Raw genomic sequence first — 109,844 nt, forward strand, 5'->3', positions numbered from 1 at the left:
TTGGGGTCCAGGATCTTGTGCGGTGCAACGACGCGCACGATCTTGTCTGCCAACAGATTACGGGCACCGTGGATGGCGGTGACCTGGAAGTCCTTGCTGTACTTGTTGTCGACTTCGCGGTCGCGGGCGATCATCTCGCGCTCGATGTCCTCGTAGTCGAGGAGCGGTTCGTCGGTGAGGGCGTTCATGCCGTCGACCAGATCACGAAGGTTGTTGCGCACAACGAAGTCGGCGCCCTTCTGCTTGAACGCCTCGACCGGTCCCGGCGCGCCCTTCTTGATTCGTTCGAGGAGGAGCTTGAAGTCGCGGTTGGTGAAGTCCGGGTTCTGTTCCGATCCCGAGAGTGCGAACTCCTTCTCGATGATCTTCTGGTCGAGGATGAACCACGTGTACTCGTGGCCGCTGTCCAGGATGTACTTGAAAGTTCCCATCGTGTCGAAGCCCGGGAAGTTGGGGACCGGCAGACGCTTGCCGGTGGCGTCGAACCACATCGAGGACGGTCCGGGAATGATTCGGATTCCGTGGTTCGGCCAGATGGGATTCCAGTTCTGGATGCCTTCGGTGTAGTGCCACATGCGGTCGCGGTTCACGATGTTTCCGCCCGCGGATTCGGTGATTTCGAGCATGCGCCCGTCGACGTGCGCCGGTACTCCCGTCAGCATGTGCTTGGGTGCCTTGCCAAGTCGCTCGGGCCAGTTTTTCTTCACCAGTTCGTAGTTGCCGCCGATTCCACCGGATGTGACCACGACGGCCTGTGCGGCGAACTCGAATTCGCCGATGGGGGTGCGCGAGCTCTTCACGCCGCGCAGATCACTGGAAGGTTCGAGGACGGTTCCGCGTACACCAGTGACCGCACCATCGGTGACGACGAGTTGATCGACTTGGTGGCGGTGCTTGAACGTGACCAGTCCACGCTTCTGAGCGGCGATCACTTTGGTCAGAAAGACATCGACGACGCCAGGTCCGGTGCCCCAGGTGAGGTGGAAGCGCGGCACCGAATTTCCGTGTCCGAGAGCCATTCCGCGGCCGCGTTCGGCCCAGCCGACATTCGGCATCAGGCGAAGCCCCAGATCGTGCAGGTACTGACGCTTGTCGCCGGCCGCGAACTCGACGTACGCCTTGGCCCACTGACGCGGCCAGTGATCTTCGCGGTCGCGGTCGAATCCCGCTGTGCCCATCCAGTCCTGCATCGCCAACTCGAGGGAGTCCTTGATGCCGAGTCGGCGTTGTTCGGGGCTGTTCACGAGGAAGAGTCCGCCGAGAGACCAAAATGCCTGCGCGCCGAGGTTGGCAGCGTTCTCCTGTTCCACGACAAGGACTTTGCGGCCCGCGCGCGTCAGTTCGTAGGTGGCGACCAGTCCCGCCAGCCCTGCCCCGACAACGATGACGTCAGCTTGTTCGCTCACGACAACTCCTCTTCCGATTGGTTGTTCTGGATTATTTCGCTGTAGGACAGCAGAATTCGAGTGAAGATATCGCGGCGCAGTGCAAAGGCGGCGTTGGTGTCGGTATCGACGAGGCACTGCACGCTGGTGCCGTCGTGCACTGCAACCAATGCCCGTCCCAACGCCGTCGGGTCGCCGACGATTGTTCGCCCGACGTCGCTGAGTGCGGACTCCACGATGGGCAACAGGGTGCGAAGGATCGCGTCTTCACGGTCGGCAAGGGCTTTGCGAAGTGCCGGGTTGCGGAGCGCGTGGGCTGTGAATTCCGCGTTGATCCGGTACCACTGCGGGTCGACCGGAACCACCGCCACGATCCGGGCGACAGCGGCATGGATGTCGACGGTGTTACCGGCGGTGATCGACTCCGTCGCCAACCGCAGATCGGCGAGCATTGCTGCGGATCGCTGCTCCCACATCGCGAAGAACAATTCGTCGAGTGAATCGAAGTTGGAGTAGAACGCGCCTCGGGAGTATCCGGCGCGTTCGCAGATCTGCTCGACCGTGGCGTGCCCGAACCCGGCTTCGGAGAAGACATCTGCAGCCGCGTCGAGCAGGCGCTGCCGGGTCTGACCACGGCGTTTGGTGACACGCTTGGCCGGCGAGTTGTCCGTTCCAGTCGTCATCGGCGCCTCCGTCAGGGTGGGACCCCAAACGATACACCGATGTATCCGATGCGTAGGCGTATCTCGATCTGTTCTTCTTCGCAGGTATTTCTATGCGTATCTAGTAAATGTCCAAGAGAAGTGAATATTCAGGTGTGATCGCTACAGATGCAGATCACGCTTCCTGATCGCCGCAGTGGCGGCGACGCTGATCGCCGAGGTGGCCACCAGATATCCACAAGCCAGCCACGGTGAACCGCCGCTGGCGCCGATCAGTGCCGTCAGAATCAGAGGTGTGACGCCGGAGGCGTAGATACCCGAGAACTGGTAGACGACCGACAACCCGGTGTACCGGATTTCTGTAGGGTAAAGGCTCGCATACAGGGTTCCCTGGGCACCGTAGAACAAGGCATGAATCACTCCGAAGACCACGACCATCGCGACTCCGAAGAGCAGGAGATTCTCGGTACCGAACAGTGCGAAGGCGGGGAAGATCGCGAGGCCGTACGCGGCGATGCCCACGATGTAGACCCGTTGCGGGCCGAACCGATCGGTGAGTAAACCGGAAAACGGCAGCAAGATCGCCATCACTACTGCGGCCACGGTGACCACAAGAAGTACGGGAACCTTTTCGAAATGCAGCGTCTTGGTTGCATACGTGATTGCAAAGACGCCCCAGGTGTTGAACGCGGCGCCCTCGCCCCAGCGAGACAACATGCCCAGTACGGTGTTTCGCGCGGCTTTTCCTTGAAAGACTTCCCTGAGCGGGGCGGACGAGCGCTGTTCGAGGTCGCGAACGGCCTGAAAGGCGGGCGTCTCGTCCACCTTCAAGCGGACCACCAACCCCACGATCACGAGCACCAGGCTCAGGACGAAGGCGATGCGCCAGCCGAAACGGAGAAACTGGTCGTCGTCGAAGACTGTTTGAAGCAGCGCGAACATTCCTGTGCCCAATGCCAACCCGAGAGCCAATCCGATCTGCGGGATGCTGCCGAACAGTCCACGCTTCTTCTCCGGACTGTGTTCGACCGCCAAGAGAACAGCTCCGGCCCACTCACCACCGAGAGCAAATCCCTGCAGGATACGAAGCAGCAGAAGCAGAATCGGCGCAACGACTCCGATCTGAGCGGCGGTCGGAAGAACGCCCATCATCGCCGTCGCGATACCCATGATGAACATCGTGAGAGCAAGCGTCTTCTTGCGCCCGATGCGATCGCCGATGTGACCGAACGCCACTCCACCGATGGGGCGAACGAGAAAGCCGACTGCGAAGGTCGCAAAAGAAAGCATGGTCCCGACAAAGGAACTCTGGTTGGGGAAGAACAGTTGGTTGAAGACGAGGCTCGCGGCCGTCGCATAGAGGAAGAAGTCGTACCACTCGACCGTCGTGCCGAGCAGGCTCGCGGCGACGACGGTTCTCAGTCTGGATCGCCGCTCGTCGTCGGTCTCGTTCGAGAACGGTGAATTGTGCTCGACTTCGGCAAACGTGGTCATCGGAGCCCCCGGGTCGCGGTGCAAATTCACGAAGCTATCGCCGGAGCCGAAAGTGGGCACCCCTAGCGATCAGGGTGATTTCAACCCTGTTCTTCGAGGTGGACTGTGGTTGTAATGACAGAAGAGTTCTGCCTGTTCGTCGACGAAAGGAATCACCGTGTCACTGCGCTTCCACTGGTTCTTGCCTACTTACGGTGATTCCCGGAATCTGATGGCGGGTGGACACGGCAGCTCGATGTCCGGTGATCGTCCGGCGACGCTGAAATACCTCAATCAGATCGGCGCGGCCGCCGAGACGAACGGCTTCGAGGCCGTTCTCACACCCACCGGCGCGTGGTGCGAAGACGCATGGCTGACGACAGCGATGATGGTCGAGACCACCGAGACGCTCAAGTTTCTGGTTGCTCTGCGACCGGGATTGCTCAGCCCGACGCTGGCCGCTCAGATGGCCGCTACCTTCCAATGGCAGTCGGGTGGTCGTCTGCTGCTCAACGTCGTGACCGGCGGGGAGGACCACGAGCAGCGCACGTTCGGTGACTTCCTCGACAAGAACCAACGGTACGCACGATGCGGCGAGTTCCTCGACGTGATCCGCCAGTTGTGGTCCGGTAACGGTCCGGTTGATTTCTCCGGCGAGTACGTCAACGTGGAAAAGGCTACGCTGCAGCGCATTCCGGATCCGGTACCGCCCATCTTCTTCGGTGGATCGTCGCCGGCGGCCGGAACCGTCGCATCGCGTTACGCGGATACGTATCTCACCTGGGGTGAGACGCCGTCCGCTGTTGCCGCCAAGATCGCCTGGATTCGCGACCTCGCGGAAGTTCAAGGTCGTCACCTCGACTACGGAATCCGTCTGCATGTCATCAGCCGGGACACCTCGGAACAGGCATGGGCAGAAGCGGATCGGCTGCTCAGTGCGCTCGATCCGGCGACCGTCGAGCAGGCTCAGGCGAGTCTTGCGCGATCCGGCTCCGAAGGTCAGCGTCGGATGCTCGAATTGCACGGCGGCGGTTCGGCTTACAAGGAGGGCGTCGGAGCGAGGTCGCTGGAGATTGCGCCGAACCTGTGGACCGGCGTCGGATTGGTGCGAGGGGGTGCAGGCACCGCATTGGTCGGTTCGCACCAAGAAGTGGCTGATCGGATTGCCGAGTACGCGGCGATCGGCCTGGATCACTTCGTATTGTCGGGCTATCCCCATCTCGAAGAGGCGTATCAGTTCGGTGAGGGTGTGCGTCCGATCCTCGAAAAGCGTGGATTGGTAGCACCGCACGGTTCGGTCGGCGGACCGGTGCGAACGCCCTTCGTCTCCAGTGGGAACTGAGTCGAACAGCGAGCTCTTCGAGAAGGGGACGTTTGTCCCGATCTTTCGGGCACGGCCTCCCTCCGGGACTATTCACGCAATTCGGTCAGTAGATCCGATCTAGGCTGCGCACTGTTGCCGAACTCAAGGCGCAGTACGAAAGGATCCTCGATGAAGCTGGGCACGAGTGGAGTACGTCGCGTCGTGGGAACCGTGGCAGTCGCCGCTGCAACCGCGGCAGGCGTCGCGATGGTCAATCCTGCAACTGCGTCGGCCGAGGTGGTCCCACCGGTCGTCTCGTACAAGGTGACCGGAAACGATCTGGCACTGACGATCACGAACAACAACACGGGCATTGCCCCGTTGTGCCAGGCGTTTGTCGTCAACGCCGCGGATTCTGCTGCCGTGCTTGATGATCCGCTCAAGCTGCTCGATCCGAACCTTGTGGTGTACCCCAAGATCACCGACCCGTCCTCACTGTTCGCCGTCGGTAAGGGGCAGACGGTCACCAACACCGTGACCGATGTTCCGGACGGAACCTACGCCGTGCTCGGTGCCTGCTCCGATCTTCTCGATCTGGAGACGTTGGGTAAGCCTGTTCCTGGCGTGCCGAGCCTCGTTGTCATCGGTGGACCGTTCAGCGGCATCAATACCGGAAGCCTGAGCGACCTGTTCGGCAGCGGCAGCCTCGAAGGACTTTTCGGGTAGCTTACCGTCTGTCTCCCCAATTTTCCGACTGAGCGGTCTATTCTTCAGGCATCTGGTGATCTGACCGACTTGTCTGGAGGTTCGGAAATGCGAAGTCGTGGATTCAAACGCGTTCTCGGAAGCATTGTCGCGGCGTCGGCCGCCGTCGTGGGACTGGTTGTCATGACTCCGGCGTCGGCGTCGGCATCACCGGCGATTCTCCCGCCTCCGGTGTCGGTGAGCGCAGCGGACAATGCGATCACCTTCACCATCACCAATCCGAACCCGCGGTTCAGCTTCATCAACTGCACAGTGGCGATCCTCAACGCCAGGGATGTCCCCGACGTGATCCGCGATCCGGCAAAGCTGCTCCAGCCCGGCGTGTTGGTGTATCCGACCGTCAGCAACATCCTCGATCTGTTTGCCGTTTCGCCTGGGCAGACGATCACGCGGACCGTCGGCAATCTGCCGGCCGGGGTGTACGCCGTTGCGGGAGCGTGCGTTCGACTGCTCGATCCGACCAACCCCACTATCGCGATTCCGCAGGCCGTTGTGGTCGGCGGCTGGTTCGAGGGCGCCGGAACTGGAAGTCTCTCAGGTTCTTTGGAGGACCTGGGATACAACACGGTCCAGGACTTGATCGACGCATGGAATCGGATCAGCTCGGGAAGCAGCGGCGGTAGCTTTCAGTTCGAGTACCAAGGTGGCTCGGATTTCGAGGTAGTGGGTCCGACGTCGTAGTAGGTGCAGCTCACTTGCGTGCACGATGACGCCGCACCGCGTCGCGATTCGCACACGTGGGGGAGCAGTACCGCTGATTGCCGTTGCGTGAGGTGTCCGCATAGATGTTGGTGCACTCGTCCAGGGTGCACCGACCTAATCTGTGCATTCCGCGGCCGACGAGGTGCAGCGCCGTGCCTACCGAGAAGAGGGCCTTGAGGACCTCGGCGAGCGACTGTTGCGGATCGCGGTAGTGCAGATGCCACCCGTCGTTGGCGTGGTTGGTCATGCGCGGATACGCCGACGCTTGCTCGAGCATGACGTTCACCAACTCGGCGCGGGCTGCCTCCTCCGTGACGTCGACGATTTTCGACCACTCGATCAGAAGGTCGAGGGTCTCGTCGAGGTCCTTCTCGGCGATGGGGAAATCGAGAATGATGCCTGCATCGACGCAGCGTTCGACGAGTTCGGCCAAGGTCTCGGGATTTCGATTGGCCAGGTCGGCGGCCAGCGTCACCGCATATTCGCCGTAAGGGTTGAGATGCACAATGCCATTACATCATGCTCGTCGTATGAAGAAAACAGATTTCGCGCCGATAAGTTGCATCCACCGCTGGGAGATCGAATCTCGGCATCGGACCAGCGAGGGGACGGTCACCTACCTGCGCTGCCATTGCGGGTCGTGGCAGACCTTGCTCGCCGAATGGGTGTCGGGCGGTACGGGCTCGGCCGTCGCTGCGCCGATCAAGGTCAGGTCCAGGTAATGGTCAGCTAATCGCTCCGTTTTGCCTCGGGTGACATGGAACGTGTTCTAGATTCAGGGTTGTATGCCTCGGTATCGCGGCGCAGACTCTGAAAGGGAAGACGATGCAGTTCAACCTCGCTGATGTATTCGAAACCGTCGCCAGCTCGGTGCCTGATCGCGTCGCCTTGACTTACGAGGGAGAGAACTTCTCCTACGCTGAGCTGGACGCGGAAGCCAATCGAACGGCCAACCTGCTCGCGCAAGCCGGCATCTCGCGCGGCGATCATGTAGCCCTGTTCCTGAAGAACAGCGTCGAACATGTCACGTCGATCCTCGGGTTGATCAAGATCCGTGCGGTCCCGATCAACGTGAACTACCGGTACACGCCCGCCGAGCTCGAGTACATCTTCACCAACTCCGACTCGGTCGCAGTGGTCGTGGAACTCCCCGAGCATCAGCGTGTCCTTGCTTCCCTTTTCGGTGCATGCCCGAAGGTGAAGACGGTGATCGTGATCGGCGAGGTCGAGGCCGAACTGGTCGCTGCCGCGAAAGTCCATGAAGTGTCGGTGATTTCCTTCGACGACGCTCGCGAGATGTCACCGGTAGGGGAGTTCGATTCTCGTTCGGGCGACGACGTGTACCTCCTCTACACCGGCGGGACGACCGGATACCCGAAGGGTGTCATGTGGCGTCACGACGACTTCTTCCGTAAGCCGCTCTCCGGCGGAAATCCGTACGGCGAGGAAGCTCGACAGGACCTCGCCGAGATAGCCAGCGCTGCAAAGGAATTTCCGGAACTCTCGTTCCTCATTGCCGCCCCCCTCATGCACGGCGCAGCGTTGTATTCGCTGTTCACGTTCCTCACCCTCGGCGCGCGCGTGGTACTACGACGAGAATTCGTTGCGGAGAAGGTCGTCGAAGCGATCGAGAAGGATTCGGTACAGGTGATCTTGATCGTCGGTGACGGCATGGGACTGCCGTTGGTCGACGAGATGGAACGACGCAAAGACGAGGTCGATTTCAGCACCCTGTTCTCGATCACCTCGGGTGGTGCGATCTGGTCCACCAGCGTTCGGGATCGCATGCTGGCGGTGAAGCCGGACCTGCTGTTGCGCGACAACTTCGGAGCCTCGGAGTCCGGTAACGACGGCGCCTTCTCCATCGACGAGGCGGGGAATCTGCGAATGCCGCCCTCGCCGAACATGATCCTGGTCGACGAGCGGCTCGAAGAGATCCCCGCCGGCTCCGACGACGTGGGCTACATCGCGCGTATCGGAAACGTCCCGCTCGGGTACTACAAGGACGAAGAGAAGACCGCCCGCACGTTCCCGACCCGCGCTGACGGCACCCGTCTTTCGGTGCTCGGCGACATGGGCAAGGTTGAAGCGGACGGCACGATTGTCTTCCTGGGCCGCGGCTCACAGTGCATTAACACCGGCGGCGAGAAGGTTTTCGCCGAAGAGGTCGAGGCTGCCCTTCACGCGCATCCGGCGATCTCCGACGCGCTTGTCGTCCCCGCACCCGACGCGCGCATGGGGCAGCAGGTTGCCGCGGTGATCGCGACCTATCCCGAGTCCGACGAGCTGACTCTCGAAGCGGTTCAGGAACATTGCCGTAAGACGTTGGCCGGTTACAAGGTGCCGCGCACGATCGTGCTGGTCGATGAAGTCAAGAGGACCCCGGCCGGTAAGGCGGACTACCGCTGGGCGACGACACTGGCGTCGTCCTAGCAGTGTGGAGTGGGTGGCGACAACCTTTCACACGGATTTCACCACGACATAAGAGACATACCGGAAAGATGGCGCAGAGTAAGTCGTTCGCGCCTTGCGTCGTCACTCCACGAAAGGGTCTCAGCTCATGCTCATCATCGGAATACTCCTGTTCGGGATCGTCATCGGAGCGGGAGCCCAGCTGATTCTGGGGAAAACGACCGCACGAGTGGACTGGACCTTCGCGTTCATCGCGGGAATCGGTGGTTCGCTGGTCGGCGGATTGCTCGTGAGTTTGATTGCAGGCGACGGATTATCATTGCGCCCGAGCGGCATCCTCGGGTCCCTTGCCGGCGCTGTCATCATCACCGCGGGGTGGCAGTGGTACCGCGGGAGGAACGCAACTACAACTACGCGTCCGTCTGATCGCTGATTTCCACAGTTCCGTCAGGGGACGGAGAGCGTCGACATATGACCGAACTACTCGATGAAGTCCTCACCGCACATGGCGGAGTCGAACGTTGGCAGTCTGTTTCAGCGATCACGGCACGGGGACGTTTGGGCGGTCTGCTGCCTCAGCGCTTCCCCGGCAACAAGCTGGCGAAGTTCACGGTCGAGGTTGAAGTCGCCGAGCAACGCACTGTCCTCCAAGACTTTCCGCGTGTCGGCGAGTGCGCTGTGTTCGACAAGGGCGTCGTGCGGATCGAAACTCGTGACGGCGAAGAACTCGGGAGTCGAACCGACCCACGTCCAGAGTTTTTCGGGTTGAGTGGAGTCCGGCGCAACCTCCACTGGGACGCGCTCGACACCGCTTACTTTGCCGGCTACGCCTTTTGGAACTATCTGAACGCACCGCTGCTGCTCGCCCGCGACGACATCACTGTCACCGAAGCCGAACCTTGGCAGGAATCCGGGCAGCAATGGCGACGACTACAAGCAACATTTGCGCCAGAAATCGACACCCATTGCCGGCAGCAGACCTTCTATGTCGACAACGGTGGCCTCATCCGCCGTCACGACTTCGTCGCCGAACCGGTAGGCAGCTGGGCGAAAGCTGCTCTCTACTGTGACCATCACCGTCAGTTCGACGGTCTCACCTTTCCCACTCGACGGCGCGTTCTCCCGCGGGGCCCAGGCAGTCGCGTTCTCTCGCGGCCGACCCTCCTGGCGCTCGACTTCGACGACATCGAGATCAAGCGATGAACATCAGTTACTGGTTACCGGTTGTCGAGTGTGAACAAACGGAACACGGTCCGCATGCACAGAACGACGCCGACGAAGCCCAGTACCGCACTCGCGAGTGCATAGCCCGACAGCTGAGGTGTGAGTTGTGGTCCGCCAGGTACGAACAGAAGGATCGCCGCGACAATCAGCGCGGTCACCCCCGCCGCCATACCCAGGGCGTTGTTCGCCGACCGTCGTAGCCATCGCCTGTCGTCGGGGTGTGCGACCGAGCGAGTGCGAAGTGTGAAGCTTCCCGACGCGATCGAGGTCGCGATCTGATCGAGCTGACCAGGCAGGCGCCTGACCACCGCGGTTGTGACCGCCGTCGTCGACAGGATTGCCTGCGCGGCTGCAGTCGGGCTGGCGACATGGGTCAACAGTCGGGGTACTTCGGCCCGTACAGCAGCGACGAGGTCGATCTGCGGATCCAGGAGCCGCAGGGCGCGCTCCAAGGACGCGAGCGAACGGAAAGCGGCGGCGACGTCTCCCGGCACTCCGATTCGGTGTTCTCGAAGCACGGTGAACATTCGCGCGAACGATGCCATGGAAACATTGGGTTGGACACTGAGCAGGGTGATCTCTCGGCCCACCTGGTGACGTAGTGCTCCGCGATCAACTTCGGGCGGCACGTCGAATGCCATCAGCATCGCGTCGACGGTCGCCACCGGATCACCCGCGAGGGCAGCGTTGAGGAGCACGGCGAACAAGATCCGTGTCTCGCCGTCCAGAACCCCTACTGCGCCGAAGTCGAGGAGCCCGACCCGGCCGTCATCGAGGATCATGATGTTGCCGGGGTGCAGGTCCGCGTGAAACACGCCGTGGACAAAGATCCCGTCGAGCAACGACGCAAGAAGTTCGTTGGCGATGCTGCTGCGGGTGTCGCGGTCGAGGCCGGTGAGCGCCGACTCACCGTCGGAGAGCGGTGTGCCGTGAAGACGTTCCATCACGAGCACCCGTCCGCTACTGAGGTTGGGGTAGATATGCGGAACGACGATATCCGGGCGGTTCGACATGGTGGAAGCAATCGCGCCGGTATTCGCTGCTTCGGTGCGGTAGTCGAGTTCCTCGAGCAGTGACGTGACGAGGCCCCCGGCGAGTCGGTGAACGCCGATATCGCGTGCCCAGGGAAAACGGGTCTCCGCGCGGGATGACACGCGAAGGAAGATATCGCAATCCACGCTCACTTGTGCGCTCGCCTCGGGGCGTTGAACCTTCACCACAACGTCGACGCCTTCAACGGTGCGCGCGGAATGTACTTGTGCGACAGAGGCGGCGGCGAACGGCTCCACATCGAACCACGCGAACACCGACTCTGGTGCGTCGCCGAGTTCCGATGCCAGTAGCTCCGCAATGCGGACTGGATCAGCCGGGCGTGCCGAACTTTGCAGAGAAGAGAGGGTGCGAGCCAACTCGGGTGGTATGAGGTCGTCTCGCGTGCCGAGGATCTGTCCCAACTTGACGAAAGTGACACCGCACCGGTTGATTACTTCCACCAGTGCATCCCCGAACTGAGGCGCTGATGGCCCAGCACGGAGAGCGGGCCCGCCTCCCGCTCGCACGACGATGCCCATGATCTGGACGTATCGCTTGGTTCGTCGCCACGATTTGCGGCTGCGCTGCAATGCTTCTGGCGGTCCGGGGATGGACCCTGTTGGAAGGACAACTTCGAGGAAAACCAATGCGGCCAGGCATGCTGCGAACACCCAGAGCGCGACAACTCCGAAGAATATGAGCGCTGTTCCTACGCTCACCAGAAGTTGATCGTCCTGGCTGGCAATTCCTGCAAGTGTTGCGACGTATCCCGACAGTGGAACCCCCACCGAGAGTGCTATCACCGCGACCGCAAGGGTTCGCGGCCATCCGACTCTCGTCCCCAGCGTTCGTCGCATCACGCCCGCCAGTGCTGCTGCAAGAAATGGCGTCGTGACGATCCAGACCATCAAGTCCATTGCGATAGCGTACGGGTTCGCAATCTGCGATACATCCAGGAAAACCCCGAGCCCACCCCGACTGCCGGGTAACAAGCCCGATAGTGCCCAAGCGTCGAACATGCTTGGGCACTTCGGTGTTCATTCGCTCCGATGTCGACTCGTCCTGATCGACCGTCCAAAACTGCGTTCACTGGCCATCCACGAGGCCGAACTGCGCATCATGCTCGTCAGCGATGTCCCGGCCACCTTTCGCGAGGAGCATTACAGCCGAAGAACAGGCTGCGATGGACGCCGAGCAGAAGTGAGACCGAGTGGACTCCTTTAAAGAATGGGGCCGCCGGTGAACAGGTTGACGAGACTCACCGCGAAGAACTGGACGATCGCTATGGCGGTGGCAAACGGGTCGCCCGCATACGTAGCTTGGTTGACCCATTCGTTGAATGCGTTGATCGAACCCACTGTGATTCCTCCTGAGTAGTGATGGCGTGATTGATTGAAACTGGTGGTTTGACACTCGACACGAGGGACGTAGTACGGATCCAGCGCAGTTGGGCATATGAGGCCACGAACGGTCGGTGACGAGCGCCGACAGTACGCTGCGGTTGCGGCCCTCTGCGCTTCGAATGTAGTTTCCCGACTTAGGAATACCGTGAAGGACGGGCGGATTCGGTTATGAGTATCCCGCGACAGACGACATCGTCAATATTATGATGTCGGCAACAAACGCGACGACGGCACCAATCGGATTCTGGACAATCCACAAAATTACTTCAGTCATGTTCTCGGTCCTTCCTTAGCGTAAGACGCGTGATCGAATACTCGACCAGCTGTTGCAGTACCCGGCCCCGTTCGGCGAATTAAACCGTTGCCGAGGATGATTGGCGCAAATAGATAGATCGCACACCGGGGGCGTTGAATCAACTCGCCCAATCGTTGCACCTCTGTGCTCCGGGTTCGATTCGTTACCAATATCTTTCGGAGAAGGGGTGATCAGTCCCATCAGTGATCGGCACCCCGCGTGCGAAACCCTTTTCCGTAACCACCTGCCCAGCAACGTCGTAACGTCAGAGGTGGCAGTTGGCAAAGCCGACCGTCTTCTCGAGATCGTGGCGAGTTTTGCTGGGCAGATGTGACACTACCTTGCGGTTTTGCCGGATCAGACTTCCTTTCGGACATCGATGGCTGTTCTTCGTATGGTTGTTACACAATCGACGGAATCGCTGTTGGGGGTGGCGATGCGCAGCTAATTCCCCTACGAATCTTCAGGAATTGCCTGCGACACCCGCGGATACGGATCCTCGATCTCCACCGAGCGCAATTCCATGTGCTGACAACATCGCAGTGCTTCCGACCGGATCGATGCACCCAGAACCAATCGCCGTCACGCACAAAGAGCCAGACGGTTCTGGGAAAGACCCAAGCGCTCCTTCAGTTCCCGGCGATCTGTTGCGCCAGTTCGAGTTCACGCCTGGTCTAACTGGTCGACGCATAGTGGTGTACCGGTAGCCAAAAGAGTCCCGCCGGTCGGTTAGTGTGACGGTGAAACACGACGAGGAGGTGGCTGTGAGAATCTGGAACTGGTTGATGCTCAAAATTTCAGCAATCGGCGGGTCGCCGAAGTTTCGGAGGATAGTCGACAGTCCGATTTGGGCGGGCGCCAATGACCGCAAGCTCAGACTGAGCGGGCGGCAGATTCTCCAATTTGCAATTGCCGACCTGCGACTGCGAGCACGCTCACGGCCTGCTGCGACAGGAACGCGACTGTCGACCTGAATTTATCCGCAATCGATATGGGAGGGCTTGTGGGAGTCTGGGGTCCGGGAAACTTTGACAGTGACACCGTCGCGGATGGGTTGGGGGCCCTGACCGGTCGAATCGTGGACGACATCACTGCCGAGTTCGAAGACGATTCGAGTCTGGAGCCGGATGAATGGGGCGGGGAGATGGTGCCGGCGTGGCTCGAGATCCTCACCGATATTGCCCAGACGAAACGAGTCGGTGTGACGTTTCCATCGACGCAAGTGCTGATCGACTGGCGCGATCGATATCTGCGCGTGTGGGATGGCTACTTTGACGAACTCGAACCGGACGAGGATCACAAGGTCGCTCGACGTGCAGTGCTCGTCCATACCTTCGAACAGGCCGTCTCCCTCGCAGCCGAGCGGGAACAAGCCTAGTCCTTCGCTAACCGCCGACGTCCTTGCATCCAAATTGAGTGGATCCAGGTTGCGGCTCGCAGATATGGTCCACTGGTGACGCATCCGAATGGTCGAAACGACAGTCCAATCCTGGTGATTGGTGCCGGCGTCGTCGGCGCGTCGATCGCGTATCACCTGGCGCGCGTTGGTCTCCGAGTCACGGTGCTGGAGCACGGTTCGGTGGCCGGAGGGGTGACCGGCAACTCGTTTGCCTGGGTCGGCCTCTCGAAGAGTGCAGCAGAAACCTACTCCGATCCGTTCCGACATGGCGCCGCACTCGAGCTCGACCGACTGGAGCGCGAACTCGTCGAGCCATTCGGTCTGCGCCGCAGAGGCGCGATCACGTGGGAGACGACGGAAGCGGAGACTCGAAAGTTCGTCGACGCGCATCGAGCACTCGGCCATCCCGTCGACCTCATCGGTAATGAGGAAATCCTTGCTCGTGAGCCGGGATTGCGGACGGCCCCCTCGGTCGCAGCGTACGCGCCTGATGACGGTGGCGTTGACCCGGTTGCGTTCGCTCGATCGCTCCTGCGAGGTGCCGAAGCATACGGTGCCACAGTGTATTCCGGTGTCAGTGCGCTCGGGGTGTTCGCGGAGGGCATGAGCGTGTGCGGAGTAATGACTGCCGACGGTCCCGTCTATGGGTCGGCCACCGTGCTCGCTGCGGGTACCGCGATTCCTGGACTCGCGGCGTCGGCGGGAGTCGACGTCGAGGTCGACGCCTCCCCGTGTTGCCTCATCAGATTCTCGACACCCCACCCATTGGTGAACGGAATACTCTCCTCTCCGGATTTCGAGATCCGGCAATTGGACGACACGACACTGATTGCGGCTGAAGATGTTCCGGTCGGGTTCTCCGGAGATGCTCGTGAGCTTGCGGGGCCGACGCTGCACGCGATCCGCAGTCAGCTCGAGGACGGTGACCAAGTGGAACTGATCGAGGCGGTAGTCGCTGACCGTCCCATCCCGCGTGGTGGCCGCCCGCTGCTGGGCTTCGCCGAAGGCGTGTCGGGGCTCTATCTGGCCGCGACGCATCCGGCGATCATTCTGGCCGGAGCAATTGGAGCCCACGTGGCCGGGGACTTCGCCCGAGCGTCAACCCTGGACGGTTAGACGACGACGCCGGAGCCCGGTTCGACAAGGTTCGAGCCGATATTGCGGTTCCTAGTTCTCTCTAGGACACGCGCTAGAGAGCGGGATATTCGTCTACTCGGCTTGTACCGTCGATGGGCATGGACCCCGTGCGCAATCCGTATGCCCCCGGTGCCGGTCAACGCCCGCCGGAACTCGCCGGGCGCGACAAGCAGATCGACGCCTTCGACGTCGTTCTCGAGCGAATTGCGCGTGGCCGCCCGGAACGAAGTGTTGTACTCACCGGATTGCGTGGCGTCGGAAAGACCGTCCTGCTCAATCAGTTGCGTTCGGCCGCGATCTCCCGAAGCTGGGGGACAGGCAAGATCGAGGCGCGCCCCGATCAGGATTTACGACGCCCACTCTCGTCGGCGCTGCACATGGCAGTCCGAGAGATCGCGGTCTCCCATCGCGATCCGGAGCGAGTCGAGCAGTTCCTCGGAGTCCTCAAATCGTTTGCCCTACGCGCCACTGCGGACAAGGGAATGCGCGAGCGCTGGCAACCAGGCATCGACGCACCTGCGATCAAAGGTCGCGCGGACAGCGGCGACATCGAGATCGACCTGGTCGAGTTGCTGCTCGACGCGTCGTCGCTGGCCAGAGATGTCGGCGTCGGGATCGCCATCTTCATCGACGAGATGCAGGACCTCGGAGCAGCGGATGTCTCGGCGATCTGCGGGGCCTGCCACGAGTTGAGTCAGGACGCGGCACCGCTGATCGTCGTCGGTGCAGGGCTTCCGCATCTGCCTGCTGTGCTGTCGGCGTCGAAAAGCTACTCGGAGCGCCTGTTCAGCTACCACCGGATCGACCGCCTCGAGCGTGAAGCTGCAGATCAGGCGCTGATTGCACCTGCCGAGCGTGAGGACGTCGAGTTCACCGAATCCGCGCTCGACGCTCTGTACGAAGCGGCTGACGGGTACCCGTACTTCGTTCAGGCCTACGGAAAAGCCACGTGGGATGTGGCGGCGTCGAGTCCGATCACGGCAGAAGACGTGCGCGTCGGCGCGCCGACGGCTGAGGAAGAACTCGCTGTCGGTTTCTTCGGATCGCGGTACGAGCGAGCAACGCCCGCGGAGCGTGAGTACATGCGCGCCATGGCCGATCTCGCCGGTGACGACGGGCCCGTCGCAACCGCGAAGATCGCCGTCGAGTTGGGGCGCAAACCGGCTTCCCTGTCGCCGGCACGCGATGGACTGATCAAGAAGGGGCTGATCTATTCGGCAGAACGTGGATCCATCGGATTCACGGTCCCGCACTTCGGCCGATACCTGCGCGGACAAGCGGAGTGAACGCGCTCGAAACCGCGTGGGATCGGGTGGCGGCGCTCAGTCCCAATCCACCGGCGTGGGTGGTTCAACTGGCCGCGTTGATCGCCGTGATCATCGTTCTCGAACCACACCTGTGGCGGATCGCCCGCAACGTCGTCACCATCGCACACGAGGGCGCTCATCTGATCGTCGCCGTCCTGGTCGGTCGACGGTTGAAAGGTCTTCGCCTGCATTCGGATACGTCGGGTGTCGCGATTTCGTCGGGCAAACCGACCGGCTTCGGCGTCATTCTGATGACGTTCGCGGGGTACGTCGGACCGTCGATTCTCGGACTCGGCGCGGCCGGGTTGTTGGGCGCGCAGCGCGCGGTCTCGGTGCTGTGGATCGGCGTATTCGTCATCGCGGTGATGATGGTCCTGATCCGAAACCTCTACGGAGTCTTCTCACTTGCCGTGGTGGGAGCCGTGTTGTTCGGACTCGTCTGGTGGGGGACCCAGGAGCAGCAAGTGGCCGCAGCGTACTTCCTGACGCTCTTTCTCCTCTTTGCCGGACCACGCCCGGTCGTGGAACTTCAACGGCAGCGAATGCGACGAGGCGGGGCACCGGACTCGGACGCCGACCAATTGGCCAGGCTCTCACCGATACCCGCGATCGTCTGGGTCGGGTTGTTCCTGCTCGTGAACGTCGCGGTGCTCGTGCTCGGCGGATGGTGGATTCTGCGCCCGGTGGGTGGCTGACCGGATTGAGCCTTTGTCCCGTCAGGACAACGGACCAACGATTGTTGATGCTCTGCGGACGTAGTCATCGCATGAAGGCGCTCATATCGTGGAAGTCGACGAGTGGTCGTGTGGGGACTTCACGCGGCCACACCCGCAGCGACGAAGACCGTCGACGATGACAAGGATTCGTTTTGGACGACAAGAACTTCCGCGGACGAACCGCGATCATGTCCGGGGGAAGCCGTGGCATCGGACTTGCCATCGCCCGTGCGATAGCGGGCCGCGGCGGAAATATCGTGTTGCTCGCCAAGACCGATACGCCGGATCCCAGGCTGCCCGGAACTATCCACACGGCTGTGGACGAGTTGAACGAGCTCGAGGGTCATGCCGTTCCGGTCGTCGGCGACGTGAGGAACGACGACGACATCGCGCGGGCCGTGGCTGCAGCGGTAGAGCACTTCGGTGGCATCGACATCGTGGTCAACAACGCGAGCGTCCTCGACATCTCGAAAACCGAAGATCTCGCGATGAAGCGATTCGATCTGATGCAGCAGGTCAATGTCCGTGGTACCTTCGCGCTCACCCGCGCGTGCCTTCCGTACCTTCGGGTTTCGGCCAATGCGCACGTGTTGACGCTGTCGCCGCCGCTCAACTTTTCGCCGCACTGGTTGGGTGCTCATCCGGGCTACATGTTGGCCAAATACGGAATGACATTGGCGGCCTTGGGTATCGCCGCAGAGTATTCAGGTGCACCGATTTCGAGTAATTGCCTGTGGCCGGAGACCATGATCGCCACGGCCGCTGTCGGAAACCTGCTCGGGGGAGACGACAGTATCGAGCACTCGCGTTCACCCGAGATCATGGCCGATGCGGCTGTCGAGATTCTCGGGCGTCCCGCCGGCACGGATACCGGTCGTACAGTGCTCGACGTCGAGATCTTGCGCGAGGCGGGGATCTCGGATTTCTCGCAGTACGGCGGTCAGTCACCGTTGGCGATCGACATCTTCGTCGACGCGCCAATTCCGTGATCTCGGGCGATCTACAGGTATCTAGCCAAATCGCTAGATACCTGTAGATCTTCCTCACGCCACCTCGTGCTCGCCGCCCGGGGCAACCTTCTGAAGTCCGCGATATGCGTCGCTGGCACTTTGGCGACCACCGATGACGGCCTCGACCTCCGCGGCAATCGGCATGTCGACGCCGTATTCACGGGCCAGATCCATGACAGTGGGGGCGGTCTTGACGCCCTCGGCGACCTGACCGAGCTTGGCGACCGCCTCCTCGACGGTCAATCCCTGCGCCAGAGCTTCGCCGACGCGACGGTTCCGAGAAGTCGGAGCCATGCAGGTGGCAATCAGATCGCCGACGCCCGTCAAGCCGGCAAAGGTGCGTGGGTTGGCGCCCATCGCTTCACCGAGTCGGGTCATCTCGGCGAGACCACGTGCGAGCACCATCGCACGAGTGTTGTCACCGACTCCCAGACCGTCGGCCATGCCCGAGGCGATGGCAACGATGTTCTTGAGGATGCCGCCGAGTTCGCAGCCGAGCACGTCGGTGTTGCGGTAGACGCGGAAGACCGACGACGCGAACAGGGGTTGCAGCGCGGCGGCGACGCGATCGTCCTGGGTCGCCACGACCGATGCCGCGGCCATGCCGTCGACGATCTCCTTGGCGATGTTGGGGCCCGCGAGCAATCCGACGGGATGGCCGGGCAGGCACTCGGCGATCACTTCGGTGGGACGCTGCCGGGTGCCGGGCTCGAGGCCCTTGGACAGTGACAACACCGGGACCCACGCCCGAACCTCGTTGGCGATCTCGGCGAGGGTGGAGCGAACGGCGTGCGATGGCACCCCGCACACGAGTACGTCCGCTTCTCGGGCGGCTTCGACCAGATCCGAGGTTGCCTTGAGCCCCTTGGGAAGTTTGCGCTCACCAAGGTATTTGGAGTTGGTCCGTTGCGAATTGATCTCGTCGGCTGCTTCGGAATTGCGTGCCCACAACAGGGTCGGGGTGTTGCGGGCAGCGAGGCCGGCCACCGTGGTTCCCCACGATCCGGCACCGAGGACGACGACGCGTACCGGGCGGGCCATCAGAGTGCGCTGTTCTGGGTAGCGAGTGCTGTCATGGCGCCAAGCGTTCCACTTGCGGAGCAGTTGCGGGCCAATTCCGCCGAGTCTGTGGCTCGACTTACAGATGAGGCGGCGGTTCGGGGCTTTCGCGCATTGTTTCGACCGCTTCTGCGGATTCCGCGACGATCGAGCGCATGGCGGCTTCCGCGGCGTCGGCGTCCCCGGCCTGAATAGCAGATGCGACCACTCCGTGCAGGTGAATCGCTTCGGGGTCGGCCTCGTGGGGCATCAACGAGTGGCGGGTGCGGCCTTCGAGTATCTCGACGACGATCTGCGACATCGCCCGCAGCATCGGGTTACCGGAGGCGGCGAGCAGGGTGCGGTGGAAGTCGGAGTCATGGCCGAGATAGGCGCCGGTATCGGCAGCGCGAGAGGTAGCTGACATGCCGATGACGGCTGCAGTGAGAGCGCCGCACTGCTCAGGTGTGGCGCGAGTTGCGGCGAGTCGCGCAGCCAGAGGTTCGATGCCGGAACGGAGTTCACTGAGGATCGAAAGTTGCTCGAACCGATCAGGACCGGCCAGTTGCCAGCGGATGACGTTGGGGTCGAGCGAGTTCCAGTGTTCGGAGCCCAGGATGGTGATTCCGACGCGTCGACGAACCGAGGCGAGTCCGAGGGATTCGAGAACGCGGACAACTTCGCGGATGACGGTTCGCGACACGTCGTATCGCGTTGCCACCTCGTCGGCGGAGATCGTGGTTCCCGGAGCGAGCACACCACCGACTATGTCTTGGCCGAGCTGTTCCAGCATCGAGTCGTGTAACTGCTGAAACGGGACAGAAGGCATACGTAGATCGTCCCATGCGTATGGAGTAAGCCCGGTGGAAGCCGAATAAATACTACAAATTAGTGTCTGCTCTTGAAATTGTAGGTTAATTAAGGAACAGTGACCTCAATCACTCATCGGACTGGGAGTCCCTATGAACACCACAGCATTGCTGGCGGCCGAGGTCGTCCCCGCTGGTAGCGACGCACGATTGATCATCGCTGCAGTCGCCGGCGTCGCGGTCATCATCGCGTTGATCACCTGGCTGGACCTGCATCCCTTCCTCGCGCTGTCCATCGGCGCGGTGGGCGTCGGTCTGGCGGCCGGCCTCGGATCGGCCGAGTCGGTCGCGGCATTCGCGACAGGCTTCGGGTCGACAATGGGAAGCGTTGGAATCCTGATCGGTTTCGGCGCGATGTTCGGCAAACTCCTCGCCGATTCCGGCGGTGCCGACCGAGTGGTCGACACGCTGGTCGGCCGTTCCAGCACCAAGGCGCTTCCGTGGACCATGGCTCTGGTCGGCGCAGTGATCGGTCTGCCGATGTTCTTCGAAATCGGTCTCGTCCTGTTGATGCCGGTCATCATCCTCGTCGCGCGGCGTTCCGGCTTGTCCCTGATGCGCATCGCGATCCCCACCCTCGCCGGCCTCTCGGCCATGCACGGGTTGGTTCCCCCGCACCCCGGGCCGCTGGTTGCAGTCTCGGCTTTGAACGCAAACCTCGGCCTCACCCTCGCACTCGGTGTCCTCGTCGCGATCCCCACTGTTGTTCTCGCCGGACCGGTCTTCAGTAAGTACGCCGCGCGGTGGGTCGACGTGAAGGTCCCGGATCTTTTTGTCACAGGCGAAGATCGAGGCGAGGAAGAGAAGAAGCAGCGTCCCTCGTTCGCGGCTACTCTCGCAGCGATCCTCCTCCCGGTTGTTCTCATGCTGGGCAAAGCATTTGCAGACGTGATCGCACCCGATTCCGAGGCACTCCCCAAGTCCGTCCTCGACTTCCTCGGAACACCCGTTGTGGCTTTGGGTCTCGCGGTTCTGGTCGGTATGGTGCTGCTGGGTCGCGGCGGCGGAATGGACCGCAAGGCCATCTCGAAGTCACTCGAGAGTTCCCTACCTCCCATCGCAGGCATCTTGTTGATCGTCGGCGCCGGTGGCGGTTTCAAGCAGGTCCTGATCGACACCGGTATCGCCGGAGTGATCGCCGACGCGATCAAGGGCAGCAGCCTCCCCGTGCTGTTCCTGGCCTGGCTGGTAGCGGTATTGATCCGCGTCGCAACAGGTTCGGCAACGGTGGCAACGGTGACGGCGTCGGGCATCCTTGCTCCGGTTGCGGCAGACCTCTCGTCCGCACATGTCTCGCTGATGGTCTTGGCGATCGGTGCGGGCTCGCTCTTCCTCTCGCACGTCAACGACGCCGGATTCTGGTTGGTGAAGGAGTATCTGGGCGTCAGCGTGGTACAGAACCTCAAGACCTGGACCGTGATGGAATGCATCATCTCGGTATCGGGCCTGGCCGGAGTGCTCGTGTTGAGCGCATTCATCTAGGTAGGCGAGCACATGAACAGCGAAGCGGCACAGCAGAAGCAGTATCCCGTGCTCGTCCTGATGGGTGTCTCGGGTTCGGGAAAGTCGACGGTCGGCGGCATGCTCGCCGGAGCGATGGGTTGGGACCTTCAAGAAGGCGACGATCTCCACCCGCAGGCGAACATCGACAAGATGGCGACCGGGCATCCGTTGAACGACCAAGACCGCTGGCCCTGGCTCGACAAGATCGCCGTCTGGATCAAGAGCCATACCGACGCCGGTCAGCCGGGCATCGTCACGTGTTCGGCACTCAAGCGCAGCTACCGCGACGTGCTTCGCGGTGAGCACGTCGTGTTCGTGCACCTCGCCGGTTCGCGGGATCAGATCGGCCAGCGATTGACCGCTCGCCTCGATCACTACATGCCCGCCTCGCTGCTCGACTCCCAGATCTCGACACTCGAGGCCGTCGACCCGGACGAACAGGCCATCGTCGTCGACGTGGGCGGGAGTCCCGCCAAGATCGCGGAGGAGATCCTGCGACGCGTGGAGACATTCGAATACTGAGCAAGCCCGGCGTGTAAGCACCCGAGGTTCGGGTTACGGTGCTTGGGTGACTGCTGCTGAAGAAGGCCACGACGTCGATCAATTGCGTGTCGATGCCCAAGCGCGTCTGGAAGTCGCGGTGGGTGAGGGGCGTTTGACCCTCGAGGAGTACTCGGACAAGGCGGCAGTGGTGTGGTCGCCCACCGCAGATCGAGGGCAGCTCGAGCAGATCGTGCCGTTCAGTGCGGCACCACCTGCTGTGGTGTCGCCGCCGCAAGCAACGATCGTCGGTGTCTTCGGTGACACGAAGCGCTCCGGCCGTTGGTCTTTGGCGAAAAAGACACTCGCTCTGCTGTTGTTCGGGGACGTCAAGTTCGATCTGCGATCGGCAACCATCACAGCGTCCTCCTCGACGATCACCATCGTGTCGATCTTCGGGGACACGAGGCTGCGGGTTCCGGAGGGTGTTTCAGTCGAGTTGGGTGGCTTCGACCTTTTCGGAGATCGGGAATTCGACGGGGGTCGACAGGATCCCGGCCCAGGTGCACCGGTTATTCGTGTCGTCGCATATTCGTTGTTCGGCGATCTCACCGTGCGTACCGGCTAGCTCGGACGCCGTGACCGACTTCGACTTCCACAGCGTCTGGACGCTTCCTGCCTCTGCTGACCGCGTCTACGAGGTTCTCGCGGATGCCGAACAGTATTCGCAGTGGTGGCCTCAGATACGCCGAGTCGGGACGATCGACGAGCATTCAGGCTCCATGTCCATCCGCAGCGCTGTCCCTCTGACGCTGCTGGTCTTCGGGCGACGCGAGGTGGAAGACTCAGTTGACCGCTTTCTGAAAGTGCGTCTCACCGGCGCAATGACAGGGTGGAGTAGCTGGGCGGTGCGCCCCGCTGGATCTGGTTGCACAGCCGAATTTCGGCAACAGGTAGCGGTGTCCGGAGCGCTTGGTCTGGCCGCGAAGGTCGCGAAGCCGCTGTTCGAGTGGAATCATGAAGCGATGATGCGTGGAGGGCACCGCGGACTGTGCGCATATCTCTCCCGGCCGTGATCGCGACCAGAACTTGCACACGCTCGAGCAATTGATCCATACCCGTCGTGTCATTTTGACGCAGCGTCAGTTATCGTTCACATCAGCAGCCGACAAGTATGTGTAACTCAAATGCACAAAACGGCTTGACCTGGGAGGACGCTATGCGGACGCGAGATTCGACGGTATGGCATTGGAACGTGAGTCCGCGAGCGCGGGTCACCTTCTGCCTGACCAGGACGTTCGTGAAGCCGATGTTCACCCTCTGGCCGACCACCGAACGTGGTATCCGCCAACTCGAGCGACTCGACGCGATGGCGGACAAACTGCCGAAGCCGAAGAACCTCGATATCGAGCCTTTCACGCTGGGTGGTGTGCCCAGCGAGAAGGTGCAGCATCCACGCAAAGCGCAGGGCGAGTTGGCCGGCGCCACGATCCTCTACTTCCACGGAGGGGGATTCGTCTTCTGCGGTCTGGCAACGCACCGGGCACTGTGCGGTTTGCTCTCTGCGAAGGCCGGAGTACCGGTGATCTCCGTGCGCTACCGCCAGCTGCCGGAAGGTTCCATCGGCACCTCCGTCAAGGACGCAATGGCCGCGTACACCGCGTTGCTCGAGACAGCCGAAAACCCGAACAAGATTGTGGTTGCCGGTGACTCGGCGGGCGGATACCTGGCCATGAAGGTCGCCGAAATTACCGCACTGCGCGGAATCACGCGGCCCGCTGCCGTGGTGGGATATTCCCCTCTTCTCAACGTGAACCTCGAGGACCATGATCCCGATTTCATGAAACGTGATGCCTACCTACCGATGTCACAGGTCGAAAAGCTCAAGGACCGGTGGCTCGAGGGTCCGGACGAGATTCCTGGTGCGCAGTCGCCGATCAACGCCGACGCCAGTCTGATTCCGCCGTCGTTCCTGGTGTCCGCCGAATACGAACTGATGCGTCCGGACGTCGAGATCATGACCGAAAACTTGATCAAGGCAGGACAAGCCGTCGAAACGCACATCTGGAGTGGGCAGATCCATGCTTTCCCGGTGATCGGGAAAGCTCTTCGGGAGGGGAAGGCGATCGTCGATCTCACGATCAAGTTCCTCGAGCGAACGATGGCATCGCAGAACCAGATCAGCGCCTGACGCTGCTTTTCAGCCGATCGATGTGAGTGTTGCGTAGTCGTCGTTGTCGAGAACGCCGTCGACGACTGCGCGAACTTCCGAGGCGTGCAACGTGATCGAACCGCCGTGATTGTCGAGGAAGGCTGTGTCTGCGGCATCTCGGCCGGTCGAGATGCGCACAAGATTGCTGCGCGGCGCCAATTGCGTTGCATCGACCACGCGCCAGACGTGGTCGATATTGGCTTCGACTACGGCGTGAAAATCCATCGGATCGCAGCCCGGCGCGTAGACAGCCACCAGTCGAGCGGGAATCCCCACGGCGCGCAGCAGTGAGATGGTCAGGTGCGAGTAGTCGCGGCACACTCCGGCGCCGGCGAGCAAGGTGTCGACCGCACTGTCGGTGCCGCGACTGGTGCCGGGAACATAACTCAAATGTGTACTCACCCAGCGAGTGACTTCGACGAGGAGTTCGGCCGGGGGAGTGGCGAGATCGAATTGCCCGGCGACAAAACCGAAGAACTTGTCGGCCTCGGCATACCGGCTGGGGCGCAGATATTTCGACACGTCGTAGTCGCTGACCGACGCCGGTTCTGCGCGGCCGATGACGGTTGCGTCGTAGCTGACGATCAGTTTGCCTGGAGCACAGTCGAGTAGGTGGATCCGGGTACCGTGTTCGGCGGTGATCTCGCGGGGTTCGAGCGGATTGCCGTCATGGACGAACGACATCGTTTCCAGCAGTTCGACACCCGGCGCGCGCGTCACCGCGATCTTGAACTCCAGGTTGGTCGCCTCGTCGATCTCGATGTCGAGCAGGGCGGCGACGGTACGTTTCATCGGGCCATCTTTACACCGAATACGGACACCCACCACCTGGAGGATTGTGACGTGCGATCAGGCTTCGGGGTAGTCGACGTCGACGCCGCTGCTGAGGTCGCTGCACTCCACCAACTCGACCCCGTGTTCGCGTAGGTAGGTGTTGGCGCCGCCGTCCCCGGTGAGTGACTTTGCAAGCGTCGGCCAGTGATCGCGTCCGATCAGGACGGGATGGCCGGGACGGCCGTGAAAGACAGCTCTTCGCAGTATGTTTCGTGATGGGGAGCTGTGACCCACGATCCGCGTCACGGTGTCTGCGTTGAGGTCCGGGACGTCGACCAGGGAGATCGCTGCCGCATCTGCGTCGTCGATTCGCATGGCGGCTTCGAGTCCGCAGCGCAGTGACGCGCTCATTCCGTGTTGCCAATCCGATATCACCACAATGACATCGGTGGTGGGCAGTAGTTCGAGGGCGTCCTCTGCCTGCGCGCCGAGCACCACGATGACCGGTGAGAGGCCTGCGGACTGCAGTGTCGTCACCCCGTGGTGGAGCCAAGACTGACCCTCGGTGTTTGTGACGAGCGCTTTGGGTTTGCCCATGCGGGATCCGGCCCCTGCCGCCAGCAGGATCCCGCACGTAGACATGACTATGCTCCGGTGACCCGCGGACGCAGCCACTCGACCAGATCGTTCAGAACTTCTTCCTGCTCAGGCTCGTTGAAGATCTCGTGGTACAGGCCGTCGTACACCTTCAAGGTGACATCCGAAGAGCCGGCCAGATCTGCGACGAGCTTGCTGCCGGCCGGGTCCGTCAAACGGTCGTCCGAGCCGTGTTGAAGCAGTACGGGAATGGTGAGCGAGGGCAGCCGCGCCGGGAAGCCTTCCGCGGCGGTGATCATGCCGCGCGCGATGCCGGCGGGAACCTTGCCGTGGTGAACCAGCGGGTCGGCGTTGTACTTGTCGACGACCTTCTGATCACGCGATACGGCAGCAGCTTCCAGGTTCTCGACGGGCACGTCCGGGAGGTATTTGCCGACGATCTTGCCCAGCTGCATCACGATCTTCGGAGTGCCGGTTGCGATGATCACCGCAGGTCCGGACAGGGCGAGGGCTTTGAGATCGGCCTGATGGTCGAGGGCGTAGGAAAGGGCGATCGCGCCGCCCATGCTGTGCCCGAGCAGGAACTTGTCCTTGCCGGGATGTGCCGCCGTCACGATCGAGAACAACGTGTGGACGTCGTCGGTGAAGTCGGAGAATTCCTTGAGGTGAACGCGCTTGCCGCCAGAGCGTCCGTGCCCGCGATGGTCGGGTGCGTACACGATGAGCCCGAGTTCCCCGAGCCGCGCAGCAACATGGTCGTAGCGCCTCGCGTGTTCGCCGAGTCCGTGGCACAGGACGAGAACCCCGGTGGGTTCGCGGTCCGGTGTCCACACGTCGTAGACGATCTTGGTGCCGGCCACTCCGGTGAACGACGACTCTTCGTGCTGCATTGTTGCGCCCTCTCTGCGACCGGTTCCGGTACGCGGATTCTCACATGCTATTCGCCGCGTGCGCAGGGCGCGGGTGTTCAGGGTGTGAGGTCGTCGAGGAAAATTCGACACTTGTTTGTTACGTCTGGTTACATTAACTTAGGGGCGTGACCGGACAAACCGTTGATCGTTCCGACCCTGTTCCCGCCACCCGCTCGCGCCGATTGTGGCGACCCGCGGTTCGGGCCTTGCTGGACGGCGCGCTACCGCTGATCGACAAGCGAATGGCGGAATCGGTACGCCCGTTCGATCGGCCCGACATGATGCGTCCGCACCTGGCTTCGCGGAAGTTCGCGTGGACGCACTACGGGATCTTCGTTCCCCGGCTGCCAGGGCCTCTCCGTTACCTCAACACCATGACGTTGATCGGTGCAACCGGGACGGTGGTGTTCGACAACGACTATCTCGCTGCACCAGACGCGCGAAACACCGCAACCGTGCTGAGTTCCACCGCAGCGCCGGGCCATCACTTCTACCGGGCGTACGACGCTGCCGATGAGTGTGCATTCGAAGAAGATGGTTCGCGAATCGCCTTCGGTGACAACCTGATCATAGAGAACAGCTATCCGAACTTCCGTGTCACCGGGCGATACGACTCATTCGACGTCGATCTCGAGATCGTGGCAACGGACCAAGCGTCGTGGTTCGTGCGTAATCCCGTCTACGACCACGTCAGTCTGCTGGCACAGTGCTCCGGAACAATTGCGAGTCCGGATGGACCGGTGAGTATTTCGGCTCCGTGCACCGTCGAGTACGCGCGGTGCATGACACCGCAATCGTTGACTCGCCGCGCGCTTCCCGAGTCGTGGAAGCTCCCGGCCGACTTTTTCACCTACCAGATCGTTCAACTGGACGACCGGCATCAGTTGTTGCTCACCGATGTTCGAGCGTCAGGCGTTACGGCGTGCAAGCTCGCCTACATTCGGACTGTCGACGGTAGTGCGAAGGTCTTCGACGACGTCGAGTTCGACGTGCTCGAGTACGCCGACGCATTGCACGTCGACCCACAGGGTCGCGAGATGCGTGTGCCGCGCGTACTGCGTTGGCAGGTGCGCGATTACGGTAGGACGGTCGTGGAGTTCGAGGCCGAGATCGACTCGGAGTGGCGCTACGGTCACGGCAAGGGATACGTCGGCGCGTACACCTACCGGGGAAGCTTCGACGGTGCGTCGATCAACGGCACCGGTTACATCGAATGGGTGGACTGCGAAGTGTAAGGCCCCTAGGGTGTATCGGTGCCTTTCGTAGACCCCGCCGCGCTGACGATTCGTCCGCAGAAGATCCTTGTCGCGGGGACTTCCGGTGCCGGAAAGACGACTCTCGCCGGTCGAATCGGGCGGCTTCTCGAGATCGAACACACTGAGCTGGACTCGCTGTTCCACGGGCCCGGCTGGATTCCGCTCGACAGTTTCGAAACCGAAGTACGACGCTTTTCCAGCGAGCCGGCCTGGGTGACCGAGTGGCAGTACGGTGCGGTGCGTCGACTTCTGGCCGAGCGTGCGGACCTGATGCTGTGGTTGGATCTGCCTCGGCGGACGGTGATGCGCCAGGTGATCACACGAACCGTGCGTCGGCGATTGCAGCGAGAGGTGTTGTGGAATCGCAACATGGAGCCGCCACTGCACACCATTCTGTTCGATCCGGATCACGTGGTGCGCTGGGCCTGGCGAACCGACGGACGCAACGAGGAGCGAATGGCCACGGTCCTTGTCGATGTGCCGTCGTTGCCGATAGTTCGGCTTCGCAGTCGAGAAGAGATCGAGGCTGTGCTCGAAGTCCTCGGCCGTCTGCCCTCAGATCGTCTGAGCTAGGCGAAATCCCAAGTCGTCGATAGCAAACGTCGGGTGGCTTCGCCTCCTTACGGTAGCGCCACAACCGCGCTCACTTTCGGCCCAACTGCCGCCGCGGAAGATCCGGTACGTGCCGTACACCTCGGGGTCGTAGAGATCCCAGCACCATTCCCAGACATTGCCGATCATGTCGTACAGGCCCCAGTTGTTGGGTGTCTTGGTTCCGACGGGATGCGCTCTACCCTCTGAATTGTCTCTGTACCAGGCAATCTCGTCGATCTCGCCGTAGCGGTAGCCGGAGGTGCCGGCCTTGCATGCGTACTGCCACTCGGCCTCGGTGGCGAGCCGGTAGCCAGTTGCGCCCCGGTCCCACTGCGGAGAATCGGTGTCGACGTCTCGATATGCGGGTGTCAGACCGTCCGCGACCGAAAGTGTGTTGCAGGTTGCGATGGCGTCCTTCCATGAAAGGTCGACCGCTGGTTTGCTCGAATCGTCCGACGAATCTCCGTGAAGCAGCGCCCTGGTGGTGAGATGGCGTGCGAGGCGGAAGGATTCGACTTTCGAGGTCCACGCAGTACCTTTGCGGTCGTCCCGAAGGTGCACCTCGCCGGCAGGGATCTCGATCATCAACTCCGCTGCTCCGGTCATTCGTCCATCATCGCAGAGGTTGTCGCTCACCCGGGGAGACGCTCGAACGCTGCTTGTGGATCAAGGCCGGTGCGCATGCGCCATGCGGTCAGCGCAAGTCCGAGGCAGACCACCTGTGCCGGATCGTCGAGGGAAACACCCATCAGCTTCTCGATACGCGTGAGCCGTGCATAAAGCGACTGACGCCGAATGCCGAGGAAATCCGCGGTTCTCGCCTTGCCGCCCCGATGTGCGAGGTACGCGTCGAGCGTTCGGACGAGATCGGCGGAATGTGCTGTGTCGTATGCGATCAGCGAACCGAGTTGCTCGGTTACGAACACGGACAGCGAAGCGGGAGTCGTTCCGGCGGCGAGCAGTCGTTGGACGCCGACGTCCCTCGCGAGGATCACTCCGGTCCGGGTGCCGAAGCGCCGCGCGATCTGGACGACTTCGCGAGCTTGCGCGACCGCAGCCCCGACGCCCGACAGGTCCGCGACCGGCGTCGCCACTCCGAGCGTGCGTACCGCGGAACCGCCCGGCCCGCGGCGTAGCAGCTCGTCGGCTTCGGTGAACGCAGTCCGCACTCGAGCGGGGGATGCGGACGCCCACCCGTGCGCGAGCACGATGACGTGATTGGCCGCAGTCCCGACGACACAGGAGCCGAGCACGGCCCGCACGGCGTCGCGTACTTGGTCAGCGAGCTCTCGAACCGGGGTTTGCCGATCGATGTCGACAGCGGCGACGAGGACGTGGTGCCCCTCCGACAACGGCGTCCACCCGGCCGCTGTCAGTCGCTCGGACAAGTCGCCGTGCGATGTGAGCACACCGCCCACCACGTCGGTGATCACCGATTGGGCGAGTGACTGTCTTGGGCCGAGATCGCCGTGACGGCCGAGTTCCAGAGCTACCGCGACGGCAGCGCAGTTTGCGACGGCGGTTCGGCGTGTGGTTGCCGGCCCGCACAGGACAAGTCGACCGAGTGAGTTCGTCGGGCCGCGTACGTCGTGGATAGTGCGTTCGGTCTCGGATCGCTCTGCGCCGGTTGTGCTGCGCTCGACGGTTCTGCCATCCGCGTCGAGCAGATCGACGCCGCACCCCGCGAGTCGTGACACCTTGTCGAGCAGCGCAGTCATGCCCTGGCCTGCAACCACGAGACTCAGAAGTTCTTGCCAGACAGGCTCGCCCGCTTGCGCCGAACCGAGAGTGCGGCGGAGCATGAGGTCGTGAAAGTCTTCGACCATCCGCTCGAAGGGCACTACTGCGTGCAGGGCCAAGAACGCGAGTCCCCGTCGGCGCGAAGCTTCGACGAGTTCGAGAGGGGCCGTGAGGAACGAGCGCCCGACTTCCATCGCGAGTGCGACGCATCCCGCGTCCGCCAATTGGTCGATGTAGGCGGTGAGCTGTTCGGGAGACCGTCCGTGGAGACCGAGGCCCGTGGTCAGAAGGACCTCACCTCCGGACAGCAGCCCACCCATCTCGTACACCTCGGACGAATGGACCCAGCGGACCACCGCGGTATCGATGTCGCCCGCGAGCACCTCGATTGCGGCGGCCGTAAACGAGGGCATCGCAAGAACTTGTCGCAGAGTCGGGAGCATTTCTATATCGTCCGCCGAGGGGGCACTTCGTCATAGAGCTAGTTCTGCCGAACTGACAGGTTGTCCCTTGTCGGGCTGTTACCACCGTGGTCGGATTGTGACACGAGCCACAATCGACGATTTTGGTCAGACTCCAGGAGCGCACATGAATCATCCGGCACACACCGATGAGTATTTTCTCGGACTTGCGATCGAACAGGCGAAGATCGGTTGGGAGGAGGGCGGCGTGCCGATCGGCGCGGCGCTGATTCACCGGGGCGAGGTTCTCGCAGTCGGACGTAACCGTCGGGTCCAGATGAACAGCGCCATCCGTCATGGAGAGACCGACTGCATCGAGCGCGCCGGACGACTGCCGGCCTCGGTGTATCGCGAGTGTGTCCTCTACACGACTTTGTCGCCGTGCTTCATGTGCGCCGGAACGGCGCGCCTGTACGAGATCCCTCGAATCGTGGTCGGCGAAAATCGTTCCTTCGAGGCATCGGAGGAATGGTTGCGCAGCAGCGGAATTCAGGTCGACGTCGTCGACGACGCGGAGTGTGTGGCACTGATGGACCGCATGCTGGCCGAGCGCCCGAGCCTGTGGCTCGAAGACATCGGCGAAGTTGTATGAGCAGCGCCGTCGAACCTGCCACGGTCGCAGGCGATTCGGAGAGCCCAGGCCACCCGGTCGATCCTGACTATCCCGTCACTCCGGTTCCGCTTCATGCACGAAAGCCGTTCTTCTCGCTCGCGGTGGTGTTGTTGGGGTTCACCATCTTCACGCCGACGATGTTGGCCGGAGCAGCGCTCGGTACCGCGTTCTCGTTCTGGAAACTGATGGTGGTGATCGCCGCCGGATCCGCCATCTTGGGGGTCTACGTCGCCATGATGGGGTTCGTCGGAGCCCGAACCGGACTGACTACAGTTGTGATGGCGCGCTACAGTTTCGGCACTCGCGGGTCCAAGCTCGCTTCGATCCTGCTGGGCGGTACTCAGATCGGCTGGTACGGAGTCATCATCGGCACGATCGGTGATCTCACCGCGCAGGCATTGGGCTGGGAGTCCTATCTCGCGCGGGCGTCGGTGATGATCGCGGCGAGCATCTTGATGTGCGTCACCGCCTGCTACGGCTACCGCGGAATGTACTGGGTTTCGCTCGTCTCGACGCCCTTGATCCTGGCGTTGGCCTGCTGGGTCGTGTTCCGGTCCCTCGAAGAGGTCGGTGGATTCTCCGGCCTGGTCTCGGTTCAACCGCAGACGACCATGACGATCGCGCTCGCAATCACCACTGTCGTCGGCACGTTCGTATCGGCGGGAACGCAAGCGCCCAACTGGACCAGGTTTGCCCGTTCCGGATCACAAGCGGTGTGGGCCTGCGTTATCGGGTTCCTCCTCGGAAACGGATTGATGATCCTGTTCGGCGCCATCGGAGCCATCACGTTCCACGAGGGTGACTTCGTGTTGATCCTCTACAACCTCGGGCTTGTCGGCTGGGGCCTGGTCTTGCTGTTCGGAAACCTCTGGAAGAGCAACGCAGACACCGCATACGCCTTCGGAGTGGCCGGTGCCGAACTGTTCAGAAAGCCTCGCAAGACCCCGTTCGTCATCGGTGGATGTGTGATCGGCACGGCGCTCGCTCTGACCGGTGTGCACAACCATCTGGTCGACTACCTGAGTCTGCTCGGAACTTTCATCCCGCCATTGGGCGGCGTGATCATCGCTGACTTCCTGTGCCGGTGGCGGCGAGGCATACCCGAGGGGTACACCCCGCAGCCGGTCCACTGGCGAAACCTGGCCGTCTATGCCGTCGCAGCGTTCCTCGCCTGGCTTTCCGGTGAGTTCGAGGTGGGAATCCCGCCGCTGATCGGCATCGTCGTAGCAATTGCTCTGACGATGTTCCTGCACCGGGTGTTTGGCAACAGCTCGGCAGATCGGGAGGTCTCGACCTCCACCGTCTGAATCGTGCTTCAGGCACCAGCGAGCCCCCGGCGGTATCGACCGCGCCGGGGGCTCGCGTACTTGATGGAAAGGGCAGACGCTTCGGTCTCAACCGTCATCGCAGAACAGGCAGGTACGGCGCCTCGATTCCCTGCTCTTCGAACGCAGTCAGCGCCGAGCGCGCAAATGCGCGCTGGACTGCCCATTGGCGCCCAGGCTTGACCTGCGCCGTCACTCGAATGGTAATTGCCTCGGCAGTAACCGAATTGACTCCCAGCATCTCCGGCTTGTCGATCATGTCCGCCCTGATCGGTTCGGACTCCGCCGCCTCGAGGACAGCTCGCGTCGCCACCTCACACGCTTTGTGCACGTTCGCATTGTGGGCGATCGGGAGATCGAGAACTGCAGTGGCGTAACCCTGACTCATGTTGCCCACTCGCAGGATTTCGCCGTTGCGGCAATACCACAAGGTGCCGTTGACATCTCGAATCGTGGTGACGCGCAGGCCCACTGTTTCGACGGTGCCGACCGCGTCGCCGAGATCGACGACGTCGCCGACACCGTACTGATCCTCGAGCAACATGAAGATGCCGGAGAGGAAGTCACGCACCAGGTTTTGTGCACCGAAACCGATGGCAAGGCCGATGACTCCGGCGGATGCGATGAACGGCGCGACGTTGATCCCGAGGATGCCGAGAATCTGCAGCACACACCAGACCAGGATGACGATGGACACCGTCGATTTGAGTACCGAACCGATGGTCCGGGCTCGCTGCGATCTGCGCTCGTTCACCTTGGCGTTCGGAGACTTGCGAGGCTTCGACATTCGATCGATCCCGCGGTGCAGTGCGAAGCGCAGAACGACTGCGAGTGCCACGTAGATCGCGATCTCGACGGGTCGGTGAATCAACCAGTCTCGGTTGGTATCGGTCAGTTCCCATGCTTGTATTTCGGAAATCATCTCCATGCAGTCTACGGATTCGGGCCGATCCGGGCATCGGTGCAGGGCAGACGGTCCAAAGCCGAACAGGCAGCTAGGCTTACGTCATGGCTGCGTTCACTGGCATACCCGTTGCTGCACTCGATTTCTACGAAGACCTGGAAGCCGACAACAGCAAGACCTGGTGGGCAGCGCACAAGGAGACGTACGACGAAGTGGTTCGTCGTCCGATGGCGTCGTTGACCGCGGCGTTGGAGGACGAATTCGGCACGGCCAAGCTCTTTCGGCCGTATCGTGACGTTCGATTCTCGAAGGACAAGATCCCGTACAAGACGCACCAGGGAGCGTTCGTCGGTCTCGCCGAGAGCTGTGGCTACTACGTGCAGATCGACGCGGCAGGGTTGATGGTGGCCGGTGGTTTCTACGCCAGCAGTTCGGAGACCATCGCGCGTTATCGTGCGGCTGTCGACGACGACGTTCGAGGGCCGGAGCTCGAGAAGATCCTGGCCTCCGTCGAGAAGGCCGGATTCACGATCGGCGGCGACAAGCTCAAGACGGCGCCTCGCGGATACACGGTCGATCACCCGCGGATCGAATTGCTGCGTCACAAGTCGCTGACTGCTGGTCGTAGTTACCCAAGCCCGTCGTGGCTAGACAGCGCCAGGACATTGAAGGAAGTTCGCACAGCGTGGCGCGCACTGACGCCTTTGGTCGAATGGTCCGGACAGGTGCTCGGACCGAACTGACCGTCCGACAGAAAAGTGTGACGTAGCCGTAGGAGAGTTCACCTCGAGTTCATCAAAACTCGAGACGCCTGGGGCTAGCGTGGTGTGTGTAACCGAAAGTTTCGGCCCCGCTTCGAGTCGCAGCGCCGCAGTTCGAAGCCATTTTCTCTCGATCGACATCGTGAACAACCCGTGTCAGTGGAGACCATCATGGCTATGTTTCTCGCTCTCGTCCTGATCATCTCGGTCCTCGGAATCGTCGGCACCTACCTCGCGTTCAGTGCGGTCTACTTCGTCGAGATGCGCAAACTCGACAAGTAAGGGGTGCGAATTGGCCTGATTCGACTATTTCTGGGCCGATCGCGACGACCCTCCCTGCGTACGCTGTTAGGGCATCCTTATCCGCTCGCAACAGTGGATGATTCATTTCTTTTGGAGGTTCGACACGCATGCCCGCTCAATCCACGCTCTTGCTTCCCGACGGCTACTCCGACAACCGCCTCGTTTCGGACCTCACACGTCGGCAGTTCGGCTTCGGTGCCGGGATCGCCGGGCTGGGCGCGTTCCTGGCGGCCTGCGGTGACAGCGGGAGCAGTTCGGGTGAAACCGAAATGCGTTCTGTGACGACACCTCTCGGAACGTACGACATTCCTGTCAATCCGAAGAGGGTTGTCGCGATCGACTCGCGGCTCGATCTGGAACCTGCTGTAGCTCTGGAACTTCCGCTCGTCGGCTACACGTACGCCCAGGCGACACCGTGGGTGCCTATCGATTCGTCGGTACCGTTCCTGTCGGAGATCCCCAACCGCGAGCAGATCTTGGCGCTCGAGCCCGACCTGATCGTGTGCCTGAACTACGAGAGCGAGTGGTGGCCGGTGGCCGAGATGTCCACCATCGCACCGGTTCTGACGACAGAGTTCACCGACGACTGGCGCACAAACCTCTCGCGGTTGTCGGGCTGGCTCGGTCGAACGGCCACACTCGATCGATTGACGCTCGACTACGACAATCTGATTTCCGACATCCGCAGTCGTCATGCCGAGAAGATTGCGTCCAAGACCGTCGCCAGTGTCTCGTTCATGCCGGACACGAACACGCTGTACGTCACGAGCATCCGTACCTCCGAGAAGGGCGACAAGCCCAGCGACATGACGCTCGGCGACATCGGTGGCAAAACCGCCACCTCGGAGGGGCTCGATCCCGAGGGCGGCGTCAGCCGCGAAGGCCTCGACGTGCTGGCCGGCGTCGACGGCTTCATGATCACCGAAAACGAGGACAGTGCCGCGTACCAGGCATTGGTGGCGAGCAAGCTGTGGCAGCGACTCCCGGCAGTGCAGGCGGGCAACGTCACCAGTCTGGGTGGCTCCACGTTCTACGGTTCGATCTACACGATTTCGTACGTGGCACAGGGTTGGGATGCCCTGTACAACAAGATCAGCTGAAGCCTCTGCCGACCGGACCGATGAGTTTAGGTAACGCGGGCGGTCTAATCAGGTAGGCATTGACCAGACCTGAGGAGATCGACGTGCAAACAGAGCAATCCCCAGCGGTAGTGCAATCCCGCGACGGTACGACCATCGCATACGAACGCTCCGGTGCCGGACCAGCAGTGGTCCTGGTCGCCGGAGCGTTCTGCGACCGCGGATGGTTCGATTCCCTGGCTGCAGAGTTGGCGGCGGACTTCACGGTGTACTCGTACGACAGGCGCGGACGCGGGGACAGCGGTGACAGTCGCGCGTTCTCGATCGACGCCGAGGTGGAGGACTTGCGAGCGGTCGTCGCTGCCACCGGTGAAACACCGCTCGTTTACGGATTGTCGTCGGGTGCCGCGCTGGCTTTGGAAGCCGCTGCGCAGGCCGTTCCGATGCGTAAGCTCGCCGTCTACGAGGCGCCGTACATGGACGACGACCAGCGTGACGAGACTGCCCAAAGTGACCTGGAGCGATTGATTGCGGGCGGCGACAGGGAAGGTGCTGTGACGCGTTTTCTGGATCTGACCGGCGCGTCTCCGGAGATGGTCGACGAGATCAGGCGGAGTGCCGATTGGCCCGACATGTGCGCCATCGCGCACACCTTGCCTTACGACGTCGCGGTGTGTGATCACGGCTGTCAGTCGCTCGACTGGCTTGCCTCCATTACCGTCCCTACATTGGTCATGTACGGCGGTGACAGTGGTCAATGGGCACCTGCCTCGGCGACGAGAATCGCTGCAAAAGTCTCGGGGACAAAGACTTTGGAGATCCCCGGTCAGGGTCACGGCGTTGCCGACGACGCTATTGTCCCGGCTCTGCGTGAGTTCTTTTCCGGCTAATCGCTGTGCGGCGAAAACGATCGTCAACCTAGGGTTGACGTTTTCGATTGTGTCAACCTATGGTTGACGCATGAGCAAGCCAGTGGAAATGACCAACAAGGTTCGACTCGACGACCTCATCGACGCGATCAAGAAGGTGCACACCGATGCTCTCGACCAACTCTCCGACGCCGTGATTGCCGCTGATCATCTCGGTGAAGTTGCAGATCACCTGATCGGTCACTTCGTCGACCAGGCGCGCAGGTCGGGAGCGTCGTGGACGGAGATCGGCGCGAGCATGGGTGTCTCGAAGCAGGCTGCGCAGAAGCGTTTTGTTCCCAAGGCGCCGAGTGATCAGAAGCCGATGGATCCGAACGAAGGGTTCAACCGGTTCACTCCCCGGGCGAAGAACGTCGTCATGGCCTCGCAGAACGAAGCCCGCGCCGCCGGTAACGCAGAGATCCGGCCGGAGCACCTGCTCCTGGGGCTCGTCGAGGAGCCTGCCGGGTTGGCTGCGAAGGCGATAGTGGCGCAGGGGGTGGAGCTCGGATCCGTCCGAGCTGCAGTGGCCGGTGTACTACCGGCTCCGACTTCCGAACTACCAGAACTCATTCCGTACGACGCTCGTGCGCGCAAGGTCCTGGAACTGACGTTCCGTGAGGCTCTTCGCCTGGGCCACAACTACATCGGAACCGAGCACATCCTGCTCGCACTGCTCGAACTCGAAGACGGATCAGGTGTTCTGGCTGATCTCGGAATCTCGAAGTCGGTGGCGGAGTCGAACATCGTTGGAGCGTTGGCCGTCATTCAGGATCAGTGATTCAGAGGTGAATCCGATGCAGAAGAGGGCCGCACCCTTGCGGGTGCGGCCCTCTTCTTGTGTCACTGATTAGACAGCGCGCACATTGGTGGCCTGAGGACCCTTCTGGCCCTGGCCAACCTCGAACTCCACACGCTGGTTCTCGTCGAGCGACTTGTAGCCGTTGCCCGAGATTTCAGAGTAATGAACGAACACGTCCGGTGTTCCGTCGTCGGGAGCGATGAAACCAAAGCCCTTTTCGCCGTTGAACCACTTCACGATGCCCTGTGCCATACCGATACTCCCTACAAACTCGATCCGGGCCCTCACATCGAAGTCCCGATCTCGATATGTCTATCCTCCCACGCCGCGCAAGTCGAACGGTGGGCGACGTGCAAAAGACGGTAATTCGGAAGCTTTCGAGGAGGGAATGGCAACTGATCTTCGACTGATTTTCGACGCTGGAGCGACCCGATCGCCGAAGGCAGGGACTGGTGGCTCGCCCAACTGCCTGCGGTGATAGATCAGCGGGAATGTACTTGTCCGCTCGAGAACGGTCCATTTTTATCGCTCCGATCTCTCGGAATCGCAAACGTAGGAACCCTATGGAAGATGAGGGTGGGCTAACCTCTCTTTCGCTGTGCCCTCGGCGCGCGCAGCAGTCGCCGAGAAGGAGAGTGCATACATGTACGGAACGATTTGTGAATCCACGACGTCTGAACTTGTGGACCAGCTCAGTCGCCGCGGGTTCTTCGGGGTCGGCGCACTGGCGGCGGCCGCCATCCTTGCGGGGTGTTCGACTACATCAGATGCTTCTGATGCCGGCGAACAACGTGAGGTGATCAATGCGCTCGGAACCACCACGATCTCGGGAAAGCCGGAAAGGATCGTTGTTGCCAGCGACTTCACGGATCTGGAATTCCTGCTCTCGCTCGGCGTTCACCCAGTCGCCTACGGCAACACAGGATCGTGGGACCGCGGTTCACTGCCTTGGCAGAGCACCGCGGGAATAGCCGACCTCGAAAGCTTCGGCACCACAGGCGAAATCAACCCGGAAATCATCGCGCGCTACTCACCGGACCTCATCATCGGAATGAAGACTTATCTCGAACCTGCAGCCGAGAGGCTCAGTCAGATCGCTCCGGTCATCGCGCTGGACTGGACCACCTCGTGGCGTGACGGCGTCGCCATGGTCGGGCAGGCAGCTTTTGTCGACGAGGCTGCTGCTGCAGCGATCGCCCGGACCGACGCTCTGATCTCCGACACCGCAGCTTCCCTGAACGGCTTGGGTGGCAAGACGATCATGATCGGCTCGATGTACGGCGATCAGTTGTATGTGCAGGGGGATGCCAGTGCGCCCGGGGTTCTGCTGCGCGAACTCGGACTCGACTATCGCGGATACAACGCCGAGCAGATGACTGCGCTGTCGATGGAGCAGGCGGAGGTACTCGCACCCGCAGACATTTTGCTCAGCCTCGCTTCTGATCAGGAAGCGACGACGAGGTTGGAGAACTTCGCAGTTTTCCAGAACCTCCCCGCGGTGAAGGCGCGATCCTATGCGCCGGTCGAACTTCTGCTCTCGAATGCCTTTGTCGATAATTTCGGTCCACTGAGCGCGCCGTACGCCTTGCCGCAGCTCGCCGGGGTCTTGACCGGGCTTGCGGCGGGCCAGGGAAAACAGCTCCCCTGACCTCGCTTCCGAGCCTATTGACGCCGCGTCGGCCTAGCATCGAAACATGGTGGACATAGATCTGACGGGCCGCGCCGCAGTAGTCGGCGGATCACAACCGCTGCGAGCGATACTCGAAACCCCCACTACCCCCGGCCCGTGGCCGGGGGTAGTGATGATTCACGAGGCCTTCGGGCTCGAGGAGGTGATGCAGCGGCAAGCCAAGCGGCTGGCCGCTGCGGGATTCCTGACGCTCGCTGTCGACCTCTACAGCGCGGGCGGGGCGAAGCGGTGCCTAGTGCCCACCATGACGTCGATGCTTCGAGGACACGGCAAGGCGTTCACCGACATCGAAGTCGCTCGCAGTTGGCTGGTGGAATCCCCGGACTGCACCGGAAAGATCGGTGTCATCGGATTCTGCATGGGCGGCGGCTTCGCGATGGTCAGCGCCGGAGATTTCGACGCTGCCTCGGTCAATTACGGTCAGCTTCCACGCAAACTCGATGAGGCCGTGGTGGATGCGTGCCCGATCGTCGGGAGTTTCGGAGGCAAGGACTTTTCGCTCCGGGGCGCGGCAGCGAAGCTGGAGACGGCGCTCAGCAATGCCGGTATCGAGAACGACGTCAAGGAGTACCCCACCGCCGGCCACGCGTTCCTCAACGACGCGGAGGCCGGACCCAAGGTGCTTCGTCCTTTGGAGCGCATCCTCGGAATCGGTCCCGATCCTGTTGCAGCGCAGGATGCCTGGAAGCGAATCGACTCGTTCTTCGAGCGCCACCTGGCGTGATCAGCGACTGGTTCTCTCACCGCCGTTGACTGCCAATACCTGACCGGTGATCTGCCGGGCACCCGGTGAGGCCAAGAAATGGACGGCTGATGCGATGTCGTCCGGGGTTCCGGCGCGCTTGGTGCTGGTGGATTCGATCAGCATCGCGCGACGCTCGTCCGTCAGAAAGTCCCGGAAGAACTCGGTGTCGGCGATGTAACCGGGGGAGACGATGTTCGCGGTGATGCCTTCTGGGCCCAGTTCGGCGGCCAGATCGATATTCCACGTGGCAACTGCTGCTTTGGCAGCGCCGTACGCTCCAGCTCCCTTGTCTGCGGCAATCGATCCGATGGTGATGACGGCACCGCCACTGGGGATTCGATCTCGAACTGCTGCTGTGGTCAACACTGCCGAGATCAGATTGGAGTCCAGATTGGCCCGCCACCCGGCGGCCAGGGATTCCAGATCTGACGGCGCTTCGCGATCGAAGTCCGTGTTACCGCCGGCGCAGTGCACCACGACGTCGATGGTTCCCGGAAGTGAATCCTGCAGCCGCTTCAGGTCTTTCGGGTCGGAGTTGTCACACGTCAAGGCGTGAACATTATCGCCCAACTCCTCCGCGGTCTTTTCGAGTGGTTCCGTGCGTCGGCCGGTGACAAAAACGGTGTCTCCGTCCCGGGCGAACGCCGCTGCAGCTGCGCGTCCGATCCCTGTTCCGCCGCCGGTTACCAGAACTGTGCGTGTCATGCCTACCTCCGTGAGCTACGTTTAGACCTATACGAAGAACGTATCATTTAGAGCTAAACGAGGTGTGCAGTGGTGGGCGACTACAACCCGGACGACGCGGTGGACGCGGTCGCGTTGGCCTGGCTTCGCGAAAGGCCGGGCACGCCGGTAGAGGGCATCGGCATCGTCACCAGGCTGTGGATGTGCGCCAAGCTGCTCGGTGAGGATCGCCGACGGGTACTCGCCTCGGCCGGTGCGGACACCGCGACTCTGGACCTGCTCAGTGTCCTGCGGCGATCCGGCGAGCCGTATCAGTTGACGACTCGCCAGATCACCGAGCAGACCGGAGTCACGGCCGGTGCAATCTCGCAGCGACTCGCGCGCGCGGAGAACGCGGGTCTGGTGGAGAGGTCTTCCGCCGCGGAAGGGTCACGAATAGTGCTCGTGACCCTCACTGCCGCCGGTCACGAACTGGTGGAGCAATTGGTGGACCGAGTCCTCGGCCGTGAAGCCGAACTGACGTCGATTCTCACCGAGCAGCAGCAGGCCGAACTCACCGACCTGCTGCGTGTCTTTCTCGACGGCCTACGCGGCGAACTCGGTGACTCCGGCGTCGCGCACGTCGGGGCTTGATCAGGACAGGCGCTCGAAGACCGCAGCCAGGCCCTGCCCGCCGCCGATGCACATCGTCTCGAGGCCGTAACGCGCTTCGCGACGGTCCATCTCGCGCAACAGGGTGGCCAGGATTCGTCCACCCGTAGCTCCGACCGGATGTCCGAGGGAGATGCCGGAGCCGTTGGGGTTGATGCGTGGGTCGTCGGCCTCGAGATTCCAACTCTGCAGGACTGCAAGTGCTTGTGCCGCAAAGGCTTCGTTGAGTTCGATGACGTCCATGTCCGCCAGGGACAGCCCGAGGCGGCCGAGTGCCTTCTCCGACGCCGGTACGGGGCCGATGCCCATGGTGCGCGGCGGAACGCCCGCAACGCTCCAACTCGCGAGGCGTGCGAGCGGTCGCAGTCCGAGGGTACGAGCTTTGTCGGCGGTGGTGACGATCGCCAGTGCTGCGCCGTCGTTCTGACCGCTGGCATTACCTGCAGTCACGGTGGAGTCGGGGTCGATCTTTGCGCGCATGGGACGAAGGCGCGCAAGCGATTCCATCGAGGTGTCGGCGCGTGGATGCTCGTCGGCGTCGACGAGCAGGGCCTCGCCCTTGCGCTGCGGAACGGATACCGGAACGATTTCTTCGGCGAAGACGCCGTTCTTCTGTGCTGCGACGGCACGCTGATGGGATTGAACCGCGAGTGCATCTTGATCCTCGCGGCTGATGGAGAACTCGGCGCGCAGGTTCTCTGCCGTTTCGATCATTCCGCCGGGAACCGGGAAGTCACGTCCGCCGGCTGTGACGCGGGCCCGCGCGAGACGATCGCTGAGCGCAACTCCTTCACCCTTGACGCCCCAACGCATTCCGGTTGCGTAGAACTCGGCCTGGCTCATCGACTCGGCACCGCCCGCGAGGACCAGGTCACTGCCACCGGACTGAACCTGCATGACGGCCTGGATGACTGCCTGTAATCCCGACCCGCACCGGCGATCCACCTGCATGCCGGGAACATCGATGCCCAGACCCGCGTTGAGCGCCGCGATGCGTCCGATCGCCGGAGCCTCACCGTTCGGCGAAGCCTGGCCGAGAATGACGTCGTCGATCTCCGCGCCGGAAATGCCGGTACGCGTGACGAGTTCGGTGATCAGCGTCGAGGCGAGATCTTCCGGGGCTACGTCACGGAAGACACCGCCGAAGCGGCCGACAGGGGTACGGAGCGGTTCACAGATGACAACGTCAGGCATTGGTTCTTCCTTGGGTCTGCTCGGTCAGCGGGTGGCAGCCGAGTGATTGTTGGACGACTGAGTACGTCCGAGATCGACGGAGATGGCGTCCGCGGTGGCGACTGCGGCCGGAACCAGTTCACCGCGAACAGCTTCGGCGCTGTAGCGGGCGGCTTGGGTGGAGATGTTGACGGCCGCGACCACGTCACCGGTCGCGTCCCGGATGGGTGCGGCGAGCGAGCGCAGACCCTCTTCGAGTTCCTGATCGACAATCGCGAACCCGTCGGCGCGAATCTTCTCGAGTTCGGCACGCAGTCCGTCGGCGGTGGAGATGGTCTTGCCGGTCAGGCGGGCGAAGGACACTCGGGCGAGGTAGGCGTCCAGTGCGTCGTCCGGCAAGCCGGCGAGCAGAACTCGACCCATGGATGTGGCGTACGCGGGAAAGCGCGTGCCGATGGTGATGGACACCGTCATGATGCGGCTGACCGGAACACGAGCCACGTACACGACGTCGTCACCGTCGAGGATCGACACGGACGTGGATTCACGGACCTTGGCGGACAAGGCTTCCAGATGCGGCCCGGCGATCTCGGGAAGGGACAGACTGGAGAGGTAGCTGTAGCCGAGTTCGAGGACACGGGGCGTCAACCAGAACACCGAACCGTCAGTACGTACGTATTCGAGTTCGACGAGCGTGAGTAGGAAGCGGCGAGCAGTCGCACGCGTGAGATCGGTGTGCCGGGCAACCTCGCTGAGGGTGCGACGCGGGTGCTCACCGTCGAAAGCCTTGATGACGGAAAGCCCACGGGCCAGCGACTGCACGTAGTCCGGGGACGGTCCCGGCGCCTGCTCGCTGCTGTTCTCACTCATGTTGTCTCGTTCTCCTCAGGTTCGGCCGAGAGGTCCGCGAGTGCTTGCTTTCCCAGCGCAAAAGCCAAGTTGCTGTTCGGCACACCCGCATAGACCGCGGTATGGAGAAATACTTCCACGAGTTCGTCGGGATCGATCCCGGCACGCAGCGCAGCGCGAATGTGCATGTCGAGTTCGTGTTCGTTGCCGACGGCAGTGAGGATCGCGAGAGTGAGGAGCCTGCGGGTGTGGTGATCGAGGCCGGGGCGCGACCAGATGTCACCCCACGCCGTGCGAGTGATGAAGTCCTGGAAAGGGGCGGTGAACTCGGTGGCACCGGCAATGGAACGGTCGACGTGGGCGTCGCCGAGCACCTGGCGTCGTACGGTCATGCCGGCCGACACCGCGGCGCTACGTTGGGCGAGCGCAGATGTGTGCGAGGCAATATGCGTTGCAAGTAGTTTGGTGACGCGCCCGGCTTGTTCGACGTTGGCCAGGTGTGCGCCCGGATCGACCACGTGCAGTACCGCATCGGCGATGCCGTCGGCGATCGCACCCAACGTCGACGGAGGCGTCGCCGGATCCTGCTCGCCCGCGACGAGGAGCGTCGGAGCGACGATGCGGGCCAGGTCGTTGCGGCCGTCCCACGTCGAAAGCGCCTCGCAGCAGGCGGCATAGCCCTCGTCGGGTGTGGCTTCGACCATCGCGACGTGGCGGGCGACAAGCTCCGGATCGTTTTCGGCCAGTCCCGGCGTGAACCAGCGTCCGACGACGGCGGCCGCGATGGACGCGATGCCGTCCGCACGGACAGCCTGCGCACGATCGATCCACGGTTGAGCCGGGGCGAACTGCGAGGACGTGCACATCAACGTCAACGTCTCGACGCGAGTGGGGTGGTGCGCGGCGATCCATTGGCTGACAGCGCCGCCGAGGGAGAGCCCGACGAGATGTACGGACTCGAGTTCGAGCGAATCGAGGAGAGCGATGACATCGCCGGCGAGATCGGCAATTGAGTAGGGGCCCGTAGCCACCGGTGACTTGCCGTGGCCGCGATGGTCGACGGCGATGACGCGGTAGCGATTCGACAGCGCGTGAATCTGCGGCTGCCACATGGACAGATCGGATCCGAGTGAACCCAGGAGAACCACTGCCGGGGCATCGAGATTGCCGGTCTGTTGAAAGTTGAGCGCGACGCTCATCGAGATCCTCCTGTGGAGCGTTCGGCGAGGGCGCGGTCGACCAGATCGGTGGCGTGGCCCAGATAGTGTGCGGGGTCGAGTAGTTCGGCGATCTCGGTTTCGCTCAGGTGCTCTGCGATGGCGGGATCACGATCCAATCTGGTTCCGGAAGTGGCTGCCGCGGTGACGATGTCGCGCGCTCGATCAGTGTGTGCGGACAGGGCCTTGGTGACACGCTCGGCGAGAATCAGGCCACCGGTGATGTCGAGATTGCGAGCCATCGACTCGGTGTGTACTTGCAGGCCGGTGAGGCTCACGGAAAGCTGGTGCGCCGCTCCGCCTGCCAGACGCAGGAGATCGGTGACGGTTTCCCACTCGGCGTGCCAGGGGCCTGCGGCGCGAGCGAATTCGTGATCCATGTTCGACAGGGCTGTGGCCACCAGCGCGGGAGCACGTCGCGCTGCCGCGCGGGCGGTGATCGCGGCAACCGGATTCTGCTTGTGCGGCATGGCCGAAGAGCCGCCCGGAGCGCTCTCGGCGACCTCGGACAGTTCGGTGGACGCCATGACGGAGATGTCGGTGGCGGGCTTGGAAACGGCGCCGGCGACGATACCGAGTGTGGTCGCGAGTTCTGCGATGGTCACGCGGTCGGTGTGCCACGGAGTGACCTGCCTGGCCAGACCGAGTTCGTCGGCCAGCGCGTCGGCGATCCTGAGCCCGTCGGGATACAACGCAGCGAGTGTTCCTGCGGCTCCGCCGAACTGAACCGGCAACGTGGACAGCACGATCTCGAGGCGAATCGCTGCGGCGTCGAGTGCCGTGAACCAACTCGATGCCAGAAGGCCGAAAGTGGTCGGAAGTGCTTGCTGGCCCAGAGTTCTCGCGACCATCGGAGTGGAGCGATGGAGGCGGGCGAGGTGGGCGGCGGAATCGGCGGCGCGCGTCAGGTCGGCCAGAACCACCGCGCCCGCGCGTCGCGTCAACAGCATCAGCGCACAGTCCATGATGTCCTGGCTGGTGGCTCCCGGATGCACCACGGAGGCAGGCACACCTTCCTGTCCCACCCTTTCGCGAAGCGTCTTCACCAGCGGAATGACGGGATTTCCACCGGCTGCCGACGCCCGGCCGAGCGCCACGATGTCCAGACCACCCGGTTGTGAGAGTTCGGCCGCAGCAGCAGCCACCGCGGCGCAATGTTCCCCGTCCGCCAATCCGACGGTGGCCATCGCACAACTCAGTGCGGCCTCCACGTCGAGCAACGCGGTGACCCACGCCTGGTCGGACAGGTGCTCCGATACGCGGGTGGCCCCGAACACCGGGTCGAACAGTGCGCCGCGAGTGGGCATGTGTACTCCTCTTACAGCTCGAAGAAGGGCGTCTCGACGCCGTTCGCGTCCTCGTCCTGAACATAGACCGTCCAGGAGTACCCACCGTCGACCTTGGTTGCAACCAGCTTCGCGCGTTCGGTTTCGCTCAGTGAGGACAGCACCGGATCTGTTGCGTGTGCGTCGGCGTCTTCGGGGAAGTACAAGCGGGTGACCAGGCGGTCGAGCATGCCGCGAGCGAAGACCGACACGTTCACGTGTGGGGCCTCGTCCGCATCCGTTTCAGTGGGCTGCGCACCGGGCTTGACAGTGTGGACCAATGCAGTGCCCGTGGGATCCGCTGCGCTGCGGGCGAATCCGCGAAAACCAGCCGGAGTGAGCTCCACTGCGCCACGGGGATCGTCCGGATGGTTGAAGCGTCCGAGCGTATCGGCCTGCCATGTTTCGATCATCGCGTCGGCGACGGGTGTACGGGCGCCGTCGATCACCGTGATGGCCAGCGTGATTCGTCCGGGGGCATCGGCGGGAGCGGCGTCGGGGCCGTCCGTCCAGGGGAGGCCGATGTGCCAGTACGGCCCGACGGTCTGAGAGGGCGTGACACCGAAGGGGGCGGTGGTGAAGTCGCCGGGGACGACCGGATAAGTGGGTGCGGGCTTCGCGGTGTGATCAGTCATCGTGGTCTTCCTCGTTCTCGAATACGGAGGCGTTACGGCCGCGCAGGACGATGTCGAAGCGGAACCCGAGAGCCCAGTTGGGGACTGTGGCGTCGTAGTCGAAGACGCTGACCATGCGGTGACGTGCTGCTTCGGGTACCGCGTTGTAGATCGGGTCCTGGAAGAACATCGGATCGTCGGGGAAGTACATCTGCGTCACGAGGCGCTGCGTGAATGCCGTGCCGAACAGCGAGAAATGGATGTGGGCCGGTCGCCAGGCGTTGTCGTGGTTCATCCACGGGTAGGCGCCCGGCTTGATCGTGGTGAAGCTGTAGTGGCCGTTCGCGTCGGTGACGCAGCGACCCAGGCCGTTGAAGAACGGATCCAGCGGCGCGGGCCAGTTGTCGCCGGTGTGGCGGTAGCGTCCACCTGCGTTGGCCTGCCATACCTCGAGCAGTGTGTGGGGGACGGGTTTTCCGTCGCCGTCGAGTACGCGGCCGTGAACGACGATGCGCTGTCCCTGTGCTTCGCCGCCGTTGGCAATGGTCAGGTCGTTTTCGCCGGCGCCGACGCGATCCTCGCCGAATACCGGCCCGGTGAGCTCCGTGAGCCGCTGGGGGAGCAGCTTCAGCGGCTGCTTCGGGTGGCGAAGGGAAGTCGTCTTGTAGTCCGCGAAATCGGCCGGGGCGTTGACGCCAGTCGGCCGCTGGTACCTCGGCGGTAGATGCAGCATAGGGAACCTCGTCGTTCGGTTACGTGAAGTTGTTCGCAATGTGTACATGTGTTGCGCTCTGCGAACAGAATAGTTCGTAGATGTGACCCAGGCAATGCCGGGGGCGAAAAATGTTCGTTATGCGGACGGGGGTTCACAATACGTACGGGTCGCGCTACTGTGATCGACATGATGGACAAAGTCATTCCCACTGCTGCCGAGGCCGTCGCCGACGTGCCGGACGGCGTCACGATCGCTGTTGGAGGTTTCGGGCTCGTCGGAGTGCCGGAAATCCTCATCGATGCGCTCCTCGAGCAGGGCGCGACATCACTCGAAACGGTGAGCAACAACTGCGGCACCGACGGGTTCGGGCTCGGAGTGCTTCTTGAGAAGGGGCGTATCCGTCGTACTGTCAGCTCGTACGTCGGCTCCAACAAGGAGTTCGCGCGTCAGTACCTTTCCGGTGAGCTGGAAGTCGAACTCACGCCGCAGGGCACGCTCGCCGAGCGCATGCGCGCCGGGGGAGCGGGCATCCCCGCGTTCTTCACCCCGGCCGGCGTCGGCACCCAGGTCGCCGACGGCGGCCTGCCACTGCGTTACGACGGTAACGGCGGCATCGCAGTTGCCAGTCCGCCCAAGGAAACTCGTGACTTCGACGGCGTCACCTACGTGATGGAGCGCGGCATCGTCGCCGACTATGCACTGGTCCATGCCTGGAAAGGTGACCGGCACGGCAACCTCGTCTACCGCGCGAGTACCCAGAACTTCAATCCGGCTGCAGCAACGTCGGGGCGCATCACCATTGCGCAGGTCGAGCACCTCGTAGAGCCGGGTGAGCTCGACCCCGCCGAGATCCACACGCCGGGCATTCACGTTCAGCGTGTTGTCCACGTCGGCCCCGTGACGGTCGGCATCGAGAATCGGACGGTACGAGCATGACTTCTGTACTACCCACCAAACTCACCCGCGAAGAGATGGCGGCCCGCGTCGCGCGCGAACTCGAGGACGGGCAGTACGTGAACCTCGGCATCGGTATGCCGACGCTGGTTCCGAACTACCTCCCGACCGATATCACCGTTGTATTGCACTCGGAGAACGGCGTTCTGGGCGTGGGGCCGTACCCGACCGAGGACGAACTCGATCCCGAGCTGATCAATGCGGGCAAGGAGACCATCACCGTTCTCCCCGGTGCGTCGTTCTTCGACTCCTCAGCGTCGTTCGGCATGATCCGCGGCGGCCAGGTCGACGTTGCCGTGCTCGGTGCCATGCAGGTCAGTGCCACCGGAGACCTCGCGAACTGGATGATCCCCGGCCACATGGTCAAAGGCATGGGCGGCGCGATGGATCTGGTCCACGGCGCAAAGCGCGTCATCGTGATGATGGAGCACGTCTCGAAGAAGGGTGAGCACAAGATCGTCGAGGAGTGCTCGCTTCCGCTGACCGGTAAGGGCTGCGTCCAGCGAATCATCACCGACATGGCCGTGATCGACGTGACTGACGACGGTCTCCGCCTGGTGGAGACGGCGCCGGGCATCAGCGTCGAGGACGTGGTTGCTGCTACCGGAGCGAAACTGATTCTTTGACAGTCTGTTTCATCTGATGGCTCAGCCGCCGGGTCGTGACTTCCATCCGACCTGGCGGCTGTTTTACGCCCCGACGTCGTTCAGCTCGCTCTCGACCGGAATCCAGAGCTCGAACCGTGCGACGGTGAAATCGTCGTTGTATTCGGTACGCATGATCTCGGGACCAGGTACGGAGCGAAAAGGGTTGGCAGGGAACCATTCCGTGTAGATATCTCGCCACAAATACTGCACAGATTCGATTTCCGACCCGTCGGCGGTGAAGACGGCCCACGTGTGTGCGTCGACCGTCAGCACATCGAAACCCGTGGGTGAAGGTTTGCCGGTGACCACTCCCAGGTAGTAATCCAGTTCTGTGCCTTCGGTTCTGGGATGCGCCAAATTGTCGACGACACTGACGATTCCCGCCGGGTCCTGATCGGAGAGCTCGCGCAACCCTCGCAACGCAACCTTGTCCACGGAGCGGGTGAAATCTTCGATCGCAGAATTGGGACCTTCGTGAACCAATGGAACCCGGGTCTTGAACCCGACTACCGTCAGGGCAGGTTTGTCCACAAGCATGTAGTCCATCGGTGTGGCTCCTTCCAGTGTCACGTGAATGACAAGTTTCTGTTGGGATTTGAGAACGGCGGGAGCGCGTGTGACCGCGCCGGGGCTCACGCCGTGAAATGCGGTGAACGCTCGTGTGAAGGCCTCCGCGGACGAGTAGCCGTACTTCACGGCGGTCTCCAACACTCCTGATCTGCTGACGGACAACTCGGCACCAGCCAGGGTGAGTCGACGTCGACGGATGTATTCGGATACGGGAATGCCGGCCAGGGCCGAGAACATCCTCCGAAAGTGATACTCCGAGGTGGTTGCCAGCCTTGCCATCTCGGCTGTCTCGATCTCGCCGCTCAGATTGCTTTCGATGTAGTCGAGCGCGCGGTTCAGTCCGTCGATCATCGTGTCTTCCTGTTCACGGGTTTCACGCTACGCAGATCACTTGGGCCGTACCCGACTATCCGTGCCCGAAAAAGTAGGGCAGGAAATGCATCTGGACAACTCAGTTAATCATCATTATCTTGAATCGAACATCGATGGTTGACCAGGAGGCACAGTGAGCACCCGTTTTCCGCAGGCTGAATTGACCGAGGTGCCCGAGGACATCGCCGCCAAGATTCTCGAGATCCAGGAGAAGTCGGGGTTCGTGCCCAACGTCTTCCTGATGTTCGCTCGGCGCCCAGCCGAGTTCCGGGCATTCTTCGCATACCACGACGCGATCATGCTCAAGGAAGATTCCGCACTCACCAAGGGTGATCGAGAAATGATCGTCACCACGATCTCTGCGGCCAACAAATGTACGTACTGCGTTGTCGCGCACGGCGCAATTCTGCGTATCTACGAGAAGAAGCCGTTGGTTGCCGACCAGGTTGCGGTCAACTATCGCACCGCAGAGATCTCCGATCGTCAGCGCGCGATGCTCGACTTCGCCACCAAGGTGAACTCCGCCTCACACGAAATCGCCGACGCCGACTTCGACGCCCTCCGTGTGCACGGCTTCGGCGACGAGGACGCGTGGGACATCGCCGCGATCACTGCATTCTTCGGGCTCAGCAATCGCATGGCGAGTTTCTCCGGCATGCTGCCCAATCCGGAGTTCTACCTGATGGGGCGCGTTCCGCGGTCCTGATTCCTGCGGGTAGAGCAGCAGCTCTCAATTTTTCGGACCGACCGGTCGTAACGTCTGGAAGTCAGCCGACGAAGTAAAGGCTGTCCACGCCGGAATTGCCGTCTTCGTAAAGAAGGCCGAAAGGTTGAGCGCTATGTCGGAGAAGTCCATCGCCCATTCTCGGAGGGTCCGCTCTGCGGCCGCCGGTGCCGTACTAGCTCTCGGATTGGCGGTGGGCGGCACGGGAATTGCATCGGCAGAGCCGGAAACCGTGTGTACCCCGAGCGCTGATCCGCTGGTGACCTGCGCCGAGGAAGAGGCAGCTGCCACCACCGACGCCGACGCGGCGACGAGCACCGAGACCACGCCGGAGAAGGTTGAAGCCGGGGTCGCGGGCACGGGCAGTGCCGAAACCGCTGGTACGGACGCTGCAGCACTGGCGGAAGCCGAAGCAAAAGCCAAGGCAGCTGCCGACGCGGCAGCGAAGGCCGCCGAAGCAGCCGCGACGGCAGGGGTCGACTCGTCCGCAGCGACAGACACTTCGGTGAAGGCGACCGAGGCAATGACCCAGGCGAGCGTCGAGGCAACCAAGGCGGCGGTCGAATCGACCAAGGCCAAGGCGGAGGCCGGGGCCGCGGAACAGTCTGCCAAGGAAGCCGAAGAGGCGGCCAAGGTTGCGGAGTCCGCGGCGGCCGATGCCAAGGAGGTAGCAAAAACAGCTCAGGCAGAAGCCGACGCGGCCGCAGCCAAGGCTGCGGAACTCGAGGAGGCTGCGAAGGCCGCCGGTTCGGGGCCCAAGACCGAAGAGGCAGCAAAGGCGCGCGCCGAGGCTAATGCTCTGCAGGCCAAGGCCGATGAGGCGAAGGCTGCCGCGGATGCAAACGCCAAGCTGGTTGCGGACAAGAACAAGGAAGCCGAGGAAGCCTTCAAGAACTGGGATTTCGCGAAGGCAGCCGTCGCTAAGGCTCAGGCGCTGGCCGCGGCTTGGAACGCCAAGCAGCTCGCGATCACCGTCAAGGAAACTCAGAAGGTGGCCACCGCCGCTGAAACCACGGCCAAGGCAGCCGAGTCCGCAGCTGCCACCGAGGTAGAAGCTGCTACCGCCGCCCGTAAGGCCGCAGATGAAGCGGCGGCTACTGCGGCTTCCGCGCAGAAGGATGCCGACGCTGCGCAGAAGGCCGCGGAGACGGCCCAGGCCGAAGCCGATGCTGCGGGCGAGGCTGCCACCGACAAGCGAGCCATCGCCGACGAAAAGGCTGCCGAAGCCGCCAAGAAGGCCGAAGCTGCCGAAGCGGCGAGCAAGAAGGCGCAGGATCTCTACCTGGCCGCCGAAGACGCGAAGGCCGCAGCCGACGCCGCGGCAGCAAAGGCCAAGGAAGCTCAGGCCGCTGCAGCCGCCGCAAAGGCCGAAGCGGATGCAGCGCAGAAGATCGTCGACGAGCTCAAGGCAAAGGGCGAGAAGGAGATCGACAACGGAACAGGCGTCGGCGGTGAAGTGATCATCGGTGAGCACACTGACGACGGCTCCGGGGTCACGAAGGTCGACGAGACCACCGCTGTAGTGAACAAGACCGGCGTCAAGCTGGTCGGCTACTACAACAACAAGGGAGCCTTCGACGTCGTCGACTACTACGTCACCGATGCCGACGGCGATCCGGCGCTCGCCGGAAGCCTGCCCCCGGTCGACCTTGCTCTCGGTGACACCGCAAGCAGCAGCACCAGCGGTAGCAGCAACTCCAACCTGCCGGCTGTATTGATCGGCGTCGGAGTCGTGGGCGCTGCCGCCGCAGCAGCTACGACGGTGGTTGTTCGTCGCAAGCGTCATGACGGCCCGGGCAACACGTCTGCGTAGCGCCGGTCTCTCGGCGGTAGCGATCCTCGCCCTCCTCGTATCCGGATGTTCGGGCGAGAACGCGGGATCGCTACCTGACCGCTCGCCGGTGCAGTCGCATATCGCGGCTGCACCGGCTTCGGTGACCGTCGATCCGGCAGAACCCGAGAGGATCGAGTTGAGGTCTGCGTCCGGGGTCACGTACCTGAGCAGTCCGTTGCACTCGGAGAAACTGATGCGCGGCGGCGAGAGTGGGCAGCAACTGAATCCCGTCGACGAACTGCCGGTGTGGTGGGGTGAAAGCGGAATGCCGGGAACGTCGACCACACAAACAGTTGTCGTGGTCGGCCACAACTACACCACTCGCGAAGCACCGTTCCGGGCGCTCCGGGTAGTGGAGCCGGGCGATCGAATTCTCCTGGGTACACCGAACGGCACGCTTGAGTACGACGTCGAAACAGTCGGACCGCTGCACAAAGGTTCGCTGCTGGGCGCTCACGAGTTGCGCGAATCGGTTCCGGGACGGCTGATCCTCGCCAATTGTGATGTCGTCGAAGGAGAGTCGACCGACGACAATTACGTTGTCATCGCCCAGCTGGCAGCGCACTGAATCCGTGGCAGTGCAAGAATAGGTACATGGATTCCCTCGGACTTCTCTCGGAACTGGTAGCTCTCGACACGGTCTCGGGGGAGGCCGCTCCTCAACGGCGGGCGATGGATTCGATTGTCTCGTTGGTTCTCTCACGTGCGCCACAGGCGAAGGTGGAGTCAGACCTGACCGGCAATCATCCCTGGGCCTTGATCACCAACGAAGCTGCACCCTCGGCCGCGAGACTACTGTTCGCCTGCCACGTGGACACGGTGCCAGTGGGCACTGTCTCCGACTGGGAGTTCGACCCGTACGCCGCACAGGTCGACGGCGAATTGTTCCTCGGCAGAGGGACATCGGATATGAAGGCCGGCCTTGTTGCCGCTACTGCCGCGGTTGTCGACGCTTTCGAACGTGGAGTCCCGGTCGCGCTGTTGCTGACGAGCGACGAGGAAATCGGATCGCTCGGGGCTGTTCGTTCGGCCGACGCCGTTGCGAATCTCGAGGTCGGGGCCGTCATCGTTCCCGAGGCGACCGGCAATCGCATCAACCTGGGGCACCGCGGCGCACTGTGGCTCGAAGTGTCCGTCAAAGGAAAAGCCGCGCACGGGAGTACGCCGCAGCGAGGAACCAACGCCGTCCTCAAACTGCTTGACGTCGTCGACCGAGCCCGGCGTGAGCTTCCGCTGTCGTCCGACGCGTTTCTGGGTGCCGAAACCTGGAACCTCGGCTTGGTCGGCGGGGGTTCGGCTCCGAACATCGTGCCGGACAGTGCACGTGCGGTGATCGATCACCGCACGGTGGGAGACGGCGCCGACCTGCTCGCGTGGTGGCGAGCCCAACCAGAAGTCGACTCGGTGGAGACGTCGATTCATCTGGGAGGTGTGCGTACCGACGCGTCGGATCCGTGGTTGGCTACCTTGCCTATCCCTGTTGCAACCGAACCGGTTTCGTACTTCACCGACGCTTCGGTACTGGCCGCCGCCGCCCCTGGTGCTCCCGTCGTGATCTGGGGCCCTGGCACTCCCTCGCTGATGCATGCGGCCAACGAAAGCGTCAAGGTTTCCGAACTGGACGATGCGATCGCTGCTTACGGTGCGGTTGCCGCCGCTTGGCCGACGGTGGACTGACGGACAATCAGTTCAGGAGCAAGCGCGATGTGGGCTGTCGACTCGGAAGAGTTGTTCATCGCCTGATCCAGAAGTCGCACAGCTTCTTCCGCGATTCTTTCCTGCGGCTGCCCGACGGTGGTCAACGGCGGGTTGCACAATTCGGAGAATGGGATGTTGTCGAAACCGGTGACCAGAACGTCGCCGGGAACGTCGATGCCCAATGTGTGACACGTCTGCAACACGCCAAGTGCGATCAAGTCGTCGGCGCAGACCAGGGCGTCGGGGCGAGTTTTGCCGGTCAGGATGATGTTGGATGCCGTGCGCCCCCACTCGATCGAGTACTCGCCGAGTTGTGTCCACTCGTCACGAGTTTCGATGCCCATTCGATCCGCGTGGCGGAAGAAGCCGGCCCGGCGAAGTTCTGTTGACGAATTGGTCAGCTCGGAACTGATGAAGGCGGCTGATTGCGCGCCACGCTCGGACAGATGCTCCATCACCAGGGATTGAGCGGCGTCGTCGTCGACGCCGACCCAGTCCGTCTGGGTATCCATTGCAAACCGGTCCAGTTGAACGACCGGAAGCGTTGCCGCGCTGGCTCGGACGGCTTCGGCACTCAGTTCGCCGTGGCACGGGCTGATGATGATTCCGTCCACTTGCCGGGAGACGAGCGACTTGAGTCGCTGCGCTTCCACGTCGGGATCGGAACGAGAATCGCACAGGAACAGTTGTAGTCCGCGCCGAGCGAGGACGTGTTCGACGTTGACCACCAGCGAAGTGAAGAAGGGGTTCGCGATACTCGGAACCACCATTCCGACAGTGTCCGTCCGATTGCGACGCAGTGAGCTGGCGATGATGTTTCCCGAGTATCCGAGAGAATCCGCGGCTCGTTTGATCGTCGCTGCAAGCTCGTCCGAGACAGGGCGGGAGCCGGACAGTGCCCGCGACACGGTGGCCGTCGACACCCCGGCCAGTTCCGCGACATCGCGAATGGTCGCCTTGCGCATGCGTCCCCCGTTTTCTGCTCGATTCGGGTCCGAGGTTATCGAACCGCACGGTCCAGTGTCCCGCATGTAACACGATTGAGGCAATCGTTTACAAATTCGAATTGTGAAATCCTTGACACAACCCGGTGTTGATCGCATAACCTGCTAATTCATCAAGGCAATCGATTACATCGTGTGCAGATCTTGTGCATGGACATACAGCGCAAATCTTGCGCATGGAATGGGGTAGCTGAAGTGACCGCATCACCGCTCGGAGTCTTTCCGCCCAAGCCCTCGGCGCTGGCAGAGATGTTCACCGGCACGCCATCTCTCATCGGGGCCATTCACCTCCCGGCCCTGCCGGGCAGCCCGCACTACACCGGGCAGCCGGTTTCGGAAATTGCTCGCTTCGCCGTCGAGGAAGCACACGCGTATGTCGACAACGGTTTCGACGGGGTGATCGTCGAAAATCACTGGGACATACCGTTCCTCAAGCCCGGCGAACACGGATACGAAACCGCCGCGAGCATGGGAGTCATCACGGCAGCGGTGGTCGGCGAGTTCGGCAAGGCCGTCGGCGTCAGCATCCTGTCCAACGCCGGCGAGTGCGGAGTGGCCGCAGCGTGGGCGGCAGGCGCGAGTTTTGTGCGCGTCAATCAGTGGGCCAATGCCTACATTGCCAATGAGGGCTTCATCGAGGGCCAGGCCGCCAAGACGACGCGCTTCCGCCATCGCATCGGCGCCGACCCGGTCCGGATCTTCGCTGACGTGCACGTCAAGCACGGTGCGCATGCCATTGTCGCGGACCGCACTGTCGCGGAACAGACCGAAGACGCCGAGTTCTTCGACGCAGATGTTCTGATCGCGACGGGTTCGCGCACCGGTGACGCCGCTTCGGTCGACGAGGTTTCCGTGATCCGAGACAACACCGTTCTTCCCGTGATCATCGGATCCGGCATCACGGCTGCCAATGTCGCAGCGCTGATGAAGGAATGCGACGGCGCCATAGTTGCATCCTCGGTGAAGGACAATGGACGCTGGTGGGGACGGGTCGCAGGCGAGAAGGTCCGCGAACTGTCCCGGGCCGCAGGAAAGTAACCATGATTGTCTTTTGTGGATACGCCAACAACGATGTGACGGTACATGTCCCACACGTACCGGTACTCGGTGAGCGCGTTCAGGCAACGGCCATCAGTCAGATCGACGGTGGAATGAATGCAAATGCTGCGGTATCCGCGGCCAGAATGGGCGCGCAAGTGATCTTTGCCGGTGCCGTGGGCCCGGACGCGCGGTCCACCGAGTTTCTCGAATCCCTCGAGGCAGACGGCGTCGACACCAGTTGGTCGCCGCGAGATGCGTTCCTGTCGACGGCAGTTGTTCTCATCGCGCAGGACGGCGATCGCTCAATCATCAGCCAGGACGACCCGAACGATGCCGAACGAATCGGGGTTGTCATCACCCGATTGGCTGCTGCCGGTGGTGGACGGCTGTTCCTCGACGGATACCGTGCGGGCTTCCTGCCAGAGGGATTGCCGGGAAGCGTAAGTCTGGTAATCGATCTGGACGGTTGTGAAAACAAAGCCGCGGCACTGCGCGCGTTCGCTCTGGCCGACCACGTCGTCGTAGGGCGTGCCCTGTGGGAAGGCGAGTTCGGGATCGGTTTCGACCAGTGGCAGACTCTGGCCGCCGAGCACCACACCCACCTGCTGGTGACCGACGGCTCGCGAGGTTGGACACTGGCCACACCGGACGGCGAGGTGACGAGCGAACCGGCAGTAGTGGTCGACGTCGTCGATGCCGTCGGGGCCGGTGATTGCTTCGGCGGTACGTACATCGCTTTTGTCGACGCCGGGCGCTCACCGGTGGACGCCGCACGACTCGCCGGGGCATCGGCTGCATTGGCTTGCGCCACCGCAGGCCCCCGCGGATGCCCCACCCGAGATGAATTGGACAGCTTCACAGCAACATTGACCCCTCACACCCTTTTGGAGACTCGATGATGAAACGTGCATTGCCTCTGGCGCTGGGAGCTGCAGTCGCGCTCACGCTCACCGCTTGTGACTCGGCTTCGTCGAGTGACTCGAAGGACGCATCGGGGGGCTCGTCCATCCCGCAGCCGACCCGGGTCGCCGAAAGCTGTGACGGGACGAACGGCAAGCTCAAGGTCGGTCTGGTGACCATCAACCTCCAGGCGCTGTACTTCAACCAGATCAACAATGCCGCGAAGAACGTCGCGGACAAGGCAGGCGTCGACCTGCAGATCATCAGCGGCAACGACGATTCCGTCGCGCAGGCCAACGCCTTCGACAATCTGATCGCCGCCGGAGTCGACGCGATCATCGTCGATGCAATCGACACGGACGGAATCAAGCCGTCGGTGGTCAAGGCCAAGAACGCGGGCATCCCCGTCGTCGCGGTGGACGCGACCATCGACGATCCGGCACTGTCGACTCAGGTCGGTACGGCCAACGCCGAGGGTGGTGCCAAGATCGGAAACACCTTGGCCGACGTCGCGAACAACACCGGAACGGTCGGTATCGTCGGCGCGCTCAACAGCACTGTTCAGTTGGAGCGGCAGAAGGGCTTCACGGAGACCGTGACCGGCCGCGGAATGACCGTCGGCACCGTCGTGGACGGACGTAACATTCAGGAGAACGCACAGACCGCGGCGGAGAACCTGCTGACCGGCGGTGGCGACATGAAGTACGTCTACGCAACCGGTGAGCCGGCACTGATCGGTCTCGTCGCGGCGGTCAACAGTCAGAAGGCGCAGGATCGCATCGAAGCAGTCGGTTGGGATCTTTCGGATCAGGCGGTAGGCGGACTCAAAGCCGGTTGGCTTAAAGGCGTGGTCCAGCAGAACACCTTCGAATTCGGCCATGAGGCAATGAATTCGGCAATCGACCTGGCTTGCGGACGCGGCGCTCCGGCAAACATCCCGGTTCCCACCCAGATCGTGACCCCGGAGAACGTGGCCGACTACATGTACTACTTGGAGAAGTAATCATGGCACCTCCACTGATCGAACTCTCGGGCATCACCAAGTCGTACGGACCGGTGAAGTCCCTTCAAGGAGTGGACCTTCGGCTGGCGAAGGGTGAAGTACTCGGAGTGGTCGGCGACAACGGCGCCGGTAAGTCCACTCTGATGAAGATTCTCGCCGGTGCGGTTCAGCACGACGGTGGCGAAATGCGCGTCAACGGTGAACCAGTGCGCTTTTCGACGCCTCTCGACGCCCAGCAGAAAAAGATCGGAATCGTCTACCAGGATCTGGCTCTGTGCGACACGCTGGACGTCGCCAGCAACCTGTTCCTCGGCAGAGAACCGCGAAAAGGCCCCTTCCTCGACCGGCATGCCATGCACGAGAAGGCGGCTCACATTCTTGCCGACCTGCATGTCAAGGTGAAGTCGACCTACCAGGAGATCGGGCAACTGTCCGGCGGACAGCGGCAAACCGTCGCGATCGCCCGCGCAGTCTCCTTCCGCCCAGACGTACTGATCCTCGACGAGCCCACCGCAGCGCTTGCCGTCGCCGAGGTCGAGTCGGTGCTCAAGCTGATCACGGACGTCGCAGCGGCCGGCGTGGGCGTCATTCTCGTGACACACCGCCTGCAGGACCTGTTCCGCGTGTGTGACCGAATCACGGTCATGTACGAGGGGCAGAGTGTCGACGACGTTCCGATCGGCGACCTCAACATCGAGTCCCTCGTCGGACTCATCACTCGAACTCCGGTGCCGCAACGGACATCGGCAGCAACACAGGGAGCCACGGCATGACCACTCTCGAGAAGACCCAGGCGCCGATCGAGCGCAAGCTCGCCGCGAAACCCTCCTTGTGGGACAGCGTCAACAAGCCCACCCTCGCGATGCTGGCGGTGACAGTTGCTGTCGCAGCCGTCTTCTCGGCGACCACGTCGTCGTTCCTGACATTCACGAACCTGTCGAACCTGGCAACCCAGATCGCTCCGGTTCTGATCATCGCGGTGGCGATGACTTTCGTGATCACGGCAGGTCAGATCGACCTGTCCGTCGGTGCGATCGTCGCGTTCGTCGCGGCGATGAGTGCCGAGCTTATCCAGGCCGGCGTCGATTCGTCCCTGGTCTTCGTCGCCGCCCCGGTGATGGGTGCGGCCTGGGGCCTGGTCAACGGATGGCTCGCTGCCTATCAGGGTATTCCGCCGTTCATCGTGACCCTGGCGACGATGTCCGTCATTCGCGGTATCGCGCTGTATCGGACCGAAGGATTCTCCGTTCCGGTTCCGGCCGACACCTACTTCGCGAAGCTCGGAACTTCGGAATTCCTCGGGTTCTCCGCCAGCGCCTGGATTGCTCTCGTCGTCGTGGTCATCGGAGCAATTGCGCTCAACCGCATGCGCTTCGGGCGCTACGTCACCGGTATCGGTTCCAACGTCGAATCCGTACGACGGTCCGGTGTCAACACGCGTCGTGTGCTCATGATGACGCTCGTCTTCACCGGCCTGGCTGCCGGCATCGCGGGACTGCTGATCGCGGCTCGACTGGGCTCGGGTTCGGCCAACTCCGCAACGGGATTCGAGCTCACCGTGATCACCGCGGTGGTTCTCGGTGGCACCAATCTCTTCGGCGGTCGCGGCACCGTGATCGGTACCGTCATCGGCGCCGTCCTGACCGGAATCATCGCCAACGGATTGACCCTGCTCGGCGTGAGCCCGTTCCTGACGCCGATCATCACCGGTGTCGTTCTGCTACTGGCCATCTGGATCAACATGCGCGGACACACGCTGAGCGCGCTGTGGCGACACCTGCAGTCCGCACCGTCGGGGCCCGCACGCTCATGAGCAAGGTTCGTACTGTCACGGGAACTGTGGACAGCTCGGAACTCGGACTGGTTCTCCCACACGAACATCTGCACAACGACGTCACCGGTGCGTACACCGAGGCCCCGGATCCGGTTGTGGCACAGCGGTTGGCCGGTCCGGTACGCGCCGAGGATGCCTGGCTTCTTCACGACAATCCGTACTACAGTCTCGACAATTGTCGAGTCGACGACGGATCGGCCGTGGTGGAAGACCTTGCGGACTTCGCCCGCCTCGGTGGTCGGACGATCGTCGATCTGACACCGCCGGGACTGGGCCGGGCACCGGAGAAGTTGGCGGAGTTCTCGCGAAAGTCAGACGTGCGAGTGATCATGGGTTCAGGGTGGTACCTCGAGACGACCCATCCGGTCGAGGTCCACGAACTCGGTGTCGACGATCTGGCAGGTTCGCTCGTCGAGGAGTTCGATCCGGCAAAGGAATTGGCTCCTGGCGTGATCGGGGAGATCGGAGTCTCCCCGCTCTTCACTCAGAACGAGGCGAAAGCGTTGCGGGCGGCATGCATCGCCCAGCGCGAGGTGGACGTGCCCCTGTTCGTCCACCTTCCGGGCTGGCAGCGCGTGGGACATCACGTCGTCGACATCGTGGTCGACGAGATGGGCGTCGATCCGCAAGCAGTGGTCCTGTGCCACATGGACCCGTCCGGACACGACGCCGACTACCAACGATCGCTCGCCGACCGCGGTGTCTTTCTCGAGTTCGACATGATCGGGATGCCTTTCGATTTCCCCGGCGAGGGTCTTTCTCCGCATCCGGCGGAAACAGCCACTGCGGTAGCCGGATTGGTCACCTCCGGTCACGCATCACAGCTCCTGCTCAGTCACGACCTCTTCCTCAAATCAATGCTCAGAAAGCACGGCGGAAACGGATTCTCCTACGTACCACTCGCCTTCGCCGCCCGATTGGTGCGCGCAGGCGTAGATCCCCAGCAAGTGTCCGCATTGATGCGAGACAACCCGAGGTCGCTCTTCGAGCAGGCCGCGAAAGGAAACAGAAGCAGTCATGGGTAAACGAGTACTGATCGCCGGCGAGAGCTGGATGACGACGTCGACGCACGTCAAGGGCGTCGACGAGTTCAGTGTCCATTCCTACGTCGAGGGAGTCGGCCCGCTTCGGGATGCGCTCACCTCACGTGGCCACGACGTGACACACATGCCCGCACACCTGGTGCCGACGCAGTTCCCCGGTACCGCAGAAGCACTGTCGCAGTTCGACGTCGTCGTTCTCTCCGACATCGGAGCGAACTCGCTGCAGCTGGCTCCCGGCGTGTTCGACCAGTTCCGCGCCGGCGAGGATCGCCTTGTCGCGCTTCGTGACTGGGTGAACGCCGGCGGCTCACTGATGATGATCGGTGGTTACCTCTCGTTCTCCGGGTTCCAGGCGCGAGCAGCTTTCCGCCAGACCGCGATCGCCGAGGTACTGCCCGTGACGATGCTGGCCGAAGACGATCGCGTCGAGACACCGGCTGGGATCGTTCCCACCGTCGTCGATGCTGCTCACCCGGCTCTCGGTGGTGCCGGCGATTCCTGGCCGGCGCTCCTGGGATACAACCGCGTCGTCGCGAAGGACGGTGCCGTGGTTCCCGCCACCATCAACGGCGATCCGCTTGTCGCTGCCGGTGAATACGGCGCCGGACGCTCGATCGTCTTCACCTCGGACTGCTCGCCGCACTGGGCTCCGCCGGAGTTCTGTGAGCAGTGGCCCGGATACACCGACCTGTTCGACGGCTTGATCAGTTGGGTCGCCGGCGAATGAGTCGCTCCTCAGACCTGCTCGCGCGGCAGCAGAGTAATCTCGCTGCCGCGCGGGCGGTTCCATTCATCGAGGACACCATCGGCGGGACGTTGAGTGATGAGGGATTCCGCCGGTACCTCGTGATCGAAGAGGCATTTGTACTGACGGCCGTCAAGGTGTTGGGGTTGGTGGTCGCCGAATCCCCGACGCTCGACGACGCGCTCGACCACGTGACGTCGATGTCGAACCTGGTGGGCGAGCAGCGCGAGTATTTCGCGCAGTTGCGTTCCCGCTTCCCGTACGAGGGTGACGCAGCGGCGCTGGTCGAGGAGTCGGCCGTGCTGTCGACGCACGCCTTGACTCTCGCTCGCGAAGAGGGCAGGGCGGCGGCGCTGGTGGGCATGTACGCCGCGGAAACCCTGTATCTGTCGTGGTGCCGGGAGGCGGCGGCAGTGAAGGTAGATCGCGAACCAGCGTTGCAGGACTGGGTGGACATGCATGTCGCTCCGCCGTTCGTGTCCCAGGTGGCGGTGCTGGCGTGCGAAGTGGACGCCATGCCGAAGTCCGTCACCGACGAGGACCTGGATCGGTGGTTCTCGGGCATGCTGGCCGCAGAGATCGATTTTCACAACGTGGTGGTGTGAACCACTGCTGTGCGCCTTTATTAACCCCCGGCGGTTAATAAAGGCGCACAGCAAAAGGCCCGTAGGTCGCTTTCGCAACCTACGGGCCTCTTCTTTGTAGCGGGGACAGGATTTGAACCTGCGACCTCTGGGTTATGAGCCCAGCGAGCTACCGAGCTGCTCCACCCCGCGTCGGTGTGAAACCAACAGTACACGACTTCTGGAGGCGCAATTACCACCCCCTGTCACCGGCCGGAGTGCGCGCTTTCCGAGTAGTAACCGCGGATGTGGCCGACTATGCGCTGACGTGCGAGTTCGCCGTCACCCGCGTTGACCGCATCCACCAATCCTCGGTGTTCGTCACGCAGTCGCATGCAGGTGCTCGGCCAGCTGTCGATCTGGACGCCCGCGAGAACGTAGGCCTCGATGGACTCGCGCAGGCCGGTCATCATGGCTGCGATCACCTGATTGCCCGCCGCGTCGGCGAGCGCCACGTGGAACTGTGCGTCGAGTAGCAAGAATTCCTCGGCCGAGAGAGCTGCGTCCTCCATCGAGTCGAGCAGTTCGACGGCCGCGCGGAGGTCGGGTGCCGGGGTCCGCGATGCCAGGGACTGCATCACCTCGGATTCGAGTACGAGTCGTGTCTTCACTACGTCCGATACCGGAAAGCCCTGTGCTGCAACCTGCATCCGCATCAGCATGGTCATACCGCCGGTCGGTTTGGCGACGATCATCGCGCCGGACGTCGGGCCGGATCCAGTCTGCGCCTTCAGGAGGCCGAGTGCTTCCATGACCCGCAACGCTTCTCGGACCGATGACCGTCCGACGCCCAACTCTGCTGCCAGAATTCTCTCTCCCGGCAGGCGCTGGCCAGGAGACACCTCGCCTGAAACCAGCCGACGTTCGAGATGGCTCAGTACTTGTTCCCACGCTCGCGGGCTCGGCTCGGTCGGCATGAGGCAAGAGCATAACCGGGTGGACGCCGTTTATGGGGTGGCCTGTCCGGGGATGTATTACTGTGGTCAGACCACACCGACAGATTGCGGGGAACCACATGCGAGTAGCGCTGTTCGCCACCTGCATCGGGGACACGATGTTTCCCGACGCCGTCAAGGCCACCGCCCTCCTGCTCACCCGTCTCGGGCACGACGTCGTGTTTCCGTCCGGGCAGACTTGCTGCGGGCAGATGCACGTCAATACCGGCTATCAGCCGGGCGCACTACCGCTGGTCGCGAACTACGCCGATACCTTCGGTGATGCGTCGATCGACGCGGTTGTCGCACCATCGGGGTCGTGCGTCGGCTCGGTCCGTCATCAACACGAGATCGTCGCCGAGCGCTACGGCACCGCGTCGCTGTGTGGACAGGTGCAGACCGTGAAGGCAAAGACGTACGAGCTTTCCGAATTCCTCGTGGACGTTCTCGGGGTCACCGATGTGGGCGCGTACTTCCCGCACCGGGTCACCTATCACCCGACCTGTCACTCACTGCGGATGCTGAGGGTAGGGGACAAGCCACTTCAGTTGCTGCGCAACGTCCGCGACATCGATCTGGTCGAACTCCCCGAAGCAGATTCCTGCTGTGGATTCGGCGGCACCTTCGCCATCAAGAATGCGGAGACTTCGACGGCCATGCTGGCGGACAAGATTCGCCACGTTGCGGACACCGGCGCCGAATTCTGCAGCGCCGGAGACTCGTCCTGCCTCATGCACATCGGCGGCGGTATGTCACGACTGCAGATGGGCGCCAAGACCATTCACCTCGCGGAGATTCTGGCGTCGGTGGAAAGCCGGGTGCACGCATGAGCGCTGTGACGCTGGGTCTGCCCAGCTTCCCGCCGAGGTCGCCCGAGGGTGCAGGGTTCCTGCGAGGTACTGAGAAATTCCCCGTCGCAGCACATCACGAGCTGGCCAACGCGCAACTGCGACGCAATATCGGCAAGGCGACGCACACCATCCGTGCCAAGCGCATCAACGTGACTGGAGAGCTTCCCGATTGGGAAGACCTGCGTGATGCGGGTTCGGCGATCAAGGCCGACGTCATGGCGCGGTTGCCGGAACTGCTCGAACAGTTCGAAGCTGCAGTCATCGCGCGCGGTGGGCAGGTGCATTGGGCGGCGGATGCCAACGAGGCCAACGCCATTGTGACCGAACTTGTCAAAGCCACCGGCTCCGACGAGGTCATCAAGGTCAAGTCGATGGCCACGCAGGAGATCGGTCTCAACGAGCATCTCGAAGCCCACGGAATCACCGCCTACGAGACCGATCTCGCGGAATTGATCGTCCAACTCGGCCACGACAAACCGTCGCACATCCTGGTTCCCGCGATCCATCGCAACAGGTCCGAGATTCGCGAGATATTTCTTCGAGAGATGCCAGATGTCGATCCGAACCTCGGGGAGAACCCGGCCGAACTTGCCGCTGCTGCACGAAAGTTTCTGCGCCACAAGTTCATGACGACGCCGGTCGCCGTCTCCGGCGCCAATTTCGGCATCGCGGACACGGGCACTCTGACCGTCGTGGAGTCGGAGGGCAACGGGCGAATGTGCCTGACGCTGCCGAAAACACTGATCACCGTGATGGGCATCGAGAAGATTCTGCCGACGTATCAGGATCTGGAGGTCTTCCTGCAACTGCTGCCGCGGTCCTCGACGGGGGAGCGGATGAACCCGTACACCTCCATGTGGACCGGCGTCACGCCCGACGACGGTCCACAGGAGTTCCACCTGGTCCTCCTCGACAACGGTCGGACTGCCGCGCTTGCCGACAAGATCGGGAGGGAAGCCCTGAGCTGCATACGGTGCTCGGCGTGTCTGAACGTGTGCCCGGTCTACGAGCGCACCGGCGGTCACGCCTACGGATCGACCTATCCGGGACCGATCGGCGCGGTGCTGACTCCGCAGCTCGCGGGCATGCATGGCAAAGACGATCCCAACTCGACGCTTCCCTTTGCCTCGAGTCTGTGCGGTGCGTGCTTCGACGCCTGCCCGGTCAAGATCGACATACCCTCGCTGCTCGTCGAATTGCGGCACCAGAAGGTCGAGCAATCCGGTGTCACAGCAGAGTCTTTGGCGATGAAAGCCGCCTCTCTGGCGATGTCGACCGAGGGCCGGTGGACGTTGGCTCAGAAAGCTGCCGGGCTCGGACGCGTCGTGGCCGGCAGGAAAGGGAAGATCTCTACGTTGCCACCTCCATTGAACGGTTGGACAGCTGCCAGAGACATTCCCGCACCGCCCAAGCAGACCTTCCGATCCTGGTGGGACTCCGACGAAGGCCGCGCGGCATTGGACGAGGCTCGTCGTGGCGGGAAGGCGGACAGATGAATTCACGTGAGGTGGTGCTCGGACGCATTCTTGATGCCATCACCTTGGCGCCCGCCCGCGAAGGCGAGATACCGCGAAACTACCGGACTGGCAGAACCATGTCCGACGAGGAACTCATCGATTTGTTCGTCGACCGTCTGGTGGACTACAAGGCGCACGTTCACCATTGCGCTGCAACAGAAATCGCTGAGGCCGTCACCGGAATAGTGAGAGAGCACGGACTACACACTCTGGGGATCCCCGCCGGCCTCGACCGATCATGGGTAGCCGGATTCGACGGAACGCTGGTGGTGGACAGCCCGGACGTACCGGCTCCTGAACTCGAGAACCTCGACGCCGTTGTCACCGGCTCGAAGGTAGCGTGCGCCGAAACCGGCACCATCTTCCTCGACGCCGGTCCATCGCAGGGACGCCGTGCGTTGACACTGGTCCCGGACACACACATCTGCGTCGTGTATCGCAGCAGTGTGGAAGTGGGAGTGCCGGAGGCGATTGCGAAGCTGACACCGGAGCGCCCCACCACCATGATCAGCGGCCCGTCGGCGACCTCCGACATCGAACTCGAGCGCGTCGAAGGTGTCCATGGTCCGAGGAATCTTCACGTCGTCATCGTCGACGGTTGATTCCCGTCGAGCGGGAACTCGGAGGCAGCGGGCCACATCAGCGTCTAACGTCCCGGCCATGACACAACTGTTGGCAGGCAAGGTCGTTTTCATCACCGGTGCAGCGCGGGGTCAGGGACGCAATCACGCGATTCGACTCGCGCAGGAAGGTGCAGACGTCATCGCTGTCGACGTGTGCGCGTCGGTGTCCGAAGACGTGGGTTACGCGGCCGCGACTGAAGCCGACCTCGAAGAAACGGCTCGTCTCGTGCGAGCGGAGGGGCGCGAGATCGTCACCGCTGTAGCGGACGTCCGTGACCTCGAGGCACTGCGTGCGGCGGTGGCGTCGGGCGTCGACAAGTTCGGTCGCCTCGACGTCGTGATTGCCAATGCGGGCATCGCTACGTGGAACCGTTTCTGGGAGATGCCTGAAGAGCAGTGGTCGACGCTGGTGGACATCAATCTCAATGGTGTCTGGCGCACGATGACAGCTGCGGTTCCTGCAATGATCGAAGCCGGCAACGGTGGTTCCATCGTGATTGTGAGCAGTGCTGCCGGCGTCGCCGAAGCGCCCGGCTGCGCGCACTACTCGGCGGCCAAGCACGGCCTCGTGGGTTTGGCTCGCACTGCTGCAACGGAATTGGGAAGCTTCGACATTCGAGTCAACACCATCCACCCTGGCGCGGTGGAGACCGAGATGGGCAACGATCCCAACGTCGGTAAGGTACTCACTACTCATCCGGAGTACATGAACTCGTACAAGTGGCCGCTCACGTCCGTCCCGCGCACCACCGTCGAGGACATCTCCAACGCCGTCGTCTACCTCGCGACGGACCTCTCCCGCGCGGTCACCGGGACGAAGATCGTCATCGACATGGGTCAGACGATGGCGTAGTTGCGCTCATAGGAGATTGAACTGCGCGACCTCGATGGTGTTCTCGACTGCCTCCGAGAGTGTGCGAATACGTTCGTCGGCGCCTGGCGCGGTCAAAATCGCCAGGCGATCGGCGTCACCCATCGGAATGCTCCTGGCGAGGGCATACAGCCGAGAACCCAGCGGATCCAAGGGATCCGGTGGGACGGGCATTCGCGGAGTCTGTTCGCCGGCCCGAAGTGCGAGCTTTCCCAACATTCCGTACATGAACTCGATGCGCTCGAGGAGCGAGTCGTATTCGTAAGCAGTGACTGGTGTTCCGTTGTTCTCGTCAGGCCACAATTCGACCTCGGCAAGTGGGTAGGGATCGTCTGGCAGCCATCGATTGACCCGGATGCGGTCTTCGGTCCGGCAATACAACTGATACCGCCCGGCACCCATGGCGACATGAGACTCGATCCGAGCCAGAGTGCCGACGTCGTGACGTGATTCGCCGCCACCGACCTCGTGGCCACGAGCGATGAGCACTACTCCGAACAGTGGGCCGTCGGCAGCTTCGAGAACGTTCTCGACCAGTGCGCGATACCGAGGTTCGAAGATGTTCAGGGGCAACACCTCACCCGGTAGCAAAGCGGAGCCGAGCGGAAACATGGGGAAGATGGGCATCAGGGGATTCTCAACCTCGGAATCGGAGGGGCGGGGAAATCGCCGGGGCGATCGATTTCGGCGAGCAGGTGTTCGGACCACGTCAGTAGACCGGGGATATCGAGGCCGTGCGGACTCTCGACCTCGTAGTGCCTGATGCGGTCGTGACCCTGGCCGAGTAGTGAGACGGCGCCGGTGTTGTTGCCCCGAAGCAGATGGGTGAGCCCGACGGCCAACTGAGCCAGTCCCTGCCACAGGTCACGTTCCTCGGGCGGCGCGCTTTTCCACGTTCCTTCGAGAATCTCGTGTGCGTGGAAAGGCATGCCGTGGTCGAGGAGGCGCTGCGCCTCGGTGATCGACTCGTCTGGTGGCAGGCGTACATCGTCCGGAATGCGCGGGACACCGCCCGCTGCGTCGCGTGGCAGTGGACGTCCGAGTCCGTCACGGGGCCGCGAATTGAGGGGTTTCCCAGCGGCGTCCCGGTCGCGTTCGGTCATACACTCAGCCTAACGGCAGCGCCTCGGCCGAACTCGCCAAAAGTTTTTTCGAGTCGCCTGTCGATTCCGGGGAGAACCGTTCGTCGTCATGTTGTAAGGCAGGAAAGCCGCAAGAAAAACAACAGACCAAGGAGTCAGTCATGAAGTACATGTTGCTCATCTACACCGCACCCGGCGGAGACACCGAACCCCAGTGCACGTTCGAGGACTGGCAGCAATACGACAAGGAAATGAAGGATGCCGGCATCTGGGTGTCCGGCGATGCCCTCGCCGATCTGACGACCACGACGACGGTTCGGGTCTCGCAGTCCGGAGAAAAGACCGTCACTGACGGACCCTTCGCTGAAACCCGTGAGATCCTCGGCGGCTACGACGTCATCGACGTCCCTGATCTGGATGCGGCGCTGGCCTGGGCCGCGCGGTGCCCCGGCGCGCGCGACGGCGGCAGCGTCGAGGTGCGTCCACTGGCCGGGTTCGGGGACTGATTCGCCGTGGACGAGCAGGCCGAGAACTCCATCGAGTCAGTGTTCCGGGAGGAACGCGGACGACTCTTGGCCTCGCTCGTCCGCCGCTTCGGTGATCTGGATCTGGCCGAGGAAGTCACCTCCGAAGCCGTCGAGGCCGCGTTGGTGCACTGGCCCGTGGACGGAGTGCCGGCTAAACCCGGCGCCTGGCTGCTGACCACGGCGCGTCGTAAAGCCGTCGACAGGCTTCGTCGTGATCAGGCCTATGCGGCGCGATTGGCGGTGATGCAGGTGGACGCCGATCGTGCCGACCCGGCGCCGCCCACGGTCGACGGAGAACTTCCCGACGAGCGGTTGCAGCTGTTCTTCACCTGCTCGCACCCAGCGCTGGCCGAGGACGACCGAATCGCACTCACCTTGCGTTGCCTCGGCGGGTTGACGACGCCCGAAGTCGCTCGGGCCTTCCTCGTTCCTTCGGCGACGATGGCGCAGCGGATCGTGCGCGCGAAGAAGAAAATCCGTCAGGCTCGGATTCCCTTCCGCACTCCCAGCGCCGAAGAACTCCCGGAACGTTTGCCCGGTGTTCTGCAGGTGATCTACTCGGTGTTCACCGAGGGGTACGCAGCGAGTTCGGGTCCGGATCTGCAACGCGTCGACCTGGCGGTGGAGGCGATCAGGCTGGCGAGGATCTTGCGCGCATTGCTTCCCGATGAGCGCGAGATCGCCGGGTTGCTTGCATTGATGCTTCTCGTCCACGCGCGTCGGGATGCCCGTACCGACGCCGCCGGCGGGATCGTCCTCCTCGAAGATCAGGATCGCGGGTGCTGGGACCAGCCGATGATCGAGGAAGGCAGCGACCTCGTCGTAGTCGCGTTGACCGGGGGAGCGCCGGGGCCGTACGGGGTGCAGGCCGCTATCGCCGCATTGCACGACGAGGCCGCCGATGTGGAGAGCACCGACTGGCCACAGATCTGCGCTCTCTACGGAGTGCTCCTCACGCTGACTCCGTCGCCGGTCGTGGCCGTCAATCGGGCAGTAGCGTTGGCGATGCGCGACGGCGAGGAAGTCGGGCTGACTGCGCTGGAGGAACTGGCAGCGGAGCCCAAACTTGCCGACTACCATCCGTATCACCTTGCACGAGCCGAACTACTTGCTCGGTTGGGGCGCACCGACGCAGCGGCATCCGCGTACCGACAAGCTCTGAAACTCGTTGGTACGGAACCGGAGCGGGCCTACCTGGAGCGTCGGTTGGGTGAGATCTCCGACTGATCGGCGCCTCAGACCAATTCGAGTCTTCGGGCCATGTCGGACACGAAAACACCTGTCGGATCGATATTTCTGCGTATCTGGATCCACTCGTCGATTCGCGGATACATCGAGTGGAAGCTTGCTGCGGTAGTCCGAGAGTCCTTGGCGGTGTAGAGGCGACCGCCGAATTCGAGTACCCGTTTGTCGAGGGAGGCGACGAACTCACCCAGGCCGGACTTGATCGGGAAGTCGAAGGCGACGTTCCACCCGGACATCGGAAAGCTCAGTGGCGCTGCGTTTCCCTCGCCGAAAAGTTTGAAGACGTTGAGAGCTGAATAGTGTCCCGAACGCTGGATATCGCGGATGATGCTCTTGAATTCGTCCACCGCGTCGACGGGCACCACGAACTGGTATTGCAGGAATCCCTTGGACCCGTAGGCACGGTTCCACTCACCGATGAGGTCGAGCGGATGGTAGAACTGCGTCAGGTTCTGCACCTTCCCGACGTAGTTGCCGCCGGTGCGGTAGTAGAACTCGCCGATCGCTGACGCCGATAGCTTGTTCATCAAGCCGTTGGGGAAAACATCCGGTGTCGTGAACAGTTGTGGTGCATCGAATTTCAACGGATTCTTCTGCAATTTCAGCGGAAGCTGGTCGACGGTCGCCAACGAACCACGCGTAATCGAGGCCCGGCCGAGCTTCGGCGGCGCACTGACTGCATCGAACCAGGCGCTCGAATACGTGTAGTCGGCTTCGCTGCCGTCGCTGTGAAAAGCGACGGTTTCGTCCAGGCCTGCGGTCAGTGCGCCGTCGTTGACGAAGTATGCCGTTTCGGTCGGTGTCATCTCGAGGGTGACGCGCAGGATGATCCCGGTCAGTCCGATCCCGCCGACGGTAGCCCAGAAGAGTTCGGATGTCGGGCCTTGCGGCTCCAGTGTTCGGATACTGCCGTCAGCAGTGAGCAGATCCATCGAGCGGACATGATTTCCGAAGCTGCCCTCGGTGTGGTGGTTCTTGCCGTGAATATCGCAGGCGATCGCTCCGCCGATGGTTACCTGGCGTGTTCCGGGGAGTACCGGTACCCAGAGACCGAATGGTAGCGCCGCGCGCATCAGCTGATCGAGAGAGACTCCCGCGTCCATCTCCACGAGACGGGACTCGGCATCGATCTTGTGAATTCGACGGAAGGCGGTCATGTCGATGACCAAGCCGCCGGTGTTCTGCGCGTTGTCTCCGTAAGACCGGCCCAGACCACGAGCGATGACTCCACGTCGGAGGTACAACGGCTTGTCCGCGTTGTCGTCTGCGACGCGGGCGACGGCCTTTGCGATCGCCTCTACATCAGGAGTCGAAACGACATGCGAGGTAGTTCGGGCTGTGCGACCCCAACCGCCGAGGACGGTGGACGCAGAGGTTGGCAGATCGGTGGCGTAGTCGGACACGAAATCCGAGGGTACCTGTTTGCGGACCAACTGGTCTGAAACTGATGGATGCTCGGTTCGCCTATCGCGGGACGTCGAGATCGAAGTACAGGGTCTCGGACCAGTAACCGAGGCCGAGTTCGCGTAGCGGTTCCTCGACGCTCTCCTGAGTCGGCGTGAACAGTCGCTCCCAGAAGCGCGGCTTGGCGGGTGCGAGTGTGGCCAGCGCCGCCTCCATCTCGGCGTCGATGTCCGCCAGACCGGTCATCAGGGCCTTGCCCTGTTCGGCGAACGGTTCGTCGTCCATGTCGAAGATCTCGCCGCACTCGAGGACGAAGTAGTGGTCGGGTTCGGTGTGGCTGCGCAGGAAACGCAGCGCATCGCCGGCCATCGTGCCGAGTTCGGGGTGATCGATGCGGCCGAGGAAGTCTTCGAGCCGGGCGATACCAGGACCACAGGGCGCGGTGACCGCGATCAGGTCGGGGGTGTCGTCCCAGATGATCGACTGGCGGGGGAGCGGATTCACGGACACAAGGATCCGGGGGACCAGCGGTATCGCGTACGACCACTCCGAGATTCCTTTGAGTCCACGGGTGCGAGCGGCAGCCGGATTCTCATGCGGGGCAACAGGGGTCGAGTAGAGATAGGTGCGGTTGGCCACTGGCCGAGTCCTTTCTGCGGTCGGCGTCACCTGATTCGGGCGGCGCCCACCATCCTCAATGCCAGGTCTCCGTACAGTTTTCCGATGTCTTCCGGATTCGTGTAGTTGCCGGCCGGGAACCAGCGGCACACGTCGACGCACAGGGACATCAAGGCGAGGGTGACGCCTTCGGCATCAGGGATCGTGAAATCGCCCGACTGCACGCCGGCATCGACAACCTCCCGGACCACCCGCGTCGTGCTGCGGCGAAGCGCGACGACGGTTCGGTAGTGCTCTGGTGTGAGGGCAGTGAGTTCGTACTGGACAACGCGAGCGAGTGAATGGTGCCCGGCCTGCCAACTGGCGAAGGTGCTGATCAGTTCCTGCAAACGAACGGACGGTTCTTCACCAGGTCGGTCGGCGCCCTCGACCACCTTCAACGCTTCGGTGTGGCCTTCGAAGCTGATCGCGAAAAGCAGCTCTTCTTTCGAGCGGTAGTGCGGGTACATGGCGGCGGGACTCATGTCGAGTCGCGCGGCGATGTCACGGGTGGTGGTGCCGCCGTAGCCGGCAGAGGCAAAAGCGTCCACGGCTGCCGCGCGGATACGGGCCGCAGCTTTGGAGGGGCTGATCACCACGTCAGGTGAATCGCTCACGGTTTCCTCCAGGTGTGACGGATTTCGATGTTGACAATATCCCGCTCTCGATTCACTATAAGCAGGTGCTTAGATTCTAAGCGAATGCTTAGGAACATCGTAACGTGTGGCATTGCCACGCCGAAAGGAAGCAACTCGTCATGCGTCGCACTCTGTACGGACCCGATCACGAGGCATTTCGCGAATCTGCTCGCGAATTCGTCAACCGGAACATCCTTCCGGTCGCAGAGAAGCTGATCGACCAGCGCTTCATCGATCGTGAAATCTGGCTCGAAGCGGGACGCAACGGCTTCCTCGGACTCGAGGTTCCGGAGGCGTACGGCGGAAGCGAAGCCGGCGACTACCGCTTCAACGCGGTTCTGGCCGAAGAGCTCTCGCGCGCCAGTGCAGCTGTTGCCTCGAGCTTCGGCATTCACGCCGACGTCGTTGCTCCCTACCTCGTTCAGCTCACCACCGAAGAGCAGAAGCAGCGTTGGCTGCCCAAGTTCTGCACCGGTGAGATGCTGACGGCCATCGGCATGACCGAGCCTTCCGGTGGATCCGACCTCGCCTCGCTCAAGACCACTGCGGTCAAGGACGGCGACGACTGGATCATCAACGGCTCCAAGACCTTCATCACCAACGGCTACAACGCCGACCTCGTGATCGTGGCGGCTCGGACCAGTCCCGAGAAGAAGTCCAAGGGCATCACCCTCTTTGCCGTCGAGACCGGCATGGAAGGCTTCGAGCGCGGACGCAAGCTCGACAAGGTCGGCCAGCACGAGTCCGATACCGCCGAACTGTTCTTCGAGAACGTTCGCGTGCCGTCCACCAACATCATCGGTGAGATCGACCGCGGCTTCATCCACATGATGGAAATGCTGCCGCAGGAGCGCGTCGGCGCTGCGGTGTCCAACATCGCGCACGCCGCTCCGATCCTCGAAGAGACGCTGCAATATGCCAAGGACCGCAAGGCTTTCGGTCAGCCGATCGGCTCGCTGCAGTGGAACAAATTCCTTCTCGCGGATCTCGTCACCCGCATCGAGGTCACCCAGGCCTACGTCGACAACTGCGTCGCGGCACACGCTGCCGGCGAGCTGACCGCCATCGACGCCGCCAAGGCTAAGTGGTGGACCGCGCAGGTGCAGAACGAGGTCCTCGATCACTGCGTTCAGTTGCACGGTGGCTACGGCTTCATGACCGAGTACCGCGCCGCTCGCGCGTGGATGGACGCCCGCGTCACCAAGATCTGGGCCGGATCCAACGAGATCATGAAGGAACTCATCGGCCGCGATCTCGGCCTGTAATTTCGCAACTGCAGTCGATACGTCACTGCAACCGCCACTTCCCGAACCCGACGACACAGGAGCATCACCGCGCATGTCTGTTCTCGACAAGTTCTCTCTGACCGATCGAGTGGTCATCGTGACCGGTGCGTCGTCGGGCCTCGGGGTGGCGTTCGCGAAAGCCGCAGCAGAGGCCGGCGCGGACGTCGTCCTCGCTGCTCGCCGCGTCGACAAGCTCGAAGACACGGCCAAGCTCGTGCGTGACGCAGGCCGCGAAGCATTGTGCGTGGCCACCGACATCGTCGATCCGGCTCAGGCTCAGAACATGGTCGACGCCGCGATGGAGAAGTTCGGCCGCGTGGACGTGCTGGTCAACAACGCCGGCGTCGGAACTGCCGTTCCGGCGACCCGCGAGACCCCGGACCAGTTCCGCGCCGTCATCGACATCAACCTCAATGGGTCCTACTGGGCAGCGCAGGCCTGCGGCCGCGTGATGCTCCCGGGCAGCTCCATCGTCAACATCTCGAGCATTCTCGGATTGACGACCGCCGGACTCCCGCAGGCCGCCTATGCGGCGAGCAAGGCAGGCGTCGTCGGATTGACCCGCGACCTCGCACAGCAGTGGGGAACGCGCAAGGGCATTCGCGTCAACGCGATCGCGCCCGGCTTCTTCAAGTCGGAAATGACAGACCAATACAACGACGGTTACTTGGACGCGATGGCTCCGCGCCTGATCCTCGGCCGCATGGGCGATCCGGAAGAGCTCGCGGCCACCATGGTGTGGCTCGCGTCCGAGGCCGGCGGATACGTCACCGGTCAGACCATCGCCGTCGACGGAGGAATCACCATCACCTGACGCCGATGCCGAGATGTCGCCGGCTTTGCCGTATAAGTAGCTGGTGACCTCTCGCGCCGAACCTCAGGAGAACTGGGAAGACCGTCCGCCACCATCCATGGCTGCGACGGAGCTTCTGCGTGACCTGCCGGTGACTGCCCGCGGCGTCCGGACCAGGGCTTCTCTGGTCGCAGCGGCTCGAACGGTGTTCGAGCGCGCAGGGTATCTCGACGCCCGTCTCACGGACATCACCAAGGAAGCGAACTGCTCCACCGGCACGTTCTACACCTACTTCGACAACAAAGAGCAGATCTTCGCCGCAGTTCTCGACGTCGCGCAGGAAGACATGCTGCACCCAGGCATGGGACGGGTCCGCGACGTCGACAATCCGTATGCGGTCCTCGAATCGAGCAACCGTGCCTACCTGACGGCTTTTCGCCGCAACGCCAAACTGATGGGTCTGCTCGAGCAGGTATCGCACATCGATCCGGCCTTCGCGAAACTGCGTCGGGACCGAGCCGAGACCTTCATTTCTCGTAATGCCCGAGCCATCGAACGCTTGCAAGCAGCTGGCAAGGCAGACGCCTCGTTGGACCCGCTGTTGGCTTCCCGAGCACTGTCGGCGATGGTGAGCCGTCTTGCCTACAGTTCATTCGTCTCCGAGGAACCTGGCGCCGACGGCAACCCCGTCCCGTTCGAGGACGTCGTCAAGACGGCTACTCAGGTGTGGGCCAACGCGCTGGGACTCGAAGGCGACCGCGGGTAGTTTCAGCCTTCGCCGCGGGCCGCGAACTGCTCCTCGAGGCTGTGGCGCAGTGTTTCCTCGCTGTTCTTGACAGCGTTTTCGACGAACGGCCCGATCAATCGGCCGAGTGCCTTGCCGGCAATGCCGCCGGGCAGTTTGTAGGCGAAGTCGACGGAAAGCTCGGTCTTGGAATCGTCGATCGCAGCGAACTCCCACGTGGACGAGTTGGATACACCGCCGAGCGAGGACAGCTTGATGATCCGATTCTTCTCCCACTCGGTGACCTCGAGTTTGGAGCGCAACGTGCTCGGCCCGATCTGCATGGCCGCGTCGAACGTGGCGCCGAGTCCCTGATCGAACTCTCCGAACGGGGTGAACTCGGAAACACCGAACATCCACGTCGGGACATTGCGGTAGTTGTCGATGTAGTCGAAGGCGACATCAACCGGCACGGCAGCAACCGCGGTGTGGCGAACATGGATCATGACTGGTCCCTGTCTTTCGGTGAACACCGACTCTAACCAATGGCTCCGACGTGTTCGGCGGCGGCGCAAGAGCGATCTACGGTATCGGTATGACGAACGAGCTTCCGGTACGCGGGTCCTGGCGCGATTACGAAGACCTGGGACTACCGAAACCGCTCGCTGCGGCGTTGGAGGCGTTCGTCGAGCAGGGCTATCACGGGACTTCGATCCGTGACGTCGCGTCGCGGTCCGGGCTGTCGGTGCCGGGGCTCTACCACCACTACCCGTCCAAGCAAGCTCTGCTGATCGGTCTGGCGACCGTTGTGATGACGGAGTTGTTGGAGCGAAGCCGCGCCGCCGAACTCGATGCCGGGGACGATCCCTCCGATCGCTTCGACGCGGTGATCGAATCTCTGTTGCGGTTCCACATGTTTCGACGCGAGCAGTCGTTCGTCGCCTCCTCCGAGATCCGCAGCATGGAGCCCGACAGCCGGGCTGGTTACATCGCCCAGCGCGACGAACAGCAGAAGCAGGTGGACCGGATCGTCCTCGACGGCGTCGCCTCGGGCGTGTTCGAAGCCGACCATCCCGAGGACGCCAGCAGAGCCGTGGTGACGATGTGCGTCGCCGTCGCGGTCTGGTACCGACCGGACGGTGAGTTGTCTCCGGACGAGTTGGTGGAGAGGTATTTGGAGATAGCGAGGCGCATGGTGGGGGCGAAGCGGGTGGGGGAGTGACTGTGCGGGCGAAGCGGGTGGGGGAGTGACTGTGGGGGCGAAGCGGGTGGGGGAGTGACTGTGGGGGCAACTGCGCGAATCAGTCTGAATTTTTGAGCAATTCGAGCGCCGCGTCCCGGCCGGCGCCGAAGGGGTCGGTGCCGATACCGATCCCGTCTGCGACGAGGGCACCTTCGTGAAGCAGCATGATTGCCTCGACGAGACGTTCGTCGGCTAGTCCGTCCGTCGCCAGAATGCGCCGGAAAAGGTCTGACATCTCCCGCTTTTGTTCGGCGATGACAGCGAACACCGGATGTGAGTGATCGCTGAACTCGGCGTGCGCGTTGATCATGCTGCACCCTTTGCCTCCGCTCGCCTTGGACCAGGAGGCGGAAGCGTCGAATACCGCACTCAACTGTTCGGCGCGGCTAGCTCCGGCTGATGCGAGCTTCTCGTCGCGAAAGATTCGCCACCGCCGATCTCGAGCCCTCAGGTATTCAACGACGAGACCGTCTTTCGAGCCGAACCGTTCGTACAAAGTCTTCTTCGTGACCCCGGCGTCCAGTGCGACGGTATCCACGCCTACGGCATGAATCCCCTTTTCGTAGAACAGCTTCGACGCAGACTCCAGAATGCGACGCGCTTTCGGAGTCAATTCGGGTGTGGATTCCTCTGCCATGGACAAAAGTATACCGATCTGTATAGTCGGGCTCATGAGTAAACAGATCGGTATACCTCGGATCGTGACCTCGAGATCTGCCGTGACGGCTACCTTGTCGGTCCTGTTCGTCGCGTGCTGGAGTTCGGGATTCATCGGGGCCAAACTCGGCGCCGGCAGTGCCGAGGTCCCCACACTGCTGATGTGGCGTTTTCTCCCGCTCGCGGTGGTACTGCTCCCGATTGTCTGGTTCTCCGCCCGGCGCCGGAACACGATGCCCACACCGCGGGCTCTCGGCAGGCAGGTGGTGATCGGGATGCTCTCCCAGAGTGGCTACCTGTTGTCGGTGTACTGGGCAGTCGATCTCGGGGTGAACACCGGAACCACAGCGCTGATCGACGGTATTCAGCCGCTGGTGGCTGCCGCGCTGCTCGGTCCGGTCCTCGGTGTCGCAGTCCCGCGTATGCAGTGGGTCGGGTTGGCGATCGGAATGGGCGGCGTCGTGATGGTCACGGCAGCCGATGCCGGGGCCGGCACATCGGCGCAGTGGTGGGCGTACGCGATTCCGTTCCTGGGGATGCTCAGCCTGGTTGCATCCACCTTCGTCCAGCAACGCGCTCCCACGTCCACACCGCCACTGCAGGCTTTGGTCATCCACTGCTCAACCAGCGCAATAGTTTTCACAACTCTGGCGATCGTCTCGGATGCTGCCGTACCGCCGAGTGTCAGCACATTCTGGATCGCGTTGCTCTGGTTGATCGTGTTGTCCACCTTCGGCGGTTACGGGCTGTACTGGCTGTTGCTCCGCCGCATCGGCATTACGTCCGTCAACACCCTGATGTTCTTGATCGCCCCCGTCACCGCGGTCTGGGGTGCACTGATGTTCGGAGAATCCTTCACTCCGTTCACCGCGCTCGGCTTGGCGGTGGGCATCGTCGCCGTCGTCGTGGTCACCCGGGTGGGCAATCGCCCGAAGAAGCAGGACGAGGGCACGGATTCCTGCCCGCCGAGAGCTTCGATCACGTCGCGCTGATGAAGGCCGATCGGGATGTGAACCGCTCGCGGAGCGCGGTGAGTTGCTCTGCGGTGAGCTTCAGTCCGTTGATTGCGTAGTCCTCGACGGTGCCGAAGTGCGTGCGCATTTCGTCGAGAGCTGCGTCGAAATAGCTGTCACGGACTCCGAGGAGGGGTCGTAGCACTTCTGCGTCAACGCCTTTGCTCGCGGCGAAGTCGAGGATCGGTTCTGTCATGGGGGCCAGATCGGTGTTCGTCTCCAGGTAGTCGGCGCGTACATCGGCTTCGTCGGCCCCGAGGAGGAGTAGGAAAGAGGTCGCGGCCCACCCGGTTCGATCCTTGCCGGTGGTGCAGTGGAAAAGTGCTGCCCCGGTGCGTTTTTCGTCGATGAGGTCGAGGTAGAACGTGCGATAGGCGTCGAGAGCGGACGGCAGGCTGACGAAGTTGCGGTTGGCTTCCTCCATCTGTGCGATCCCACGTCCATCGCTGATGGTCTCGGCGTATGCGACCGGGTCCGTCATGAGTAGTCCAGTGGCCGCGGCGTTTTGGGCATTGTCGGCAAGTACGTCGAGCCAGACTGTGCGCGTCGAGTCAGGGAGATTGTCGAGTGCGCCGTCGCGCTCGGCGGCGGTCCTCAGGTCGTATACCGTCCGGACGTCCAAGTCGGCGACCGCGGCAAGGTCGTCGCCGTCGAGTTTCGCCAGAGTCGCCGAACGATAGAGCGCGCCCGCGCGGACGGTGCCGGCCGCAACAGGAATGCCACCGAGGTCCCGGAAGTTCGGAGCGGTCTTCAGGAGAACGCGGCGATCGAGCGGGTGAGTTGGCATGGCTGACTCCTTGTGGGTTCCGTTTCCGAACTGATCATTCATGCCTTCTGCACACTGCGCACGAGCTTTTCGGCATTGCGTCTCTTGATCCACTTGTCGATGACGAGAGCCATGAAGATCCACCCGCCCAATGCCGTGATCACCCACACGATGATCGGGGCGAGGATCCAGGACCCGACGCCGCTGATCTCGATACCGTCGGGGACCAGGGTCGCAACCCAGAGCGCGAGCAGTGTGGCGACCAAGCCGACACCACCCGCGAGCGGAGCCGCGTAGTGCAGTGCCACGCTGAGCACGAATGGGCCGAGGATCATGTGTGCGAGGGTGAATACACCGATAGCGGCCAAGAAGCCGTTCACGCTCAGGCTGACCCCGGGAAGAGCAAAATGCACGACGATCAGCGCGATCGCGCCGAGAACACATTGCGAAACGAGCTGAAATAACAGACGCATGGCTTGTACCTCCGTGATCAGGTCGAGTCACCCGAGAGTGGTGTGTGCGTGGGGAACGCTTTGCTGCAGGGCTTCGGGACGAGGCGCCGTCCAGGTGCCGTCGAGCACGGAGGGACGGGGGCGGTACAGGCGCAGTACGTAGTTCCACCCGGGCATGATGGGCAGTGCGTTCGCGACGCCGTCGAGATGGACCCCGAAGCGAATGGTGGTGCTGCCGTCGGAGTCTGGGGTGGCCGTGAGGCTGTTGATGCTGTTGACGCCCAGAGCGTTCTCTTCGAAGTATCCGGCCGCGTTGTACAGCGAGACCGACCAGAACGCATCCACGGGAACATCGTTCAGGCGGAGACGGTATTCCCCGACCGGGAGACGTTCGTCGAAGTTGACGTAGGTGGCCTCGTACTCGGGAAGGCCACCCCAGCCGGATGCGGTACCGAGCAGGTGCCTGATCGGATCGACTTCCGCAGCGGTACCGAATGAATGGTCGTACGTGGTGATGCCACGCGCGAGTGCGAGGAGTGCGTCGCGGGTCTCGGTCTGCGATTGCTCGTCGTAGTCGGGCAACGGGAACTCTCCCGTTCCGCCGCCGTCGATGTTGAGGGCGTCTTGCAACCGGTTCACCTCGGCGACGTCTTCGGGGCTGTTCGGATCGACGAGGATGCGCACGATCAGTGCGGCGTAGTCGGTCCCGACCAATTCACGCGTGAGCAGGTGCTCTCCCGGGTCGCGCAGGATGACGGGACCGTAATGATCTTGACTGACCACCCACACGGAGATGTAGCGCTTGCCGGTATCGGGCACCGTGATCGTGACGTTCTCGCGCACGTCGATGATCGCGCTGCTGTACAGAGTGTCGCGGTTCTGGCGGATGATCGGCTGGTTGTCGAGTGACCCGAGATCACGAGTGTGGTTCCACGTGCCCAGGCCGACGCCCGCGGCCAGGCGAGCGAACATGAGATCGGATTCTGCCCGATTGAAGTTCAGGACGTTGACGGCGATCGTGGACATAGCGGGTTCCATTCGGTGTCGGGTATGGAAGCGAGAGCGGGAATCCCTCGCCTCTGTCGGGGTGAATCAGCCGAGCAGTCGCGCTTTGGCGGCTTGGAACTCGGCCTCACTCAGCAGGCCTTGTGATTTGAGGTCGCCGAGTTTCTGCAACTCGGTGACGAGATCGACCGGGGCCGCGGGTGCGGGTGTGGGCATCGGGAGTGCGGCATGCTGCTGGGCGAATTCGTACTGCGCCTGCTCGTAGTCGGCCTGAGCTCTCCTTTGCCGGCGGGTGGCCATACCGTCGCTGACGGCGGTCGCGGTACCGGTGACGACCGCGGTGCGGGCGGCGAGGCCCAGTAGTCCGGGGCGGCCTCGTCTCGGGATGTACGGCATGTCAGACCTCCAATTCCGGGATGATCGTGTCCATGAGGGCATTGACGACGGGTGCGGGTATCCGCTCGTAACCCAGTAGCACCGCGCCTGACGCAGCGGTGCGGGCGGCGAGCTCACGCTGATAGACCAGCTCGAGCGCGACCAGCAGCGCTGCAGCGCCGGTGGGAATGGCTGCCGCGAGTTCGGTGATGTCCTCATGCCCGAGCAGACCGGACGCGCCGAGCATCTCGACGTTGATCTCGAAGCCGTTCGGCAACTCCTCGACTTCGATGAGGGTGAGTTCACCGTCCTCGGACTTGGAGATGACGATCAGATCGAGCAGCCGCACCAGGCCGGTATCCGTAAGGTCGGTCAAGGCGGAGAGCGCGGCCGGGTCGAGGCTCTGCCCAGGCAGGCCGAGAAGGTAGAAGTCGACGGGGCCGAAACGCGCGGCACTCACGAGAGGACCTTCAGCTTGAGTGCGGCGAACTCGTCCTCGCTGATCGCTCCGGCTTCGAGCAGTGCTGCGGCTGCGGCGATCTCCTCGCTGGGGCTCTTCCCCGCGACCTCGCGGATATACGATTCGGCGGCCTTCTCGGCGTCGCGTGCGGCCTTGTGGCTGCGTTCCGTCATCCCTTCGCCGCGGGCGACGAGATAGACGAGCGCGGTGAGGATGGGCAGGAAGAGTAGGAAGAACACCCAGACGGCCTTCAACCAACCGCTGAGCTTGTGGTCGCGGAACAGGTCGGCGATGATCGCGAACAGCGCGAAGAGATATCCGATGAAGACGGTTGCCCACAGCATCCAGCCGAGGCTTTCCCAGAAGCTCATGTGTCTTATCCGTTTCGTGTAAGGCCTGCGCACACGGTATTCCGCTGACTCACGCATTTCGGTTGATTCCGGCAATTCTCACCGGTATCGGCGGGCTTCGATCGCGGCCTAATCCGAAGCGGATGAGACCGGATTTCCACGGACATCGAACGTCTCGAGTATCTTCGACACATGATCGAAGCCGTGCGTGACGCACTCGCCTCTGGTGAGGCGGAGCAGGCTCGACGAGTCCTGCGGAAAAACTGGCTTCGTTTGATTCTCGAATCTCACACCAGGGAACTCGAGCAGCTCTGCCTTGCTCATCCCGATCCCCACGATCCGCACATCCTGCTGATACGAGCGTGCTGCCGCGATCTCAGCGGTGATCCGTACGGCGCTGAGTTTCTCCGCGGGCAGGGTCTGCGGGTGGCGTCCGACGATTTTGTCGTCTGCTTCACCGACCTGCTGCTCGCTCCGGACACCTCGACCAAGGCCGTCATCGCCGATCGCGCGCGCCACGCGCTCGCCCAGTGCGAGCCCGAGGACGATTACCCGTCCGCGCTTTTCCTCCTCGGATGGACCGAGGTCAGGCTTCGTCGTGACCTTCCTCGTGCCATCGCGCTACTTCGCTCCGCCGGCGACGAGGCGCAGTTGCAGTCGCGCACGGAGACATTGCGTCTTGCACAGTCCAACTTGGCCTTTGCGCTGACCCACGCGGGAGCATTCACGGAAGCCGAACAGATCCTCGACGGCCTTCCTGCGCGAGAGGTGGCGTCCGATTGGGAACGCTTCGAAGGTGGTCTCCCACAGTCGAATCGGGGGTGCATCGCCTACTGGCGTGGCGACTTCGAGGAGGCGATCGCTCAGTTCGATTCGATCATCGAGGAGGGCAGCCCCGGAACCAATTTCGAGGCGCTCGCCCGTCTGTACCTGGTGATGAGCCTGATCGCTCTGAACCGGGAAGACCGGTACCACAACGCCGCTCGTCTGCTGCGAGGCGTGAGCACTGCGGACAAGCACGGCATTCCTTGGGATACGCTGCGGCGCGTCACCACGGCCTGGCTCGCCCACGCTCAAGGACAGGACGAGCAAGCTCGCCGCATCGCAATGCCCACGCTGACCAGAACAGGTGCTGCGGTCGCTCACGCGCTTCTCGCGGAGCTCTACCGAGTCATGGGGGATCCGGAACCGTCGGCTCAAGCGCTTCGCTTGGCAACCTCGGCCGCGCTGCCGCGATATGCGCTGGTGAGCACCCTTGTCACGTCTGCCGCCCTGAGCTCCGTCGCCGGGCGTGGACCGCAGGCGCACGAGCAGTTGGATCGTGCGCTGGCGGAAGCAATCCCCGAGCGGATTCTCGCCCCATTTCTGAGCGGCGATCCGGTAATCGTCGATCTGTTGAACGCGCACGCAACACAGGGGTCGAGACACCAGGAGCTCCTACGCACGATTCTGGAAAAACGGGGCCAGCTCTCTGCCAAGCTCGCCGGAGTCCTGACGGAACGTGAGAAAGAGATCCTCACTTTTCTGCGAACTACGATGACTGCAGACGAGATCGCTGCGCACCTCGGCATCGCCTATCCCACTGTGAAGACTCACATTCGCTCGATCTACCGCAAACTAGGCGTGACCAAACGGCGTGCCGCTGTTCAAGCAGCCGACAACCTAGACCGCGGGATCGGGGGCGATTCCGCGGCGGAGGCTGCGAACCGTCAGATCCAAGGCTTGTAGTCGCGTCCCGGAACCGCGGTTCACGTAGTCCATCGACGTGTAGAGCAGTGACCACAGCAGGTTCTGCACCCAGTCCGAACCCATGTCGGGGTCGATGGAACCGTCGGAGTGTCCGCGCTCGATGGCATCGGTGACTGAGTCGTCGTTCGACGCGGACTCGGCAAACGAATCTTCTTGATACACACCGGGAGTGAAGAACAGGACCGTCAAGAGGTCGGCCAGTTCGAAGTATTCATGGCACAGGCGAACCAGTGCTTCGGCTCCGGTACCCTCGCCGAGTCGAGCTGCTGCTGCTGCCTCTCCGACGGCGCGGGTGGCCTCGGCCGCGACTGCGTCGACCAGGTCTGACCGTTCGGGAAAGTAGCGGTGCAAAGTGGTCCGGCCGACCTTTGCGGCCGAAGCGATCTCGCTGAGGGTCGCAGCAGGCTTGGATGCGAACACCGAAACGGCAGCATCGAGGATGGCCTTCCGTGTGCGCTCGCGGGTCGCGCTTTGTTCTGGTGCGCTGTGGATCGTTGTCACGAATCCGAAGCGTAGCCGTGTCCGGTTTCGGTATCCAGTGTTTCCGAATCGGAATTTCTCTTGCCCTTTATGGAACATTCGTGTTCCATAAATTCATGCTTGAATCCGACGCTTCTCAGCCCGCACCGAAATGGAGCAATCTCCGCGTCCTCTCGGAGTTCGCTCGACCGCATCTGCCGTCGCTCCTTCTCGGATTGGTACTGGCGCTGTGCGGCTCCGCGGCGACGCTGGCAACGCCCATGGTCACCAAGTGGGTTCTCGACACCCTCGATACCGGTGCGTCGCTGAAAGGACCTATCCTCACGCTCGTCGTCCTTCTGATCGTCGGTGCCGTGCTCGGTTGTGCTCAGTGGATCGTTCTCGGAACCGCCGCCGAGAAGGTTGTCTTCGACGCCAGGTCGTCGCTGGTGAAGCGATTCCTGGCGGCGACCGTACCTTCGCTGCAATCGCGATCCGTGGGTGAATTGGTCACCCGGGTCACGTCTGACACCTTGCTGCTGCGGGAGGCTGCGTCGTCGGCCGCGGTGAATATTCTGAACGCAGCCGCGTTGACCATCGGAACGATTGTTCTGATGGGCGTACTGGATCTGCCGTTGTTGGGCGTCACCATGGTGGCAATCGTGTTCGCCTCCATACTCTTTGCCGTTCTGATGCCTCGGATTTCCGCAGCCGAAGCGCGAACCCAGGAATCGCTCGGTCAGCTCGGCGGCGTACTCGAGGGTGGCTTGCGTGCGATCCGGACGGTCAAAGTTTCCCTCGCCGAGGATCGCGTCGGCGCTCTGGTGACGAACAATGCGTCCGATGCGAAAAAGCATGCGATCACGGCAGTTCGAGTGTCGGCAACCGCGTGGACTGTCGCGTGGACCGCCATTCAAGGATCGATCATTGCCATCCTCGGCTTTGGTGCGTGGCGAGTCGCCGACGGCGAAATGGCAGTCTCGACGCTCATCGCGTTTCTGCTCTACGCCTTCACCCTGATGGGGCCGGTGTCGGAGCTTGCGCAGAACGTGACCTCCGTTCAGTCGGGAATCGCGGCAGCTATCCGGATTCGCGAGATGCAGTCGTTGCCCACCGAGCAGTACGACGAGGTCGTGGACGTGGTCGCGAAAACCAACGCTGCCGCGCCGCTGATCGAGTTGCGCGACGTCACCGTGAGCTACCACGGATCGAACCAGCCGGCGTTGCGCGATGTCTCGCTGGTCATTCCGACGCGTGGGCACATGGCCATCGTCGGCCCGTCGGGTGCAGGAAAGACGACCTTGCTCTCGACCGTGCTGCGATTTGTCGAACCTCGATCGGGTGAGGTTCTCCTGCATGGAGTCGGTTACGACGCGCTCGATCACCGCGCTGTGCGCGAGAGTCTCGCGTACGTGGAGCAGGAGACACCGGTGGTGCCCGGAACGATTCGGGAGAACGTCGTCTTCAGCCATCCCGATGCGACGGACGAAGAAGTCCAGGCCGTTCTGCGCTTGCTCCGGCTCGACGACGCGATCGAGGCCCTGCCCAACGGACTCGACACCGCTCTGACGGCCACCTCGCTGTCGGGCGGCCAACGTCAGCGCATCGCGATGGCGCGCGCAGTTCTGCGGCCGAGTGCTTTGCTTCTGCTCGACGAAGCCACTGCCCAGGTCGACACGCTCACCGAAGCCGCGATTGTCGACGCGATCAACGAACGTGCGCGCACCGGGGCCGTGGTGACTATCGCTCACCGGCTCTCGACGGTGCGTGACGCCGACTGGATCGTGGTCATGGAAGACGGTCGGATCCGCAACATCGGCAACCATGACGAGCTCATGGACAAGGACGATCTGTACCGCGACATGGTGGTTGCCGGCCGGCTCGATCAGGGCGAGGCGATGCTCGAAGATTGTTGACCCGGCGCATCGGCATGTGCGAGAGTGCTGTTACCGAGCGATCGCTCGGTCGGGATGTTCTTTCGGAGGTGGCTGGTGGCAATCGATCTGACGTACGCGCCCGAGGTGGTGGCGCTGATCGAGAAGACGCGCGACTTCACGCGCAACGTAGTGCTCCCCATCGAAGACGAACACGCCGGTGACATCGCTGTAGCGGGTGGCGATGCCATCCGCATCGAGATGCAGTCGGCAGCAAAAGAAGCCGGTGTCTTCGCCCCGCATGCACCGATCGAGTACGGCGGCCACGGACTCAACATGAGTGATCGCGCGCCGGTCTTCGAGGAAGCCGGCTACTCGCTATTCGGGCCGACGGCGCTCAACATCGCGGCGCCGGACGAGGGCAACGTTCACATGCTGGCCCACGTGGCGAACGAAGCACAGAAGCAGCAGTTCCTCGCGCCGCTCGCAAGCGGGGACATGCGGTCGGCATTCGCCATGACCGAACCCGCGCCCGGAGCGGGATCCGATCCCTCGGCTTTGAACACCCGCGCCGAAAAAGTCCCCGGTGGCTGGAAGATCAACGGTAAGAAATGGTTCATCACCGGCGCCGACGGCGCCGGGTTCTTCATCATCATGGCGCGCACGTCCGGCGAGCCCGGGCAGCGCGGCGGAGCGACCATGTTCTTGGCGCCGACGGACACTCCCGGCCTGGTAGTGGGTCGACACATCGACACCCTCGACAAGGCCATGATCGGTGGGCACTGCGAGGTCACGTTCGAGGATCTCTTCGTACCCGACGAGGCCGTTCTCGGTGAGGTCGATCAAGGTTTCGCCTACGCGCAGGTTCGCCTCGGTCCCGCCCGCATGACGCACGTGATGCGCTGGCTCGGTGCAGCGCGCCGCGGCCACGACGTCGCCGTGGCCAGGGTTGCCGAACGAGAAGGCTTCGGCTCGAAACTCGGTGATCTCGGAATGATCCAGAAGATGGTCGCCGACAACGAGATCGACATCGCAGCCAGCCGCGCACTTCTGGTGCAGGCCTGCTTCGAACTCGATCAGGGCGGGCACGCGAGCAACGCGACGTCCATCGCCAAGACCTACGCTGCCGAGGCGATCTTCCGGATCGTGGACCGCTCCATTCAGATGTGTGGCGGAATGGGCGTGTCCGGCGATCTGCCGCTGGCACGCTTGTCCCGCGAAGTGCGTCCCTTCCGCGTCTACGACGGCCCGTCCGAGGTTCATCGCTGGGCAATTGCGAAACGTGTTGTGGGAGCTGCGAAGCGCGCTGCTCGGGAGGAGTCGAAGTGACGGACTTTCCAGGACTCGATCTCGCGGCGCTCCACAAGTATCTGCAAGCCGCAGGCGTCGAGGTGAGCGGTGAGTTGCGAGCCGAACTGATTTCAGGCGGCAAATCCAATCTCACCTACGGAATCTTCGACGACAACTCGAAGTGGATTCTGCGTCGTCCACCCACGGCCGGCCTCACGCCGTCGGCGCATGACGTTGCGCGTGAGTTCCGAATCACCTCGGCGTTGCAGAACACTGCCGTGCCGGTCGCGCCGACCGTCGTGCTGTGCGAGGACGCCTCGGTGATGGGTGCGTCGTTCACGGTGGTCGAGTTCGTCACCGGTCAAGTGATCCGAACCAAAACCGAGTTGGAAGCTGTTCCGGCAGCGCAGGTCACGCAGTGCACCGACGAGTTGGTGCGTGTTCTCGCTGCACTGCACGACGTCGACTACACCGCAGTGGGTCTCGGCGAACTCGGCAGACCCGACGGTTACGTAGCCCGCCAGGTGAAGTTGTGGGCCGGTCAATGGTCACGCGTCAAGACCGAGGACTCGGCCGACGTGGACAGGTTGGCGTCGAGCCTCGCGGAATTGATTCCGGCGGAATCAGCCTCGTCGATCGTGCACGGCGACTACCGGATCGACAACACGATTCTCGCGGCGAACGACGTCACCAAGGTTGCCGCAGTGGTGGACTGGGAACTGTCGACGCTGGGCGATCCGCTGGCGGACATCGCGATGATGTGCGTCTATCGGCATCCCGCGCTGGATCTGGTTCTGGGTGAGCCTGCTGCGTGGACGAGCCCGTCGCTACCGTCCGTTGTCGATCTGGCGCAACGGTATTCGTCCGTGTCGGGTCGTGAACTGGCGCATTGGAACTTCTACATGGCGCTCGGGTTCTTCAAACTCGCCGTCGTGGCGCAGGGCATCGATCACCGATTCCGAGCAGGAGCCACCGTCGGCGGGGGATTCGACAAGGCTGGATCTTCTGTGCCGGAACTGATCTCGGCCGGACTCAACGCACTGCAAGGGAAATTCGAATGACTCGATCAGCACTGGTCACCGGCGCCTCCAAGGGAATCGGGCTCGGCATCGCAACACGCTTGGCTTCGCAAGGGTACGGGCTGACCATCACGGCGCGTGATACCGAGCGGCTCGCCGTGGTCGCCGAAGAACTTACGCGCGCCGGATCGCCGGACGTCGTCGTCTCGGCCGGCGACATGGCGGACGAGAACTTCGCCGCAGCACTCGTCGCCACACACAGTGAGCGATTCGGCTCCATGAGGGCACTCGTCCTCAACGCCGGAGTGGGAACCAGTGGGCGAGTGGCGGATTACCCGATGCGACGTTTCGACAAGACCGTTGCCGTCAATCTCCGGACACCGTTCGCGCTATTGCAAGCGTCGCTGCCGCTCCTGCGTACAGCGGCGGACGCGGACCTTGCCGGCGGAGCGAAGGTGATCGCTCTCGCCTCGATGGCCGGTGTGTATGCCGAGAGCGGCCTGGCCGTCTACGGAGCCACCAAAGCTGCGCTGATTTCGATGGTCGAGGCACTCAACGCCGAGGAATCCGGAAACGGCGTCAGTGCGACGGCCATCGCTCCCGGTTACGTCGACACCGACATGTCGGCATGGACACACGATCGGATCACACCGGACACCATGATCAAGGTCGACGACATCGTGGAGTTGGTGGACGGTCTGCTCAAGCTCTCGTCTCGAGCGGTCGTTCCGAAGGTCGTCATGGCGCGGGCCGGGACCAACGGCTACTCCGCCTGAAATTTCAATCCAGCTTGGCTTCGCCCCGCTTGCGAAAGAAGTGAAAGCCAGGCACCCCGACGATCGCCTGCCGCAGGTCCTTGACCACTCCGAGGAGTTCGTGGATCTCGGGCGAGACGGAGTCCAAGGTTCCGAGGATGGGCAACACCGCGGCCACCCGGTCGGTGAGCTCCGGTAGTTGGTCGATCAGCTTGATCGCGGCGCTGACCTCTGCCTCGGAAAGGTCGTCGGCGAACCTGGCGGCCAGCGGCGCGAGCTGTAGGGCGATGGGCTCGTAGATCTCGAGGAGTTGTCCCGCGATGTCCGACGTCTGCTCGACGGCCTCGACCAGTGTCTCAGCGCGAACGGTCACGGCGGCGGCTCCGATGACGACGCGGTCGGCGTTGTCGGCGATCTGGTTGATGCGCGCCACCAACCTCTCGACCGAGAAGAGGAGCGCCTCGAGTCGAGTGGGCAGGGTGACCGCAAATGCGACCGTGGACAGGGACCAGTGCACCACGTCGCCGACGGAGCGGACGACGGTGGAGCTGCCGGGCAAAACTAGAGCCATCCCTCGATACTGCCTGATGTGACGTCAAAGTACAGGTAAATCTCACATTCACGAGGCCCGCGGCGTCTTCGAGGTGTCGGTGCCGGCGCGGACAATCACTTCACCCGCTGCCTGCCGCACCGCGCAACCTGGAAGGATCGAGACATGACGGCTATCCGTACGCACACTGTGATCGACTCGCCGATCGGAGCGTTGACGCTGGTAGCAGCAGGTGACGACCTCTGCGGTCTGTACATGGCGGAGCATCGCCACAAGCCGGACGAGTCCACGTTCGGTGATCGTTCCTCGGCGGTCTTCGGTGAAGTCGAATCGCAGCTCACCGAGTACTTCGAGGGTGATCGCACGGAGTTCTCCGTGCCGCTGGCGCCCGTGGGTACCGAGTTCCAGAAGCGGGTGTGGGACACCTTGCGAACGATCCCGTACGGCGAAACCTGGACCTACATGGAGCTCGCGCAAACTTTGGGTAACCCGCTTGCGATCCGTGCTGCCGCCGCGGCAAACGGCAAGAATCCGATCAGCATCATCGTTCCCTGTCATCGCGTGGTCGGTAGCGACGGAAGTCTGACCGGTTTCGCCGGCGGCCTCGAACGTAAGCGGTTCCTGCTCGACCGCGAGTACGGCGGCGAATCGGATGTCCTCTTCTGATGCGCTCGGCTCACAATTCGGTGATCGGGAACGTCTACCGGTCGTGACACTCAAACCGTTCGAAGACGTCGTGACCGAATACGGTGCAGTGGTCCTCCGTGTCTGCCGCGCGGTGGTCGGGCCCGTCGACGCCGAGGACGCGTGGTCCGAGACGTTCATCGCGGCGATGCGGGCATACCCGGATCTGAACCTGGACGCGAACATCGAAGCCTGGCTGGTCACCATCGCGCACCGCAAGGCGATCGACATCACCCGAGTGCGTGCCCGCGTGGCCGTGCCGACAGACGACGTTCCGGAGTTGCCGACGCGAATCGGCGTGCCGGGCACGTGGGATCACGAACTCTGGGACGCACTCGAACAACTACCACTCAAACAACGTGCGGCGGTCGCCTATCACTTTCTGGGTGGGCTGCCGTACGCAGAGATCGCGGACATCCTCGGCAACACGCCGGCAGCCGCCAGACGCGCGGGTGCGGACGGTATCGCCACCCTACGAAGAACCTACTTGTCCGCTACCGCTGCGGAAGGGAGTCACTCATGAGTAACGATGTGTTCGAGGCATTTCCAGCCGTTGACGCCGACGCCATGATCCGCCTACGGGCGCGCCTGGCTGCGCAGGCGTCCGAAGCCGAATTGATCGACGTGGCATATCGAACCGTCGATTCGCCGGTCGGAAAGCTGCTGCTGGCGGCAACTGATGTCGGCCTGGTGCGGGTTGCCTTTGCCGTCGAAGGGCACGGCCTCGTTCTGGAACGATTGGCGGACACCGTCAGCCCTCGTGTGCTTCATTACCCGCGCAGGCTGGACACTGTCGCTCGCGAGTTGGACGAGTACTTTGCCGGTGCGCGTCGAGAATTCGATCTGCGCTTGGATTTCCAACTCGCGAAAGGGTTTCGACGCGAAGTGTTGCGTCATCTTCCCGAGATCGAATACGGCCACACTGCAAGCTATTCGGTGGTCGCGGCAGCGTCGGGAAGCCCACGTGCGGTGCGTGCCGTAGGGACCGCATGTGCAAAGAACCCGCTGCCGTTGGTGGTCCCGTGTCACCGGGTGGTGCGCAGCGACGGCAGCCTCGGGCAGTACGCGGGTGGCCCCGAACTGAAAGCGATTCTGCTGGATCTGGAAGCCGGCCGGTGAGCGCAGTGACGCTGCGCTTTCAGGCGCCCTATGCAGTCGAACCGCTGACCGGTGCCCTGCGGGCTCACTGCGTCGCAGGCCTCGAGCGTCACGACGACGGTGTTCACACCAGAGTCGTACCGTTGCCTTCCGGACCCGTTGTCGTGTCGGTGTCGTGGACCGACGACGGTGTCGTCGTGGATTCCGATGTGCCGGTAGCGGATTCCGCAGTGCTGGAGGTGATCGTGCGCCGTTGGCTCGACCTCGACGCCGATCACACTGCTGTCGAAGCGGCGTTCGGTAGTGATGAGTTGTTGGCCCCACTTGTTGCCGCCCGTCCAGGATTGCGTGTGCTCGGTTCGGTGGACGGGTTCGAGACCGCAGTGCTCACTGTTCTGGGACAACAGGTTTCGCTCGGCGCGGCGAGGACGTTCGGTGGTCGTTTTGTCAGCGCATTCGGGGTACCGGTGCAAGGGGATTTTCTTGCCTTCCCTGATCCGGACGTGGTTGCAGCGCAATCAACCGAGGGCATACAGAAAGCCGTCGGATTGACCACAGCGCGCGCAAGGACAGTGCACACGCTGGCAACTGCGGCAGCGAACGGCCTCGATCTCTCCTGGAATGCGGATCCTGTCCAATTTCGGCGAGAGCTGTTGGCGCTAAAGGGAATCGGACCGTGGACCGCTGACTATCTCACTGTTCGAATTCTCGGTGATCGCGACGCCTTCGTACCCGACGATCTGGTGTTGAAGCGAGCGTTGGGGGTTTCGTCGGGCAAAGAAGCCGCAGCGTTGTCCGAGCGCTGGCGACCCTGGCGAGCCTACGCGCTCTTTCATCTGTGGACTAAGGAAGCGTTTCTGTAGTCGGTCAGTCTTTCGCCCGCGCCAGTTCGGACGGCCACCAAATACGTTTCCCGATGTCGTGAGAGAGTGCCGGCACCAGGACGCTGCGCACGATGATCGTATCGAGCAGCACGCCGAAGGCCACGGCAAATCCGATCTCGGCGAGGAAGACCAGTGGCAGGATTCCCAGTACGGCAAATGTTGCGGCCAAGACGATTCCGGCTGACGTGATCACACCGCCCGTCACCGCAAGACCGCGCAGTACACCTGCGCGGGTGCCGAATTCTCCGGTCTCCTCCCGGACTCTGGTCATCAGGAAGATGTTGTAGTCGATACCCAGCGCGACGAGGAAGACGAAGGCGAACAGCGGGAACGATTGATCCGCCCCGGCGAACCCGAATACGTGTGTGAAGAAGAATCCGCTCACACCGAGGGTCGCCGCGAATGAAAGCACCACGGTGACAATGAGAATCACCGGGATCAGCAGAGCACGGAGCAAAGCGGCCAGAACCAGGAAGATCACCACCAGCACGATCGGGATGATCAGGTTTCTGTCGCGGACCGAGGCCGCCTGGACATCAAGGGTGGTGGCCGTGCTGCCGCCGACGAGCGCGTCGGCGCCGGGCACGTCGTGGACGGCAGTCCGCAGTCGCTTGACAGTTTCGAGTGCCTGCGGCGAATCGTAGGAGTCGGCGAGGGTTGCATTGATCATGGTTCGGCCGTCGATCGGTGCAACGGTGAAAGCCGCAGGGGCGCAACCCGCAGCGGCGGCTTGTGCGACGGCAGCGGGGTTGGTCTTGATCAAATCGCTGACCTTTGCGACGTCCACCTGGGTGCAGACGGCGCCGGGATCCTGCGAGATACCTTCGACGCCGCTGGCTGCTTTGATGACGGCGTCGGCCTGGTCGGCGTTTGCGGTGATCACGGCCGGTGCGCCGGCTCCGGGATCGAACTTCGAGTCGTAGAGTTCTTGTCCGACAACTGCGTCGGGACGATTGGTGAAGCTTTCGGTGGATGTCAGGCCATCGGTTTTGAGACTGCCGATCCCGGCCGCGAACAGGATGATCAACAACACTGTGGCGCCGATCCACAGTGGGCGGTCCTTGCTACCGACGGCCTCGGCGATCTTGCCCCACATCCCGTGCGTCGTAAGATCTGCGGCGTGATCGACCTTGGGCTTGCGCGGCCAGAAGACCCACCGTCCGGTGGCGGCCAGAGCGACCGGCATGAACGTCATCATCACCAGATAGGTGCAGGCGATCCCGATGGCGGCGACGGGTCCGAGGCTCTTGTTGGAGTTGAGTTGAGAGAACGTCAGGCAAAGCAGACCGAGAATCACGGTGACAGCCGAAGCGGTGATGGCCGGCGCAGACTCGCGCCAGGCCTTGATCATCGCGTCGAAGCGGTTGGGATACGTGTGCAGTTCTTCGCGGTAGCGAGAAATCAAGAGTAGGGCGTAGTCGGTACCGGCACCGATTACCAATACGAAAAGGATGCCTTGAGATTGCCCGGTCAGCGTCAGTAGTTCGGCTTTCGCGAGGAAGTAGATCACCATCGACGACAAGCCGATGGCGAGGAGCGCGGAGAACAGCGGGAAGACCCACAACACCGGCGATCGGTACACGACAAGCAGGATGAGGATCACGACCAGGAGTGCCGCGCCAAGGAGCGCTCCGTCCAGACCGGCAAAGGCGTCGATGAACGCAACGAGTAGCCCACCTGGCCCGGCTGGGAGTACCTCGACATCACCGGCTGCTTGTTTTGCGGCGTCGATGACGTTCTGCTCGGTGGTCGCCAGGACATCACCTGCCACGGCGGTGTCACCGTCTTTGGCCACGAGTGGCACGAAGATCGACGCAGTTGTGCCGTCGGCGGAGTACTGAGTGGGCTGCATACCGTCGGCGTCTACTCCGGAGATGCCGGCAATGGCGCCGTAGGCCGAGTTGATTGCAGATTTGTCCGCCTCGGTGAGGGCCGAATCTCGATGGAACAGAACAAATCCAGGGATCGTCTCGACTGCGAGGAAGTTCGCGGATTGGTTGCTGACGATTGTCGATTCGGCGGAACTCGGGAGGTACGAGGCGTTGTCGTTCTTTTGAACCTCGGCGAGTTTGCCCTGGAAAGAACCGCCGAATCCGCCTGCGACGAAGGCGAAGATCGCAAGGGCGATCACGGTGAAGATCGGCACGCGAAGGCGCTTCACGGCTCCGCGCTCGTTCCGTTCTGCATCAGTTGTGTCCAGCTTGGTCATGGTTCTCCTCGAACACAGTCGACCAGCACCAACAAAGCAACGTTTTCCAGTAGAACACGCAATACGGGCGTGGTGGAACCACTTGGAGTGGAATTGACGACGCTACGAAGTGCCTTTGCCGTAAGTCTCGCGGGCTGCGACGTCCATAGGAAAACGAACGACTGTGTCGCCGAACAACAATCGAGTTGCCGAAGCCGCGGCGGCCAGCACGTGGGCGGCACCTGACTCGGGGTTTCGGGTATGCACGACCACTTCGTCGTGCTGGAAGAAGACCAACTCGCCGTCCGGATCTTCGGCGAGGCGGCGCCTGAGGTCGGCGAGCAGGCACAACGCCCACTCGGACGCAGTGGCCTGAACGACGAAGTTTCGCGTGAAACGACCGCGGGCATGAGCGTCGCCGTGGGAGTAGAAGTCGGGAGACGGTGGGGGACAGGCCCGGCCGAGCAGTGACTTCACCACCTCGCCGCGCTCACCTGCCTTGGCAGCTTGCTCGACGTACTCGACGGCGACCGGGAATCGCTTCCGCAACAAGACGAGCAGTGCTTTGGCTTCACCCGCCGTCGCCCCGTACAGGACTCCGAGGATTGCGACCTTGGCTTTTGCGCGATCCCCGCCGAAGGCTTCTGCACCGACAAGTGCGTACAGATCGTCGTCGCCGGCGGCGGCCATCATGCGGCGGTCGCCGGACATGGCGGCCAGAATTCGGGGCTCGAGCTGACCGGCGTCGGCGACGACGAACACGTGGCCCGGATCGGCGACGACGCTCGAGCGCATGGTCTTCGGAATCTGGAGGGCCCCGCCGCCTCGACTCGCCCACCTGCCGGACACGACACCACCAGGAACGTAGATCGGACGGAATCGATCTCCCCGCACCCAACTGTCCATCCACTGCCACCCGTTGGTGCTGTACAGCTTGGCGAGTTCGCGATGACGAAGGAGTAGCGGCACAGCCGGATGATCGATCTCCTGCAGAAACCACTTGCGTGTCGACGGAAGTTCGATGCCCTGACGACCGAACGCCTCGGTGATCTCCACCGAAGACGAAGGATTGACGGTGCGCCCGAAGACCTCACTGATCTGTGCGGCAAGTTCCTGCATACGAGCGGGGAGGTCGTATCCCGTCGGCCGCGGCCCCAGCCGTTCTTCGAGGAGTTCGCGATGCTTCTGCGTCGAGAACGGAAGGCCCGTGTGCGTCATCTCGGCGGCGCTGAGAGCGCCGGCCGATTCTGCTGCGATCAACAAGTCCAGTCGAGCGTCCGCGCCGATGGTTGCGCGCTGCTCGGCGAATTCGGTGACGACGGCGAGGGGATCGAGAACGGGTGCAGTGTCGAAGAGTCCGAGTCGATCGTCGTCGAACTCCTCGGCGGGCGGTGACGGTTTGCCGGCGCGCATTCCGAGTATCGCGCGGGTCAGGGAGATGTCGTGGCACCGCTGAACCCGTACGCCTGCCCGCAGTAGAGGTGGGTACACGGTCGCCGTACTCGGCCACACCCACCGCGGGTGCTCGGCTTCCTCGATGGTGCGTACCGCTGCGATCAGGTCGGGGTATTCGACGGGATCGGCGAGCGGCGTTCCAGCGGGATCGGTCCGTAGGACAGTTGCCGTCACAGCTCCCGTGGACGTCGTACTACCGGGGACCAGGACAACTCGCACGACATCAGTGTGACGGCTGGGTCCGACACGCTATCGCTCGGCGTGCTCAGGCCCTGACGAACCGGATGTGTTGACCCGGGCGGGCTTGGCCGAGTCGGTCGATATCTGCGTCCGCGACCACTCCCACCACCGGATAGCCGCCGGTGATGGGGTGATCGGCGAGGAACACGACAGGTTGGCCGCTGGGTGGGACCTGGATCGATCCGAGTGCCACGCCTTCGGTGGGCAGTTCGGTGTCGTCTGTTCTTCGAAGTAGTTCGTCGGCGCCGACGCGATCGACGCGTGCGCCGATTCGGTCCGAGTCGGTCGAGATCGCCCATCGGCCATGGAGGAGTGTTTCGGGGTTGGTGAATCGATCTGCGCGAGGACCGAACACCACTCGAATGGCGAGAGTCTCGTTTGCCATCGGCGGCACCGGTGCGAGGTCGACGGCTGAGAACGTGGTCGGCGATGGCCCGATCGGGAGAAAAACACCAGGCTCGAGAGGCGCCGGACCGATCCCGGACATCGTGTCGGTGCTGCGCGATCCCAGGATCTCGGGAACCACAATGCCGCCTCGGACGGTCAAATACGTCCGCAGTCCGCTCGGTGCGTAGTCCAGGCGGACGGTCTGACCAGCCCGCAGATCGATCACGCTCGAATGCCCGACCGGAATGCCGTCGCGGTAGGCCTGTGCAGGCGCACCGGTGAACGCGATCGTTGTCGGTTGCTGCGCCCGAAGACTCAGCCCACCCAGGAGGACCTCGACACCGGCTGCGCCCTCGTTGTTGCCGACGAGCCGATTGCCAAGCCTGAGAGATCGCCTGTCTGCCGCACCGGAAACCCCGACACCCGAGCGAAGATGACCTATCCGTCCGAGGTCCTGGATCAGGCTCAGCGGCCCGGTGTCGAGTATCTCCAGACCGTTCATCGTTGTTCCTCGTTCACGAAGCGCACGCGTCTGCCGGGCTGAACGGTGGCCGGTGGTGTGGCGTTCAGATCCCACATCACGGCATCGGTGCTCCCGATGATCTGCCAGCCACCCGGTGATGCACGCGGGTAGACCGCGCTGTATCCAGCGGCCAGGGCGACGGAACCGGCAGGCACAGCGGTTCGTGATTGCGTTCGACGCGGAACGTCGAGCCGAGTGTCGCCTGAAGTCAGGTAGGCGAAGCCGGGTGCGAATCCGATGAAGGCGCAACGCCACATTGCCCCGGTGTGGGCCGCAACCACCTCGGATCGGCTCATACCAAGTGACTGTGCGACGTCGTCGAGGTCGGGCCCGTCGTACCTGACGGCGATGGTGAGTGCATCCGTCTCGAAATGCTCGTCTGTGGTCGCGGCAGAATCGGTCTGCTCGAGATCGTTCAAGCGCTTCCGGACGTACGTGAGATCTGCCGCCGGGGTGCACGTGACCAGGACCGTGCGAGCTGCGGGGAGGAAGTCTTCGACCCCGACCGGGGTGTTACGCGTCAGTGCTTCGGTGAACGCTAGAACGCCAGCTTCGGAATCGAAGTCCACGAGCAATGCGCGTTCTCCCGCGGGAAGTATGCGAGTCACCGGGAGGGCTCCCTATCGACTCGAGTCCGCTCCACGTCCGCTCGCATCGCGGCGATGAAACTCGCGATGGTGGCTCGCTCTGTGGCGGTAAAATTGCCGAGGGTGCTCACCGCCCGTGAAATGAGTGGGCCGAAGTAACTCTCGCCCAGAGTGACCGCCGATGGTGTGACCTGCAAGAGCACCCGTCGACGGTCTGCTGAGTCCCGCTCCCGAGCTACGTGCCCCGCTTTGACCATCCGGTCGACCAGTGCAGTCACCGACGCCGAGTTGATCCCGAGCTGTGAGCCCAACCAACCTGGCGTCGCCGATGTGTTCGAGCGCTCGGCATCGAGAAGGCAGATCAACGCGCGCACGTCGGTGGAGTGCATTTTGTACTTGTTCGCAAAGCCGGAAACCGCCACGTTCAAGTCGACGGTCAGTGCGCGAAGCGAGTGGACGATCGCCATCGCTTCGTCTTCTGCATCGCCGACGCTCAAGGATGCCTCCAGCCCTGGTGTGTTGTCTCTCGATTGTCTACTATCTCGATAATCGAGAGAAATGGGGGTGGGGGATGGACTTCAATCGCGCATACGACGCTGTACTGACCAAATGGCCGCAGAAACCGCTGGGTGTGGATCTCGCGGGGCGGTTCGGTAACACGCATGTGAACGTCTGTGGGCATGCAGACTCGCGGCCGTTGATCCTTCTGTCCGGGGGAGGTGCCACTTCGACGGTGTGGTTCGACAATGTTGGGGCGCTGTCGAAATCCCGGCGTGTCTTTGCTGTCGACACCATGGGCGATGCCGGGCGGAGCGTTCCGAATGGTGATCCGATGAAGTCCGTCGACGATCTGATCGAGTGGATGGACTCGATAGTCGATTGCACCGGGGCCGGCACCGTTGATGTGATCGGACATTCCTATGGCGCAATGATTGCGTTGGCCTTTGCGCTGCATCGACCGAATCGTGTCGGGAAACTTGTTCTGCTCGATCCTAATTCGAGTTTCTCCGGCATGAAGGCGGGCTACCTTCTGCGTGCGCTTCCGCTGTTGCTCTCCCCGTCGCGAGCGCGCCGACGGCGACTGTTGGATTGGGAGACAGGTGAGTTGAGTATCGACTCCGACTGGCTGTCTCTTGTGGAAGTGGGCACTTCGGATCTACCGCGACCCGATCTCGTAGTGCCTCGACGTCCTTCGAAGGAGGCCTTGAGCGCACTGGATGTCGAGTTGCTGGTGGTCCTCGCACAAGACGGACGGGTGCATGATGCGGAAACCGTGTCGAAGTCAGTGCGGGAGAGGGTTCCCGCAGCGCGTGTCGAGGTGCTGAAAGCTTCTTCGCATCACAGCATTCCGATGGTTCCCGCCGATGAAATCAACCGGGTGCTCGTCGACTTCTTGGAGGGCTAGCGGATCAGGGTGCGACGACGCACCCCGGACCGATCGGTGTCGCCGGATTGACATCGACCGTTGTGACCGGCCCGCCCGCGGACGTCTGGTAGGCCATCAGAGAGTGTTCGCCCGGTGCAGTCGGAGTCCACAGCGTGACGGCGTGGCCGAGTACGACCGGCAAGGTGAAGTAGGGATTGACGGTGTCCCAGATCAGTTCCTGCGGGAACATGGTCGACGCTCGGTTCATGTCGACAATCGAGACGTTCGGCTCGTTCAACGCTGCTGTCCTGGCAACCACCAGATACGTGCAGCCCGCTCCGTACGACGTCGTCGGCCCGCTGCTGAGACCCGGAAGGATCGTGACGTCGACTACGTCCGCGGAAGCTGACGTCGCGGAACAGATGGCTGCACTCGCGCAGAGGGCAGCGGCGACTACGGTAGTTTGAGCGATTCGTGAAAGTGTCATACCAGCAGGTCGGTTTTATCTGGGTGGGTGTTACAGGCAGACTGACCGGATGCGCGCACTTCACGTTCTGCTGGCCGGCTTCGGCTTCCTGCTGGGGTTCCTGATTATTGTTGTCTCCGGCCTGATCGAGTGGGCGTCCTTCGCCTCCCGAACCGATTTCGCCTTCGTCGGTGACTCCGCCGTGTCGGTTGGTGTTTCCAACGAGGCGATCTACACCGCCGTCGCTGCTCCACTGGTGGGTGCACTGTTGGGCTGGGGGTCAGCTGTCATCGCGACGAGGTTCGGGTGGAGCCTCACTCGTGGGGGTGCCACGCCGGCAAGCGAGTGACCAGGCAGCGGACCCGCTTGCTGGTCCGTGGGTTATGAGGAAAGGCCCCGACCTCCATCGAGGTCAGGGCCTTTCTTTGCGCCGAGCTACTTCTGTGTCGCGCTACTTCTGTGTCGAACTACTTCTGTGTCGAACTACTTCTTCGAGACGCGGAGCAGCTTCTTGTTCACGAACTCGTCCATTCCCCACGGACCGAGCTCGCGGCCGACTCCGGAGCGCTTGACTCCGCCGAAGGGCAGACCGGGCAACGTCGTTCCGTGCTCGTTGACGAACGCCATTCCCACGTCGAGATCTGCAGCGACCGACCGGGCGGAATCGAGATCGCTGCTCCAGACGGATCCGCTCAGGCCGTAGACCGACGAATTGGCAAGTTCCACAGCCTCGCTGGCCGACTTGACCTTGTAGACGACTCCGGCAGGTCCGAACAGTTCTTCGCTGTAGGCCCGCATGTCCGGTGTCACGTCTGCGAGCAATGTCGGTTGAACGTAGGCGCCCGGGCCGTCGATCTTCTTTCCACCGGTCAGCAGCGTGGCACCCTTGGACACAGCGTCGTCGATCTGCTCGATCAGAGTATCTGCCGCGCTCTGCGAAGAGAGCGGACCCAAGACTGTGGATTCGTCCAACGGGTCACCGGCAGTGACGGATTCGAAGGACGTCGCCAACTTGTTGGTGAAGTCGTCGTAGAAATCTTCGGTGACGATGAAACGCTTGGCCGCGTTGCAGGCCTGGCCGGCATTGGACAGACGTGCCTTGGTTGCGGACTTGACGGTGGCATCCATGTCGTCGGAATCGAGGACGATGAACACGTCTGATCCGCCGAGTTCGAGGACGACCTTCTTGAGATTGCGTCCGGCAGTTTCGGCGACGCTGGTTCCGGCGCGTTCGCTGCCGGTCAGTGACACACCTTGAACTCGGGGATCGGCGATCATGTCCGCGATCTGCTCGTTGGTCGCGAAGACGTTGACGTAGGCGTCGTCCGGCAATCCGGCTTGTCGCAGAATCTCTTCCATCAGCAGCGCCGACTGCGGACAGTTCGATGCGTGCTTGAGAATGATCGTGTTACCGAGCATCAGATTCGGTGCCGCGAAGCGGGCGACTTGGTAGTACGGGAAGTTCCACGGCATGACGCCGATGAGAGCGCCGATCGGTCGCCGGTACACAACCGACTCCTCGGCCCCGGGAACGTCGAGTCGTTCTTCCTCGAGCAGTGCCGGACCGTGGTCTGCATACCACTGATAGATCGCGGCCGAGAGTTGTACTTCGCCCTTGGCCTCGCGGACCGGCTTACCCATCTCCAAGGAGATCATTCGGGCCAGTTCGTCTGCGCGCTCTGTGTACAGTTCGGCGGTCTTGCTCAGGACTGCCGCACGCTGCTGTGGCGCACTGTTGCGCCAGGTCAAGTAGCCGCGATGCGTGTTCGCAAGTGCGGCTTCAACTCCGGCGTCATCCAAAGTATCGAATTCCCTGACGGTTTCACCTGTCGCGGGATTGACTGTTTTGTAATTAGCCATAGTTGTACAACGTGCGGAAGGGGCTCGAAGATTCCCGAAACGCGCAATCACATTGAATCGGCTCAACAGGTTTCGATCAAATCCCGGCTGGGTACCATGTCACGCCACCTTGGGACGATGGGTGCGCTCGTAGCCCTTGCGGTCGTAGAAACGGGTGGTCACGATGCCGAGTACGACGCCGATCAGTAGACCCACCAACGTCATCCAGACGGCATGCAGCAGGCCTGCCTCACCGCGTGCGCCGAAGAACAGGATCGATCGCGTGCCCATGTAGATCTGGTGCATCGGCTCGAATTGCGCCAGCCAGGCATACAACCTGGGGCTGGCTTCGAGGGGGATGGTGCCACCGGACGAGGGCAGCGCGAGAATGACGAACACGAACAGGTTGATCAACATGCCCAACGAGCCGAACGCGGCCATCACCGACATCGCCGTGATGCCCACCGCTGTGATGACCAGCGCGCCGTACTCCCACAATGCAAGCCCGTGAGTGACCGGCATTCCGAGGGCGCGACTGATCCACTGGAACAACGCGGAGACTATGCCGGACAACACGATCATGAATGCCCATTTGACGAGCAGCGTTCGAAACCTGTTGATACCCACAACGTCGTTCTGAACGAAGAGTGGACCGAATTCGGTAGGCGCGTATCCGAGCATGCCGTCCACCAAGGAATTGACCACGGTTGCTCCGGTGAATCCCGCAAGGACCAACAGCAGCGCGAAATAGAATGCCACCAAACCGAATCCGGTTCCGTCGGGAAGCGGATCGTGGGCAACCGTGAGTACGTTCACCGGGTTTTCGAGCAGCAGGCGGCTCGCTCCGGAGATCTGGGTTCCGGTGCCTCCCGCTTCCAACTGCGCGGTGACAAGGGCGGTGAGTTGCTCGCCCATGTTCTTGTTGACCGAGGCGAGGGCTGTGGTTCCGATCGACTGGACCAGCGATGCCGAGACGGAACCGGCGCGAGGATTGGTGTAGATCGTGATGATCGGTTGCTCTACGTCACCGGCGACGACGCTGGCCTCCGCCAGGATGATCGTCCTCTTCGTGAAATCACTGGGAATCACGATCGCGCCGTACAGCGTGCCGGAGTTCAACCGCGATTGGGCTTCGGCGATACCGATCTGCTGCAGGTCGATCTTCTGGTGGTCGATTCCGCTTTCGAGGCCGGCGACGATGTCGTTTCCGAAGTTCTTGCGGTCGGCGGGGTCGCCACCGGGGAGGGTGTCGCCCTCGTCCTGGTTGACCAGGGCGATCGGGAACTGGTCCAGGTGTTTCTTGGGGTCGAGTATTCCGCCCATGTACAACGCTGCCAGCGCAGACATCAAGAGGGTGACCACTATCAATGGTGTCAACCAGAATCGTGGTGTGTGCATGACGGTGCGGGCAGACGGCTCCGTGTTCTTGCTCATCGTCAGTCGACCGGCTTTCGTTCGCGCGGAGTTCCTCGGGCTGAGCGTAAACGCAAAGGTGCGCCGGGGCAGTCTTTCGATCTGCCCGCGGCGCTGGAGACCTGTCCGGTCGGCGACAGGCCGGATTGCCGGCAGTCTCATCCGAAAAGGCTGAGAACGGATCGGTAGGGTATGGCCCGCGGCAACCCTGCCGAGACGATTTCGGAGAAACCGTTGACCAACGTGCTGATAGTTGTCCTGATACTCGTAGTGATCGCTGCCGTCGTGTTTGTGGTCCTGCGTGGACGCCAGGGTAAGCCGAGTGCTCGCGTCGACCCGCTCGCCGACTATCCCGAGGTGTACGACCCCCACAAGATCGGGGTCGGCGACATCATCACGTACGCGGGTATCGACCATGTTGTTCGAGGGACCATCACGCTCGACGAAGAGGGGTACATCTGGCGTGAGCACCTTCTCGACGGTTCGACCGGTCGTCGTTGGTTGACGGTCGAGGACGACGAGGGCGAATTGGAGATGACTCTCTGGATGCGTCGAGAAGGAACCAACCTGGTCCCGAACGGCGACGTCATTCTCGACGACAAGGTTCACCGCAAGATCGAAAGTGGAACGGCGAAGTTCACGGCCGAGGGTACGACGGGTACGGCCCCTTCCGGCTCGATGGAATACGCGGACTATGCGACCGCCGACAAGACCGGCCTGATTGCATTCGAGAAGTGGGCGCGCGGACAGTCGTGGGAGGTTTCCACGGGACGGGCGGTCACTCGCAGCGAACTCACCGTCATCCACTCGGGCCCCCCGGAATGAGCCTGTATCTACTCGACGTGGAGCCGACCGACGTGGATGCCTCGGCACTGGGGTTGGTACTGGGAGCTCCTGCGCCACCGACCCTCGCCGAGTTGGTGATCGGAACTTCCGACGCGACGCTGACCCTCGGAGTGCTGGGGGCTTCGCACGTGGTGACGGCCTGGGCGTCGGGAAAGAAACTGACCGAACAGGTTTCGTGCGATGCTCTTGCAGTCGGCGGTGAACCACTGCCCGCAGTGGAGTCCACGCAAAACTACCGGTTCGAGTCTTCCTCACTGGTGATGGACCGGGTCGAATTCGACTCGGAAGCTGCGTCGTTGAAAGAGTCCGCCGGCCACGACGGTTGGATCTGCGGATCCTTTCCCGGCGACGACACAGCGTTGACCGCTTTGTATGGCGTGCGAGACCGCCAGGGGTGGAGTTGGCAGAGTTGGCATTTGTACCCGGGGGAGGGGACAGGAGTGATCGTGAAGACACGCAGCAGGTGGCAGCCGTGAGGGGGCGGACGTGGTTGGCTCCGGTGATGCTGGCGGCCGCAATTGTCTTGTCGGCGTGCGGTGGTGGAGCCAAAGACTTCATCGCGGACAACTATTCCAAGACGTCCCAGGATGGCGACGTCGTGTTGTACTCGTCGAAAGATCCAGTGGGCACGACCGTCTCACGGATTGTCGACGCGGACGAACCAGCGGCGCGAAGTGCTGACGGCGGCAACGAATACCTGCGCTACGACGACGACATCGTCACTGTCAGTTCGGCTTCGGGCGGTGGCAGCACCATCAAGGTAGAGGACATCGACGGCACGTATCGCAGCGGCGGATACGCGTACCTGGGACCGGGCTTCAACCCGGGATCCCCGGCGGGTGGAAGCAGTGGCAGCGGCGGCTCGGGTAGTGCCAAATGACGGTAATGCTCAATGAGAAGGAGAACGGCGTGACGAACATCTTTGCATCCACTTCCGTCGAGATCGGGACGGTGGATCCGGCATTGCTCGTCGGGGGCGTTCTCGGCACCCTCGCCTACTTCGTCGTCGGTGCAGCGGTTCTGGCGACGGGATTCCTGGTCCTCGACCTCATGACACCCGGAAATCTCCGCCACCAGGTTTACGTCGACAAGAACCCGAACGCTGCGATTCTGTTGGCCTCCAATCATCTTGCGCTGGCGATCATCGTGGTGACGGCAATCCTGACCAGTTCGGACGGCTTTGCTCAGGGACTCGCCGACTCCGCGGTGTACGGACTGTTCGCGATCGTGTTGCAAGCGATCGCGCTGCGATTGATGAACGCATTCCTTCCCGGCAAGTTGGTTGCGCTGGTGCAGGATCCGAAGATGTGTGGCGCCGCGTGGGCTGTGGGTGTGAGCTTGCTGTCCATCGGTTTGGTGAACGCCGCAGCGCTCACCTGATGGTTGCCGCTGATCCCGATGTGACAGTTGACGAGCGTTCGACGATGCTCGGCCCGCGCGCACGCGTCCTTCTCCTTGCGGCTGTTGCGGCGTGCGCTGCGTGTGGCCTGATCTACGAGCTGGCCCTGTTGACACTCAGCGTGAGTCTGACCGGCGGCGGCATCACCCAGACGTCGTTGATCGTCGCGGGATTTGTTGCGGCTCTGGGTATCGGAGCGCTGGCCGCCAAACCTCTGCTGGGACACGCTGCCGTTTCGTTCGTGACGGTCGAGATACTGCTCGGGCTGATCGGCGGATTCAGTGCCGTCACGCTGTACGTGACCTTCACGTTCTTCGGTTCCAGCGCAGCAGTTCTGGTGGCGGCGACCGCGCTGATCGGCATCCTCGTCGGTGCCGAAGTGCCTCTGCTGATGACGCTCTTGCAGTCCGGTCGCAGCGACAACGACGCACAGAGCACCGGAAAGGTACTGGCCAACCTCAATGCCGCCGACTACCTCGGCGCATTGATCGGTGGTCTGCTGTGGCCGTTCGTACTGTTGCCGTGGGCGGGAATGATTCGCGGTGCCGCACTCACCGGCATGATCAATCTCGTGGCTGCGGCAGTGGTCGCGCTGATACTCCTTCGGTGGCAGCTCAGCCTGCGCGCACGATCGATCGCCGTCGTCGCAATGCTGTTGGCAGCAAGTTTGATCGGATGGTTGCTGATCGCAGCGTCGGACATCGAGACCACGTCGAGGCAGCGGCTCTACACCGATCCCGTGGTGGCCGCCGAGCGATCGGTGTACCAGGAAATCGTCGTCACCGAGCGGGGGAACGACGTGCGCCTGTTCCTCGACGGAGACCTGCAGTTCTCCAGTGTCGACGAGCATCGGTACACGGAGTCGCTGGTGTATCCGGCCCTGGTGAACGACCCCCGGCGCGTGCTGATTCTGGGCGGCGGTGACGGCCTCGCTGCACGGGAAGTGCTGCGAATGAACAGCGTCGAGCAGATCGTTCAAGTGGAACTCGATCCGGCAGTCATCGAGTTGGCCAACACGCGTCTTCGTGATCTGAACGAGGGAGCGCTCGAGGATCCACGGGTGGACGTCGTACTCGACGACGCGTTTCGGTGGCTGCGAGAGCGTCCGGAACCGGGTTTCGATGCGGTGATCGTCGACCTCCCGGATCCTGACACCCCCGCACTTGGCCGCTTGTATTCGATGGAGTTCTACGGACTTGCCGCTGCCGCGATGAATCCGGGCGGGCTGATGGTCGTCCAGTCCGGCAGCCCGTACTCGACACCGGATGCGTACTGGAGAACGGTGTCGACGGTATCGGCTGTCGGACTGAGCGTCTCGCCCTATCACGTTTTCGTGCCGAGCTTCGGTGACTGGGGATATGTGCTCGCGCAAGCGGGATCCACTCCACCCGACCTTCGTCTGCCCGCTGATGTGCCGAACCTGCGGTTCCTCGACGAGCCGACGCTGGCGTCGGCCTCGGTGTTTCCTCGCGATCGCCCGAGGCGGGAGTTGGAACCCTCGACGCTCGACCGGCCACGCATCGTCGACGATATGCGCAAGGGCTACGAACGCTGAACTCCCGACCGAGTAGCTTGAATCGAGACTCTCGGCCACGACGGAGGTACGGATGACTGTTCGGATCGAGGAGCACGCACCGGGAGTTCGGTTGCTCACGATGAAGCGCAGGAAGCATTCGCAGCTTTTCATGAAGAAGAGGTGATCGAAATGAACGGTGCACAGTCGCTCATCCAAAGCCTGGTCGACTCGGGCGTCGAGGTGTGCTTCGGCAATCCAGGAACGTCCGAGATGCATTTTGTCGCCGCACTCGATTCCGTTCCGCAGATGCGTGCGGTACTCGGCTTGTTCGAGGGCGCCGTGACCGGTGCCGCGGACGGCTACGCACGGATCGCCGGAAAGCCTGCCGCGACGCTGCTCCATCTGGGCCCCGGTATGGCGAACGGACTGGCGAACCTTCACAACGCGCGCCGCGCCCACACACCGATCGTGAACATCGTCGGGGACCACGCGACCTACCACCACGGTTTCGACGCTCCTCTCGAATCGAACATCGATGCGCTGACCGAATGGTTGGAGGGGTGGAGTCGACGTTCCGAATCCACCGCGACCGTCGGTAGCGACGCGGCCGACGCCGTTGCCGCCTCGATGAATCCGCCCGGGCACATTGCCACACTTGTCCTCCCTGCCGACGTCTCGTGGGGCGAAGGTGGAGTTCTTGCGGGTCCTCGGGACATACCGGGGCGGGCGGAAGTTTCTGCAACACAGATCGACTCGGTGGTAGGCGCGCTCAATGCCGAGGGTCGCGCCACGCTACTGCTGGGCGGCGCAGCCTGTTCCGAAGCTGGGCTGCGCGCCGCTTCCCGAATTGCGGTCGCGACCGGTGCACAGATTCTGATCGAGACTTTTCCAGCCAGGCTTCAACGAGGTGCGGGGCTACCGTCATTCGAGCGCTTGGGATACTTCGCCGAGCACGCCACCGAACAACTTCGCGGAACAACTCAGCTGGTTCTGGCCGGAGCGGTTTCGCCGGTCTCGTTCTTTGCGTATCCCGGAAAACCGAGCGATCTGGCACCGGAGGGTGCTGCGGTGACAACGCTGGCAAGCGTCGGCGACGATGTTGCCGGTGCACTGGAGGCAGTGGCCGAACTCGTGGCACCGGGAGTCGAACCTGTTGTGCAGGAAGCGAATCGGCCGGCGCTGCCGAGCGGGCCTCTGGACGTTCGAAATTGGGCCGACGTGATCGGCGCCCTGCTGCCAGGCGACGCCATCATCTCCGACGAGGCGGCGACTTCCGGTTGGGCGATCCCGATTGCCCTTGCCGGAGCGCCGCGCCACGACGTGCTCACGCTCACCGGAGGTGCCATCGGCCAGGGCATCCCGGTGGCGACGGGCGCCGCTGTGGCAGCGCCGGAGCGACCGGTGATCAATCTCGAAGCCGACGGAAGCGCGATGTACACCATCACGGCGTTGTGGACGCAGGCGCGAGAGCAGTTGAACGTCACGACGATTCTGCTCAACAATCGCGCATACGCCATCCTGCGTGGCGAACTGCAACGAGTCGGCGCAGAAGGTGGCGGCGTCGTCGCACAGTCGATGTTGGATCTGTCATCTCCGAACATGGACTACGTCAAGATCTCCGAGGGGTTGGGAGTGCCCGCGTCGCGGGCGAACACAGCGGAGGAGTTGGCCGAACAGTTTGCCGCAGCGCTGGCGGAACCCGGCCCGCATCTCATCGAGGTCATGCTGCCTCCGACGTCGTGATTTCGACCTCGAATCGATCGTCGATCGTGCATTCAACTGGAGGTTTTCGGTGCTAGCTGCGATCGGTTTGTCTCTTCCGATTGCCCTCGGCCTGCTTTTCGTCTCGATGCCCATGGCGGTGATCGTGCTCGTCATGATCACCGCTGGAGCACATCGAGGGGCGGCATCTTTTCTACTCGGGTGGGTCCTCGGAATCTCGGCAGTCGTCGCGGTGACCATCGTGATCGCGGACTATTCGTTTGCGGAGTCGCAGTCGTCGCAGACTTCGGTGTGGTCGAGCGTCGTACGAATCGTGTTGGGTCTTGTCCTGTTCGGCTTGGCATACAAGCAGTGGCGCGCGCGTCCGCGAAACGGGAGTGAGCCGACAGTTCCGAAGTGGATGAAGAGCGTCGACGGGTTGACTCCGCGGAAGGCGTTCGGGTTGGCGTTCTTGTCCGCGGCGGTCAATCCCAAGAATGCAGCGCTGGCGGTATCCGGTGCGGCCACTATCGCGGTCGCCACGAATGTCGTTGCCCAACAGATTGTTGCCGCGGTGATCTTCACGGTCATCGCGAGCGTCGGCATCGCGTCGCCGATCCTGGTGAAGGTGTTCTCCGGCAAGCGTGCCGACGAGATCCTCGCGTCCGCGAAGGCATGGATGACCGCCAACAACGCGGTGATGATGACGGTCATCCTGACGATCCTCGGTGCGACCGTGCTGGGCGAGGGGCTCAGTGGGCTGCAATAGGTCGCCTACCATTGGCGGGTGACTGATTTCGACGACGACGCTGCCGGTTCCATTGCCTCCGCTGCTTTGGCTGTTCTGCGCGAGCAAGGCCCGCTGAGTCTCGAAGAGTGGGCGACCCATCTCGAGGAGTACGGAACTGCGACCGAGTTGGCCGATGTACTCGAGTACCTGTCCGAACCGATGCTCGGGTACCTGCCCAACGGAAAGTACGTCGCTCTCGACACGGTCCTCGAAGGGCTCGTGTTCACTCACCGGCTCAGCGAAGTCGAAATTGCGTCGGACATCCTTGACGCGAGCCCCGACCTGGAACCGATCTTGGCATTCGGGGACGACGACGGGGCGATCCGGGTGGCCCTGGCGGAAGAAGCAGCTTCCGAACGCGGAGCTGCTCCCTTCCGGAGTCGACGAGTTGTGGTACTTCCGGCCGGAACCCTCGGCGAGTGCGCCGACGGTGATCTCGTCGGCTTGGCTGTCGAAGACGGAACACTTGCGTTTCGTCTGGTCGAGATCGAGGACGAACCCGATCTTGCTCCGGCGCTCGGCGAACTCTTCGAGGAGGACGGAGTCGAGGCCCTGGATTCTGTGTGCTGGCAACTCCTGATCGAGGATCCGTCACTCTTCACGGTTCCTGTTGCGCCGCTGGGTGAGATCTTCGAGGTGGCAGGTTACGAGCACGAGCGTGAGCTACTGGCTCGGCGGGGATTCGACTTCGACGCCTACGACCTGCAGATTCGGACAGCCTGGGTGGCCAGTACCTACGACCTGACCCACGACGAGGCAGTCTCTGCCGTTGCGTTTGTCGATCTGGCGGACCGCGGATACACCGACGCGGTCATCGCCGACTTCGATATCGCGGACTGGGCCCACCGTCATGTGAGCGCTGCTCCGGACTCTTTTGTCTCACTGGCAGATCCGGGTGCTGCAGTGGCCGTGTTCGATCTCGGATTTCGGAATCAGGACCCGGTGACCGACGCAATCCTCGAAGCGCTTGCCTCCGAACTGGCCGAGCGAGGGCCACGGTCGGTCAGGGCGGCGGCTCATTGGCTCGCCGGTAAGGCCGTCGATCGGCTGGGGCGCGTCCTCGAAGCGGAGGCGCACTACGAGAAAGCGCTCCTTGCCGAATCCGGTTGGGGTCCGGCCTTGTTCGAGCTGGCTCAGTTCGCGTCGGACCGCGGCGATGCGACCCGGGCGCTGTCACTGCTCGGGCGGATCGACGGCGGAACCGAAGAGAATCTCTACGCCGTACTGCAGGACTTCGTCCCAGCCGATCACCCGGAACTCGGACGAAACGACAAGTGTTGGT

General features: G+C 62.6%; 120 protein-coding genes and 1 tRNA gene (2 of these 121 running past the window's edge). 72 read left to right on the forward strand and 49 right to left on the reverse strand.

Annotated elements, in window-relative coordinates; genetic code table 11:
* The 3 genes from ATN37_RS24965 to ATN37_RS24975 form a co-directional block, all read right to left on the reverse strand.
* A protein-coding gene (locus ATN37_RS24965) for an FAD-binding dehydrogenase (protein ID WP_003940084.1) crosses the window boundary here: on the reverse strand, window positions 1–1,406 show its 5' portion. It extends 250 nt beyond the left edge of the window; 1,406 of the gene's 1,656 nt are visible here — the first part of the coding sequence; the start codon lies at window positions 1,404–1,406; the stop codon falls past the left edge of the window.
* The gene (locus ATN37_RS24970) at window positions 1,403–2,068 is read right to left on the reverse strand and encodes a TetR/AcrR family transcriptional regulator (protein ID WP_003939987.1); all 666 of its coding nucleotides are present in this window, start codon (window positions 2,066–2,068) and stop codon (window positions 1,403–1,405) included. Before ATN37_RS24970 ends, ATN37_RS24965 begins: the two co-directional genes overlap by 4 nt.
* A 141-nt stretch (window positions 2,069–2,209) precedes the next feature.
* Window positions 2,210–3,541: an MFS transporter gene (locus ATN37_RS24975; RefSeq protein WP_042447217.1), complete on the reverse strand. Its 1,332-nt coding sequence runs from the start codon at window positions 3,539–3,541 to the stop codon at window positions 2,210–2,212.
* A gap of 157 nt (window positions 3,542–3,698) precedes the next feature.
* Here ATN37_RS24975 and ATN37_RS24980 point away from each other — a divergent pair, with 157 nt between their 5' ends.
* From ATN37_RS24980 to ATN37_RS24990, 3 genes are all read left to right on the forward strand, one after another.
* Entirely contained in the window at window positions 3,699–4,862 is a 1,164-nt protein-coding gene (locus ATN37_RS24980) for an LLM class flavin-dependent oxidoreductase (protein WP_042447073.1), read from the forward strand.
* A 150-nt stretch (window positions 4,863–5,012) separates the two neighbouring features.
* Entirely contained in the window at window positions 5,013–5,549 is a 537-nt protein-coding gene (locus tag ATN37_RS24985) for a hypothetical protein (RefSeq protein ID WP_007729952.1), read from the forward strand.
* 87 nt (window positions 5,550–5,636) lie between these two features.
* Window positions 5,637–6,269 (forward strand): hypothetical protein, encoded by a 633-nt coding sequence (locus ATN37_RS24990; RefSeq protein ID WP_042447070.1) that lies wholly within the window; start codon window positions 5,637–5,639, stop codon window positions 6,267–6,269.
* Between the two features lie 10 nt (window positions 6,270–6,279).
* Here ATN37_RS24990 and ATN37_RS24995 read toward each other — a convergent pair whose 3' ends face one another.
* Window positions 6,280–6,795, reverse strand: a complete 516-nt coding sequence (locus ATN37_RS24995) for a CGNR zinc finger domain-containing protein (protein ID WP_003940315.1) — start codon at window positions 6,793–6,795, stop codon at window positions 6,280–6,282.
* Window positions 6,796–6,820: 25 nt separating this feature from the next.
* Between ATN37_RS24995 and ATN37_RS25000 the strand changes: the two genes are divergently transcribed.
* The 4 genes from ATN37_RS25000 to ATN37_RS25015 all read left to right on the forward strand — a co-directional run bounded on the left by ATN37_RS25000 (window position 6,821) and on the right by ATN37_RS25015 (window position 9,905).
* A complete protein-coding gene (locus tag ATN37_RS25000; protein WP_042447067.1) occupies window positions 6,821–7,012 on the forward strand; it encodes a hypothetical protein in 192 nt (63 codons plus the stop codon).
* Between the two features lie 103 nt (window positions 7,013–7,115).
* Window positions 7,116–8,723 carry an AMP-binding protein gene (locus ATN37_RS25005; protein ID WP_063315715.1) on the forward strand — a complete coding sequence of 536 codons (1,608 nt, stop codon included), beginning with the start codon at window positions 7,116–7,118 and terminating at the stop codon, window positions 8,721–8,723.
* 127 nt (window positions 8,724–8,850) lie between these two features.
* Window positions 8,851–9,135, forward strand: coding sequence for a hypothetical protein (locus ATN37_RS25010; RefSeq protein WP_003939785.1), 285 nt, complete (start codon window positions 8,851–8,853; stop codon window positions 9,133–9,135).
* A 38-nt stretch (window positions 9,136–9,173) separates the two neighbouring features.
* Entirely contained in the window at window positions 9,174–9,905 is a 732-nt protein-coding gene (locus tag ATN37_RS25015; protein WP_039973126.1) for a hypothetical protein, read from the forward strand.
* 14 nt (window positions 9,906–9,919) lie between these two features.
* On the opposite strand, the gene ATN37_RS25020 is transcribed toward ATN37_RS25015, so the two are convergent.
* Both ATN37_RS25020 and ATN37_RS25025 read right to left on the reverse strand, forming a co-directional pair.
* Window positions 9,920–11,875, reverse strand: coding sequence for an AarF/ABC1/UbiB kinase family protein (locus tag ATN37_RS25020; RefSeq protein ID WP_223304585.1), 1,956 nt, complete (start codon window positions 11,873–11,875; stop codon window positions 9,920–9,922).
* 303 nt (window positions 11,876–12,178) lie between these two features.
* On the reverse strand, window positions 12,179–12,316 hold the full coding sequence (locus ATN37_RS25025; protein ID WP_021345701.1) for a hypothetical protein: 138 nt from the start codon (window positions 12,314–12,316) through the stop codon (window positions 12,179–12,181).
* A 1,418-nt stretch (window positions 12,317–13,734) separates the two neighbouring features.
* On the opposite strand from ATN37_RS25025, the gene ATN37_RS25030 reads away from it, so the two are divergent.
* The 5 genes from ATN37_RS25030 to ATN37_RS25050 all read left to right on the forward strand — a co-directional run bounded on the left by ATN37_RS25030 (window position 13,735) and on the right by ATN37_RS25050 (window position 18,204).
* On the forward strand, window positions 13,735–14,034 hold the full coding sequence (locus ATN37_RS25030; RefSeq protein WP_256933481.1) for a DUF4259 domain-containing protein: 300 nt from the start codon (window positions 13,735–13,737) through the stop codon (window positions 14,032–14,034).
* A 75-nt stretch (window positions 14,035–14,109) separates the two neighbouring features.
* The gene (locus ATN37_RS25035) at window positions 14,110–15,171 is read left to right on the forward strand and encodes an FAD-binding oxidoreductase (protein WP_218695743.1); all 1,062 of its coding nucleotides are present in this window, start codon (window positions 14,110–14,112) and stop codon (window positions 15,169–15,171) included.
* Between the two features lie 119 nt (window positions 15,172–15,290).
* Window positions 15,291–16,478, forward strand: coding sequence for an ATP-binding protein (locus ATN37_RS25040; protein ID WP_007729973.1), 1,188 nt, complete (start codon window positions 15,291–15,293; stop codon window positions 16,476–16,478).
* Entirely contained in the window at window positions 16,475–17,194 is a 720-nt protein-coding gene (locus ATN37_RS25045) for a M50 family metallopeptidase (protein WP_003940327.1), read from the forward strand. Before ATN37_RS25040 ends, ATN37_RS25045 begins: the two co-directional genes overlap by 4 nt.
* Before the next feature lie 173 nt (window positions 17,195–17,367).
* Complete coding sequence (locus tag ATN37_RS25050; protein ID WP_218695744.1) at window positions 17,368–18,204, forward strand: NAD(P)-dependent oxidoreductase; 837 nt, start codon at window positions 17,368–17,370, stop codon at window positions 18,202–18,204.
* Between the two features lie 54 nt (window positions 18,205–18,258).
* On the opposite strand, the gene ATN37_RS25055 is transcribed toward ATN37_RS25050, so the two are convergent.
* Together ATN37_RS25055 and ATN37_RS25060 are read right to left on the reverse strand one after the other, a co-directional pair.
* The gene (locus ATN37_RS25055; protein WP_003940093.1) at window positions 18,259–19,266 is read right to left on the reverse strand and encodes an NAD(P)H-dependent glycerol-3-phosphate dehydrogenase; all 1,008 of its coding nucleotides are present in this window, start codon (window positions 19,264–19,266) and stop codon (window positions 18,259–18,261) included.
* Between the two features lie 97 nt (window positions 19,267–19,363).
* Window positions 19,364–20,092 (reverse strand): FadR/GntR family transcriptional regulator, encoded by a 729-nt coding sequence (locus ATN37_RS25060; RefSeq protein WP_030536531.1) that lies wholly within the window; start codon window positions 20,090–20,092, stop codon window positions 19,364–19,366.
* A gap of 133 nt (window positions 20,093–20,225) precedes the next feature.
* Between ATN37_RS25060 and ATN37_RS25065 the strand changes: the two genes are divergently transcribed.
* From ATN37_RS25065 to ATN37_RS25085, 5 genes are all read left to right on the forward strand, one after another.
* Window positions 20,226–21,614, forward strand: a complete 1,389-nt coding sequence (locus ATN37_RS25065) for a GntP family permease (protein WP_003939838.1) — start codon at window positions 20,226–20,228, stop codon at window positions 21,612–21,614.
* A 12-nt stretch (window positions 21,615–21,626) separates the two neighbouring features.
* Entirely contained in the window at window positions 21,627–22,157 is a 531-nt protein-coding gene (locus tag ATN37_RS25070) for a gluconokinase (RefSeq protein WP_007729978.1), read from the forward strand.
* A gap of 46 nt (window positions 22,158–22,203) precedes the next feature.
* Window positions 22,204–22,743 (forward strand): LiaF domain-containing protein, encoded by a 540-nt coding sequence (locus ATN37_RS25075; RefSeq protein WP_030536533.1) that lies wholly within the window; start codon window positions 22,204–22,206, stop codon window positions 22,741–22,743.
* Between the two features lie 10 nt (window positions 22,744–22,753).
* Window positions 22,754–23,191 carry an SRPBCC family protein gene (locus ATN37_RS25080; protein ID WP_058226630.1) on the forward strand — a complete coding sequence of 146 codons (438 nt, stop codon included), beginning with the start codon at window positions 22,754–22,756 and terminating at the stop codon, window positions 23,189–23,191.
* 143 nt (window positions 23,192–23,334) lie between these two features.
* Entirely contained in the window at window positions 23,335–24,306 is a 972-nt protein-coding gene (locus ATN37_RS25085) for an alpha/beta hydrolase (protein ID WP_218695745.1), read from the forward strand.
* Window positions 24,307–24,315: 9 nt separating this feature from the next.
* On the opposite strand, the gene ATN37_RS25090 is transcribed toward ATN37_RS25085, so the two are convergent.
* From ATN37_RS25090 to ATN37_RS25100, 3 genes are read right to left on the reverse strand one after another with little or no spacing between them, the layout of a single operon-like run.
* Complete coding sequence (locus ATN37_RS25090; RefSeq protein WP_064073888.1) at window positions 24,316–25,119, reverse strand: transglutaminase family protein; 804 nt, start codon at window positions 25,117–25,119, stop codon at window positions 24,316–24,318.
* A gap of 57 nt (window positions 25,120–25,176) precedes the next feature.
* On the reverse strand, window positions 25,177–25,743 hold the full coding sequence (locus ATN37_RS25095; RefSeq protein WP_037128704.1) for an NTP transferase domain-containing protein: 567 nt from the start codon (window positions 25,741–25,743) through the stop codon (window positions 25,177–25,179).
* Window positions 25,744–25,745: 2 nt separating this feature from the next.
* On the reverse strand, window positions 25,746–26,588 hold the full coding sequence (locus ATN37_RS25100; protein ID WP_037128701.1) for an alpha/beta hydrolase: 843 nt from the start codon (window positions 26,586–26,588) through the stop codon (window positions 25,746–25,748).
* A 146-nt stretch (window positions 26,589–26,734) separates the two neighbouring features.
* Between ATN37_RS25100 and ATN37_RS25105 the strand changes: the two genes are divergently transcribed.
* Window positions 26,735–27,844, forward strand: a complete 1,110-nt coding sequence (locus ATN37_RS25105; RefSeq protein WP_064073889.1) for a DUF6670 family protein — start codon at window positions 26,735–26,737, stop codon at window positions 27,842–27,844.
* An 18-nt stretch (window positions 27,845–27,862) separates the two neighbouring features.
* Window positions 27,863–28,438 (forward strand): hypothetical protein, encoded by a 576-nt coding sequence (locus ATN37_RS25110; protein WP_064073890.1) that lies wholly within the window; start codon window positions 27,863–27,865, stop codon window positions 28,436–28,438.
* Here ATN37_RS25110 and ATN37_RS25115 read toward each other — a convergent pair.
* Together ATN37_RS25115 and ATN37_RS25120 are read right to left on the reverse strand one after the other, a co-directional pair.
* On the reverse strand, window positions 28,421–29,065 hold the full coding sequence (locus ATN37_RS25115) for an SUMF1/EgtB/PvdO family nonheme iron enzyme (RefSeq protein WP_064073911.1): 645 nt from the start codon (window positions 29,063–29,065) through the stop codon (window positions 28,421–28,423). The genes ATN37_RS25110 and ATN37_RS25115 overlap by 18 nt on opposite strands.
* A gap of 26 nt (window positions 29,066–29,091) precedes the next feature.
* Window positions 29,092–30,612 carry a PucR family transcriptional regulator gene (locus tag ATN37_RS25120; protein ID WP_256933482.1) on the reverse strand — a complete coding sequence of 507 codons (1,521 nt, stop codon included), beginning with the start codon at window positions 30,610–30,612 and terminating at the stop codon, window positions 29,092–29,094.
* Between the two features lie 175 nt (window positions 30,613–30,787).
* Between ATN37_RS25120 and ATN37_RS25125 the strand changes: the two genes are divergently transcribed.
* Together ATN37_RS25125 and codB are read left to right on the forward strand one after the other, a co-directional pair.
* The gene (locus ATN37_RS25125; RefSeq protein WP_003940577.1) at window positions 30,788–31,252 is read left to right on the forward strand and encodes a nucleoside deaminase; all 465 of its coding nucleotides are present in this window, start codon (window positions 30,788–30,790) and stop codon (window positions 31,250–31,252) included.
* Window positions 31,249–32,580: a cytosine permease gene (gene codB, locus ATN37_RS25130; protein ID WP_218695747.1), complete on the forward strand. Its 1,332-nt coding sequence runs from the start codon at window positions 31,249–31,251 to the stop codon at window positions 32,578–32,580. Before ATN37_RS25125 ends, codB begins: the two co-directional genes overlap by 4 nt.
* A gap of 94 nt (window positions 32,581–32,674) precedes the next feature.
* On the opposite strand, the gene ATN37_RS25135 is transcribed toward codB, so the two are convergent.
* Entirely contained in the window at window positions 32,675–33,520 is an 846-nt protein-coding gene (locus ATN37_RS25135) for a mechanosensitive ion channel family protein (protein WP_003939801.1), read from the reverse strand.
* An 86-nt stretch (window positions 33,521–33,606) separates the two neighbouring features.
* On the opposite strand from ATN37_RS25135, the gene ATN37_RS25140 reads away from it, so the two are divergent.
* From ATN37_RS25140 to ATN37_RS25155, 4 genes are all read left to right on the forward strand, one after another.
* The gene (locus ATN37_RS25140) at window positions 33,607–34,245 is read left to right on the forward strand and encodes a DUF2461 domain-containing protein (RefSeq protein WP_003939783.1); all 639 of its coding nucleotides are present in this window, start codon (window positions 33,607–33,609) and stop codon (window positions 34,243–34,245) included.
* 428 nt (window positions 34,246–34,673) lie between these two features.
* The gene (locus ATN37_RS25145) at window positions 34,674–35,666 is read left to right on the forward strand and encodes an ABC transporter substrate-binding protein (RefSeq protein WP_218695748.1); all 993 of its coding nucleotides are present in this window, start codon (window positions 34,674–34,676) and stop codon (window positions 35,664–35,666) included.
* A gap of 83 nt (window positions 35,667–35,749) precedes the next feature.
* Window positions 35,750–36,535, forward strand: a complete 786-nt coding sequence (locus ATN37_RS25150) for an alpha/beta fold hydrolase (protein WP_218695749.1) — start codon at window positions 35,750–35,752, stop codon at window positions 36,533–36,535.
* Window positions 36,536–36,605: 70 nt separating this feature from the next.
* Window positions 36,606–37,334 carry a Clp protease N-terminal domain-containing protein gene (locus tag ATN37_RS25155; RefSeq protein ID WP_081558480.1) on the forward strand — a complete coding sequence of 243 codons (729 nt, stop codon included), beginning with the start codon at window positions 36,606–36,608 and terminating at the stop codon, window positions 37,332–37,334.
* Window positions 37,335–37,403: 69 nt separating this feature from the next.
* Here ATN37_RS25155 and ATN37_RS25160 read toward each other — a convergent pair whose 3' ends face one another.
* Window positions 37,404–37,607, reverse strand: coding sequence for a cold-shock protein (locus ATN37_RS25160; RefSeq protein ID WP_003939930.1), 204 nt, complete (start codon window positions 37,605–37,607; stop codon window positions 37,404–37,406).
* A 346-nt stretch (window positions 37,608–37,953) separates the two neighbouring features.
* Between ATN37_RS25160 and ATN37_RS25165 the strand changes: the two genes are divergently transcribed.
* Together ATN37_RS25165 and ATN37_RS25170 are read left to right on the forward strand one after the other, a co-directional pair.
* Complete coding sequence (locus ATN37_RS25165) at window positions 37,954–39,003, forward strand: ABC transporter substrate-binding protein (RefSeq protein ID WP_308125234.1); 1,050 nt, start codon at window positions 37,954–37,956, stop codon at window positions 39,001–39,003.
* A gap of 46 nt (window positions 39,004–39,049) precedes the next feature.
* Window positions 39,050–39,769, forward strand: coding sequence for a dienelactone hydrolase family protein (locus tag ATN37_RS25170; protein WP_030536547.1), 720 nt, complete (start codon window positions 39,050–39,052; stop codon window positions 39,767–39,769).
* On the opposite strand, the gene ATN37_RS25175 is transcribed toward ATN37_RS25170, so the two are convergent.
* Window positions 39,770–40,495, reverse strand: coding sequence for an SDR family NAD(P)-dependent oxidoreductase (locus ATN37_RS25175; RefSeq protein ID WP_209447995.1), 726 nt, complete (start codon window positions 40,493–40,495; stop codon window positions 39,770–39,772).
* 72 nt (window positions 40,496–40,567) lie between these two features.
* Between ATN37_RS25175 and ATN37_RS25180 the strand changes: the two genes are divergently transcribed.
* Window positions 40,568–41,107, forward strand: coding sequence for a MarR family winged helix-turn-helix transcriptional regulator (locus tag ATN37_RS25180; protein WP_225320148.1), 540 nt, complete (start codon window positions 40,568–40,570; stop codon window positions 41,105–41,107).
* Here the strand turns inward: ATN37_RS25180 and ATN37_RS25185 are convergent, their stop codons facing one another.
* The 6 genes from ATN37_RS25185 to pcaH are packed head-to-tail and all read right to left on the reverse strand — an operon-like array spanning window position 41,108 to window position 47,036.
* Window positions 41,108–42,319 (reverse strand): acetyl-CoA C-acetyltransferase, encoded by a 1,212-nt coding sequence (locus ATN37_RS25185; protein WP_083056562.1) that lies wholly within the window; start codon window positions 42,317–42,319, stop codon window positions 41,108–41,110.
* A gap of 24 nt (window positions 42,320–42,343) precedes the next feature.
* The gene (locus tag ATN37_RS25190) at window positions 42,344–43,168 is read right to left on the reverse strand and encodes an IclR family transcriptional regulator C-terminal domain-containing protein (RefSeq protein ID WP_007730008.1); all 825 of its coding nucleotides are present in this window, start codon (window positions 43,166–43,168) and stop codon (window positions 42,344–42,346) included.
* Window positions 43,165–44,346 carry a 3-oxoadipate enol-lactonase gene (pcaD, locus tag ATN37_RS25195; protein ID WP_218695750.1) on the reverse strand — a complete coding sequence of 394 codons (1,182 nt, stop codon included), beginning with the start codon at window positions 44,344–44,346 and terminating at the stop codon, window positions 43,165–43,167. The genes ATN37_RS25190 and pcaD overlap by 4 nt, the downstream gene beginning before the upstream one ends.
* Entirely contained in the window at window positions 44,343–45,671 is a 1,329-nt protein-coding gene (gene pcaB, locus ATN37_RS25200; RefSeq protein ID WP_218695751.1) for a 3-carboxy-cis,cis-muconate cycloisomerase, read from the reverse strand. The genes pcaD and pcaB overlap by 4 nt, the downstream gene beginning before the upstream one ends.
* An 11-nt stretch (window positions 45,672–45,682) precedes the next feature.
* A complete protein-coding gene (pcaG, locus tag ATN37_RS25205) occupies window positions 45,683–46,324 on the reverse strand; it encodes a protocatechuate 3,4-dioxygenase subunit alpha (RefSeq protein ID WP_042446987.1) in 642 nt (213 codons plus the stop codon).
* Window positions 46,317–47,036 (reverse strand): protocatechuate 3,4-dioxygenase subunit beta, encoded by a 720-nt coding sequence (pcaH, locus tag ATN37_RS25210; protein ID WP_007730015.1) that lies wholly within the window; start codon window positions 47,034–47,036, stop codon window positions 46,317–46,319. Before pcaH ends, pcaG begins: the two co-directional genes overlap by 8 nt.
* Window positions 47,037–47,207: 171 nt before the next feature.
* Here pcaH and ATN37_RS25215 point away from each other — a divergent pair, with 171 nt between their 5' ends.
* Together ATN37_RS25215 and ATN37_RS25220 are read left to right on the forward strand one after the other, a co-directional pair.
* Window positions 47,208–47,954 (forward strand): CoA transferase subunit A, encoded by a 747-nt coding sequence (locus ATN37_RS25215; RefSeq protein WP_007730016.1) that lies wholly within the window; start codon window positions 47,208–47,210, stop codon window positions 47,952–47,954.
* On the forward strand, window positions 47,951–48,598 hold the full coding sequence (locus tag ATN37_RS25220; RefSeq protein ID WP_007730017.1) for a CoA transferase subunit B: 648 nt from the start codon (window positions 47,951–47,953) through the stop codon (window positions 48,596–48,598). The genes ATN37_RS25215 and ATN37_RS25220 overlap by 4 nt, the downstream gene beginning before the upstream one ends.
* A 63-nt stretch (window positions 48,599–48,661) precedes the next feature.
* Here the strand turns inward: ATN37_RS25220 and ATN37_RS25225 are convergent, their stop codons facing one another.
* A complete protein-coding gene (locus ATN37_RS25225; RefSeq protein ID WP_063315728.1) occupies window positions 48,662–49,540 on the reverse strand; it encodes an AraC family transcriptional regulator in 879 nt (292 codons plus the stop codon).
* A 154-nt stretch (window positions 49,541–49,694) separates the two neighbouring features.
* Here ATN37_RS25225 and ATN37_RS25230 point away from each other — a divergent pair, with 154 nt between their 5' ends.
* The 4 genes from ATN37_RS25230 to ATN37_RS25245 all read left to right on the forward strand — a co-directional run bounded on the left by ATN37_RS25230 (window position 49,695) and on the right by ATN37_RS25245 (window position 53,796).
* On the forward strand, window positions 49,695–50,267 hold the full coding sequence (locus ATN37_RS25230) for a peroxidase-related enzyme (RefSeq protein ID WP_003940498.1): 573 nt from the start codon (window positions 49,695–49,697) through the stop codon (window positions 50,265–50,267).
* Window positions 50,268–50,400: 133 nt separating this feature from the next.
* Window positions 50,401–52,098, forward strand: a complete 1,698-nt coding sequence (locus ATN37_RS25235; RefSeq protein ID WP_081558474.1) for a hypothetical protein — start codon at window positions 50,401–50,403, stop codon at window positions 52,096–52,098.
* Complete coding sequence (locus ATN37_RS25240; RefSeq protein WP_007730021.1) at window positions 52,070–52,687, forward strand: sortase domain-bontaining protein; 618 nt, start codon at window positions 52,070–52,072, stop codon at window positions 52,685–52,687. Before ATN37_RS25235 ends, ATN37_RS25240 begins: the two co-directional genes overlap by 29 nt.
* A gap of 26 nt (window positions 52,688–52,713) precedes the next feature.
* Window positions 52,714–53,796, forward strand: a complete 1,083-nt coding sequence (locus ATN37_RS25245) for a M20/M25/M40 family metallo-hydrolase (RefSeq protein ID WP_054828142.1) — start codon at window positions 52,714–52,716, stop codon at window positions 53,794–53,796.
* Here the strand turns inward: ATN37_RS25245 and ATN37_RS25250 are convergent.
* Entirely contained in the window at window positions 53,757–54,782 is a 1,026-nt protein-coding gene (locus tag ATN37_RS25250; protein WP_003939717.1) for a LacI family DNA-binding transcriptional regulator, read from the reverse strand. The genes ATN37_RS25245 and ATN37_RS25250 overlap by 40 nt on opposite strands.
* A gap of 234 nt (window positions 54,783–55,016) precedes the next feature.
* Between ATN37_RS25250 and ATN37_RS25255 the strand changes: the two genes are divergently transcribed.
* Genes ATN37_RS25255 through ATN37_RS25290 form a run of 8 tightly spaced genes read left to right on the forward strand, consistent with a single transcriptional unit; the run spans window position 55,017 to window position 61,992 of the window.
* Window positions 55,017–55,859: a BtpA/SgcQ family protein gene (locus tag ATN37_RS25255; RefSeq protein ID WP_003940276.1), complete on the forward strand. Its 843-nt coding sequence runs from the start codon at window positions 55,017–55,019 to the stop codon at window positions 55,857–55,859.
* Between the two features lie 2 nt (window positions 55,860–55,861).
* Entirely contained in the window at window positions 55,862–56,761 is a 900-nt protein-coding gene (locus tag ATN37_RS25260) for a carbohydrate kinase family protein (protein WP_165638957.1), read from the forward strand.
* Window positions 56,758–57,765, forward strand: a complete 1,008-nt coding sequence (locus ATN37_RS25265; protein WP_019745494.1) for a substrate-binding domain-containing protein — start codon at window positions 56,758–56,760, stop codon at window positions 57,763–57,765. Before ATN37_RS25260 ends, ATN37_RS25265 begins: the two co-directional genes overlap by 4 nt.
* Window positions 57,766–57,767: 2 nt before the next feature.
* Complete coding sequence (locus ATN37_RS25270; RefSeq protein ID WP_003939830.1) at window positions 57,768–58,538, forward strand: ATP-binding cassette domain-containing protein; 771 nt, start codon at window positions 57,768–57,770, stop codon at window positions 58,536–58,538.
* Window positions 58,535–59,578, forward strand: coding sequence for an ABC transporter permease (locus ATN37_RS25275; RefSeq protein ID WP_007730024.1), 1,044 nt, complete (start codon window positions 58,535–58,537; stop codon window positions 59,576–59,578). The genes ATN37_RS25270 and ATN37_RS25275 overlap by 4 nt, the downstream gene beginning before the upstream one ends.
* Window positions 59,533–60,624 carry a phosphotriesterase gene (locus ATN37_RS25280; RefSeq protein WP_007730025.1) on the forward strand — a complete coding sequence of 364 codons (1,092 nt, stop codon included), beginning with the start codon at window positions 59,533–59,535 and terminating at the stop codon, window positions 60,622–60,624. The genes ATN37_RS25275 and ATN37_RS25280 overlap by 46 nt, the downstream gene beginning before the upstream one ends.
* A complete protein-coding gene (locus tag ATN37_RS25285; RefSeq protein WP_003939869.1) occupies window positions 60,617–61,369 on the forward strand; it encodes a glutamine amidotransferase in 753 nt (250 codons plus the stop codon). Before ATN37_RS25280 ends, ATN37_RS25285 begins: the two co-directional genes overlap by 8 nt.
* Window positions 61,366–61,992: a TenA family protein gene (locus tag ATN37_RS25290; protein WP_218695752.1), complete on the forward strand. Its 627-nt coding sequence runs from the start codon at window positions 61,366–61,368 to the stop codon at window positions 61,990–61,992. The genes ATN37_RS25285 and ATN37_RS25290 overlap by 4 nt, the downstream gene beginning before the upstream one ends.
* Before the next feature lie 97 nt (window positions 61,993–62,089).
* On the opposite strand, the gene ATN37_RS25295 is transcribed toward ATN37_RS25290, so the two are convergent.
* Window positions 62,090–62,163 (reverse strand) — tRNA-Met (locus ATN37_RS25295).
* Window positions 62,164–62,216: 53 nt separating this feature from the next.
* Window positions 62,217–62,927: a FadR/GntR family transcriptional regulator gene (locus ATN37_RS25300; RefSeq protein WP_054831226.1), complete on the reverse strand. Its 711-nt coding sequence runs from the start codon at window positions 62,925–62,927 to the stop codon at window positions 62,217–62,219.
* Between the two features lie 98 nt (window positions 62,928–63,025).
* On the opposite strand from ATN37_RS25300, the gene ATN37_RS25305 reads away from it, so the two are divergent.
* From ATN37_RS25305 to ATN37_RS25320, 4 genes are read left to right on the forward strand one after another with little or no spacing between them, the layout of a single operon-like run.
* The gene (locus ATN37_RS25305; RefSeq protein ID WP_003940529.1) at window positions 63,026–63,775 is read left to right on the forward strand and encodes a (Fe-S)-binding protein; all 750 of its coding nucleotides are present in this window, start codon (window positions 63,026–63,028) and stop codon (window positions 63,773–63,775) included.
* Window positions 63,772–65,292 (forward strand): LutB/LldF family L-lactate oxidation iron-sulfur protein, encoded by a 1,521-nt coding sequence (locus ATN37_RS25310; protein WP_218695753.1) that lies wholly within the window; start codon window positions 63,772–63,774, stop codon window positions 65,290–65,292. The genes ATN37_RS25305 and ATN37_RS25310 overlap by 4 nt, the downstream gene beginning before the upstream one ends.
* On the forward strand, window positions 65,289–65,915 hold the full coding sequence (locus ATN37_RS25315) for an LUD domain-containing protein (protein WP_218695754.1): 627 nt from the start codon (window positions 65,289–65,291) through the stop codon (window positions 65,913–65,915). Before ATN37_RS25310 ends, ATN37_RS25315 begins: the two co-directional genes overlap by 4 nt.
* 58 nt (window positions 65,916–65,973) lie before the next feature.
* Window positions 65,974–66,789 (forward strand): mycofactocin-coupled SDR family oxidoreductase, encoded by an 816-nt coding sequence (locus ATN37_RS25320; RefSeq protein WP_007730029.1) that lies wholly within the window; start codon window positions 65,974–65,976, stop codon window positions 66,787–66,789.
* A gap of 6 nt (window positions 66,790–66,795) precedes the next feature.
* Here ATN37_RS25320 and ATN37_RS25325 read toward each other — a convergent pair whose 3' ends face one another.
* Together ATN37_RS25325 and ATN37_RS25330 are read right to left on the reverse strand one after the other, a co-directional pair.
* Window positions 66,796–67,434: an LON peptidase substrate-binding domain-containing protein gene (locus ATN37_RS25325; RefSeq protein ID WP_003940076.1), complete on the reverse strand. Its 639-nt coding sequence runs from the start codon at window positions 67,432–67,434 to the stop codon at window positions 66,796–66,798.
* Complete coding sequence (locus tag ATN37_RS25330; RefSeq protein ID WP_003940372.1) at window positions 67,434–67,910, reverse strand: DUF309 domain-containing protein; 477 nt, start codon at window positions 67,908–67,910, stop codon at window positions 67,434–67,436. The genes ATN37_RS25325 and ATN37_RS25330 overlap by 1 nt, the downstream gene beginning before the upstream one ends.
* Window positions 67,911–68,050: 140 nt before the next feature.
* Between ATN37_RS25330 and ATN37_RS25335 the strand changes: the two genes are divergently transcribed.
* Both ATN37_RS25335 and ATN37_RS25340 read left to right on the forward strand, forming a co-directional pair.
* The gene (locus ATN37_RS25335) at window positions 68,051–68,395 is read left to right on the forward strand and encodes a YciI family protein (RefSeq protein ID WP_007730031.1); all 345 of its coding nucleotides are present in this window, start codon (window positions 68,051–68,053) and stop codon (window positions 68,393–68,395) included.
* Between the two features lie 6 nt (window positions 68,396–68,401).
* Window positions 68,402–69,643 carry an RNA polymerase sigma factor gene (locus tag ATN37_RS25340; protein ID WP_003940594.1) on the forward strand — a complete coding sequence of 414 codons (1,242 nt, stop codon included), beginning with the start codon at window positions 68,402–68,404 and terminating at the stop codon, window positions 69,641–69,643.
* 8 nt (window positions 69,644–69,651) lie between these two features.
* On the opposite strand, the gene ATN37_RS25345 is transcribed toward ATN37_RS25340, so the two are convergent.
* The 3 genes from ATN37_RS25345 to ATN37_RS25355 all read right to left on the reverse strand — a co-directional run bounded on the left by ATN37_RS25345 (window position 69,652) and on the right by ATN37_RS25355 (window position 72,339).
* A complete protein-coding gene (locus ATN37_RS25345) occupies window positions 69,652–71,064 on the reverse strand; it encodes an FAD-binding oxidoreductase (protein ID WP_218695755.1) in 1,413 nt (470 codons plus the stop codon).
* A gap of 61 nt (window positions 71,065–71,125) precedes the next feature.
* A complete protein-coding gene (locus tag ATN37_RS25350) occupies window positions 71,126–71,704 on the reverse strand; it encodes a hypothetical protein (RefSeq protein WP_218695756.1) in 579 nt (192 codons plus the stop codon).
* A 26-nt stretch (window positions 71,705–71,730) separates the two neighbouring features.
* Window positions 71,731–72,339 carry a TetR/AcrR family transcriptional regulator gene (locus ATN37_RS25355; RefSeq protein WP_030536572.1) on the reverse strand — a complete coding sequence of 203 codons (609 nt, stop codon included), beginning with the start codon at window positions 72,337–72,339 and terminating at the stop codon, window positions 71,731–71,733.
* A 140-nt stretch (window positions 72,340–72,479) separates the two neighbouring features.
* Here ATN37_RS25355 and ATN37_RS25360 point away from each other — a divergent pair, with 140 nt between their 5' ends.
* The 3 genes from ATN37_RS25360 to ATN37_RS25370 all read left to right on the forward strand — a co-directional run bounded on the left by ATN37_RS25360 (window position 72,480) and on the right by ATN37_RS25370 (window position 75,205).
* Window positions 72,480–73,625 carry an acyl-CoA dehydrogenase family protein gene (locus ATN37_RS25360; RefSeq protein ID WP_007730036.1) on the forward strand — a complete coding sequence of 382 codons (1,146 nt, stop codon included), beginning with the start codon at window positions 72,480–72,482 and terminating at the stop codon, window positions 73,623–73,625.
* 73 nt (window positions 73,626–73,698) lie between these two features.
* A complete protein-coding gene (locus tag ATN37_RS25365; RefSeq protein WP_003939707.1) occupies window positions 73,699–74,460 on the forward strand; it encodes an SDR family NAD(P)-dependent oxidoreductase in 762 nt (253 codons plus the stop codon).
* Between the two features lie 97 nt (window positions 74,461–74,557).
* On the forward strand, window positions 74,558–75,205 hold the full coding sequence (locus ATN37_RS25370) for a TetR/AcrR family transcriptional regulator (protein WP_007730038.1): 648 nt from the start codon (window positions 74,558–74,560) through the stop codon (window positions 75,203–75,205).
* Window positions 75,206–75,207: 2 nt separating this feature from the next.
* Here ATN37_RS25370 and ATN37_RS25375 read toward each other — a convergent pair whose 3' ends face one another.
* Window positions 75,208–75,669, reverse strand: a complete 462-nt coding sequence (locus ATN37_RS25375) for an SRPBCC family protein (RefSeq protein ID WP_003940411.1) — start codon at window positions 75,667–75,669, stop codon at window positions 75,208–75,210.
* A gap of 89 nt (window positions 75,670–75,758) precedes the next feature.
* On the opposite strand from ATN37_RS25375, the gene ATN37_RS25380 reads away from it, so the two are divergent.
* Window positions 75,759–76,385, forward strand: a complete 627-nt coding sequence (locus ATN37_RS25380; protein WP_030536574.1) for a TetR/AcrR family transcriptional regulator — start codon at window positions 75,759–75,761, stop codon at window positions 76,383–76,385.
* 79 nt (window positions 76,386–76,464) lie between these two features.
* On the opposite strand, the gene ATN37_RS25385 is transcribed toward ATN37_RS25380, so the two are convergent.
* Window positions 76,465–77,043 (reverse strand): TetR/AcrR family transcriptional regulator, encoded by a 579-nt coding sequence (locus ATN37_RS25385; protein ID WP_007729643.1) that lies wholly within the window; start codon window positions 77,041–77,043, stop codon window positions 76,465–76,467.
* 34 nt (window positions 77,044–77,077) lie between these two features.
* Here ATN37_RS25385 and ATN37_RS25390 point away from each other — a divergent pair, with 34 nt between their 5' ends.
* Window positions 77,078–78,055, forward strand: coding sequence for a DMT family transporter (locus ATN37_RS25390; RefSeq protein ID WP_256933484.1), 978 nt, complete (start codon window positions 77,078–77,080; stop codon window positions 78,053–78,055).
* Here the strand turns inward: ATN37_RS25390 and ATN37_RS25395 are convergent.
* From ATN37_RS25395 to ATN37_RS25420, 6 genes are all read right to left on the reverse strand, one after another.
* Complete coding sequence (locus ATN37_RS25395; RefSeq protein WP_242692582.1) at window positions 78,042–78,863, reverse strand: tyrosine-protein phosphatase; 822 nt, start codon at window positions 78,861–78,863, stop codon at window positions 78,042–78,044. The two genes, ATN37_RS25390 and ATN37_RS25395, sit on opposite strands and share 14 nt — an antisense overlap.
* Before the next feature lie 38 nt (window positions 78,864–78,901).
* The gene (locus ATN37_RS25400) at window positions 78,902–79,315 is read right to left on the reverse strand and encodes a phage holin family protein (protein WP_003940418.1); all 414 of its coding nucleotides are present in this window, start codon (window positions 79,313–79,315) and stop codon (window positions 78,902–78,904) included.
* 27 nt (window positions 79,316–79,342) lie between these two features.
* Window positions 79,343–80,320, reverse strand: coding sequence for a DUF1214 domain-containing protein (locus ATN37_RS25405; protein WP_030537231.1), 978 nt, complete (start codon window positions 80,318–80,320; stop codon window positions 79,343–79,345).
* Window positions 80,321–80,386: 66 nt separating this feature from the next.
* Window positions 80,387–80,695 carry an SHOCT domain-containing protein gene (locus ATN37_RS25410; protein ID WP_030537230.1) on the reverse strand — a complete coding sequence of 103 codons (309 nt, stop codon included), beginning with the start codon at window positions 80,693–80,695 and terminating at the stop codon, window positions 80,387–80,389.
* Window position 80,696: 1 nt separating this feature from the next.
* Window positions 80,697–81,134, reverse strand: a complete 438-nt coding sequence (locus ATN37_RS25415; protein WP_030537229.1) for a DUF6325 family protein — start codon at window positions 81,132–81,134, stop codon at window positions 80,697–80,699.
* On the reverse strand, window positions 81,131–81,505 hold the full coding sequence (locus ATN37_RS25420; protein ID WP_218695757.1) for a PLDc N-terminal domain-containing protein: 375 nt from the start codon (window positions 81,503–81,505) through the stop codon (window positions 81,131–81,133). Before ATN37_RS25420 ends, ATN37_RS25415 begins: the two co-directional genes overlap by 4 nt.
* Window positions 81,506–81,676: 171 nt before the next feature.
* Between ATN37_RS25420 and ATN37_RS25425 the strand changes: the two genes are divergently transcribed.
* Window positions 81,677–83,212, forward strand: coding sequence for a LuxR family transcriptional regulator (locus ATN37_RS25425; protein WP_047272075.1), 1,536 nt, complete (start codon window positions 81,677–81,679; stop codon window positions 83,210–83,212).
* Here ATN37_RS25425 and ATN37_RS25430 read toward each other — a convergent pair.
* Window positions 83,147–83,734 (reverse strand): TetR/AcrR family transcriptional regulator, encoded by a 588-nt coding sequence (locus tag ATN37_RS25430; protein ID WP_030537226.1) that lies wholly within the window; start codon window positions 83,732–83,734, stop codon window positions 83,147–83,149. The two genes, ATN37_RS25425 and ATN37_RS25430, sit on opposite strands and share 66 nt — an antisense overlap.
* 95 nt (window positions 83,735–83,829) lie before the next feature.
* Between ATN37_RS25430 and ATN37_RS25435 the strand changes: the two genes are divergently transcribed.
* From ATN37_RS25435 to ATN37_RS25450, 4 genes are all read left to right on the forward strand, one after another.
* Window positions 83,830–85,608 carry an ABC transporter ATP-binding protein gene (locus tag ATN37_RS25435; protein ID WP_007729612.1) on the forward strand — a complete coding sequence of 593 codons (1,779 nt, stop codon included), beginning with the start codon at window positions 83,830–83,832 and terminating at the stop codon, window positions 85,606–85,608.
* A gap of 75 nt (window positions 85,609–85,683) precedes the next feature.
* Window positions 85,684–86,895 (forward strand): acyl-CoA dehydrogenase family protein, encoded by a 1,212-nt coding sequence (locus tag ATN37_RS25440; protein ID WP_003940162.1) that lies wholly within the window; start codon window positions 85,684–85,686, stop codon window positions 86,893–86,895.
* Window positions 86,892–87,917 (forward strand): phosphotransferase family protein, encoded by a 1,026-nt coding sequence (locus tag ATN37_RS25445; RefSeq protein ID WP_007729609.1) that lies wholly within the window; start codon window positions 86,892–86,894, stop codon window positions 87,915–87,917. The genes ATN37_RS25440 and ATN37_RS25445 overlap by 4 nt, the downstream gene beginning before the upstream one ends.
* Window positions 87,914–88,651, forward strand: a complete 738-nt coding sequence (locus ATN37_RS25450; RefSeq protein WP_192712190.1) for an SDR family oxidoreductase — start codon at window positions 87,914–87,916, stop codon at window positions 88,649–88,651. Before ATN37_RS25445 ends, ATN37_RS25450 begins: the two co-directional genes overlap by 4 nt.
* Window positions 88,652–88,655: 4 nt before the next feature.
* Here the strand turns inward: ATN37_RS25450 and ATN37_RS25455 are convergent, their stop codons facing one another.
* Window positions 88,656–89,201, reverse strand: a complete 546-nt coding sequence (locus ATN37_RS25455) for a hypothetical protein (RefSeq protein WP_007729604.1) — start codon at window positions 89,199–89,201, stop codon at window positions 88,656–88,658.
* Window positions 89,202–89,345: 144 nt separating this feature from the next.
* Between ATN37_RS25455 and ATN37_RS25460 the strand changes: the two genes are divergently transcribed.
* Genes ATN37_RS25460 through ATN37_RS25475 form a run of 4 tightly spaced genes read left to right on the forward strand, consistent with a single transcriptional unit; the run spans window position 89,346 to window position 91,825 of the window.
* Window positions 89,346–89,846, forward strand: a complete 501-nt coding sequence (locus ATN37_RS25460; protein WP_218695758.1) for a methylated-DNA--[protein]-cysteine S-methyltransferase — start codon at window positions 89,346–89,348, stop codon at window positions 89,844–89,846.
* A complete protein-coding gene (locus ATN37_RS25465) occupies window positions 89,833–90,387 on the forward strand; it encodes an RNA polymerase sigma factor (protein WP_218695759.1) in 555 nt (184 codons plus the stop codon). The genes ATN37_RS25460 and ATN37_RS25465 overlap by 14 nt, the downstream gene beginning before the upstream one ends.
* The gene (locus ATN37_RS25470; RefSeq protein ID WP_218695760.1) at window positions 90,384–90,983 is read left to right on the forward strand and encodes a methylated-DNA--[protein]-cysteine S-methyltransferase; all 600 of its coding nucleotides are present in this window, start codon (window positions 90,384–90,386) and stop codon (window positions 90,981–90,983) included. The genes ATN37_RS25465 and ATN37_RS25470 overlap by 4 nt, the downstream gene beginning before the upstream one ends.
* Entirely contained in the window at window positions 90,980–91,825 is an 846-nt protein-coding gene (locus ATN37_RS25475) for a DNA-3-methyladenine glycosylase (protein WP_030537220.1), read from the forward strand. The genes ATN37_RS25470 and ATN37_RS25475 overlap by 4 nt, the downstream gene beginning before the upstream one ends.
* 4 nt (window positions 91,826–91,829) lie before the next feature.
* Here ATN37_RS25475 and ATN37_RS25480 read toward each other — a convergent pair whose 3' ends face one another.
* From ATN37_RS25480 to ATN37_RS25500, 5 genes are all read right to left on the reverse strand, one after another.
* Entirely contained in the window at window positions 91,830–94,055 is a 2,226-nt protein-coding gene (locus ATN37_RS25480; protein WP_218695761.1) for an MMPL family transporter, read from the reverse strand.
* 102 nt (window positions 94,056–94,157) lie between these two features.
* Window positions 94,158–95,708 (reverse strand): bifunctional 3'-5' exonuclease/DNA polymerase, encoded by a 1,551-nt coding sequence (locus tag ATN37_RS25485; protein WP_064074237.1) that lies wholly within the window; start codon window positions 95,706–95,708, stop codon window positions 94,158–94,160.
* Between the two features lie 46 nt (window positions 95,709–95,754).
* A complete protein-coding gene (locus ATN37_RS25490) occupies window positions 95,755–96,618 on the reverse strand; it encodes a biotin-dependent carboxyltransferase family protein (protein WP_058037623.1) in 864 nt (287 codons plus the stop codon).
* Window positions 96,615–97,247, reverse strand: coding sequence for an allophanate hydrolase subunit 1 (locus ATN37_RS25495; RefSeq protein ID WP_003940006.1), 633 nt, complete (start codon window positions 97,245–97,247; stop codon window positions 96,615–96,617). Before ATN37_RS25495 ends, ATN37_RS25490 begins: the two co-directional genes overlap by 4 nt.
* Window positions 97,244–97,723 carry a MarR family winged helix-turn-helix transcriptional regulator gene (locus tag ATN37_RS25500; RefSeq protein ID WP_218695762.1) on the reverse strand — a complete coding sequence of 160 codons (480 nt, stop codon included), beginning with the start codon at window positions 97,721–97,723 and terminating at the stop codon, window positions 97,244–97,246. Before ATN37_RS25500 ends, ATN37_RS25495 begins: the two co-directional genes overlap by 4 nt.
* A 74-nt stretch (window positions 97,724–97,797) precedes the next feature.
* On the opposite strand from ATN37_RS25500, the gene ATN37_RS25505 reads away from it, so the two are divergent.
* Window positions 97,798–98,631, forward strand: a complete 834-nt coding sequence (locus ATN37_RS25505; protein ID WP_058037625.1) for an alpha/beta fold hydrolase — start codon at window positions 97,798–97,800, stop codon at window positions 98,629–98,631.
* Window positions 98,632–98,635: 4 nt separating this feature from the next.
* Here the strand turns inward: ATN37_RS25505 and ATN37_RS25510 are convergent, their stop codons facing one another.
* Complete coding sequence (locus tag ATN37_RS25510; protein WP_081558456.1) at window positions 98,636–99,079, reverse strand: hypothetical protein; 444 nt, start codon at window positions 99,077–99,079, stop codon at window positions 98,636–98,638.
* A gap of 49 nt (window positions 99,080–99,128) precedes the next feature.
* Here ATN37_RS25510 and ATN37_RS25515 point away from each other — a divergent pair, with 49 nt between their 5' ends.
* Window positions 99,129–99,407 carry a hypothetical protein gene (locus tag ATN37_RS25515; RefSeq protein ID WP_058037626.1) on the forward strand — a complete coding sequence of 93 codons (279 nt, stop codon included), beginning with the start codon at window positions 99,129–99,131 and terminating at the stop codon, window positions 99,405–99,407.
* Window positions 99,408–99,541: 134 nt separating this feature from the next.
* Here ATN37_RS25515 and ATN37_RS25520 read toward each other — a convergent pair whose 3' ends face one another.
* Complete coding sequence (locus tag ATN37_RS25520) at window positions 99,542–100,918, reverse strand: NAD-dependent succinate-semialdehyde dehydrogenase (protein WP_039973099.1); 1,377 nt, start codon at window positions 100,916–100,918, stop codon at window positions 99,542–99,544.
* A gap of 99 nt (window positions 100,919–101,017) precedes the next feature.
* Entirely contained in the window at window positions 101,018–102,331 is a 1,314-nt protein-coding gene (locus ATN37_RS25525) for a YhgE/Pip domain-containing protein (RefSeq protein WP_007729572.1), read from the reverse strand.
* A gap of 171 nt (window positions 102,332–102,502) precedes the next feature.
* On the opposite strand from ATN37_RS25525, the gene ATN37_RS25530 reads away from it, so the two are divergent.
* The 8 genes from ATN37_RS25530 to ATN37_RS25565 form a co-directional block, all read left to right on the forward strand.
* Window positions 102,503–103,135 (forward strand): DUF4178 domain-containing protein, encoded by a 633-nt coding sequence (locus ATN37_RS25530; protein ID WP_042448586.1) that lies wholly within the window; start codon window positions 102,503–102,505, stop codon window positions 103,133–103,135.
* On the forward strand, window positions 103,132–103,632 hold the full coding sequence (locus tag ATN37_RS25535; protein WP_064687754.1) for a DUF2617 family protein: 501 nt from the start codon (window positions 103,132–103,134) through the stop codon (window positions 103,630–103,632). Before ATN37_RS25530 ends, ATN37_RS25535 begins: the two co-directional genes overlap by 4 nt.
* Complete coding sequence (locus ATN37_RS25540) at window positions 103,620–104,036, forward strand: DUF4247 domain-containing protein (RefSeq protein ID WP_037128670.1); 417 nt, start codon at window positions 103,620–103,622, stop codon at window positions 104,034–104,036. Before ATN37_RS25535 ends, ATN37_RS25540 begins: the two co-directional genes overlap by 13 nt.
* Window positions 104,033–104,536 (forward strand): DUF350 domain-containing protein, encoded by a 504-nt coding sequence (locus tag ATN37_RS25545; protein ID WP_042448576.1) that lies wholly within the window; start codon window positions 104,033–104,035, stop codon window positions 104,534–104,536. The genes ATN37_RS25540 and ATN37_RS25545 overlap by 4 nt, the downstream gene beginning before the upstream one ends.
* Window positions 104,536–106,110, forward strand: a complete 1,575-nt coding sequence (locus tag ATN37_RS25550; RefSeq protein WP_064114201.1) for a polyamine aminopropyltransferase — start codon at window positions 104,536–104,538, stop codon at window positions 106,108–106,110. Before ATN37_RS25545 ends, ATN37_RS25550 begins: the two co-directional genes overlap by 1 nt.
* A 150-nt stretch (window positions 106,111–106,260) precedes the next feature.
* Complete coding sequence (locus tag ATN37_RS25555) at window positions 106,261–107,814, forward strand: acetolactate synthase large subunit (RefSeq protein ID WP_232329921.1); 1,554 nt, start codon at window positions 106,261–106,263, stop codon at window positions 107,812–107,814.
* A 49-nt stretch (window positions 107,815–107,863) separates the two neighbouring features.
* Window positions 107,864–108,541 carry a GAP family protein gene (locus ATN37_RS25560; protein WP_058226676.1) on the forward strand — a complete coding sequence of 226 codons (678 nt, stop codon included), beginning with the start codon at window positions 107,864–107,866 and terminating at the stop codon, window positions 108,539–108,541.
* A gap of 18 nt (window positions 108,542–108,559) precedes the next feature.
* Window positions 108,560–109,844, forward strand: partial view of an SEC-C domain-containing protein gene (locus ATN37_RS25565; protein ID WP_081558453.1) — the 5' portion only. The gene runs 608 nt beyond the window's last position; 1,285 of the gene's 1,893 nt are visible here — the first part of the coding sequence; its start codon is at window positions 108,560–108,562; its stop codon lies beyond the right edge, outside the window.

This window comes from Rhodococcus sp. MH15 (assembly GCF_019266045.1).
GTDB lineage: Bacteria > Actinomycetota > Actinomycetes > Mycobacteriales > Mycobacteriaceae > Rhodococcus_F > Rhodococcus_F qingshengii.

What these genes read in the sequence shown, in the direction of transcription:
- ATN37_RS25285 (WP_003939869.1), top strand. Translation starts at nt 60,617, where the DNA reads ATGGGTAAACGAGTACTGATCGCCGGCGAGAGCTGGATGACGACGTCG.
- ATN37_RS25550 (WP_064114201.1), top strand. Translation starts at nt 104,536, where the DNA reads ATGGTTGCCGCTGATCCCGATGTGACAGTTGACGAGCGTTCGACGATG.
- ATN37_RS25490 (WP_058037623.1), bottom strand. Translation starts at nt 96,618, where the DNA reads ATGAACGGTCTGGAGATACTCGACACCGGGCCGCTGAGCCTGATCCAG.
- ATN37_RS25390 (WP_256933484.1), top strand. Translation starts at nt 77,078, where the DNA reads ATGAGTAAACAGATCGGTATACCTCGGATCGTGACCTCGAGATCTGCC.
- ATN37_RS25265 (WP_019745494.1), top strand. Translation starts at nt 56,758, where the DNA reads ATGATGAAACGTGCATTGCCTCTGGCGCTGGGAGCTGCAGTCGCGCTC.
- ATN37_RS25140 (WP_003939783.1), top strand. Translation starts at nt 33,607, where the DNA reads ATGGCTGCGTTCACTGGCATACCCGTTGCTGCACTCGATTTCTACGAA.
- pcaG (WP_042446987.1), bottom strand. Translation starts at nt 46,324, where the DNA reads ATGACTGATCACACCGCGAAGCCCGCACCCACTTATCCGGTCGTCCCC.
- ATN37_RS25400 (WP_003940418.1), bottom strand. Translation starts at nt 79,315, where the DNA reads ATGCGTCTGTTATTTCAGCTCGTTTCGCAATGTGTTCTCGGCGCGATC.
- ATN37_RS25380 (WP_030536574.1), top strand. Translation starts at nt 75,759, where the DNA reads ATGACGAACGAGCTTCCGGTACGCGGGTCCTGGCGCGATTACGAAGAC.
- ATN37_RS25015 (WP_039973126.1), top strand. Translation starts at nt 9,174, where the DNA reads ATGACCGAACTACTCGATGAAGTCCTCACCGCACATGGCGGAGTCGAA.
- ATN37_RS25320 (WP_007730029.1), top strand. Translation starts at nt 65,974, where the DNA reads ATGACACAACTGTTGGCAGGCAAGGTCGTTTTCATCACCGGTGCAGCG.
- pcaD (WP_218695750.1), bottom strand. Translation starts at nt 44,346, where the DNA reads ATGAGCGTCGCGCTCAACTTTCAACAGACCGGCAATCTCGATGCCCCG.
- ATN37_RS25435 (WP_007729612.1), top strand. Translation starts at nt 83,830, where the DNA reads ATGCTTGAATCCGACGCTTCTCAGCCCGCACCGAAATGGAGCAATCTC.
- ATN37_RS25335 (WP_007730031.1), top strand. Translation starts at nt 68,051, where the DNA reads ATGAAGTACATGTTGCTCATCTACACCGCACCCGGCGGAGACACCGAA.
- ATN37_RS25120 (WP_256933482.1), bottom strand. Translation starts at nt 30,612, where the DNA reads ATGCCCTCGTTTACGGCCGCCGCAATCGAGGTGCTCGCGGGCGACATC.
- ATN37_RS25465 (WP_218695759.1), top strand. Translation starts at nt 89,833, where the DNA reads ATGTCCTCTTCTGATGCGCTCGGCTCACAATTCGGTGATCGGGAACGT.
- ATN37_RS25385 (WP_007729643.1), bottom strand. Translation starts at nt 77,043, where the DNA reads ATGGCAGAGGAATCCACACCCGAATTGACTCCGAAAGCGCGTCGCATT.
- ATN37_RS25395 (WP_242692582.1), bottom strand. Translation starts at nt 78,863, where the DNA reads ATGCCAACTCACCCGCTCGATCGCCGCGTTCTCCTGAAGACCGCTCCG.
- ATN37_RS25425 (WP_047272075.1), top strand. Translation starts at nt 81,677, where the DNA reads ATGATCGAAGCCGTGCGTGACGCACTCGCCTCTGGTGAGGCGGAGCAG.
- ATN37_RS25365 (WP_003939707.1), top strand. Translation starts at nt 73,699, where the DNA reads ATGTCTGTTCTCGACAAGTTCTCTCTGACCGATCGAGTGGTCATCGTG.
- ATN37_RS25220 (WP_007730017.1), top strand. Translation starts at nt 47,951, where the DNA reads ATGACTTCTGTACTACCCACCAAACTCACCCGCGAAGAGATGGCGGCC.
- codB (WP_218695747.1), top strand. Translation starts at nt 31,249, where the DNA reads ATGAGCAGCGCCGTCGAACCTGCCACGGTCGCAGGCGATTCGGAGAGC.
- ATN37_RS25515 (WP_058037626.1), top strand. Translation starts at nt 99,129, where the DNA reads ATGCGCGCACTTCACGTTCTGCTGGCCGGCTTCGGCTTCCTGCTGGGG.
- ATN37_RS25225 (WP_063315728.1), bottom strand. Translation starts at nt 49,540, where the DNA reads ATGATCGACGGACTGAACCGCGCGCTCGACTACATCGAAAGCAATCTG.
- ATN37_RS25000 (WP_042447067.1), top strand. Translation starts at nt 6,821, where the DNA reads ATGAAGAAAACAGATTTCGCGCCGATAAGTTGCATCCACCGCTGGGAG.
- ATN37_RS25010 (WP_003939785.1), top strand. Translation starts at nt 8,851, where the DNA reads ATGCTCATCATCGGAATACTCCTGTTCGGGATCGTCATCGGAGCGGGA.
- ATN37_RS25275 (WP_007730024.1), top strand. Translation starts at nt 58,535, where the DNA reads ATGACCACTCTCGAGAAGACCCAGGCGCCGATCGAGCGCAAGCTCGCC.
- ATN37_RS25160 (WP_003939930.1), bottom strand. Translation starts at nt 37,607, where the DNA reads ATGGCACAGGGCATCGTGAAGTGGTTCAACGGCGAAAAGGGCTTTGGT.
- ATN37_RS25005 (WP_063315715.1), top strand. Translation starts at nt 7,116, where the DNA reads ATGCAGTTCAACCTCGCTGATGTATTCGAAACCGTCGCCAGCTCGGTG.
- ATN37_RS25020 (WP_223304585.1), bottom strand. Translation starts at nt 11,875, where the DNA reads ATGGACTTGATGGTCTGGATCGTCACGACGCCATTTCTTGCAGCAGCA.
- ATN37_RS24970 (WP_003939987.1), bottom strand. Translation starts at nt 2,068, where the DNA reads ATGACGACTGGAACGGACAACTCGCCGGCCAAGCGTGTCACCAAACGC.
- ATN37_RS25055 (WP_003940093.1), bottom strand. Translation starts at nt 19,266, where the DNA reads ATGGCCCGCCCGGTACGCGTCGTCGTCCTCGGTGCCGGATCGTGGGGA.
- ATN37_RS25245 (WP_054828142.1), top strand. Translation starts at nt 52,714, where the DNA reads ATGGATTCCCTCGGACTTCTCTCGGAACTGGTAGCTCTCGACACGGTC.
- ATN37_RS25040 (WP_007729973.1), top strand. Translation starts at nt 15,291, where the DNA reads ATGGACCCCGTGCGCAATCCGTATGCCCCCGGTGCCGGTCAACGCCCG.
- ATN37_RS25555 (WP_232329921.1), top strand. Translation starts at nt 106,261, where the DNA reads ATGAACGGTGCACAGTCGCTCATCCAAAGCCTGGTCGACTCGGGCGTC.
- ATN37_RS25260 (WP_165638957.1), top strand. Translation starts at nt 55,862, where the DNA reads ATGATTGTCTTTTGTGGATACGCCAACAACGATGTGACGGTACATGTC.
- pcaB (WP_218695751.1), bottom strand. Translation starts at nt 45,671, where the DNA reads ATGCCCACTCGCGGCGCACTGTTCGACCCGGTGTTCGGGGCCACCCGC.
- ATN37_RS25370 (WP_007730038.1), top strand. Translation starts at nt 74,558, where the DNA reads ATGGCTGCGACGGAGCTTCTGCGTGACCTGCCGGTGACTGCCCGCGGC.
- ATN37_RS25420 (WP_218695757.1), bottom strand. Translation starts at nt 81,505, where the DNA reads ATGAGCTTCTGGGAAAGCCTCGGCTGGATGCTGTGGGCAACCGTCTTC.
- ATN37_RS25125 (WP_003940577.1), top strand. Translation starts at nt 30,788, where the DNA reads ATGAATCATCCGGCACACACCGATGAGTATTTTCTCGGACTTGCGATC.
- ATN37_RS25405 (WP_030537231.1), bottom strand. Translation starts at nt 80,320, where the DNA reads ATGTCCACGATCGCCGTCAACGTCCTGAACTTCAATCGGGCAGAATCC.
- ATN37_RS25525 (WP_007729572.1), bottom strand. Translation starts at nt 102,331, where the DNA reads ATGAGCAAGAACACGGAGCCGTCTGCCCGCACCGTCATGCACACACCA.
- ATN37_RS25235 (WP_081558474.1), top strand. Translation starts at nt 50,401, where the DNA reads ATGTCGGAGAAGTCCATCGCCCATTCTCGGAGGGTCCGCTCTGCGGCC.
- ATN37_RS25325 (WP_003940076.1), bottom strand. Translation starts at nt 67,434, where the DNA reads ATGCCCATCTTCCCCATGTTTCCGCTCGGCTCCGCTTTGCTACCGGGT.
- ATN37_RS25095 (WP_037128704.1), bottom strand. Translation starts at nt 25,743, where the DNA reads ATGTCTACGTGCGGGATCCTGCTGGCGGCAGGGGCCGGATCCCGCATG.
- ATN37_RS25115 (WP_064073911.1), bottom strand. Translation starts at nt 29,065, where the DNA reads ATGACCGGAGCAGCGGAGTTGATGATCGAGATCCCTGCCGGCGAGGTG.
- ATN37_RS25060 (WP_030536531.1), bottom strand. Translation starts at nt 20,092, where the DNA reads ATGCCTTCTGTCCCGTTTCAGCAGTTACACGACTCGATGCTGGAACAG.
- ATN37_RS25360 (WP_007730036.1), top strand. Translation starts at nt 72,480, where the DNA reads ATGCGTCGCACTCTGTACGGACCCGATCACGAGGCATTTCGCGAATCT.
- ATN37_RS25090 (WP_064073888.1), bottom strand. Translation starts at nt 25,119, where the DNA reads ATGAAACGTACCGTCGCCGCCCTGCTCGACATCGAGATCGACGAGGCG.
- ATN37_RS25300 (WP_054831226.1), bottom strand. Translation starts at nt 62,927, where the DNA reads ATGCCGACCGAGCCGAGCCCGCGAGCGTGGGAACAAGTACTGAGCCAT.
- ATN37_RS25480 (WP_218695761.1), bottom strand. Translation starts at nt 94,055, where the DNA reads ATGACCAAGCTGGACACAACTGATGCAGAACGGAACGAGCGCGGAGCC.
- ATN37_RS25535 (WP_064687754.1), top strand. Translation starts at nt 103,132, where the DNA reads ATGAGCCTGTATCTACTCGACGTGGAGCCGACCGACGTGGATGCCTCG.
- ATN37_RS25250 (WP_003939717.1), bottom strand. Translation starts at nt 54,782, where the DNA reads ATGCGCAAGGCGACCATTCGCGATGTCGCGGAACTGGCCGGGGTGTCG.
- ATN37_RS25215 (WP_007730016.1), top strand. Translation starts at nt 47,208, where the DNA reads ATGGACAAAGTCATTCCCACTGCTGCCGAGGCCGTCGCCGACGTGCCG.
- ATN37_RS25505 (WP_058037625.1), top strand. Translation starts at nt 97,798, where the DNA reads ATGGACTTCAATCGCGCATACGACGCTGTACTGACCAAATGGCCGCAG.
- ATN37_RS25545 (WP_042448576.1), top strand. Translation starts at nt 104,033, where the DNA reads ATGACGGTAATGCTCAATGAGAAGGAGAACGGCGTGACGAACATCTTT.
- ATN37_RS25175 (WP_209447995.1), bottom strand. Translation starts at nt 40,495, where the DNA reads ATGACACGCACAGTTCTGGTAACCGGCGGCGGAACAGGGATCGGACGC.
- ATN37_RS25470 (WP_218695760.1), top strand. Translation starts at nt 90,384, where the DNA reads ATGAGTAACGATGTGTTCGAGGCATTTCCAGCCGTTGACGCCGACGCC.
- ATN37_RS25065 (WP_003939838.1), top strand. Translation starts at nt 20,226, where the DNA reads ATGAACACCACAGCATTGCTGGCGGCCGAGGTCGTCCCCGCTGGTAGC.
- ATN37_RS25145 (WP_218695748.1), top strand. Translation starts at nt 34,674, where the DNA reads ATGCCCGCTCAATCCACGCTCTTGCTTCCCGACGGCTACTCCGACAAC.
- ATN37_RS24975 (WP_042447217.1), bottom strand. Translation starts at nt 3,541, where the DNA reads ATGACCACGTTTGCCGAAGTCGAGCACAATTCACCGTTCTCGAACGAG.
- ATN37_RS25070 (WP_007729978.1), top strand. Translation starts at nt 21,627, where the DNA reads ATGAACAGCGAAGCGGCACAGCAGAAGCAGTATCCCGTGCTCGTCCTG.
- ATN37_RS25155 (WP_081558480.1), top strand. Translation starts at nt 36,606, where the DNA reads ATGAGCAAGCCAGTGGAAATGACCAACAAGGTTCGACTCGACGACCTC.
- ATN37_RS25190 (WP_007730008.1), bottom strand. Translation starts at nt 43,168, where the DNA reads ATGAGTGAGAACAGCAGCGAGCAGGCGCCGGGACCGTCCCCGGACTAC.
- ATN37_RS24985 (WP_007729952.1), top strand. Translation starts at nt 5,013, where the DNA reads ATGAAGCTGGGCACGAGTGGAGTACGTCGCGTCGTGGGAACCGTGGCA.
- ATN37_RS25510 (WP_081558456.1), bottom strand. Translation starts at nt 99,079, where the DNA reads ATGACACTTTCACGAATCGCTCAAACTACCGTAGTCGCCGCTGCCCTC.
- ATN37_RS24990 (WP_042447070.1), top strand. Translation starts at nt 5,637, where the DNA reads ATGCGAAGTCGTGGATTCAAACGCGTTCTCGGAAGCATTGTCGCGGCG.
- ATN37_RS25520 (WP_039973099.1), bottom strand. Translation starts at nt 100,918, where the DNA reads ATGGCTAATTACAAAACAGTCAATCCCGCGACAGGTGAAACCGTCAGG.
- pcaH (WP_007730015.1), bottom strand. Translation starts at nt 47,036, where the DNA reads ATGCTGCATCTACCGCCGAGGTACCAGCGGCCGACTGGCGTCAACGCC.
- ATN37_RS25450 (WP_192712190.1), top strand. Translation starts at nt 87,914, where the DNA reads ATGACTCGATCAGCACTGGTCACCGGCGCCTCCAAGGGAATCGGGCTC.
- ATN37_RS25410 (WP_030537230.1), bottom strand. Translation starts at nt 80,695, where the DNA reads ATGCCGTACATCCCGAGACGAGGCCGCCCCGGACTACTGGGCCTCGCC.
- ATN37_RS25530 (WP_042448586.1), top strand. Translation starts at nt 102,503, where the DNA reads ATGGCCCGCGGCAACCCTGCCGAGACGATTTCGGAGAAACCGTTGACC.
- ATN37_RS25085 (WP_218695745.1), top strand. Translation starts at nt 23,335, where the DNA reads ATGCGGACGCGAGATTCGACGGTATGGCATTGGAACGTGAGTCCGCGA.
- ATN37_RS25270 (WP_003939830.1), top strand. Translation starts at nt 57,768, where the DNA reads ATGGCACCTCCACTGATCGAACTCTCGGGCATCACCAAGTCGTACGGA.
- ATN37_RS25310 (WP_218695753.1), top strand. Translation starts at nt 63,772, where the DNA reads ATGAGCGCTGTGACGCTGGGTCTGCCCAGCTTCCCGCCGAGGTCGCCC.
- ATN37_RS25460 (WP_218695758.1), top strand. Translation starts at nt 89,346, where the DNA reads ATGACGGCTATCCGTACGCACACTGTGATCGACTCGCCGATCGGAGCG.
- ATN37_RS25240 (WP_007730021.1), top strand. Translation starts at nt 52,070, where the DNA reads ATGACGGCCCGGGCAACACGTCTGCGTAGCGCCGGTCTCTCGGCGGTA.
- ATN37_RS25330 (WP_003940372.1), bottom strand. Translation starts at nt 67,910, where the DNA reads ATGACCGAACGCGACCGGGACGCCGCTGGGAAACCCCTCAATTCGCGG.
- ATN37_RS25315 (WP_218695754.1), top strand. Translation starts at nt 65,289, where the DNA reads ATGAATTCACGTGAGGTGGTGCTCGGACGCATTCTTGATGCCATCACC.
- ATN37_RS25375 (WP_003940411.1), bottom strand. Translation starts at nt 75,669, where the DNA reads ATGATCCATGTTCGCCACACCGCGGTTGCTGCCGTGCCGGTTGATGTC.
- ATN37_RS25185 (WP_083056562.1), bottom strand. Translation starts at nt 42,319, where the DNA reads ATGCCTGACGTTGTCATCTGTGAACCGCTCCGTACCCCTGTCGGCCGC.
- ATN37_RS25100 (WP_037128701.1), bottom strand. Translation starts at nt 26,588, where the DNA reads ATGCAGCACGAAGAGTCGTCGTTCACCGGAGTGGCCGGCACCAAGATC.
- ATN37_RS25170 (WP_030536547.1), top strand. Translation starts at nt 39,050, where the DNA reads ATGGTGGACATAGATCTGACGGGCCGCGCCGCAGTAGTCGGCGGATCA.
- ATN37_RS25290 (WP_218695752.1), top strand. Translation starts at nt 61,366, where the DNA reads ATGAGTCGCTCCTCAGACCTGCTCGCGCGGCAGCAGAGTAATCTCGCT.
- ATN37_RS25455 (WP_007729604.1), bottom strand. Translation starts at nt 89,201, where the DNA reads ATGGCTCTAGTTTTGCCCGGCAGCTCCACCGTCGTCCGCTCCGTCGGC.
- ATN37_RS25135 (WP_003939801.1), bottom strand. Translation starts at nt 33,520, where the DNA reads ATGATTTCCGAAATACAAGCATGGGAACTGACCGATACCAACCGAGAC.
- ATN37_RS25305 (WP_003940529.1), top strand. Translation starts at nt 63,026, where the DNA reads ATGCGAGTAGCGCTGTTCGCCACCTGCATCGGGGACACGATGTTTCCC.